Genomic DNA, 115343 nt, shown 5'->3' with positions numbered 1-115343 from the left:
GACGGTAAGCGCCCCGCTCTCGGCGGCCTTCTTCATGACCTCCAGCGTCAGCCGTGCGTCGTCGGTTCGGTACTCGACGTAATAGCCTCCGCCCCGCAAGCCTTCCCGCTTCAGCAGCGGTTCCCGTTTCGCCGCCTCCTCGGCGCTCAGCATCCGTCGGCGTTCGCTCTTCCGGACGCCCGCGAGGAAGTCGTAGACGCGAAGGCCGAGCGACGTCGAGAGCGGCCCGAACGTGCCGCCCTTATAGAACGGCAGCAGCATCCATTCCGGCGTCGTGACGTGCGGACCGTTCTCGTAGACGATCGCTCTCTCCTTGCCGACCTCGGCGACGACGCCGAACTCGAGCTGCTTCAAGTAGCGAAGGCCGCCGTGCACGAGCTTCGTCGATCGGCTCGACGTGCCCGCCGCGTAGTCCTGCATCTCGACGAGCGCGACTCTTAATCCGCGCGTTGCCGCGTCCAGCGCGATGCCCGCGCCCGTAATGCCCCCGCCGACGACGAGCAGATCGATCGGTCCTTCGGCCATCTTCGCCAATCGTTCGGCGCGGCGCGACGCGGACAGCCCGCCATCCCTGATAATCGCCTCTGCGTATTCCATATCCGCCATGCCTCATTCCTCCGTCTGTACTGTTATATGATGCGACGAACGCCAAAAACCACGCCAACGACTCTCGCCTCCCTAACGGGATCGCGAAAGCGCAACGTGGTTTCTCCGATTCTCCAACCGTTATTAACTTGTAAGGCGAAGCTCTTCCACTCACTATTCCTATTCCTATTCCTATTCCTTGAACGCGATAGCCGCGCGCACCGCGCGAAGCCAGCCCCGGTACAACGCGTCCCTCTCCGCCGTCCCCATCCGCGGCTCGTACGTCCGCGCGATCCGCTTCAGCGAGCGAACTTGCTCCCGGCTCTCCCAGTACCCGACCGCCAACCCCGCGAAGTAGGCAGCGCCCAGCGCCGTCGACTCGTGCTGCTCCGGAAGCGCCACCGGCACGCCGAGCATGTCGCTCTGGAACTGCATCAAGAAGCCGTTCATGACCGCGCCGCCGTCGACGCCGAGCGCCGTCAGCCGCATTCCCGCGTCATCCTCCATCGCCGCCAGCACGTCCTTCGTCTGGTACGCGAGCGACTCCAACGTCGCGCGCACCAGGTGCGCCCTCGTCGTTCCGCGCGTCAGTCCGAACACCGAGCCGCGCACCTCGCTATCCCAATGCGGCGTGCCGAGACCGACGAACGCGGGCACGACATACACGCCGTCCGTCGATTCGACCTGCAGCGCCAGCGCTTCCGATTCCGCCGCCGAGCCGATGACGCCCAACTCGTCGCGCAGCCACTGGATCGCCGAGCCGCCGACGAACACGCTGCCCTCGAGCGCATACTCCGTCCGGTCCCCGATCTGCCAGGCAACCGTCGTAAGCAGCCCGCGTTCCGAAGCTTTCGCCTCTTCTCCGGTGTTCATGAGCATGAAGCAACCCGTTCCGTACGTGTTCTTCGCGTCGCCCGGTGAATGGCAGCCTTGCCCAAACAACGCCGCCTGCTGGTCGCCGACGACCGCGGCGATCGGGATCTCCCCTCCGAACAAGCTCGCTTCCGTCACGCCGTACACTTCCGAAGTCGACCGCACTGAGGGCAGCATCGCCGCGGGAACGCCGAGCGCCTCCAGCAACCGCTCGTCCCAGCGGCGTTCGTGAATGTTGTACAGCAGCGTCCGCGAGGCGTTACTCGCGTCGGTCACGTGCGCCGCCCCGCCCGTCAGCTTCCATACGAGCCAGCTGTCTATCGTGCCCGCCAGCAGCTCCCCGTTCGCCGCGCGCTCCGCGGCGCCTTCCGTATGCCGAAGCATCCAGGCGATCTTCGTGCCGGAGAAGTACGGATCGAGCAGCAAGCCCGTCGCGGACCGGAATAACGGCTCGTATCCCCCGTCCTTCAGCTCCGCGCAGATGTCCGCCGTCTGCCGCGATTGCCAGACGATCGCCGGGCGGATCGGCTCTCCCGTCGCGCGGTCCCATACGACGACCGTCTCCCGCTGGTTCGTAATGCCGATCGCCGCCATTTGCGCGGCCCCCAAGCCTGAACGCCGCAGCGTCTCTCCGATGACGCCGACCGCCGAGCGCCAGATCGCTTCCGCGTCGACTTCGACCCAGCCCGGATGCGGATATTGCAGCGTCAGCTCTTCTCTCGACAGATGCGAAATCTCGCCGTCGCGATCCACGAGCAGCGCCCGCGTACTCGTCGTTCCTTGATCGAGCGCCAGTACGTACGTCTCCATCATCTGCTCCCCCTCCCGTGCTCCCATAGCTCCCGCCTGGAAGTCGTAATCGCGGTCGCTCCCGCCGCCAGCGCGTCGTCCCGTTCCTTCGCCGTGCGGATCAGCCCTCCGGCGATGACCGGAATGCCCGTGCGCTCCCGCACCTCGGCGACGAGATGCGGAAGCACCCCCGGCAGCATCTCCACGAAGTCGGGCCTCGTCTTCGCGGCGAGCGCCACGCTCTTGTCCAGCGCGTCCGAATCGATGAGGAATAACCGCTGAATCGAGAGTAAGCCGTTCTGCTTCGTCTTCTCCAGCACGGACGTCCGCGTAGAGATAAGCCCCGCCGGCCGGATCTGCTGACAGAGGAATTCCGCCGCGTACTCGTCGTTCTTCAGCCCGTCGATCAGGTCCGCGTGCAGCAGAACCTTCTTGCGGTGGCGTTCCGCCAGCTCGATCGCCGGACGAACGGCGCCCAAGCGCCCGCCGAGCAGCACGATGTATTCGTAGGGCGACGGCAGCAGCTTCTCCAGGTCCGCCATCCGCTTGACCGCCGGCAGCACCCGCTGACCTTCGATGGACATCCGCGCCCACGCTCCTCCCGATACCGATACTGAGATTTTACACCGATTACGGCAAAAGCTCACCCGCGACTTTTGTCGCCCGCGGATGAGCCCGACGTATCGAACAACCTTTTACCCCTTCACGGCCGCGTCTACCGTCAACGCCCGCTCCACTTGCTCGCTGAAGAACGCGTACAGCAGTACCGTCGGCAAGCTCGCGATCGTCATCGCCGCCCCCATCGCTCCCCAATCCGTCGTGAACTGGCCTTGGAAGAACAACAGCCCGAGCGGCAGCGTCTTGAGCGATTCCTTGCTGATCAAGATCAGCGCGATCGGGAACTCGTTCCACGCCGCCAGGAAGACGAAGATGACCATCGTCGCGATCGCCGGCCGGATGATCGGCAGCATGATGCTCCAGAACGTCCGGTAGATCGAAGCGCCGTCCATGCAGGCGGACTCCTCGAGCTCGAGCGGCACGGTGCGGAAGAAGCCGTAGAACACCATCGTCGCGAACGACAGGTTGAACGCCACGTAAGGCACGATCAGCGTCAGGTACGAATTCGTCAGATGGAAGTCGCGGATGAGCACCGCGAGCGGAATCATGATGACCTGCACGGGAATGAACATGCCGATGATCATGTACGTGCGCGCCGCGTCCTTCAGGCGCCAGCGCATGCGGGCGGCCGCGTAAGCGAACATGACCGACAAGGCGATCGCGCCGAAGACCGTGATGACCGATACGATGACGCTGTTCATGAAGTACGTCGGCACCTTGAAGCTTTCCCATGCCGTCCTGTAATTCTCGAACCGCAGCGACGTCGGAGGACCGAACGGATTGGAGACGAAGATCTCCTCGTTGTTCTTGAGCGAGTAGAACAGCATCCAGAATAACGGATAGATGGACAATAGCGCGTACAACCACATGAACGACTGGAGGAACGGCTGTCTCTGTCCCCATTTGCGAATCGATAGCATGCCGGTTCCCCCCTTAGTAGATGATCCGCTCGCGAGCGACGAGGCGGTTAATGACGAGCGTGACGAGCAAGCATTCGAGCACGAGCACCGCCGCGGAGGCGCTGCCGTATCCGAACTCGTTGATCCGGAACGCCGAACGGTACATCATGTACGTCAGCGTGTAAGACGACGTGCCCGGACCGCCGCTCGTCATGATCAGCATCTGGGAGAACGCGTTAAGCCCGCCGGTGACGGCGAAAATCAAGCAGAACTTGTACGTCTCGCGCATGAGCGGAATCGTAATGAGGAAGTTCGTCTTCCACTTGCCGGCGCCGTCGATCTTGGCCGCTTCGAGCAGCGGCGCGGGAACCGCCTTGACGGCCGCGAACAGCAGCGCGAAGTGATAGCCCATGAACTGCCACGCGTTAACCGCGGCGATGGCGAAGATCGCGACCTTCGGATCGCTGAGCCAGTCTTGCTGATAAGAGAGGCCGAACGTGCGGAAGAGCGTATTCAGCATCCCCGTCTCGCTGTTGTAGATCGCCATCCATAGCTGGCAGACGACCGTGACGGACAATACGACCGGCACGAAGAAGCTGACGCGCAGCCAACGGCGGCCTTTCACGTAGGACTCTGCGACTCCGAACGCGAGAACGGTGCCGATGCCGAGCTGGAAGACGGTGATGACGGCGGCGAAGATCGCTCCGTTCTTGAGCGACGTCCAGAACAGATCGTCCTCCCACAGCTCTTTGTAATTGTCGAATCCGATGAACTTGGCGGCGTTCAGGCCGTCCCAGTCGAACATGCTGCGGTAGAACGTCTGCATGACCGGCCAGAAGACGATGACGCTGTACAGCACCAATGCCGGCAACACGAACAAGGCGATTGCCATCCGGTTTCCCATAAATTTATTCAAGGTGATCTTCCTCCCTCGGAGCGGCTTGCCCTGCTCTAGCTGCGTTGCGTAAGCCACCGATGCGTATGGCGAAACGTCCGATAATGAACCGTTCGTCCGCCGCGGGCGACGAAGCGCGGCGGACGGACGAACGGAAGGTCGTGCCTATGGGCGTTGCTTCTGGTCGGTTATTGGCCGATCGCTTTGTCGACGTCCTTGATGAACTGATCGACGGAGCTGCCCGCGACGAGCGCTTGCGAAGCGTCCTCGATCGCAGCCTTGAACTTCGGATTGGACAATCCCCATGCGAACGCCGTCGTCTTCATCGTCGGAATCGCCTTGCTCAGCTCTTCCATCATCGGCGGGTACTGCTTCACGATCGCCTTGTCGACCTTCGTCGCTACGATCGGCGTGCCGCGTTCCGTGTACTTGAACTCCGCGTACTTACGGGAGATGAACGCCGCCACCTTAGCCGCGAGCTCCGGATCCTTCGTATGCGGGGATACCGCGTATCCGCCGGGACCGCCGCCGCCGCTGAATACGACCTTCGACGCTTCCGCGTTCGCCGCGTCCGCCGTCGGGTAGTACATCCAGCCGACTTTGTCGCCGAGCTTCGCCGTCGAAGCTTCGATCTCCCATTGGCCGTTCAGGAACATCGCCGCTTTGCCCTCGTAGAACAGCGCGGCCGCTTGGTCGTAGTTGAGGCTCGTCGCGCCCTTCGGCAGCAAGCCCAGCTTCACGATTTCCGCGAGACGCTCGGCCGCCGTGCGGTAAGCCGGATCGCTTGCTTTCGCCAAGCCTTTGTCGAGCTTCGCCACGCCGCCTTCGTCGAAGTGGCTGGCGAAGATGTCGTACAGCGCGACCGTCGGCCATTTTTCCTTCGCGAACACGGACATCGGAATGATATCCTTCGCTTTCAACGCCTCTACGGTCGCTTTCAGCTCGTCGTAGTTCGTCGGCACCTTCGCGCCGGCTTGCTCGAACAGCTCTTTGTTGTAGTAGATCAGAATCATCTCGTTGCCCGCGTACGGGAACGCGTAGATGTGGCCGTCGTCGGTGACGAGCGTGTTCATCGCGCTTGGCACCATGGCGTCCTTGAAGCCGTTCGACTGCGCGAATTGGTCAAGCTCCAGGATGTTGCCGGACTGCTTGAACGTATTGATGATGTCGAGACCCGCTTGGAAAATATCCGGGAGGTTGCCCGTCGCCGCGTACGTCTTCAGCTTCTGGCCGTCGTCCTGCGCTTGGATGTCGAGCTCGAGCTCGACGTTCGGCATCTCCTTCTTCAGCTCCGCCACGGCGTAGTCGTACGGAAGCTTCGTGTCTTCGTCGGCGTATTGCGCGTAGATGCGAAGCTTGACCGGCTCCGCCGCCGAAGGCTCCGCGGACGGCGATGCCGAAGCGGACGCGCTCGGCGCGACCGAGGCGCTTGCGGACGGGGATGCGTTACTGTCGTTATTGTTGTTGCCGCCGCAAGCCGTCAAGCCGATCGCGAGCGAGGAAGCGAGAAGCAAAGCGCCAGTCTGTCTAAGTTTAAGCATGAATGGGACCCTCCCGGAATCTGAATTCTCTTGCCTACGATGTCATTATAGAATCCGGCCCGGGCCGCGATAATGGAAAAACCGATGCGGATTGGTATTATCCGCGCATGCTTCGAGGCGGTATCTTCGTTTTTTCCCCGTTGAGACTTCAGCCCTTGCCGCCCCGCAAGCCGTTCTCGTATTCGCTCGGCGTCATGCCGTAGAACTTCTTGAATACCTTGCTGAAGTAGCCGGCATCCTGATACCCCGTGCGCTCCGCGATGTCCGCGAGCCGGATGTTCCCTCCGAGCAGCTCCTTGGCGCGGTTCATGCGGACGTGCGTCATGTACTCCCCGACGGTCATTCCGAACGTCTTCTTGAAGATCGCGCGCAGATAGCTCGGATTGATGAACGCGTTGGCGGCGACGCTCTCGACGGACAACTCCGGATCGCCGTACGCCTGCTCGATGAACGCGCGCGCCTGCTTCGCGATCGACGCCGCCCGCGTCTGCTTGTGCTTGCTGACGTAATCGACCGTCCGGCCGAACAACGTCTTCATCCATTCCCGCACCGCCTCGGCGGTCTCCAGCGCGCGGATCTCCGTATAGGGGAAGAAGTGCTCCCCGTAGCAATCCTCGATCGGATGGCCGGACTCCGACACGTGGGACAAGCAGATCGATACCCACCCCATGCAGGCGACGTAGATATATTCGAGCGACAGCTTATTGTCCTTGAACCCGCGGAACAGCTCGTCCAGCTTGCCCGTTAGCTGCGCCTTGTCTCCCATCCGAAGCAAGTGCAGCATCGCCTCGTTCGTGTCCGCCAGGAAGGCGGTCGCCTCCCTCGTCTCCCCGGTGTCTCCGCTGTACGGGATGACCCTGTCGTCGCCGAGCAGGAACTTGCTCCGCAGCGCCGCGAGCGCTTGCTCGTAGGAGCGGCGGATGCCCGCGGCCCCTTCGTACCTCCCGCCCACCCCGATCGTCACGGTCAGCTTCAAGTACTTGCGGATGTAGAAGATCAGCTCTTCGTAGCCGTCCAATCCCGTCACGAGCCCGTGCTCCTTGGACGCCCCCTGCTCCGGCCTGAGGCAGACGATGCGTCCTTCCGGCCCGTTGAACAGCAGCGGCTTGCCGCCCCCGCCCATCGCTTCCGCCAAAATGTTCGTCACCGCGAACTTCCACAGCTCGCGCTCCGCGGGCTCGTTCCATCTGCGCTCCATGTGGTCGATCTCGATGCAAGCGACGCTGTACGCCGCGTTCTCTTCGTCGAGCCCGATGCCCCATTGCGCCAATCGGGCGACCAGCCGCTCCGGCGGTTCCGAGGATTCGCCCGTCACGAGCCGGCTCAGCACGCTCTCGATCATGAGCTGGCGATCCGCCTGCTCGGACTGCCGCGCCTCGAGGCTTTCCTTCCGCTTCTGCCGGCACTTGAGCAGCGTCAAGACGAGCTCGTCCTGGGAGAACGGCTTCAGGATATAGTCCTCCACGCCGAGCCGCATGGCGGTTCGCGCATACTCGAATTCGTTATGCCCGGTCACGATCAGCACGTCGATGCCCGGATGGCTCGCCTTCAGCTTCTCGGTCAGCTCGAGTCCGTCCATGATCGGCATGTTGATGTCGACGAGCGCCAGGTCGAACCGCTGCTCCGCCGCGAGCGCCAGCGCCTCCGCGCCGTTCTTCGCTTCCCCGCCGATCCGGAAACCGTACCGGTCCCAATCGAGCGCTTGGCGCAAGTAGTCGCGGAAGATGACTTCGTCGTCCACGATGAGAATGTTCATGCTTCTCCGCCTCCCGTTCCGTTAAGCATCGGCCGCTCCGGCGGCGCGTCCGCCGGCAGCGATATCGTGATTTCGGTGCCTTGATCCGGCGCGCTGACGATCTCGACGCCGTACGGTTCCCCGAAGTAGAGCCGGATCCGCTCCCTCACGCTTTGAAGCCCGAACGACGTTCTCGTCCCCGCGGCATTCGTCCCCTGCGGCTCGAGCGTCTCTACCGGCGCCATGCCTACGCCGTCGTCCTTGACGGTCAGCCGCACCGTCTCCCCTTGCCGCTCTCCCGTAATGACGAGCAAGCCGTAACGGTTCGCCGGCTTCAGCCCGTGATAGATCGCGTTCTCGACGAGCGGCTGCAGCGTCAGCTTCAGGATGGCGACGGCGTGGATATCCGACGGCACCTCGATCCGGTAATCGAACACGTCCGCGTACCGCATTCGCTGGATCGCCAAGTAATCCCGCACGTTCTGCAGCTCGTCCCCGAGCGTGATGATCTCCCGTCCCTTGCTCAGCACGATCCGGTAGTAGTCTGCCAGCGCCTTCGTCGTCTTCTGGACGTCCTTGTTGCGCCCCATGCCGGATAGCGCGTAGATGACGTCGAGCGTGTTGTACAGAAAATGCGGCTTGATCTGCGCCTGAATGAGAGCGAGCTCGTATTCCCGCTTCTGCCGCTGCTCCTGTCCGACTTGACGGAGCAAGCCTCGGATACGGGCGATCATCCCGTTGAAGCCCTCTCCGAGCAAGCCGATCTCGTCCTTGCCCTTCACGTCGAACGTATGGTCGAGCGAGCCTTGCTGGACTTTGCGCATCGTGCGGGTCAGCCGCACGACCGGCGTCGAGATCGTCCGCGACAGCAGTCCCGCGCCCGAGAGCACGAGCAATAGGCAGCAGGCGATCAGCCCCACGATGAACCATGTAATCTTGTCGGTGTCCTTCGTTAGCTGCTTCACCGGCACTTGCGAGACGAGGTCGAGGCCGAGCTTCGGCAGCTCGTGCCGGACGGCGAGCATGCCGCCCTCACGGAACGGCTCGCCCGAACCCGATGCCGCCCCGGCGGACGATGGCGTATTCGCGATCCATTCGCGAAGCGACGCGTTGCCGACCGGCTGCAGCAATTGCTCCGGCTCCGCGGCGGACACGACTCGGCCGTCCGCGTCGACGAGCCAGTCGACCTCGGCGGTGTACGGACCGCTATCCGGGAAGATGCGCGACAGCTGCCGCTCGTCGATGTTGATGACGAGCCAGCCGAGCGTGCGCCCGGTCAGAATGTCGCTGACCTTCTTGCCGACGGTGAGCACCGTCTGGTCCGGGGAGCGCGTCAGGAAGTCGCGCCGCTGCATCGGGAACCAGCGGTTGTCCCCCGAGGACTGCTGCAGCTGCTCCGCGATATCGCTCGATTGGAAGGCGACGCCGTTATTCTCGAGCCCTGCTTGGGTCGCGTATACTTTGCCCATGTTGTCCACGAACGCCGCCGAATCGACGTCCGGGAACATGAGCAACGCGAAGCTGAGCTGATTCGTCAGCAGCGACGCGTACCGCGGATCGGCGGCCAACTCCGGCTCGCCCTCCTCGTCCATGAACCGGTTCAGGTTAAGCGTCAGCGTGTTGGCGCAGCTCTCCGCGTTCTGCAGCATCCCCTGGATGCGCGTCACGATAAGCCGCGAGTTGTCGGAGATGCTCTGCACCGTCTTGCGGATGATCGAATCCGTGTACATGAGGTTCGACACGTATCCCGTCACGAGCAGCGGCAAGACGACGAGAGGAATCGTAATGATAATGATTTTATTGCGAATGTTGACGTTCTTCAGCCATCGCGTCATTCCGAGCGGGTGGAACATGGGCCAGCCTTCTTTCGCGCAAGGTCGCGTTCATAATTGTTCCCACTATAAGGATGTTCCGACTCCTTCGTCAACCGGGGCTTAGGGGCGCATAGACGATAAAAGGCCGCCGCCCGTTGCCGGAGGCCACTGAAAAAGTCATTTCACAAAAGAAGGTACTGTTCCTCTAAACTTACGAGGGGCAGTACCTTCTTTGCTGTATAATTAACGTATTATAACGAAAGGCGTGAAGCCGCTTGTTCCAGCCTCAAATCTCGTTTGCGTACAGCCCCTACACAGCACTTTATGACCTCATTGTGCCCAAGGATAATATGCTGCGCAAGATCAACGAGTTGGTGGATTTCTCTTTCGTCTACGACGAATTGAAAGCAAACTACTGCCTAGACAACGGACGCAACGCTATCGATCCGGTGCGTATGTTTAAATATTTGCTATTAAAGGCCATTTTCGAGCTGTCGGATGCGGACCTCGTGGAGCGTTCTCAATATGACATGTCCATCAAATACTTTCTTCAGATGGCGCCGGAAGAACCGGTAATCGACTCGAGTTCCTTAACCAAGTTCCGCAAATTAAGGCTGAAGGACCTGAATCTATTGGATTTGCTTATTGGCAAAACGGTCGAGCTTGCTCGAGCACAAGGAATTCTTAAAAGCACCTCCATCATCGTAGATGCAACCCATACGAAAGCGCGGTACAACCAGAAGTCTCCGCGAGAGATTTTACAGGATCGTTCTCGAAAATTGAGAAAAGCTATTTATACTATCGACGAGTCGCTTAAGTCCAAGTTGCCCACCAAGAACACGGTGGATACCCTCGAGGCGGAGATCGACTATTGTCAAAAGCTCATTGAAACGACGGAAACCAAGTTAGGCATTCCCTTGCTGCCCAAGATCACAGAGCCATTGAATCTGCTCAAAGAAACCGTTAATGATGACGTCGAGCAATTGCGTATCTCAGAGGACCAGGAAGCACGCGTAGGTCATAAAAGCGCGGATACTTCGTTTTTCGGCTACAAGACGCATATCGCCATGAGCGAGGAACGGATCATTACTGCAGCAATTGTTACGACTGGAGAAAAAAACGACGGCAAGCAACTACAAGCGCTCATCGAAAAAAGCAAAGCGGCTGGGATCGAAGTTACAACGGTAATCGGAGATACAGCTTATTCGGAGAAGGAAAACCTCGTATACAGCAAGGAAAATAACATTGAACTGATCTCGAAGCTCAATCCATTGATTACGCAAGGGGGACGCAAGAAAGAAGACGAATTCGAGTTTAACAAGGATGCAGGCATGTACGTCTGTAAGGCTGGCCATATGGCAATTCGAAAAGCACGAGAAGGGAAAAAAGGAATCGGACAAAACCAGTCCTACACCTATTATTTCGATATTGAAAAATGCAAGCGATGCCCGCTCAGAGATGGATGCTACAAAGAAGGGGCCAAAAGTAAAACATACGCTGTCACCATAAAATCCGGTGAGCATGCCGACCAAAAAGCTTTTCAGGAGACGGAGCACTTCAAAGAAAAAGCAAAAGAACGATATAAAATTGAGGCCAAAAACAGCGAACTCAAGAATCGCCACGGCTACGACGTCGCCGACTCCTCGAGTCTATTAGGCATGCAAATCCAAGGAGCAATGGCGATATTCGCAGTGAACTTAAAGCGAATCATGAAGATGGCAGACTAAGAAAACAGTGAAATAACACATGAAAAATGCGACACCATTCCGGGAGATCCGGATCAGTGTCGCATTTTTCGTTTTTACAGACTGCATTCACCGAAAAACCGTAAGTTTATCAGTGGCCTCCCGTTGCCGGACGGCGACCTTCCTAGCGTATTCGGTTCACTCGTAGAATCCGATCTCCTTGGCGTACCGTCCCCAATGCGGCGTGCGGCCGTCGACGTCGACGATGCCGTATTCGTCGGACAACCCCCACGAGGTGAATACTTTGCCCGACTTGCCCATCAGGTCGGGATCGGCCGCGAGCGCCGCGATGCCCTTGGCCACGAAGAACGGCGTCTCCGATTGCAGGAAGTGCGGTTCCTGCGCCCCCGCGTCCCGCCAATTGTCCTCCGTCACCTTGAAGTAATCGAGCATCTCCTCTGACCGAAGGAAGCCCGGCGTCACCGCCACCGCCGCCACGCCGTGCGGTTTCAGCTCCGCGGCCTGCGCTTCGGCGAGGTGGATGACGGAGATTTTGGCGAGACTGTACGGCAAGTTGCCCCGGTACCTGTAGTCGAACCCGTCGGTAATCTCCATGATCACGCCCTTGCCGCGTGCGACGAGGAGCGGCGACGCGTAGTAGCTCGTGATCATATGCGAGTGGACCGCGCGCCGCTGCATGAGCAGCGCCTTGTCCAGCGAGCCTTCCCAGAACGGCGTTCCCCACTCGCTCAGCTTCTCCCCGCCCCATACGTCGTTGATGACGATGTCGAGCCGGCCGTCCTGCTCTTCGGCGACTCGCTTGAACAGCGCCTCGACCTGCTCCGGCACGGTGTGGTCGACCTGCGCAGCGATCCCCTTCCCGCCTTGCGCGGTCACGAGCGCCGCCGTCTCTTCGATCGTCTCCTTCCGCCCGATGTCGGACGGACTTCCTTGCACGCTTCGTCCCGTTCCGTATACGGTCGCGCCAGCCGCGCCGAGCATCATCGCGATCGCGCGTCCCGCTCCCCGCGTCGCTCCTGCCACGACGGCGACTTGTCCTTCTAATGGTCTCATAACCTTCCGCCTCCCATGCGTCGAATGCTTAAATCCCCTTCAGTATACCCTGCATATATGACAACTAATGTCTTATATGTGTGGTACGATGCATGTAAGATAGGGATCCACAGTCGCTGTAACGTTACGCGGTAACGCTAGAGGATCAAGAGGAGGTCGCGACACCATGAGAGCAGACCGGTTACTTTCCATCCTCGGCATGCTGCAGGCGCACGGCAAGCTGTCTTCCAAGCAGTTAGCGGACAAGCTGGAGGTGTCGGAGCGTACGATTCACCGGGACATGGAGGCGCTTAGCGCCGCGGGCATTCCGGTGTACGCGGAGCGGGGCTCCCTCGGAGGCTGGGCGCTCCCCGAAGGCTATCGCAGCCGGCTGACCGGCATGACGGCGGAGGAGATCAGCGCGCTGCTCCTGCTTCAGACGTCCGGAATCGTGCGGGATCTCGGCCTGCAATCGAGCGCGTCGTCCGCGATCAGCAAGCTGCGTTCGGCGCTGTCCCCCGCCGTGCGGCATGACGCGGACTTCGCTCGGCAACGCATCCACGTCGACGGCGCGGGCTGGCGCGCGTCAGAAGAAGCAGCCGACGGCGGCGACGGAGCCGCATCGATGCTTGCGATCGCGCAAGAAGCCGTCTGGGCGGAGCGCAAGCTGCGCATCGTATACGCCGGCGCCTCGGACAACGCGAATAGCCGCGCTGGCGACGCGCGGCTCATCCGTCCGCTCGGCTTGGTCGCCAAGCAGCAGACGTGGTATGTCATGGCGCAGATCGAGCCGGACGGCGAGCTCCGCACGTTCCGCATCTCGCGGATCGTCGAGGCCAGCGTAACCGACGAGCCGTTCGCCCGGCCCGACGGCTTCGATCTCGCGGCCAGTTGGACGGCTTCCCTCCGCCGCTTCAAGACGAACCTGCCGCGTTACGAAGCCTCCATACGGATCGCCGCCGATCGCTGGGAAGCGTTCCGCCGGGAACGGTACGTCGCCGTCCGCGAGCACCGATCCGGCCATGACGGCTGGATCGAAGCCGCCGTCACTTTCGATACGCTCGAATCCGCATGCGGGATCTTGCTCGGCTACGGCCGACGCGCCGAAGCGGTATCGCCCGCCGAGCTCCGGGCCGCCGTCGTCGACGAAGCGAGCGCGACCTTGGCGCTGTACGGCGATTAAGCGAGCGCCAGCTCCAGCCGCTTCGTCGTCTCCAGTTGTAGCACCTCTCCCTTGGCGAGAGGGATCGGATGCCGGAATCTAGGGCCGTCATAGACGAACGTGTGATACTCTCCGCCCTCGCCCATCGGACATACGTCCGGCAGCCGCGCGATATCGGCCATGAAGGAGCGATCGACCTCGCGACCGAGCCAATCGGCGGACAGGACGCTATCGCGCACGCGGATGACGACGGCGCGATAACCCGAGTCGACGAAGCGCCGTAACGCCGCCTCGGTATCCTCAGGCTTCATCCATAGCGGGTACAGCGCTTCGAGCCCCGCCGCGTCCGCGACGCCCGTGCCCCATTCCCGGTGCTCGGCCAAGAACAAATCCCCGTAGGCGATCGCGTCAAGCCGGTACGCCTTCCGAAGCTCGCGCACCGCGCTTACGTAATCGTCCGTATACGTCTCGAAGCCGCAATCGATGAACGACACGGGCAACCCCAGCGCCTCGCCTTGCGCCCGGATCAGCTCGATCCGCTCTCCGTGCCCGAACGTTCTCCCGATCTCCCGCGGTACCGTCGTCACGAGGCAGGCAACCTCGTAACCGTCTTGCGCTAACCGGTCGTACGCCATGCAGCTGTCTTTGCCGCCGCTCCATGACAACGCGACTCTTATCGCCACCGTCTTCTCCCCCGATCCGAACCCGTCCGACAGGATTATCGCCCGCGGACGTCGAAATCTTCCGTATTCCGCTTCAGAGGAGGCCTCCCCCATGTCGAACAACCCGATCGCCGTTCGCGGCATCTCGCAAGTGTCCGTCCCCGTTCATGACGTATCCGCCGCGGTAAGCTTCTATCGCGACGTGCTCGGTCTTCCCTTGCTGTTCTCGCAATCCAACATGGCGCTTCTCGACGCGGGCGGCATCCGTTTATTGCTCAGTATACCGGAAAAGCCGGAGTTCGATCACCCCGGCTCCACGCTCTATTTCAAAGTCGATTCGATCGAAGACGCCTATCGCGCGCTCGTCGCGGCCGAAGCCGAGTGCGTCGGCAAGCCCCATAAGGTCGCGGAGTTCGGCGGCTTCGCGGTATGGATGGCGTTCTTCTACGATCCCGACCGCAACCTGCACGCGCTTACGAGCGAAGTGCCCATCTGATTCGGGTCGCCTTCTACTCGCCCCACCGGTCCGAGATATCGGACATGAGCGACCGGAAGTACCCGACGAATTGCTCCGAAGGCATCGGTCTGCCTGTATAAAAGCCCTGAATCCGGTCGCAGCCGAGCTGCTGCAACCGTTCGATCTGCGCGTCGGTCTCGACGCCTTCCGCCGTCACGGACAGGCCTAGGTTATGCGACATGCCGATGATGCCTCTGGCGATCGCCTCGTCCTGAGCGTCGTCGATCATATCGAAGATGAACGACGGATCGATCTTCACCGTATGTACCGGCAACCGCTTCAACAAGATCAGCGACGATTGGCCGATGCCAAAATCGTCGATCGCGATTTTCACCCCGATCCCGGTAAGCTCGTTCAGCACCTGAATGCTGCGTTCCATGTTCAGCACAGCCATGTGTTCGGTAATTTCCAAGCATAGGTTGTGCGGCTGAACGCCGGAATCCCTCAGCACCCTGCGGACCAACTCGGGAAAATCCTTCTGCTGGAACTGCTGGGGCGAGATATTGACCGAGATGACGGCCGAGATCATCCCTTCCGCGATCCATTCCCTGCATGCGGCGCAAGCCTGCTCGAGCACCCATTGTCCGATCGGAATGATGAGGCCCGTCTCTTCGGCGAGCGGGATGAAGTCGTTCGGCTGCACGAGCCGGCCGTCCGGCGTCTGCCAGCGGATAAGCGCCTCGGCGCCGTATACTTTGCCCGTCGCGAGCACGATCTGGGGCTGGTAGTAGAGCACGAACTCCTCCCGCTCCAGGGCGCGCCGAAGTCCGCTCTCCATGCTGACTCGTTCGACTTGGCGGGAGCTGAGATTTTCCGTGAAATAGCCGAGCCGGTTGCCGCCGCTCTTCTTCGATTGGTACATGGCCATGTCCGCGAACTTGATCAGCGTCTCGGAATCCGCGCCGTCGGACGGATACAGGCTCGCGCCGATGCTGGCGGACAAGTAGAACTTCGTCCCCTCCAGCAAGAACGGCTCCGACAGCTTCCCGAGCATCCGTTCCGCAACGCCCGCGACCTCGTCCTCGCCGGCGATCGACGGCAGCATGACGATGAATTCGTCTCCCCCGAGACGGGCGATGACGTCCTTCTCTCCGACGCACTCCTGCAGCAGCTTCGCGACCTCCATCAGCAAGAGATCGCCCGCTTGATGGCCTAGCGTGTCGTTGACGATTTTGAACCGGTCCAGATCGATCAGGAGCACCGCCATCTTCCCGCCGCTCTTCTCCCGTTCGGCCATCGTCGTGCTCAGACGCTCCTGGAACAACCTCCGGTTCGGGAGACCCGTTACGGCATCGTAATACGCCATCTGCATGATGCGGGCCTCGTTCGACTTCTTCTCCGTTATGTCCTTGAGCGACCCGATCATGCGCGTCGGCCTCGCTGCGGAATCCCGCATGCAATCTCCCGTCACGTCGACCCAGACCGGCTGACCGTTCGCCCCGACGAGCCGGAACTCCCCTTGCAGCGGCACCCTTTGCGTCAACGTTCTGCGGAAGGCTTCCCGAACGGCTTTGCGGTCTTCGGAATGAACGTAGGTCATGAACGATCTCGGCGCGTCCGTGACGGCGACCGAAGCCGCGCTTAACATTCTGTGAGCGCTTCCGCTCCATTCGATCTTGTTCGTGGCGAGATCCCAGTCCCAGATGCCGTCGTTCGTCGTGCTCGCCACGAGCTCCAGCTTATCCGCGAAAGAGCGGATCTGCTGGACGAGCATCTCCCTCTCCAGCGAGATCGCCAGTATCGAGAAGCTGTGGCGAGTCAGATCGTTCGCGACGAACGCGTTAAGCGGATCGATCGGCGCGCATAGCGCGACGTACCCCCAGTCTCTCAGCTCCGACTTGACCGGATGGAGAATAATCATGTCTTCGCCGCCGGGCTTCGCGGTAGGCGGCAAATGCGCCAGCGAAGGGAACTCCTCGAGCGCGTACGCTTCCCCGACAGGCGGAAGCGTATCGCCGCGCCTGCTGAACGTCTGCTTCACGACGAGCCGACGGTTGCCTCGCTTGTCCGTCTCCCATAACGCCAAGACGCCCCAATGCGCCAAGTTCCAGAACAGCTTGTCGATATGGATCCGGTCGTCCTTGGTGGCCATGATCAACCCGCGGGTCAGCTTGTAGTTGTTCGTCGTGATCCGATGGAGCGACGTGCGCAGCAGGGACAAGCCTTGGGCGACTTCTCCGATCTCCTCCGGCGTCGCCGGGAAGGCCGGATTCGCGCAGCCGCAGGACGCGCGCGGAACGAACCGCGCGGAGACGTAAGCCGGGCTGTTCTCGATCGGCTTGCCCTCCAGCAGGTCGAATGCTAGGCCGACCGCCGCCATGGCGAGCTCGCCGGGCGATTGATGCACGGTCGTGAGCGACGGATCGTTCGCCGACGCTTGCGGGATATCGTCGTAGCCGACGATCGCCACGTCCCTCGGAATCGAATAGCCTCGCGTCCTCAACTCGCCGATGGCGCCGATCGCGTTCAGGTCCGTTCCCGCGGCCAGCGCGGTGAAGCCCAAGCCGCCGTGCAGCTCGATCAGGCGCTTGGCCGCAACCGCGCCGCTCTCGAGCGAATTGTCGATCTCTCTGACGACCAGGCGCTCGTCGAACGGCAAGCCGCGCTCCCCGAGGGCATCGAGATAGCCCGAGTATCGCTCTTGCAGGTCGTATTGGTCCGCGTTGCCGATGAACGCGATCCGCTCGTGTCCGTGCGCGTCGATCAGGTGCAGCACCGCTTCCCGCATGCTCTCCCGGTTGTCGATGACGACCGTGTGCGCATCCGCCGAAGGCGGCCGGAAGCCGACGCCGACGACCGGTTTGTCCCCCTTGCGGAGCCATTGATGGAACGACGCTCCGGCCGTGGGCAGCACGAGAACCCAAGCGTCGATATGTTGAAACGCCACCGGCTCGTCGAGCTCCGAGATGCCGTGATTCTCGTCGACGGACTGAATGGCGAATAGGCGCGAATTTCTCGATCGCACGTATTGGTGGATGGCGGGGATGATTCTGCCGTAATATTCCCCGTCCAAGTATGGTGCGATCAGGCCGATACGGTACTCGTTAGCCATCGTACTCCCTGCCTTCTGCGGTAGTCGAAGTTCTCGATTGTTAGGGTATGGAAAGAATATGTAAAGAACGGAATTAACGTTGGAAAAATAATCTACTGACAAATTTCAACGCCATTCGCCGAAATCCTTCTCGTCCGGAACGCGCGATCCCCGTCGAACCTGCGTTATTCCGACGGACGGCGCCGACGGCACCCTTTGCCGCCCGCACCCATACTATGCAACGAAGGATTACGAGGAAGGACGGTGCGATCCCTTCATGACCTGCGTCGTGTTCCCGCATGCCGCGTGGCCCGATTTCCCTTACCCTTCTCTGCTGCGAAGGATCGCCGAACGGGAAGCCGTCTACTATGTCGACGGCGCGGAAGCCGATCTCCCGCCATGGCTTGGAGCCCTCGAAGCGGAGCGGCTGTCCGCTTGGTCCGAGCCGGATACGTTAGCCCTCGTGCTCCATCCGTATTGGATCGACGCGGCTGCCGCCCTGCGGCCCGGGAGACTGGTCGTCTTCGCGCCCGGCGCGACCTTCGAGGAAGAGGCGCGCCTTTGGAGCCGCCGGTTCGTCCATGCTTCCGCGCGGGCCGACCTCTTCGCTTCCGCTTCGGAATCAAGGTACTTGAACGCCGCGTTCAGGAACAGATCGGCGTGGTTGCTGCGCGAAGACGGGCTTTCTTCGGACGAGTACGAGCGGTTGTTCTTCCAAGCGGTAGCGGGAGAACATGCCGCAGCGGCGATCGCGAGCCAGTCGCTCGCGTTGCGGCGACATTACGAAACGATTCGCGAGCAAACCGGTCCGCATGAAACCGTCTCCTTCCTGTTATCGGCATATGGGCACTTATCCGATATGCCTGATTTTGCCGAGACGCATTTGCTCGAAGCTTTCGCGCATGCGGTCTCCCTCGGCCGAACCGATTGTCTCGCGACGCATTACCGGTTCCGGTCCGCCTTGCTTGCCGCCGGAGACGAGCTCGAGCAGGCGGTCGCGGCATTCGGAATCTCCGCGATCGACGCGAAGGACAAGGAAAGTTACGAATCGATATGCGTTCTGTTGGAGCATGGCCGATCCGCTCTGGCCAAAGCTTGGCTGCTGCGCGTCAACGACGATATCGCCGGAGCGTTGGAAGCCGCCGCGAAAGCGGACGGTTCGGAGGAGGCCGCCCGCCTTCGCGCGGAGCTGTTGCTGGACGCGGGCAAGCTGGAGGAGGCGCTGGCGCTGATGTCCCGCCGCCCCCCTCGTTCGCGTTCCGAGAAACGCGACGTCCTGTTGCTGGAGGGCACGATCCGCAAGCTGCTCGGCGACGTTCACGGAGCGATCTCGCGCTTCCTCGAAGCGGCGGAGCTCGATTGGGACGCCGTCGCGGCGATCGCGGACATGAAGGCGGACCGCGAAGGGCTGACGCGGCTGCGGACCTCGTTGCGCGAGCGGCGCGAAAGCGGAACAACGGAAGAAGCATCGAGGGAGGAGACCGGAGATGTCGGTACCGATTCGGAGAGTCCGGCGGACGCGGAACAATAAGCTCACGGCGATGCTGCAGGTTCGCAACGAGAGCGGCCGCTATTTGCGCCAAGTGCTGGATCAGCTAAGCGCCGTGGCGGATGAACTGGTCGTCGTGGACGACGCGAGCGAGGACGATACCGCGGACGTCTGCCGAAGCTACCCGAAGGTCGTCCGCCTCGTCGAGCTTCCCCGGCCGCTGTTCGGCGAGGAATGGAAGCTGCGCTCGCTGCTCTGGCAAGCCGCCGCGTCGACGGATCCGGACTGGCTGCTGTCGGTCGACGCCGATGAAATCTACGAGGATCGGGCGATTAGGGACATGCGCGGCTTGATCGATCAAGACGCTTACGATTGGGTCGGATTTCGCTTCCATGACATGTGGAACGGTTCGACGCACTACCGCGACGACGAGCATTGGAACGCCCATCGCAGGCACGCGATGACGCTCGTCCGTTACCTGCCGGGTTATCCTTGCGACTATCCGCGCGCGGACCATCACGTTCCCCGGTTCCCGCCCGCCTATTCGGCGTTGCCCGGACTGCTTACCGACCTGCGGGTCAAGCATATGGGCTGGGCGGGAGACTGGGAAGAGAAGCTTCGCAAGTATCACCGCTACAAGCAGCTCGATCCCCAAGGCAAGTGGGGCAGCCTCGCGCAGTACGAATCGATTCTCGAATTGAACCCGAACTTGCGACCATGGACGGAGGAGCCGTAACGATGGGTACGATCAGCCTGCTCACCCACAGCTTCCTCGACGGCTACAACCGGCGGTACGACCGGGTATTCGGAGGAGGACTCGAACGCTACGTGGGCGACCTATGCGAAGTCGTCCGCGACCTCGGCGAACGGCCGGAAGTTCATCAGCTCTCGTATTACGAACCGTTCCGCACGACATGGAACGGCATCGACGTGTACGGGCATTCGTACGAATTCGATCGCGTTCCCGACGCCTTCGACGAGATGGCGCGGCAAGCGAACGGACGTCTCGTCTACGCGAGCTGCATCTGGCATCCGATTCGGTACGCGCCGGGCAGCATGGGCATCTGCCACGGCATTAATTGGGACTCCCCGCTCCTGCCCAGGCAATCGAAGGCTGCGGTAGCGGATGCGATTCAATCCGCCATCGACCGGCTGGACCCGATCGTGTCGGTGGACTCCCATTTTCAGACGTACTGCCGATCGGTCTGCAGCTACGAGGACGCGAACCGGATCGTCGTCATTCCGAACGCGGTCGACACGTCCGCCTTCGTTCCCCGGTCCGCTTCAGCCGCGACGGACCGGAAGCTGCGCGTACTGTTCCCTCGCAGGCTTAGTCTCGAGCGCGGGCTCGTGCCGATGATGCGCGTGACGGACCTATTGCTCTCTCGGCGCGACGACGTCGAAGTCGAGTTCGCGGGCGAGACCGTTCAGGGAAGTCCCGCCGCCGAAGCATTCGAGGCATGGCTGCAGGTCCACCCCGCGCGTCGCTCGATTCTCCATCGCACCTACGATTTCGATCAAATCCGCGAAGCGTACGCCGCCGCGGACATCGTCGTCATTCCGACCGTGTTCTCGGAAGGCACCTCGTACGCCTGCCTTGAAGCGATGAGCTGCGGATTGCCCATCGTGTCGACGAACGTGGGCGGCTTGAACGATCTGCTCATCGACGGGCATAACGGCCTGCTCGTCCCTCCGACGTCGGACGCCATCCTGAACGCGGTGCGGCGGCTCGTCGACGACGGCGGGCTCAGGCAGGCGCTGGGCGCCAACGCCCGCCTCTCGGCGACGGCGTTCGATAAGCGCATTTGGCGCAGCCGGTGGCGCGACGTTCTCGAGACGTTTATGCGGGGGCGGTGAACGGCCGGCGGATTCGGACGGCGGATTCGGACGGCGAACAAGGCGGCTCGGGGCATCCCCCCGCAGCCGCCTGCTCGCGCCTTGTCCGTCCTTACTCCCCTTGTTCCATCGGCAGCCGCAACCGCGCTTGCGCGATCAGATCCCGCCTCCCATCCTCCGTCTCGCCATGGAACGCGAGCGCGAGATGCCTGTCGGCCGTCTCCGACAAGCCAAGGACAAGCATCCTGGCGCCTGTCGCGGCCGATGCCTCGACCGAACCCAGCGCTTCCTGCCAGTAACTCAACACGCGGCCGTATCGATCCGTTCTCCCGCACGCCGCGCTCCCCTCGAGCAATCGCCGCAATGCGCGCCAATCCTCGTCCGCCAACCGACCGTCGGTTTCGCGCCGCTCCTCCGCCAGTGCCGCCGCGAGCGCATCCCGCCACGGGCCTTCGCCGTCGGACAACCATCGCAGTTGCTCCGCGAAAGCCGTCGCTTCCGCATCGCTTCGAACCGCGCCCATCGTCTCCAACTTGGCGCGGGCATCGTCCAACCTGCCGTCGGCGAGCGCTTCCTCCGCCTCGGCCACAAGCCGCGCTTCGGCGGGCATCCCGCACCTTCGCATCAGCTCGATCGCCGGCCCATAGCAGCGGCACTCCGACAAGACCGCCGCGAGCTTCGCCCAAGCTTCCGGCGAATTCGGCAGGAACCCGTCTTCGATCCAAGGCACGATGTCTTGCTCCCTGCCCGCGATGCGAAGCAACCGGAAGCTCCGATAGAGAGGCGGCGTCAAGCTCGAGCGCAGCCGAATCGACTCTCGATACCATCGCAACGCCTCGTCGACCTCGCCGATTCTCTCCAGCAGCTCCCCGAGCATGTAAGCGGTCCGGAACGTACCGATTCCTTCCTCGGTATGATACGGCGATGGCGCGCGGCCTCGCTTCAGCGCCTCGAGCAGCGCGTTCGCGGCGTCGGCTTCGCGGCCGAGCGCGATCATGCTCGCGGCTCGGTATTGATGCAAATCCGTATAGTCGGGATAGAGCGGAAGCGCTTCGTCCGTGCGCCTGACCGCCTCGTCCCAACGGCCGAGCGCCTGCAGGCAGCGAATCTCGTACTTGCTCGCCAAGTGCGCGTAGCTTACGGCGAGGGGATCGATGCGATCGGCGCAAGCCCTGAACAAGGCCAGCGCGGGCTCCGGCCTGCCCGTGCGCAAATATTCGACGCCGAGATTGTACAGGTAGAACGGATTGTCCGGCTCATCGGCCAACGCCGCCTCCAGCAGCTTCATGTTCCTCTCGACTTTGTTCTTCTCTACGACGAACGCCTGCTGATAGCCGTAATGGTGGATAACGACGTCCGTCAACCGGAAGCTGGCGCCGGGAGTACGAGCCAGAATCGAAGCCGCGATCTGCTCGTGGATCCGGCCTTCGAACCGATGCTCCGGCCGATTACGGAACATGCGCAGCACCGGGTTCACCGTGGCCCCGTGACTGCCGTCGCCGACGTAATTCCGGATTTCCAGGAACAGCCCTTCGTCCTCCCGGAGCTCCGCGAGCTGCCGCAGCAGCCCGCCTTGCCCGGCGTCTAGCGCCTCGTCCCCGTCCAGGAACAGAATCCATTCGCCTCGCGCCACCCTCACCCCGGCGTTGCGGGCCGCGGCGAAGTCCCCTCCCCAGGGCTCGCGGACGATGCGCGCCCCGTAACCCTGCGCGACTTCGACCGTCGCGTCCGTAGAGCCCGTGTCGACGACGACGATCTCGTCCGCGACTCCGCGCACGCTCTCCAAGCATCGCGCCAAATTCGCGGCTTCGTCCTTCACGATCATGCACAGCGAGATGAGCGGCCGGCGTCTAAGCATGGGCATTCCCCTTCTCCGCGCCGGTTCTGGCCGTCCGCCAGCCCAGCCCTTCCAACGCGAGCAGCGTTTCGTCCAGGTTACCGGCTTCCGGTAGCGGATTCGTCGCCCCCGTCGCGTCCTCCGCCCCTTCTATGGCAACTTCGTTCGCCATGCGGACGTAGCATTCCGCCGCCCCGAAGCGCGCCCTCGAGAAGTCGCCCCGCATCGCCAGCGCCCGTTCGAACAGCCCCGCCGCCGCGGAGTAGTGTCCCTGCCCGACTAACGTCTCTCCCAACGCGAACGCCCCCTCCGCATCCAAGCTTCCGCTTCGCAACAGCCCGAGGTAACGATTCGCCGCGCGGTCGACGTAACCTCTCGCGTACAGCAGTCCGGCCGTCGTCGAGTCGCTTAATGAGACCGTCGCCGCGATCGATTCCGCCAGCTCGGGAAGTCGCATCGACAACGCCGCATCCACGAATCGCGGCGCGATCGCTCGCATGTCCGCTTGCCGTTCCTCCGCCGGCCGGGCGCCGCCGCGAAGCAACGCGGCTTCCAGCCAGATGAAGCTCGCCGGTTCCGGTCGGCCTGCCGCGATCAACGCCTCCCGTGCGGAGCGCCCCAAGCTCCAAGCCGCAAGCGCGCAGAGCACCCCCATCTCGCCGCCCGGGTTCTCCGCCCCGGATTCGACCAGCCTCCGCGACCGCGCGAATGCCTCCTCGCGGAGGCCGGCGGAGGCCAGACAGCGGACGGATACCGCTTGTTCGTCAGGCGTCAACGCCCGCAACCGTTCGAGCGCCTCCAGCAGCTCGACTGCCGCTCCGTATACGCCGGCGTCGGCTAAAGCGCGGGCCGCGGTCTCTCGCCGGGCTGTCGCCTCCCCGTCGATCCGCTCGCGCATGCCCGCCAGAAGCGCTTCTTCCCCGGCGCCGCCTTCCTCGAGCATCGTCTCGATCCACCCGCGCCAAGCTGGCGCATACGCAGGCTCCGCATTCAACGCTTCGAGATATCGGCGGACGGCTTCTTCCCGCAGCCCGCATCTGCGCGCGATATCGGCCCATTCGACCATGGACCGGTACGTGCTGGAGCCCGATAGGCAAATATATTCGGCTGACGCGGCGGCGTCGCAGCGCATGGCCGCCTCGAACGCTCTCGCCGCCTCCTTGAGCCGCCCGAGCCGCCGCAAGCACATTCCGTGAAGGTAATGCAGATCGGGATATTGCGGATAACGCTCCGTCTCCGCTAACAACCGCTTGCGCGCGGCAACTTCACGGCCCGCCGCCAGCTCCAACTGCGCGTAATCCCGAATCAACGTCGCGCGGTAAGGCGCATCGGGAGGCGCGAGCGCCAGCGACGCCTCGAACGACTCGCGCGCCAACGAAGCATGCCCGAGCTGACAGTATGTGACGCCGAGGTTGTACCGCACGAACGGGTCCTGCGGACGTTCCGCAGCCTCGCGCTCGAGCAGCCTTAAGTTGCGCTCCGCGGTCCGTTTGCGCGAGAGCTCCTCCGGCCGGTACCCGATATGAAGCAGCTTCAGCGGACTCGTCGGCACGGCAACGGCTCCCCCGACCGAAGAACTGCCGCGAACGAGCTGCTCGTGCACGCGCCCCGCGTACCGGTAGCCGCGCCCGTTGCGGAACAACCGCTCGCCCGTGCTCGTCACCGCATCCTCCGGGCGTTCGCCCAGTGCGTGCGTCATCGACACGCCGCAGCGCTCCGCCTTCGTATCGCGCAGGAAGTCCTTGAGCGATTCCGCCCCTTCCACCGCTTCCTCGTCCGCATCCATGACCAGGATCCAATCGGTCGTCGCCAACGCCAGCCCCGCGTTGCGCGCCGCGGAGAAGTCGTCCCGCCAAGGGACGCGCGCGACGATCGCTCCGTAAGCGGTCGCCAGCCGCGGCGTTCCGTCCGCTGAGCCCGTATCCACGAGCACGATCTCGTCCGCGAAGCTTGCGACGCTGCGCAGGCAGGCTGGCAGGAGCTTCTCCTCGTCCCTGGCGATCAGATGCACGCCGATCGTCGGACTCTTCGCTGCCTCCACGCTCCCCGCCCCCTCCGTTAACGCACATGAAGTCCCCTCGCGGAGACTTCATGTACGTATATGAATTTAGGCTCGCCTACGTTCCTTGTCCGTTGAAATAGACGTCGATCGTCGTCGGGTTGCCTGCCGAGCTGGACCGGTATGCAAGCCGCGTGAACTTCAGGAAGCGATGCGGCACGAGTACGTCTACCGACCCGACCGCGATGCCCGTCACGGTATCGACGTCGACGTACCAGTTCGTGCCGTCGGCGCTGATCTCGACCCGGGCGTCCACCTTGTTCGCGCCCGGCCCTTGGTTATAGATGAAATAAGAATACACGCCGAGCACGCTCGTCGTAACCGGCGTAATGGCGGTGAACGCATCCGCCGTCACGACGTCGGCCGTCGGAATCTCCACGAAGCTCTTCTGCGAGATCGACGTCACGCTGCTCAACGTACCCGCCGTTATCGTTGCTCCCATCACGCTCGTAATCGTACCGTTCAGCAGGTTCGTCAGCGTACCGGCCGTTATCGTCGCACCCATCACGCTCGTGATCGTACCGTTCAGCAAGTTCGTCAGCGTGCCCGCCGTGATCGTCGCGCCCATCACGCTCGTGATCGTACCGTTCAACAGGTTCGTCAACGTGCCCGCCGTGATCGTCGCGCCCATGACGCTCGTAATCGTACCGTTCAGCAAGTTCGTCAGCGTGCCCGCCGTGATCGTCGCGCCCATCACGTTCGTGAGCGTGCCGTCCAGCAAGGTCGTAATCGTACCGTTCAGAATGTTCGTGATCGTACCTGCGGTAATCGTAGCCCCGGTCACGCTAATATTGCTGATCGTGCCGTCCATGATGACCGCGAGCACGTTGCCGCTCGTATCGGTTCTGACCGCGCGGGCCGTACCGGTACTGTCTTGTCCGAAAATCAGCGTGCGCAACTGGTCCGGGTCCGTATTGAATGTCGTAAAGTTGGGCACCGATCATCCTCCTCGATTAATAATGTCTTCGTCGGGCTCGAACTACCTCACCCTCGATAAATTATTTCTTCGTCGGGCTCGAACTACCTCACCCTCAATGAAAAATAACTTCGTCGGGCTCGAACTACCCCGTGCAGAGCGCCTGATAATGGACGTCCACGACGGAATCCTCGCCCGGATTCAATGCTCGTACGGATACTCTTGTATAGCGCAAATATCGAATCGGAACGAGCGCGGCCGTCCGGCCTCCCGCGACGATCTCCTTCGCATCGTCCGCGAAATGTTCGTTGTCGGGACTGATCTCCAGTTGCGCGACGACGGGATGTCCGCCTTTGTTCACGATGCCGAACGAGTACATCGACTGGCATGACGTGTCCACGGCGGGCATATAGACGGGATCGGAGGCAACCGGAATATTCGGCGCTCTTCGGTGCGTGAATCCGCGCCGGCAAGGCATTGCCCGATGGCGAAGGCATCGCCGGCCTGCCGCGTGTCCACGGTTCGACCGTTTCCTTTTCGGACGACCGCAAGCTGCTCTATGCGCCACCGCTCCACCCCCTGATTCTCCCATACTCTATGTCCGCGAGCCGCGCGGCGAAACGGCAGGCGCCCCTTTTGGCCCGCGCAGTGGATATCGGTACAACCTAGGGCGGCTCAACGCACATACACTGTTAGTCACGGCGCATCGCCGGCCGCTACGGAGGAGGGACCGACATGTCCAATTACGCGATTTTCAACGCCTCGAACAACCCCTTGTACACCCAATCGACGAATACGTATCTCGTTCCCGCAATCGAAGGCTCCCCGGAGAGCGACGCAGCCAAATCCGGCCAGCTGTACATTCTGTCTTCCGGCAGCGTCGCCGTCGGCGGAGGCTCCAGCTTATTGCTCCAAATCGCCAATCCGAACGGCAGCGGCAAAACCGTCTACGTCTCTTCGATCATGGGAGGCGTTACGGCGGCCGTCACGCTTAATGCGTTCAAGGGAGGAACGATTACGGGAGGTACGACCCCGACGCCGCAGAACGCCAATTTCGGCAGCGCAAACGCCAGCATCGCGACGACGAGGCAGAACACCGGCACGCTGGGCGGCACGCCGACGAACATCGCCAGCGTGCCGCTCACGGCGGGCATGTACCAGTTGCAGTTCGCGGGAGGACTCGTCGTGCCCCCTAACCAGACGCTGACGGTCACGCTCGGGACGACCGCGTCTACTTCTTCCGCGATCATTACGTGGTGGGAATATTAACGGAGGGATAATGAGATGCCTAACGATGCGGTATTCGATTATAAGAACCAGCCGGTATTCAATCGGCAGATCAATACGTACCAGTCGCCTGGAACGGTCGCTCCACCCGACGCCGACGCGGCTTCTTCCGGACGCGAATTCATGACGACGGCGACCAACTCGCAGTCGTTGGGCGTGCTCGGCGGCTCCGTCGTCATTACGCTGCAGCTGTCCAATCCGAACGGCAGCGGCAGGACGCTGTACTTGTCCAGAATCGCCGGCGGGACGGGCGTCTCGCTCAGCCTGCTGTCCAGCTTCAACGGCACGGTCACGTTCGTTAAGGGCGGCACGCTGACGTCGCCATCCACTCTAACGCCCGTGAACGGCAATTTCGCGAGCGCGACGACGAGCGTTATGACCGCCCGCTCCTCCGTGTCCGCGTCCAGCGGCGGAACCCCCTTCATGGCCATGCCTCTCTCGCCCGGCCCCTTCGAAGCGCAACTGACCGGCGCGATCGTCGTCCCCCCGAACCAAGCGATTACCGTCACCGTCAGCGCGGCCTTGACCGTGCTCGGCGTACTCAGTTGTACCGCGAACATGGTCTGGTGGGAGGGATAAGCCGACTCCGGCTCCCCGGCCCTTCTTCGGTTACGCCTGTTGGCACAGCTTAACCCCGGGGCGGAAGAGCCTATCCTCCGCCGGCGCGTTCTCCTTGGCCGTCATCTCGCTCGGGACGATCTTGATGATCGCCGTCTTGCCTCCCAACGAAGACCTGTACTTCTCGACATGGCCGCGGGCGAGCGGCTGCTCGTAGAATCCGGGAACGTATTTGTCCAGCATGCGTTGCATCGCGGCCGTCGCCTCGTCCCAATCCGTCAGGAAAGACGCGGTGCCGTACATAACGACGCTCATATACGCCGTATCCGTATGCGCGGGCACCGGCGAAGTCAGCGTGCCGTAATGCTCGCTGATCGCGAAGCACACTTGGTCGTTCTCCCGCAAGCAATGGGCCCGCTTCCCTTCCTCCGCGCCGTGCACGTAGATCGCCCCGTTCAACCATGCGTAGTTCATCGGCACGACGTACGGCATGCCTCCCGCGGCCATGCCCAGGTAGCCGACCTGCGCCTGCTCCAGGAACCGCTCGATCTTCTCCTTGTCCGTGCATTCCCTCTTCGATAACCTTACCGTGAACATACGACCGAACCCCTTTCGCTATAACCGACTCGTTGTGATAGAATCAGTGTATATGCAGACTGACCCCTAATGAAGTGACAGAATCGTTCGTTTTGTAGGGGTCAACCGCTGATTCACCTCTGAAAATATCGAATCGAGGAATTCCGATGATCGCGTTATCCCCGCCGCTCGATGCGCACGGCGCCATTCCGTTGTACCTTCAGCTCTATGGCTATATCCGGAGCGAGATCGAAGCAGGGACCATTCCCGCCGGCGCGAAGCTGCCGGCGATCCGCACGCTGGCCGCGCACTTGAAGGTGAGCAAGAACACGGTAGAGACGTCTTACCAGCAGCTCATCGCCGAAGGCTACGCGGAGAGCAGAAGCCGCAGCGGCCTCTATACGCTGGCGATCGAGGAACCCGTCGGCGGCGCCGCTGCGACCGTCGAGCCAGTCGGTGCCGCGCCGCAGTCCCCGCGTTCGTCCAAGCGCGCCGTCGAGGTCGCGTACGAGTACGACTTCCGTTACGGAGACGTCGAGACGGAGCGGTTCCCGATGGCCGCGTGGAAGAAGTGCTTGCAGGCCGTGTTGGACGAAGCGAACCCGCGATTGGCGCTCGATTACGGACACCCGCAAGGCGACGAGGAGCTTCGCTCCGAGCTCGCCGCCTATCTCTTCCAATCGCGCGGCGTCCCATGCGCCGCGGAGCAGATCGTCATTTGCGCGGGCACGCAGCAAGCCATCGGCATGCTATGTCAGCTCGTTCCGCTTCGCAATGCGCGCATCGCCATGGAGAATCCGGGGTATTCCGGCGTCCGGACGGCTTTCCTCGGCCATGGATGCGAGATCGCGCCGATTCCGCTCGACGAAGACGGCCTTCAAGTGGAGAAGCTGGCCGAAGCGAGCGCGGCGGCGGTCTACGTTACCCCGTCCCATCAATTTCCCCTCGGCATGATCATGCCCGTTCAACGGCGCAACAGGCTGCTGCAGTGGGCGAACGACAACGACGCCTTCATCGTCGAGGACGATTACGACAGCGAATACCGATACGTCGGGCAACCGATTCCGGCTCTGAAGGCGCTCGATCGCCGAGATCGGGTCATCTATCTCGGCACGCTGTCCAAGTCGTTCCTCCCGGCGGCGAGGCTGAGCTACGTCGTGCTGCCGGAGTCGATCGCCGGCTCGATCCGGGAGAAGCTGCGATCGTACAGCCAGTCCGCATCCCCGCTCATCCAACGGGCGACGCTGCGGTTCATGCGCGAGGGCCATTTCGGCCGTCACGTCCGGCGGATGAAGCGACTGTACCAGACGAAGCATCGGGCGCTGCTGAGCGCCCTGCAACGGCGCTTCGGCGACCGAATCGACGTCATCGGGCAGAAAGCCGGACTGCACCTGCTCATCGACGTGAAGACGGACTTGTCCGGCGGGGAGCTGATCGACCTTGCGCTGGCGGAAGGCGTGCGCGTCTATTCCCCGGCCATCCAGTGGCAGAATCCGGAGCACTGTCCGCCGGCTCGCATCATGCTCGGCTTCGGCGGCCTGAACGAGAATAAGATCGACGACGCCGTCCGAAGATTGGCAAAGGCATGGTTCCCGGGCTATGATGGGGAGACAATCGGCAACGCGGAGAAGAGAGGAACGACATGAAGATATTAATCGTAGGCGCGGGCGCCATCGGAGGATTCATCGCGGCCCGCATGCTGGAGGACGGATTGGACGTCACGTTGCTCGTTCGCGAAGGAAGACGGGCGCAATTGGAAGCCGGCGGCCTCGTCGTGAACAGTCCGACGGGAGACTACGCGGGACGGCCGAAGCTGCTCGTCGCGGGAGAAGCGGGCGGTCCGTTCGATCTCGTCGTGATCGCGAGCAAAGCTTACGGCTTAACGGCCGCGCTGGCGCAGATCAAGCCGTACGCGCACGAGTCGACTGCGCTGCTGCCGTTCCTGAACGGCTTCAAGCATATGCGCGATATCGCGGAAGCTTATCCCGGACAGCCGCTGCTCGGCGGCGTCGCCCGGATCGAAGCGACGCTGGACGCTTCGGGAACGATCGTCCATATGAGCGCCCCGTACTCGTTCGTCTATGGCAGCTTCGAGAACGTGCCCGACGGCTTGTACGAATCGATCAAGCAGGACCTCTCCGCCGCCCGGGTTCTGACGGAGAGCCGCGACATCCGCAAGGCGCTGTGGGAGAAATATTCGTTCATCGGCGGCTTATCCGGCTTAACGTCGCTCTTCCAAGCGACCGTAGGGGAAATCATGGACGTACCGGGCGGAATCGAATCGTTCCGGAGGCTGTTCGCCGAGATCGCCGATATTATCCGCGCTTCCGGAGGAATGCTGCCGGACGGGATTGCGGAACGCAACGCGAAGATCGTCGCGGGACTGTCGCCTGGCAGCACCTCTTCGATGCTGCGAGACATGCGGAACGGCCTCCCGACGGAAGCCGCTCATCTGCATGGTTATTTGCTCAAGCTAGCCCGAGATGCCGGCGTATCCGCGCCGCTGCTTACGGCCGTCCATCAACGGCTTGCGATCTACGAGAACAAGCGCGGCTGACGCCGCGCTTGTTTTTATTTGGCGATCGGTAGCTTGATCAACGCCTCCGTGCCTACGTTCAGCTTGCTCTCGTAATGAATCGTTCCGTTCATGTTGCGAACGATTTGCCACGATACCGTCATCCCGAGCCCCGTTCCTTTGTCTTTCGTAGAGTAGAACAGCGTACCGAGTCGATCGAGATGCTCCTTGCTCATCCCCCTGCCCGTGTCCGTAATCTTGATGTAAGCCCATTCGTTGTCGTTCGTCAGCTGCAACGTAACCTTGCCTCCAGCAGGCGTCGCCTCGATGCCGTTCTTCGTAATGTTGAGCAGCGCCTGCTGAAGCTGGTTCCGATCGCCGCTTACGGCGGGATTCACCGAGAGCCTGCTCTCCAACTGCACGCCTTGGATAATCGACAATGGCTCGAGAAGCACGACGATGTTCTCGACGATCGAGGCTACCTGCACCCGCTCGGTCGTCGCCAAGTGCGGCTTCGCATAGCTGAGATATTCGTTCAGAATCGTCTCCGCCCGCGCGAGCTCCGCGAGGATAAGCGGCAAGTATTGGCTCGACTTCCCCGTCTCCCGCTGCTTCATCAGCTGTAGAAACCCCTTCACCACGGTCAGCGGATTGCGAATTTCGTGAGCGATCGAAGCCGCGATCTCCCCGAGCGCGTTCAGCTTCTCCGAGCGCGCGATCTCCAGCTTCATTCTCCGCCGTTCGATCATGCCCTCGTTCATCAGGAAGACGACGCTGAAGACGACGCCGTAGATCAGCGAAGTGACGATCAGCTTGCGCGGCTCGTCGTGCAACGACACGCCCGCAACGCCTTCGATGCGATAATACAGATACATGGCGAAGAGCTTGACGATGCCCACCCATAAGCCGATGATCACGATCGCCTTCAGCCTCAGCATGTAATCCCGCCGATTCCGAATCACGTAGCACATCGCGAGGGGCAAGACGGCGATCAGGACGCCGACCCCCAGATCGAACGCCAGCCCTTCCGTCCCCTGGACCGCGCGAGCGCCCGCGATTGCCGCCCATACGAGTCCCCCGGCATACGGTCCTCCGTACAAGCAAGCGACGATGAACGGCAGGAACCGCAAATCCCAATGCATCCCATACGTCATGTAGGGATATATGACACAGAGTACGGCGGCGATGCCGTTCAGCGTGCCGACGAAATAGGGCGACCCGCCGATCGCCGACTTATCGTAGATGAGACTTGCGATAAGCGTAGGAGAGAGGACAATGAGTACATGTAATAGCACGGTATCTAGCGACATATCGTTCCTCCGCTTGAGAGCGCGATCGCGTTTTATTGAATATATACGACACCGTTTGCGAATCCCCTCTACTATTCGGGTAAAATTTACATTTCGCTTACCATTTACCGATAACCTATCTCTTTATCGTATATTTATGTTAGGTTATATCGGCAATGTGTTGTATTATATCGAGTTCTATGTTACTTTATATAACATAATACATAGAAGGGAAGCGGAAGCCATGATATTAATTAGACAATATTCCACGGACGATCACGATCACGTATGGCGGGTACATTTGCTCGTCGTTTCCGAAGCGGGAGTCGAGCCTACGCACCAGCATTATCACGATATTTTCCACATAGAAGAACAATACTTGCGAAGCGGAGGAGAATTCCTCGTCGGGACGGGGCAGCGCGGACAAGTGATCGCGATGGGCGGATTGAAGAAGCTGGACGAGACGAAAGCCGAGATCAAGCGGCTGCGCATTCATCCGGACCATCAGAAGAAAGGCTACGGCAAGCTGATGCTGTCGCAGTTGGAACACCGCGCGCAGGAGCTCGGCTTCCGCCACATCTATCTCGACGCGCTGCACAATCAGCACGGCGCGCATACCTTGTTCAAGAACAGCGGATACCTGGAGGTCGGCCCGACGGTCGTCGACGGCTTCAACGTCGTCGTGTTCGAGAAGTCGCTCGCTTAAGACGAAGAAGGCCGCCCGCGCTCCTGCGCATGGCGGCCTTCCGTATGTCTGCGAGATTCATGGAATGATGCCTACGTTATCGATCATTGCGATTCCCGGCCGATCTTCGAAGATCAGCCTCAGCTCCGCCCATTCCGACGACGTAAAATCAGGATCCTCGTCTTCGAATTCGCGAAGCGGCAGTTCGACCGTCTGATAGACGGCCTCCGATTCGTGCTTGTACTTGCCCTCCGAGAAGACCGATTCCATTCCCGGCAGCCAGGTGAAGTCCGTCTTCGGAGGCGGCTGCACGTCCATGAATCGCGACAGCGGCAACCGTACGGCCACGCCCGCTCGGTCTTTCACCTCCGCTTGAATGCGAAGGCCGTCCGGCGCATCCGACAGATCGGCGATAGAGAACGTTAAGATCGAATCCTCGTCGGTCGCCACGCCGTCTCCGGCAACGCGCAAGGCGTATTCGGCCGTTCGGTCCCATGTCAGCAACAGCCCTTGATTGCCTTTGTCTTCCCGTTGACGATTCTTCGCTTCCTCGTGCCGCCATTCCTGCATATCGGTCGCTTCCGCCGCAACTCCCGTCGCCGGCCGCGCGCGATCGTCGCCCTCGAAGTCCGTCAGCAGCCGAAACTCGCCGTCTTGATATTGATTGAAGTATTCGGTGTCGGGAAGTCGATTCAACCCGGTCCGGTAATCGCGGAATAACGACCGATATTGATCGTCGCCGCGAAACACCGTCTCCAAGAAGGCGGAGACGTATAGCTTCGCGACCTGCCGCTGCGCCTCCGGCGACAGCTTCCCGGTCGGGCGGACGAATAACCTTCCCGGATAGGAGTTGTCGAATTGCCCCCAAGCGGTATTGAACTGGCTGTGATTCGCCCCGGCGATGTACAGGGAAGCCTTGAACGCATCCGATCCCCGGCCGATGTCCGTACGCGCGTATTGGCGATCCCCGTAGAAGTTAACGAGATCCGAATCTTTCGCGCCTTGCAGCGTTAAATACGAGATATCGCGCAGCCGCGCTTGCTTGCCGTCGACGTACGTATCCGTCGGCGCGATCGCGACGACTCCCCGGATCCGATAACTCGACCGATCCGGAAGCGATTCGTCTTCGGAGAACCACTGCTCGGGGTCGGCGGCCATCGCGACCGCCTGCCCGCCACGGGAATGTCCCAACAATGCCACTTGCCCCATATCGATTCGGTTATACAATCGGTTGTTCGCATCCGCATTAAATCGTTGCAACTGACCGATATGCTGCAGGAGCATCCGCGCGCGCAGCTTCATGTCCTGATCGGGAATGCCGGACCACGCGGAGTAATTCAGGAAGTTCTCGTCCACGGACACGGCGATCATGCCCCTGCTTGCCAGCAGCTCGCCTAGATAGGCGTAGCCTTCGTCGGAGAAGTCCTCCATCAGGTGGTTGCCGTGCACCATGAGAACGAGCGGAAACGGCCCTTCGCCGGCAGGCATCCATACGCGGCCGTTAAGCGGCATCCCCGTCTCCTCTCTCACGTCGAACCCCCAGAACTTCTCGCGCAGCCACGGCCAGTCTCCGGCGTCATAGATGCCGGCGTCGGCGGACTCCGACCGGATGTCCGCGTCCTTGCCGAATTCGGAGCGGCGCGCATCTTCGCCGCTGCCGTATGTGAACGCTTCGACCTCATAGCCCCCCGGCCGAGAAGCATCCGGCACGCCGGACGCCAGCGCTTGAACTTCGCCGCTTGCCTGCCATGCTCCTTCGCCGGTATCGGCCGCTGGCCATAAGGCCCAAGCGAGCAGCGAAGCCGCGACCGCGGCGACGCCGATCCGCAGGCCGGTCCTTCGCGGTCTGAACGCCGTTTCCAGAGCGATTCCGATCGCGCCGGCCGCCAGCGTGAATGCCGCCGCGTAGACGATCGCGCCGAAGATGCCGAAGTCCGTGAAATACAACGCGAAGTAGAGAAGCGCTCCGGTATAGACCGCACCGCCGGCCGTCGCTCTAGGTATGCGCAGCCCGATAAGTGCGATCAGCGCGGCGACCGCCAAGGAAGCGATCGGCAGCGCGATCGTGTTAAGCGACAACGCCGTCGCGACGTCGAACGTCGTGCCGAGCCCCGTCGGCATGCCGAGCGCGCAGAAGGCGATCGCCGCGCAATCGAGGAGCCACATGGCGACGATCGCGGAGCGCCATCTGCGGGTGTCGAGCGCGAACAAGCCGGAGAGCCGCCGCTTCAGCCACGGCGCGAGCCGACGCCCGCGACGCGGAATGGCCGACGCGGGTTGCGAAGATTGAACCGTTTGCGCTTCTGCTTCCGTTTGCATCTCGACACCTCCTTGTCATATCGATCGAGCACCGCATCTCTTCTTCTATCCTTCGATTATATACGGTTTATGCCGCGCGCACCTGCTCCAATGTCTTGAAGCGAAGGGCAGGATTGACGTCGCGCCCATTATTCGTCGGCATCGTATCGGGCACGCCCCTGCAAGCGCCGCAGCACGTCCGTCAGCTCCTCCGGCTGCAGCAGCTCGAGCGGCGATACGCCCTTATCGAACTGGAACGAGTCCCCTTCGATGAGCACCACGTAACGGCCGTTCAAGCGAGCGACATGAATGCGTTCGCCGTAGTCGGCCATCTGGGCCCGGACCGAGACGTCGTCTAGCTTGAACTTCAACTCCAGCTCGGGCTGCAGCTCCACGATTCGCGAAGTCGCTTCTAGAACGTGATCGTGGGACCACTTTTCCTGCAGCTCGCGCTTCTCGGAGGCCGCCCAGACGTCGAACTGTTGCTTCTCCTGGACCAACTCCTCCGGATGACGGTGCGCGTGCGGATACGACTCGTCCGGCGGCGTCTCGGCGAACGAGGCTTCGTCGAACGGGATGTCCCACTTCGTCGCCATGTACTCCTGCACCATGCCCATCACTTGCTCGTTGACGATCTCGGGCTTCGACTTCTCGTACGATACGTACTTCAGGAAATCCTCGAAGTAGCGGGCGTGCGAGGCTTGGTGGATTTTGAGCTCCCACTCCTCGAGCATGCCTTCCTCGGGCATATGCGGATATTGGATCGACTTGATGTTGCGCGCGTTAATGGCCATCTCCACGCGGGCGATCAAGCTCTGCTCGTCGGAGATGCGCGCGATCTTCGATTCGAAGTCGCACTTGAGCAGGAACAGGAACGGTTCGTCGAACAATTCGTTCAGCTTGGCGAGCGCCAAGACGAAGGCGCCCCCGCGCACCGCGTTCGTGTCCATGTAGATGCGCAGCAGATCGTCGCCGCCGTCGTGGAACGACCGCTTGTCGGTCGCCGTGCGCAACCGTTGGAACAAGTTGTAGTTCGGATTGCTGGACAGCTCGTGCCCGGCCTCTACGATGAACCTGCCGATCTTCGTCGGCACCTGCTCGGAGATCGGATTGATCTCGGCCTTGCGCTTGGCGATCCGCTTGAACTCGCTGTCCAAGAAGTCCTTCAGCGCGCTGTCTTGGTACTCCTCGTGGGACAATGTCTGGTAATGCTTGTACTTCTTGGGCGCGTCGGGACTATCCCCTTCCGCTTGAATAACGAAGAACGATAAGTATTGAATGGCGAACTTCATGGCGTTGGCTTCTCCCCGGATCCGCTGACGGCTGATGTGAACTCTCTATGCGAATATAAGGATTTTGCGCGGTTGTTTCAAGTCATGACTTTTCCTGCGGCGACGCCAAAATAATGCGGAGCGCACTTGGACACAGTATGGGTAGCCGCATTGGGCAAGGAGGACGACACGATGAGCGATACTCATGAATTCGTGCAGAAGCTACAGGACAATCAACGGAAAGTCGCCCGTAGCAAGCGGGGCAACGGCGGAGAGAAAGCCGGATCCCAGCTTCCCGGGAAGCAGCACAGCACGAATAAGTAGCCGCCCTCGAAAAAACACGGCAAGGGGCTGCCCTATTGCGGCAGCCCCTGTTCATCGTTCCCGCGAATCCGTCGCGGCGATCGAGCGAATTAGTTTCCGGGCAGCGTCACGCTGAACGCGATATCGTCGCGATCGCAGCCGGTCAGCACGTATTGTCCGTCCTTCTCCGCTATGCCTTCGCAGAACGTGAACGCCCTGCTAGGCGAGCCGAACGCATCCATCGTCGTGTCGAGCGTAAACCGCAGCGACGTCCCGTCGTAGCTGACGTCTTGGAAGATCGGATCCCCCTCGACCGAATACCTCGTCACGTGAACGATGTCAGCGACTCCGTTCTTCACGTTGTCCGCGAACTGCTTCAATCGCACCGAATTCGACAATGAGCCGTGCACGTCCACGACGTCGCCGTTCGCTTCCGCCTGCTCCGGCGAATAGTTCAGCGCGTAGATCAAGCTCCGCAGCTTCTTCGTCGCCTCTTGCGTCAATCGGTAGCCCTGCCCGGTGTTCTCCGTCGTCGTATACATGCCGACGCTCTCTTCCCGTTGGCCGAGCCACAGATGATACGAAGCGCGGCCGCCGCTCTCCGCCTCGAAGACGACGTCGTACTCCGGAAGGTCGACGTCCATGATCCCTTCCATCTTCTCCGCCGAGCCGAACGCGTCCGAGAAGATGTTCAGTGACTGCGCCTCCGTAAGCGCGCCGAGCGGTCCCGGGTTCACCTTGCCGAATCGTTCCGCGCGGCTCACGACGACCGTCTTCGCTTCGAAAGGGCCTGTCTTCTCCTTGCGAGTCTCCTCCGACGCGATCACAGGCGGCGAAGCGCCCGGTTCCGGTTGCGCCGGCTTGTCGCCGCAGCCTGCTACGAACGCGGCGAGCAATACGAGTATTAAGACTGTCCGCATCAATGAACACCTCCGTCAGAACAGACGCGGCGACAAGGCGATAGGTTGCGCTTGCGCTACTTCACCGCCATTACGAGGACGGTTACGATCGCGGCCGTGGCGGCCACGTAGAGCAGACCGAGCCTCAGCCACTTCATTCCCGTCTTCTTCATATAACCCGGATTCTCTTCTTGGTTGCGCTTCGACTTGCCTACCATCATCGTCGCGACGAACCCCGCGAGCATGACGACCAGTACGATAACGAGCAATACCGTAACATCCATGCCGTTCACCGCCGATCGGTTAGTTTTGGTGCGATAGCTTCATGACGTCGAGCAGCTTGATCCGTTGGTGCGTCTTCTCTTGGTAGAGCCACGGCTCTTGCACGTGGTCGATGAACAGCTTGCCGTGCAGATGGTCGACCTCATGCTGGATGCACCGCGCGAGGAAGCCTTCCCCCGACAGCTCGAACGTCTCGCCTTGCCTGTTCAGGCTGCGGACGGTGACGTTCTGCGCCCGCTTGACGAAGCCGTAATAACCGGGGAACGACAGGCACGCTTCGGTGCCCTCCTGCTCTCCGCTCGCTTCGACGATCTCGGGATTGATCAGCTCGATCAGCCCGTCGCCGCAATCCATGACGATGACCTGGCGCAGCATGCCGACCTGAGGCGCCGCCAATCCCGCGCGCCCTTCCGTAGCGTATAGCGTCTCGGCCATATCGTCCAACAGCTTCGCGATCTTCGGCGTGATCTCCTCGACCGGCCTGGCGCGCTTGCGCAATACGGATTCGCCGAACGGCAATATTCCGAGTACCGACATGATGATTATGCCCCTTTCGTCCGTTCCGGTGAAGTATAGACCCATAGATCGTTCGGGGAGCATTCCAACGTCGTGCACAGCGCGTCCAACGTATCGCTCTTCATCTGCTTCGGCGTGCCGTTCAGCAGCGCGCTGACGGACGGCGCGGACAGGCGATATCCCGCCTTCTCTCTCAATAACCGCGCAAGCGCCGCGCCGGACCAGATTCCCCGCTCGGCCATCACCTTGCGCAACGCCCATTCCAGCATGCTTGGTCTCCCCTCCGATTTTAGGTAGTACCTTAATAGATTAGGCAACACCTAATATATAACACGCCGCGAAGAGAATCGCAACGCGCTCGCGGTCGTCGATTTATCATGGATCATGAACAGCCTGGATTGAACGGCACCAGACAGAAAATGTAGTTGATATTTCAAATACATTTTCTATAATCATTCGTAATATTCAGTTTATGTTCGAAATATAGTCTACATTTTTAGGAAAAAGACTTTCGTGGCGATTTTTGTATGAAAATTCAATTATAATCGATTGTTTTAATGTGTATGCCGATTTTATATATGAAATATCGCTTATATGTCGAGGTCTCTGCTCCCATTCAATAGATCGCTTCGCGCGACCACTCGCCGACCTGCCCCGAATCCGGGAGCAGAGGCAACCGCAACGAGGAAGCCGCTTCCTGCAGATAGCGGTTCGCGCTATCCAGCCCGCCGGCCCCCGACGCGCCCGGCAACAGCTCCGATTGCCCCTCGCCCAGACGCTTCAGCGTCAGCAAGTCGCGCATATAGATTGAAGCATCCCACCTGATGTTCGCGAGCACGCGATAGACGACCTCTACCGGGAATCCGCTCCCCTCGTGCACGAGCCGGGCTGCCCGGTCCGGCTCGGCGCGGATGAAGGCGTGCGCCTTCAGATGCGCCCGCAAGTAAGCGATCACGACGTCTTCGTGGCGCGCGGCCCAGCCCCCGTCGGTCAACAAGCCGGTCAAATAATCGTCTCCGGCGCCGTCCGACGCGAGAGGATACCCGGCTCCCAACGTTTGCGCCCAAGTCAGATACGGCTCCCACAGCATCGCGGCGCCGATGCGCCCTTCGACCAACCCGCTCAAGCAATCGCTCATTCTGCGATAGTGAACCGGATCGCCGTTCAAGCCGGCGCCCTTCATCCATTCTCTCAGCCGATAGGACGCGCTGGAGTTGGCGACGGTCGATATGCCGCGTTCCGTCAACGACGACGGCAACGGACCGTACCCTCCGCCGGCCGGCGCCACGAGCGAGATGCCGCTCCCGCCGCGCGTCTTGCCAGCGAAGCCGATCAGCAGCGGATCGAACCGCGGAAGAATTCGGCTCAGCGCGCGGCTCGCGATGATCGGGTAGTCTCCGACCGATGCGATCTGCACTCTGCCCGCGATCAATTCCTCGACAAGCTCCATCCCGTTCGGGGCGTTCACCCACTGCACCCGTATCCGACCGTTCGGCCGCGCGGCGTTCAGCTCTTCCTCGAACAAGCCGAGCTGCTTGACGACGAGGGTACTCCACAGCAATGCCGCGCCGCTCTGATAGCCGACGGTGACGACGTTCGGGGACGACGGCGCCGCCTCCGCTACCGGTGCGGCTTCATGCGGGTCATGTCCGTGCAGACGCACCCACGCATCGAGCTTGTGCCTGTCTACGAGCACCTCTTTGCCGATCTTAATATACGGAAGCTGCTTCTGCCTGCGCCACCTATCGATCGTGGCCCGGCTTACGCCCAGCCAATCCATCGCTTCTTGCAAGCTCAGCAGATCGCGGGACCTCGGCATCGTCTACCCCTCCGTTTCTTCAATTCACACTATTAACATAGGAATTATCAATTATTAACCTAACTATATGCGAATTACCGTCATAATTCAATCGATAATTGGCAGCCGCTGGACGTTCTCCTCATTGCTCCTCATACGTCGTCATCTGTTCTCTTCGTATTGACGCGGCGACTCTCGGATGTTATTTGTATAGTATACCCACTAAATTAATCGGAATTATGAGCATTGAAAAAAATCAAAGGGATTGGGGAGAAACAAAAATGAGTCATGCAATCGTCGGCAACAAACAAAAAGGGTTCAAATGGTTATTCGCGTTAGTCGCATCCGTCGCTCTGGTGGCGCTGTCCGCCTGTGGTTCGAACAACGACGACAACGGCGCTAACGCAAGCAAACCTGCGAGCGAAAGCTCCGCTGCCGCGAACGGCGACGGCTACACCGTCCGCATCGGATTCCAGAAGTACGCCTCCGTCAACATTCTGAAGGAGCGCGGCACGCTCGAAGCGAAGCTGGAGGAAGCCGGCTACAAAGTCTCCTGGACCGAATTCCCAGGCGGCCCGCAGCTGCTCGAAGCGGTTAACGTCGGCAGCATCGACTTCGGCAACGTCGGCGAATCGCCGCCGATTTTCGCGCAAGCGGCAGGCACGCCGCTCGTCTACCTCGGCCACTCGCCGGCCAGCCCGAAAGCCGAAGCGATTCTCGTCCCCGAGAATTCGCCGATCAAGAACGGAGCCGATCTGAAGGGCAAGAAGGTCGCGCTCAACAAAGGCTCCAACGTCCACTATCTGCTCGTGAAATACCTGGAAAAAGAAGGCTTGAAATACAGCGACATCGAAGTCGTGTTCCTCCCTCCGGCCGACGCGAGAGCGGCGTTCGAAGGCGGCAAGGTCGACGCTTGGGTCATCTGGGAGCCGTTCTACTCGGCCGCGCAGCTCGATACGAAGGCTCGCGTCCTCGCGGACGGCGAAGGTCTCGTCAACAACTACGAGTACTACTTGTCCTCCCGCGACCTCGCGACGAAGCACAAAGCGGCCGTCGACATCATCATCGCGCAGTTGAAGGAATCCGACGCTTGGGCCAAAGACAACCAGCCGGAGCTCGCGAAGACGCTCGCGGAGAAGCTTGGCCTCAAGGAAGAAGCGCTCGTGCAGGCGTTGTCGCACCGCGGCTTCGGCGTCGAGCCGATCACCGACGACATCGTCGAAGCGCAACAGAAAGTCGCGGATGCGTTCCACGAGCTCGAATTGATTCCGGACGCGATTAAAGTCAGCGACGCCGTCATTAAGTAATTACCCGATAGCGATAGACGCGCAACATTAGATAGGCACCCTACACGATCGCGAGGAGAGTGCGCAACATGGAATTATTCTGGTTCATCCCCCTTCACGGGGACGGTCATTATCTCGGCACGTCGGAAGGCGCGAGGGCGCTCGACTACGATTACCTCCGCCAAGTGGCGCAAGCGGCCGACAAGCTCGGCTACGAAGGCGTGCTGCTGCCGACGGGCAAAGCCTGCGAAGACGCTTGGGTCGCCGCCTCCTCGCTTATTCCGGCCACTCGCCGGCTCAAGTTCCTCGTCGCGGTCCGTCCGGGCCTGATGTCGCCTTCGGCATCGGCCCGGATGGCCGCCACTTTCGACCGGCTGTCCGAAGGCCGGCTGCTCGTCAACGTCGTTACCGGCGGAGATCCGCATGAATTGGCCGGCGACGGCATCTTCCTGAGCCACGGAGACCGCTACGCGCTGACGGACGAATTCCTGTCCGTCTGGCGCCGTCTCATGCAAGGAGAAGAAGTCACTTACGCCGGAAACCATCTCCGCACGGAAGCGAGCCAACTGATCTACACCGCGCTGCAGCAGCCGTATCCGCCGATCTTCTTCGGCGGTTCTTCCGTTCCGGCGCAGCAGATCGCGGCCGATCACGTGGACGTGTACTTAACCTGGGGCGAGCCGCCGGCGGAAGTCGCGGAGAAGATCGCGCAAGTCCGCAAGCTGGCGGAAGCAGCGGGACGCAAGATCACGTTCGGCATCCGGCTGCACGTCATCGTCCGCGAGACCGAAGAGGAAGCCTGGGCGGCGGCGGATAAGCTCATCAGCCGCCTCGACGACAAGACGATCGCCGAAGCGCAGCGCATTCTCGGGCGCTACGACTCCGTCGGACAGCAGCGGATGTCCAGCCTGCATAAGGGCGATCGCTCTTCGCTCGTCATCTCCCCGAACCTGTGGGCGGGCATCGGGCTCGTGCGCGGCGGAGCGGGCACGGCGCTCGTCGGCGATGCCGAGACGGTCGCGGAACGGCTGCGCGAATACGCGGCGCTCGGCATCGAGAAGTTCATACTATCCGGCTATCCGCATCTGGAGGAGGCGTACCGTACGGCCGAGCTGCTGTTCCCGCTGCTGCCTCTGAAGGAGCGCGGAGAGGACGCGCGCAAAGCCGAGCTGAAGGCGTTCGGAGAGATCGTCGCCTATCAGACGCCGCCGGATGCGATCGCCCGCAACCAACCGGAGGGATCGGACCATGCCTATGCTAAACAAGCTGCTGAATAGCAGATTCGCGCCGGCTTTCATCCCGGTACTCATCATCGTCGTCTGGCAATTGCTCGGCCACTTCGGCGTCTTCTCGACGCGCACGCTTCCGCTGCCGACCAAGGTCGCCGAGGCCGGCTGGCGCGTCATCGAGAACGGGGAATTGCTGCGCCACATCGGCGTCAGCACTCGCCGGGCGTTCATCGGCCTGGCGATCGGCGGCGGCCTGGGCTTCGCGCTCGGTTTGTTGAACGGCGTGTCCCGGACGGCGAACCACTTGCTCGACAGCACGCTGCAAATGGTGCGGAACGTCCCCCATCTGGCTCTCATTCCGCTCGTCATCGTCTGGTTCGGAATCGACGAGTCGGCCAAGATTTTCCTGGTCGCGCTCGGCGTCTTCTTCCCGATCTACATGAATACGCTGCACGGCATTCGCTCGATCGATCCGGGGCTCGTCGAGATGGCGGGCGTGTACGGGTTGCGCGGGTACGCGTTCTACCGGCACGTCATCTTGCCGGGCGCGTTGTCTTCGATTCTCGTAGGCCTGCGTTACGCCCTCGGGTTCATGTGGTTGACGCTGATCGTCGCGGAGACGATCTCGGCCAACGCGGGCGTCGGCTACATGGCGATGAACGCGCGGGAGTTCATGCGGCTGGACATCGTCGTGTTCGCGATTATCATCTACGCGCTGCTGGGCAAGCTGTCCGACAGCGCGGCGAAGTGGCTGGAACACCGGTTGCTGTCCTGGAACCCGAACTATGCGCGAAGCGCCAATCGATAGCGAAGGAGGCATTGCGAGATGACACATGCGAACGAAGGCGCCGGCGTCCGCGTCCAAGGCGCGACCAAGCGATTCGGAGACAAGACGGTGCTGCACGGAATCGATCTCGATATTCCGCCGGGACAATTCGTCGCGATCGTCGGACGCAGCGGCTGCGGCAAGAGCACCCTGCTCCGCTTGATCGCCGGATTGGACGCGCCGACGGAAGGCGCGCTGTCCGCGGACGGGGAGCCGATCCGGGGCATCTGGCAAGACGCGAGGATGCTGTTCCAGGACGCCCGCCTGCTGCCGTGGAAGAAGGCGATCGACAACGTCCGCATCGGCGTCCGGTCGGGCAGCGAAGCGGAAGCGCTCGCCTCGCTCGACCAGGTCGGCTTGGCGGATCGGGCCCGCGAGTGGCCAGGCGTATTATCCGGCGGCCAACGCCAACGGGTGGCGCTCGCCAGGGCGCTCGCGGGCTCGCCGCGGCTGCTGCTGCTCGACGAGCCGCTCGGCGCGCTCGACGCGCTGACGCGCATCGATATGCAGCAGCTGATCGAGAGCTTGTGGGAGGAGCAAGGCTTCACTTCCGTGCTCGTCACCCATGACGTAAGCGAAGCGGTCGCGCTCGCCGACCGGGTCGTGCTCATCGAGGAGGGGCGCATCGCCCTCGACGTCGCGATCACGCTCGCGCGGCCGAGAGAACGGGACAGCGGCTTCGCGCATTTCGAGAAGCTCATCCTCGATCGTATTCTCGAGCGCGGCGAGAGCGCGCACGGCACGACGAAGTCTAAGCCTACGTCTTACGCGATCTGAACGATAAAAGCCCCCGTCTCCGCCGTTGCCGCAAGGGCAACGCGAGACGAGGGCTATTTATTTGCAGCCGGATATGCCGATTAGAGATTCGTTTCGCGCAGCGCGCGAATGCGATCGCCGAGATCCGGGTGCGTCGAGAACAGCGAACGCTTGCCTTGGCCGCTGATCTTCAAGGTGGCGACGGACGATTGCTTCTCCGCCACGACGCGATCCTTATAGTTCTGCAGCAGTTGCAGCGCGTGGATCATCTTGTCCTTGCCGGCCAGAATCGCGCCGCCGCGGTCCGCGTGGAACTCGCGATGGCGGGAGTACGCGAAGACGACCAAGCTGCCGAGAATCGAGAAGACGATCTGGAACACGATGACCGCGATGAAGTGGACGATCGGCGCGAGATCCTCCTTCACGAACCGGGATACGGCCCATGCCGCGATCCGCGACAGGAAGACGACGAACGTATTGACGACGCCTTGCAGCAGCGTCATCGTGACCATGTCTCCGTTCACGATGTGCGCCACTTCGTGGGCGATAATTCCTTCAACCGCGTCGCGGTCCATCTCTTCGAGAAGTCCTGTCGAGAGAGCCACGAGCGAGCGCTTCTTCGAAGGCCCCGTCGCGAACGCGTTCACTTCGCGGGACTCGTAGATGCCGACCTCGGGCATATGCGTCATGCCCGCGTCGCGGGCGATGCGGTGAACCATGTCGACGAGCTCGCGCTCGCTGCCGGTCAAGTTCTTGCTCGGATCGAGCACTTGCACGCCCATCATCATCTTCGCCATCCAGCGGGATATCGCGAGCGAGAAGAAGGCGCCGGTGAAGCCGACGATCGCGCTGAAGATCAACAATTGCTGGAAGTTGATCGATCCGTCCGATTCCAGGTAAGAGCCTACGTTGAATACCGATAGAATGATGCCGATCGTGACCATGACGAGCAAGTTCGTCAGAATAAAGAGGAAAATCCGTTTCATTGCACTCTCTCCCCATGCGCAAAGTATTGGATTGCAGGTTGAATCCGGATATTAGGTACTAGCCTATTCTATCATGACTATCTATATGTGAAAAAGAGACGGCCCTATGCATCGGCTGCCTCTAGGTAATTCTATATACGGATTCGGACGTTCAGCGTTTCTTAAATCCTTCCTCGATCAAGTACTCGCGCGCCTCCTCGTACGATTCGAACGCGCCGTCCAGGTTCAGGCCGGCGAACACGTACCACATGTCGTCCTCGAATTTAATCGTCAGCGTCGACTTGTTCGGTCCGTCCCATGTCTCTTCCAGCCCTTCCGTCGGCTCGGGAGCCGCCTCTCTCGTGAGGGAACGGATCGAGCGCCCGATCAGCTCGCGGAGCTCGGCCTCGCCGTAATCGCGAACGTTCACGTAGCCTCGGTCGTCCGTCTCGATATCGGGCAACCGGCCCGCGAACGCGAAGCCGTTGCCGTTCGGATGGAGATGGAAGCCGATCAGCTTCTTGTCGAACGCGCTGCCTTCATAATGGAAGTTCACGCGCCCCATCGACACGTCCTTGCGCTCCAGCTCCGGGAAAGACGCGAATACGTTGATTTTCTGTTCAAAGGTTAACATGAGGCACCGCCTTCGTATTATTCGACGTTCGCCCCCGCCGGGGCGACGCTGTCTTCCTGCCTTGCATCCCGCGCGAAGCGGGCCTCGATCCTCTTGCTGATCCATAGCGATACGCCGACGAACGCCACGACGTACAGCAGCTCCGCCGGATGCCGGACGAACCGCATCAAGTCGTGCCCGACGATGGATACCGCCATGACCATGATCGCCTTGCCGAAGACGATCGCGATGAAGAACGACCTCGGCCGCATACGCGCGATTGCCGCCGCCATATTAATAACGACGAACGGGCCCACGGGGAACAAGCTGAGCAGGAATACGTAACCGAACGCGTTCCGCCGCACCCACTGCAGGCTCGTCTGCACCCGGGGCTTGCGCGCCCATCGGTCAAGATAGGGATGGCCCGCGATGCGGCGCACGATCCAGAACGTCGCGAGGCATCCGCACACGATGCCGATCCAAGAATAGAGGAATCCGAGCCATAGTCCGTACACCGTCGCGTTCACGCCGATAATGACGATCGTCGGCAACGGGGGAACGAACGATTTCATGAACGTCAGGGCGATCCCGGGCAGCGGCCCCAGCGCCCGGTATTGTTCCAGCAGCCGTTGCAAGTTCTCTTCCGTCAAGCCGTCAAGCAATTGCGAGAGCGCCATCTCGATGCACCCAACCCATTTCTTCCGTATCGTTACCGCTAGTCTGCTTCGGTAACGTGATCATAACACATCGCCTGAATTTAGTATTTGAATTCTATGCGACAATCCATTACAATGAATCCCGTGCTATTGATAATCGTTCTCAAATAGCCGCCGAATTTCCCCATACACAAGCTACCTACACAGAGGAGAGACCTACCTTGAAGAAATCGAAAGTTACCCTGCTCGTTCTGCTCGCCGCCATGCTCGCGGTGTTCGCGGCCGCATGCGGCAGCAATAACAATAACGGCAATTCGGCAAGCCCATCCGCAAGCGAAGGCAGCTCCCCGAGCGCATCGACGGCAGCGCCGGAAGCAACGACGAAGACGATCAAGGACGGTCTCGACCGCGACGTCGAGATTCCGACGAACCCGCAGCGCATCGTCGTCCTCGGCAACTACGGCGAGATCGCGTCTCTCGGCATCAAGCCTGTCGGCACGATCGGCTACTATCTGGACAAGTACGGCGCGGAGAAAACGGCGGGCGTGGAGAACGTCGGCCAAGACGAAGCGGACCTGGAGAAAGTGCTTGCCCTGAAACCCGACCTGATCATCATCCCGAGCTACTTCAAGCCCGAAGTTCTCGAAGGCCTGAGCAAGATCGCGCCGACGATTGCCACGAAGTGGGGCCTGCTGCCGCTGGAGCATCTGCACATCCTCGCCGGCTGGCTCGGCAAGGAAGCGGAAGAACAAGCATGGCTCGCGCAATACGGCGAGAAAGCCGCGGCCGCGAAGGAGCAATTGAAGTCCTTTAACCTCGAAGGCCAGAAGGCGGTCGTCCTGCAATTCTGGACCAACAAGATTTATCAGCACGCGACGGGCGTGTTCACTCCACTGTTCAAAGATATCGGCTTCGTACCGACGGAAGCGGAAGCGAAAGTTACCGTTACCGCGGAAATTTCCGAAGAGGCCGTCGTGGATTACGTGGCCGATGCCGACAAGCTGTTCCTGCTCGTCGACGGACAAGCGGACATCGATACGATCAATGCGATGAAAGCATCCGCGTGGAAGAACATCCCGGCAGTGAAGAACGACCAAGTGTACATCGTCGAGAGTGCGCGCTGGAACGACTACAGCACGGCCGCGATGGAATGGATGCTCGAGGATCTCGTGAAGATCATCAAGTAAAATCGACTTTATCGCGACAAATAGGGACGGCTCCCCCGGCGGGAACCGTCCCTTGTTCGTTATTCCTCCGCCTCGCCGTCCGCTTCCACGTACCGTTTCAGCGCGTTCAAGCGGTTGTCCCAATAGCGTTCGTAATACGCCAGCCAACGCTTCAGCTCGAGCAGCGGCTCAGCGTCCAGACGATACCTCGTCTCCCTGCCGACCTTTCTCTCGCGAACGAGACCCGCGCTCTGCAGGATGCGCAGATGCTTGGATACCGCGGTCCGACTCATCGGGAAGTGGCCGCTGAGCGCGGTTACCGGCAATTCCCCTTCGTCCAGCAAGCGAAGCAAGCTCCGGCGGGTCGGATCCGCGATCGCTTGGAAGACGTCTTGCTTCGGTTCGGTCGCGCCGGCCATCTTAACCTTCCACGATCTCTTGGAGCTTCTTGCCGATGCCGACCCATCCGCCGTTCATGCGTTCGCGCACCTCGGCATGCGATTGGCCGTACTCCGTCACCTGGTCCTCGTACCAGCCGGAGTGGATGAGCGTGAATACCGTCGCGTCGCCTTCCTCGGCCAGCTCGAACGTCAGCGACCAGTCCTTGCCCCACTCGAACGACAGCTTGTTCGGCGGATCGATGACGGTAACTTTGCACGGCGACTTGCCCCAAGGACCCGCTTCGAGGTGGAATTCGTGGCCGACGACCGGTTGGAAGTCGCTCGGCATGAACCAAGCGGCGATTCCTTCCGCGGTCGATACCGCGTCCCATACTTTGCCGATCGGCGCCTTCAGGACGATCGTCTGGCGAATATCGGGCAGTGCTTTCGTTGCGTTGCTCATGCGATAACTCCTCCACAGAACGAATATTAAGAAACCTTTTGGTTTCGTTTCTTGCATTATACGAAACCTTTTGGTTTCATGTCAACACCTCCGCTCACGCCGATCCATGGCAAAAAGCGTCAATTCGCCAGAGGCTTCCCCCTTTAGAATTGACGCTTATTGCTCGCGTTATGAGAGGTCACGCTTCCCTCTTAGACGTACAGGAGCGCTTTGCTAGGATTGTTACGGCCGCTTCCCGCCGCCCTCACGGCCAGCAGCGGTCTATACGTCTTCTTCTTGCACCGCTTGTTCCGCGAACGGACGCGCTTGCACGACCGGACCTTCGACTTGACGCACCGCTTTCTCTTCTTAAGCCAGCTTCCGGTTCGGATCTTCCGGGATTTACGAAGCTTCCGGCGGCGCCGGCGGCGATGGGATCTCCCCGTATGCCCGCTGTCGTCGAGACTGTCCGGATAATGCCGAACCGGCGACGATGCCGGCGCCGTCGCAATCCCGGGCGTGAAGATCGGCTTGCGCTCGGCCGTTTCTTCCGGCTCGATCAATATAGGCGCGCTCGTATGCGCGACCGTTTCCGAGACGACCGCGGCCGGTTGCTCCGATTCGGTCAGCGCCTCGGCCTCTCTCTCCTCTAACCGTTCCTCGACTTCGGCTATCGGATCGGTCCATGTTTCGGCGGCCGCCGTTTCAAGCGTGTCGTCCGCCGTCGTCTCCGCGATCGTCAGCGCTTCCGCCGTCTTTTTATTTTTGCGAGGCTTGGCATCCAGATCGATCTCTTTCTTGTATCCGTCTACGTACTCGATCTCCACTTCTTCGACCTTCTCCCACTTCACCGCGGAGAGCAGCCTTTCGATCTGGGATTGACGTTGCGAGGAGTTGCCAGGTAGCAGGTTATATTTCGCCTTGTTGCCTTTGCGATATTCCACTTCGATCTCTACGATGTTGGAGTCGCCCTCCAGCGCTTGCCTAACTACGTCATTACCGCTCACAGTCGTTCACCCTTCCGTTATTAATGGACGTTAATCCTTCTCCATATACTATTGTCCAATCCCCGTATTGCATGGGCCAATCATGCGGTAGATTCGCCCCAAATGCATCGGACAGGCGCCTTGAATTCGCGCCGTTGCTCGCGGCTGTTGCGGAACGCGCTTGTCCCGTGCTACAATCAGGCTACTTCAAGGAATGGAGGGTTTCGTGTGATAGACTACATCCGAGTTCGGTCTTATCGCGGCTAATTGAATAGCCCGAAAGGCTCTGCCTGCGCGCAGAGGACTCAGGATCGGTCTGCCCTACGAACCCTATACGTTCGCGAATAAGCATGTTCCTCCTCGGAATAGGAACCGGGATTTCCGCGCGAAGCGGAATCCGTATGCGTTTATTCGCCATAGGCTCCGGCGCGATCGCGCAAGCCGCCGTAACGATCGTCGCATCGTTAGGCGCTTGTTTCTTCGTCCTCTAATGAACGTGCGCACAGGCAGAGATGCCTGTGTTTTTTGATGTTATGCGTTCAGAACCATTCGAAGGAGGACGACCTATTGGAACAACGGAAAGAATATGCGATATTGGTCGGCGTACAATTGCCTGGAGCGCCGAATTTCACGGGCGCGATGGAGGAGCTGGCCGGCTTGGCCGACGCCTGCGACATCCTCGTCGCCGGTCGGATCGAGCAGAAGGCCGAGCGGGTAAATTCCGCCTTGTACATGGGCAGCGGCAAAATAAAGGAACTAGCGGCGTTGATGAAGGAGACGGAAGCGACGGTCGCGATCTTCAACGACGAGCTCTCCCCTTCCCAGATTCGCAATCTGGAGAAAGAGCTGGATACGCGGGTCATGGACCGGACGATTCTCATCCTGGATATCTTCGCCAGTCGCGCTCAGACGCGGGAAGCGAAGCTGCAGGTCGAGGTTGCGAGGCTGCAATACATGCTGCCGCGGCTCGTCGGCTTGCGCGAATCGCTCGACCGCCAAGGCGGGGGCGGGGGCGGCGGGCTGAAGAACAGAGGGTCCGGGGAGACGAGGCTGGAGCTGGACCGCCGCAGAATCGAGGATCGGATCGCCGCCCTGCAGGAGGACCTGGAGAAGCTCGTCTCGCGGCGACAGGTGCAACGACAGCAGCGGCGGAAGAACGAGATGCCCGTCGTCTGTCTCGTCGGCTATACGAACGCCGGCAAGTCGAGCGTCATGAACGCGATTCTGAAGCGTTACAATCCCGGAGCGGGCAAGGAAGTGCTCGAGAAGAACATGCTGTTCGCGACGCTCGAGACGTCGGTTCGGAACATCGAGCTGCCGGATCGCCGCTCGTTCCTGCTCGCGGATACGGTCGGCTTCGTCAGCCGGCTGCCGCACCATCTCGTGAAGGCGTTCCGCTCCACGCTCGAGGAAGTCGCCGAAGCGGATCTGCTGCTTCACGTCGTCGATCTCGCGGATCCCGAGCGCGAGCGGCAGATCGAGGTGACGCGCGAGACGCTCGAAGCATTAGGCGCGGGTCATGTGCCGACTCTTCGCGTCTACAACAAAGCCGATCTGGCCGATGTCGCCTATCCGCATGTCGATGAAGACGGCATCACGCTGTCGGCTCGCGAGAGCGACGGAATTGAGCAGTTGATCGGGTTGATCGGCGAGCGAATCTTCCGCGACTACGTCTCGTGCGAGATTCTGATCCCGTTCGCGCAAGGACGGCTCGTCGCGTACTTCAACGAGCACGCCCGCGTCGACGAGACGACGCACGAGGAGAACGGCACGCGCCTGAAGCTGACATGCCGCGCGGCAGACTACGACAAGTACGCGCGCGAATTCGTTACAGTATAACGGTAAAATGAAATGGAAGAGGCTCTCCCCGGGTCATCATGCGATGACTTGGGAGAGCCTCTTTCCTGTTGTTGTAAACTTGCATGCGCCATACGCAGCTCTCGGAGCGCTGTAGTTCTGATTAGTCAAACTGCATGCGCCATATGCAGCTCTCGGAGCGCCGCAGTTCGGATTAGCCAAACTGCATGCGCCATACGCAGCTCTCGGAGCGCCGCAGTTCGGAATAGTCAAACTGCGTGCGCCATAAGTAACTCTCGACGAACCGCAGTTCGGATTAGCCAAACTGCGTGCGCCATAAGCAACTCTCGGAGCGCTGTAGTTCGGATTAGTCAAACTGCGTGCGCCATAAGCAACTCTCGACGAACCGCAGTTCGGATTAGTCTAACTGCGTGCGCCATACGCAACTCTCGACGCGCCGCAGTTCGGGTTAGTCAAACTGCATGCGCCATACGCAACTCTCGACGCGCCGCAGTTCCGGTTAGTCAAACTGTGTGCGCCATACGAGCCGCGGAACCGCCAATCGCGTTAACTCTTCCACTTCTTCTCCCTGTACTGTCCTGGGGTAATGCCTTCGGACTTGCGGAACGAGCGGATGAAGTTCTGCGGATTGTTGTAACGCAGCCGGGTCGCGATATCCTTAATCGTCACGTCGGTCTCGGCGAGCCACTTCTTCGCCATGTTGAACCGGTACGCCGCCAAGTATTCGCTGAAGGAGCTGTTCGTCTCCTTGCGGAAGACGCTACTTAAGTAATTGGCGTTATAGTTAAGCCTCGAAGCGCATTCCTCGAGCGTCAGATCGGTGTCGTAGAAGCGATGGACCAGATCGATGATTTTCTCCGAAATATTGTGGTATTGCGCCTCTTGCCGGTCGCGGAAAATCCGGATCATCGGATGCACGACGGTCGTCCAGAACCAGTCCTCGATCTCCGGCACCGTGTTCAGATCGAGCAAGTCGTCGAACAGCGACCCCTTCGCGAGACGAATCTGGTTCAGGCTGATGCCGGATTCTTGAATGACGACGAGCAGGCTGTTGAGCAGGCGCATCGTCGGAACGTGATACTCCTGTGGTGACAGCCGGGCGGCGAACACGGGACCGAGGAACGCGCGCAGCAGCTCCTTCGCCTTGTCGGCGTCCGCCAGCTTGATCGCATCGAGCAGCTCGTTCTCCAGATGGCTCGGATAGCTCATGTTGAGATAATGCTTGCCCGTGCCCACGTTCTCGTATTGGACGATAATGCCTTGGCCCAGCTTGATGCGGTGCTTAAGCGCGTCAATCCCCTCGTGGTAGCCTACCGACAGCTGCTGGACCGACGGGAACGGCAAGCTGATCCCGATGCTGACCGTAAGGCCGAGGAAGCTCTGAATCTGGCGCTGCAGGTTATCGGTCGTCTCGAACAGGAAGTTCGTGAATTCGTCTTCCCCCGCATCCGCCGACGCGTTGCCGAATAGCGTGACGACCGCGTGGTCGATAATGACGGGCGCGAACCGGACGTCCGAAGGCACGAGCTCTTCGATCATGTTGTGGACGGCGAACAGCAGCAGCTCCATGTCGCGCTTGTCGTATCTCGTATTCTCTAGCGAATCGACCTGCAGCGTGACGACGGCCATCGACGGCCAAGTCTTCAACTGGTCGGTATAGCCGAATCGCTCGAGCCGTTCCCTCAGATCGGAGCTGCCCGCCGTCCCTTGGAACGCCTTGGTCAGGAACGAGGCGCGAACGAGCTTCAGCTGCTGGTGGACCTCGCTCTCCAGCTTCGACTTCGACTGGAACAGCTGCTGAATATGCTCGCCGATCGCTTGGAATTCGTTCGTCCGCTTGCTCTTCACGTCGGAGAACCGCACGTCCATCTGCTTGAGCAGCCGCTGGATCGGAGAATACATGCGACGTGAACCGAGCCATGCGAGCAGCATCGTCAAGAGCAGCATGAACAGGCACACCATCAGCGTCGTAATACCGATCTTGCGGGATTCCTTCGTCATGCTGGCGATGGACGTATAGGACATGTACACCCAGCCGTTGGACGGAGACCGGTAGTACGTAACCGAGTACTCGGCTTGATCGATCGCCGACTTGAACTGCCCGGACTGGCCCGCGAACTTGTTCGCGTCGCCGAAGCCGGTCGCGGATACGGACTGGCCGATCAGCGCCGGGTCGGGATGGACGAGAATTCGCAGCTTGTCGTCCAGGATCAACGTCGTATCCGGCTGGTCCGGATCGTACATGAGCAGCTCCTGCAGGCTGCACGTCGGGATGTTCGCCAGGACGAGGCCGTACGGATTGACGTCGGTAACCGGCAGCTTCTTGTTCAGGCTGATGCTGTACCCGCACGACGCGCTGTTCGCGCTCTCCTCGCTGTAGAACCACTTGGAGGGATGAAGCGTCCAGCCCGTATCCGTGTCTTCCCGAATGAGCTCGTCCAGCTGCTCGTGGTACGGATACCGATCGAACCGGTACAGCCCGGAGTTCTTGATCATCCAGTTGTTGCGACGGTTGATCAGCACGACGTCCTCCAGCTTCGTATCGAACGATTGCATGTGCAACAGCTCGTTGCGGATGTCGCCGTACAATGCGAAATCGCTTACATTCAGCGAGTTGTTCATCGCCTTCTTCAGCACGTTCGAGTTGATGACTTGATTCAGCGTATGATTGACAGTCGTCAGAATTTGCTCTACATTGGCATTAATTTGAACGAGAAGCTGAATTTTACTTTTATTGACGTCTTTCTGAATTTCCGCCGAAGAGGTAACGTAGGAGAAGATGCCGATGAACAACACCGGCAACGTGCTGAGCAGAAATCCGAACACGGTCATCTTGGTCAAGAAGCTAAGCGGACGCATCGGAATCCCACACCTTGTTATCGTGATAGATTCATTGTAGTCAGCGGGCAACGCTAGGACAATAATCATTAGACTTTCAAGTAATCATTATTACACATTCGGGGTGGAATGCCATGAGAATCGCCGGATTGCTCGGCACGACGCGAATACGCAAGGCGCTGCGCATCGCTTCGTCGATGCTCGTCGCGATGACGCTCGGCTCCTGCGCGAGCGTGGCGGGGACCGATTCGCCGAACGACTCCGCGTCGCTTCCGGTCATCACGATCATGATGCCGCTTCATTTTCCCCGGGAGCCCGACCCGGCCTTGATCGAGCGAATCGGAGAGCTGACGGGCACGCGGCTCGAGATCGACTGGGTACGGGACGAGATCTATGCCGACAAGCTGAACGCCGCCTTGACGATGAACGCGATGAAGCAAGCGACGTTCGTGAAGTATACCGACTACATGGGCATGAAAAGCGCGCTCCGCTCGGGCATGTTCTGGGAAATCGGCCCTTATCTGAAGGATTATCCGAACTTGAGCCGCCTGGACGAGGACATACTGAACCAGACGTCGGTAGACGACAAGCTATACGGCCTGTACACCGAACGCCTCTCCTCCCGCCAAGGCATCATCCTGCGCGAGGATTGGCTGGATCGTCTCGCCCTGGAGCCGCCCGGGACGCCGGAAGAGCTGTACGAGGTGCTGCGGCAATTCACTTACAACGACCCGGACGGCAACGGCTTGCAGGATACGTTCGGGCTGGCCGACCGTAACGACTTGATCTTCGGCGCGTTCAAGACGCTGAGCTCCTATATGGGAACGCCGAACAATTGGGAGATTCAAGACCATGCGTTCGTGCCCGAATTCGCGACCCCGCCGTACGTTGACACGATGAATTACATGAAGCGGCTGTACGACGAGAAGCTGGTCAACCCGGACTTCATCGTCACGAGCAAGGAAATCCAACGGGATCTGTTCATTACGGGCCAAGCCGGCGTCTATATCGGAAGCATGACCGACGTCGATCGGCTGGCCGACGAGGCACAGCAGGTCGATCCGGACGCCCGGCTGACGGTCGTCAACCGGATCGCTGGACCGAAGGGCTTCCGCATCTGGTCGATTCCGAATTATAACGGTCTGTTCTTGTTCTCGAAGAGCGCCATCAAGACGGAAGAAGACTTGCGGCAAGCGCTCGCGTACTTCGACCGTTCTATGGAAGCGGATGTCGCCAATCTGATGAAATACGGCGTCGAGGGCAGGCATTATACGCTGGTCGGAGACGAGGTGCATCTGCCGGAGCGCAGCGCGCAGCCTTACGTCAGCGAGATCGATCCGCTCTACGCGCTCATGATCGCCGACCTCGGCAATCCGAACGTGAAGAAGGTCGTGCGGGGCGACCAGCTGCTCTCGCTGGCCGAGAAGCTGAGCAAGGACAATGAGGGCTTCATCGTCCGGGACCCTACGGTCAATCTCGAATCGGACGTCTTCGACGAGAAGAGCGCGGAGCTGCAGCAGATCATTACGGACGCCACCTATAACTATATTTTGGGTAAGATTGATCAAGCCGGGTTCGACAAGGAAGTCGCCAAGTGGCGGACGAGCGGCGGCAACGAGATCATCGCTCAGTTCGGCAAGTCGTATTTGGAATAAAGATTCGTTATCGGCAGCCGTCTCGCGCAAGCGAGGCGGCTTTTTCGCATCGGCGGTCGCCCGTGTCCTTGCATGCGATCATAATCATTTGCTCAGGTGCTGCCCTCGACCGGCGCCATATGAACAAATGATTGTATCGGTACCGAATGCGCTTCCCGTACCGTTGAGCTAGCAACAACCATTCCGATCAAGGTGGAGGTCTAGCAGTATGACGAAGAAGTCAGGGGTTCTGTTAAGCACGGTATTGATCCTCGGCATGGTATTGACCGCTTGCAGCAAAGAAGGGAACAACGAAGAAGCCTCTCCGGGCGCATCCGCTCCGGCATCGTCCGGCGCGGCATCCGAATCGCCGTCCGAGTCGCCTTCCGCGACGCCGGAGGAGCCGACGGAGATTACGATCATGCTTCCGCTGAACATCGCGGAAACGCCGCCGGACACCATTAAGAACGAAGTCGAGAAGCTGACGAACACGAAGCTGACGTATCAGTTCTTCCCCGCCGACACCTACGAAGATAAATTGAACGCGACGCTCGCCACCGGCTCGCTTCCCGAAGTCACCTATCTGAAAAACCAAGCGACGCTCGTCAAGATGAAGGGCGCCATCCGCGACGGTCAATTCTGGGAAATCGGGCCTTACTTAAGCGAGTTCCCGAACTTGAACAAGCTGAAGCCGCTTATTCTCAACAACACGAAGGTAGATGGCAACCTGTACTCGGTGTACATCGGTCGGCCGCTCGCCCGCCAAGGCATCATCTACCGCAAGGACTGGGCCGACAAGCTGCAGTTGAAGGCGCCGGAGACGATCGACGACGTGCTCGCGATGGCGAAGGCGTTCACCGAGAAGGATCCGGACGGCGACGGCAACGCCAACACGATCGGTCTCGCCGACCGCAACGATCTCGTGTACGGCGCGTTCCGGACGATCGCTTCCTGGTACGCCACGCCGAACAACTGGGGCGAGAAGGACGGACGGCTGCAACCGGACTTCACGTTCCCGCAGTATACGCAGTCGATGGACCTTATGAAGGCGATCCGCGACGCCGGCGCGATGAACCAAGACTTCGCGGCGACGAGCAAGACGGACCAGGTCGCCCTGTTCACGAGCGGCAAGGCCGGTCTCTACATCGGCGCGATGTCGGACGTCGACTCGCTGAATAAAGACTTGATCAAGAACGTGCCGGACGCCGTTGTCGAGACGGCCGCGATGATCAAAGGTCCGGACGGCAAGCAGACGTCATGGGCGATTCCGGGCTACAACAACGTCGCGTTGTTCCCGAAATCCGGCATCAAGGACGAGGCCGAGCTGAAGAAGGTGCTAGCTTACTTCGACAAGATGATGACGCCGGAAGTGGCTAACGTCATGTTCTGGGGCATCGAAGGCACGCACTATACGGTACAGGACGGCAAAGCGAAGGTGACGGACAAAGCCGATCTGATCGAGCGCGAAGTCAAGGGCTACAAGGACAGCGTCATCGGCGAAGTCGAGACGAACGGCATGTACGAAGGCTTCTACTCGCTGCCGGCGCGCATCCACGCCGAGGAATACACGAAGCAGCAGGAGAGCATCGCTCTGAACGATCCGACGGCGTCGCTCGATTCCCCGACGTATACCGAGGAAGGCGTAGAGCTGCAGAAGATCATCACCGACGCCACCTACCAGTACATCTACGGCAAGCTCGACGCGGCCGGCTTCCAGAAGGCGGTCGACGAGTGGAAGAAGCGCGGCGGCGACAAGATCATCGAAGAATATAACGCGGTATACAAGAAGTAGTCTCTGACGAATAAGCGAGGGTGCGCCGCCGATCCGTCGGCGGCCCCCTTGCCCATAGCACGCCGGAAAGGAAGATACGAGTATGGACACGATCGCGCGGCGCTCCCGCAGCCCGTTCATGACGCGCCTGAACCGTAACAAGCTGCTCTACCTTATGGTACTGCCGGGCCTGCTCTACTTTTTGATTTTCAAGTACGGACCGATGTTCGGACTCGTGATCGCCTTCCAGAACTTCAAGCCGTTCCAAGGCATATCGGGGAGCGAATGGGTCGGCTTCGACCACTTCCACAGACTGTTCACGGAACCCGATTTCCTGCAAATCTTGACCAATACGCTCGTGTTGTTCGGCTTCAGCATCCTGTTCTATTTTCCCGTGCCGATCATTCTGGCCCTCATGCTGAACGAGGTTCGCCAGAACGGCTTTAAGCGGCTGTTCCAGTCTCTCGTGTACTTGCCCCACTTCATGTCCTGGGTCATCATCGTCTCGATCAGCTACGTCATGCTCACGATGGACGGGGGCATCATTAACTCGCTCCTCGAGCAGCTTGGCATCGGCAAAATCAATTTCCTGCTCAGTCCCGAGTGGTTCCGGCCGACCTACATCATTCAAGTCATCTGGCGGGAAGCAGGCTGGGGTACGATCATCTATTTGGCGGCAATGGCGGCGATCGATCCGCAGCTGTACGAAGCGGCCCGCATGGACGGCGCCGGGCGGTTGCGCCAAATTTGGCATATTACGCTGCCGGCGATCCGCAGCGTCATCATCCTGCTGCTCATTCTGAAGATCGGCGACGTGCTGGAGCTCGGCTTCGAGCATGTGTACTTGCTGCTCAATTCGATGAACCGCGACGTCGCGGAGATCATCGACACGTACGTCTATTCCGTCGGCCTGCAGCAAGGCAAATTCAGCTACAGCGCGGCGATCGGCTTGTTCAAGTCGCTGATCGGCCTGATCCTGGTCGTGCTGGCGAACAGATTGGCCAAAAAATTCGGCGAAGAAGGCGTTTATTAAGCCGACGCGGGAGGGTGCCCCATGGTTCAAGATCGTACGCTAGGCAGCCGACTGTTCGGCGTCGTTAACTTCGCGCTATTGGCGATCATCGCGCTCGTTACCGTTCTTCCGTTCCTTCACGTGGTGGCGGGATCGTTCACGACGAGCGCGGAGATGGCCGCCAACAAATTCATCCTGTTCCCGAGGGAATGGAGCTTCGAGGCTTACCGCTTCGTCTTCTCTACGAACACGATATTCCGGGCGATGGCCGTATCGATCGGCATAACGGTCGCCGGCACGCTGTTCAGCATGCTCGTCACGGCGATGATGGCCTACGGCTTGGCCCGCAGAGACCTCGACGGCCGCAAGATCGTCATGTTCCTCGTCGTGTTCACGATGCTGTTCCAAGGTGGGCTCATCCCGACGTTCCTCGTCGTGAAGGAGCTCGGCCTCATCGACAAGTACGCGGCGCTCGTGCTGCCGCTGGCGATCAGCGCGTTCAACATGATCATCCTGCGCAACTTCTTCCAGAACATCCCGGACGGGCTGGAGGAATCGGCCAAGATCGACGGCTGCAACGATTTCGGCATCTTCTTCCGCATCGTGCTGCCGCTGTCGATGCCCGCGATCGCGACGATCTCTCTCTTCTACGCGGTGACGTACTGGAACACGTACTTGAGCGCGATTCTGTACTTGAACGACAGCAAGATGTGGCCGATCCAGGTGCTGCTGCGGCAGATCGTCGTGCTCGCGAGCGGCATGGACTACGATTCCAGCCTCGACGGCGTCGTTCCTCCGCCGGACCAGGCAGTCAAGATGGCGGTTATCGTCGTGGCGACGGTGCCGATCCTCGCCGTGTACCCTTTCTTGCAGAAGCATTTCGCCAAGGGCGCGCTGCTCGGATCGATCAAGGGGTAATCAGCGTCGGACGGACCGACGGTCGGAAGAATAGCCGAGAGACAACCAAGAGACTAGGATGGATGGGGGAATACGCATGAGCAAGATAACGATGAACGGCGTACGAACGCCGCTGGATTGGGCGAGGGCGATCTGCGACTCGTTGATGGACGCCTACGCGCCCGGAGAGCTGCCGCCCGCGCACCGGTGGCATTATCACCAAGGCGTATTCCTGTGCGGAATGGAGCAATTGGCCGCGAGGGCCGGGGATGCCCGGTACGACGAATACATTCGGGGCTACGTCGACGATCTGGTCGACGAGCGGGGCAACTTCTACTTCGCGCGGGATGAGCTCGACGCGATTCAGGCCGGGCTGCTGCTGTTCCGATTGGAGGAGCGGACAGGCGATTCGCGCTATCGGATTGCCGCCGACAAGCTGCGGAATCTATTCCATACGCTGAACCGGACGTCGGAGGGCGGTTATTGGCACAAGGACAAGTACCCGTACCAGATGTGGCTGGACGGTTTGTATATGGGCGGCGTATTCGCGTTAAAGTACGCGGATGCGTACGGAGAGTCGGAATTGCGGGAGATGGCGCTCCATCAGGAGCGGCTCATGCGCCGTTATATGAAGGATAACCGGACCGGTCTGCTGTACCACGCCTGGGACGAGAGCCGCCAGATGCCTTGGGCGGACGCTCGCACCGGCTGCTCTCCGGAGTTCTGGGGCCGGTCGCTCGGCTGGTACGCGCTCGCGCTGGCCGAATTCCTCGAGCTGCTGCCGCGGGATAGCGACGGCTATGCCGAGCTGGCTGCCGCGCAGCGGGAGTTCATTGCCGCGCTGATCCGATATCAGGATCCGGACAGCGGCCTCTGGTACCAAGTCGTGGACAAGGGCCACCTGCCGGACAATTGGCTGGAGACGTCCTGCTCGTGCCTGTTCGTGTACGCGATCGCCAAGTCGATTCGCCAGGGCGTCGTCGGGGAGGAATGCGTCGATGCCGCTCGCCGCGGTTACGAAGGACTTATCGCGCGGCTGCGGCATGACGATCGGGGCAGCCTCGTTCTGCCCGACATCTGCATCGGCACGTCCGCCGGCGACTACGAGAACTACGTCACGCGCCCGACGAGCGAGAACGACCTTCACGGCGTAGGCGCGTTCGTCATGGCGTGCGTGGAAATGGACGGGTTGTTGGCGGGGAGAGGGTAACGCGAAGACGGTTCTTGCGATCGGGAGATCGCGGGAACCGTCTTCTTCCTTGCGTTAGACGAGGCGGGGCGGGCAAGAAGCGCATCAGGACGTATAACTCGTAAGTACGAACCCCTTGTCGCCTATCTCCAATTCGTCATAGAACCCTTCCGCCATCCGTCGCCGCACCTCGAACGTCTGCAGATCGATATCGACGAGCTCCGTGTACATGGCCGCGTCGGCCGTCCCTGCATCGCCTTTCAGTTGAAGAACGCGCGTATAGCGATCCTCTTCGTTGCTCCGCAACAGCGCGTACAGCTTATCCCCGTGCCGCACGAGATGACCGATATCGGCCTGATTCTGCCGAAAAATCGTCTTCGCCTCGCCCTTGCCCATGTCGATGCGCAAAATACGATAGCCTTGCACGTAATAGAGGGCGTCCGCATCTTCGTCGACGATGATCGAGCTCTCCCCCTGCGTCGAATGGTCGTATATGCCGTCCGGCCGCACTCGCGGATAAGCGATCGTACCGAGCCATTCGCCGCTGCGGGCGAACCGGTCCAGCTTCCGATTCAGCACCACGAGAACCTCTCCCCGGTACGGAAGGATGCGAACCGGGCCTTGCACGTTCTCCTTGTTGCCGATGAAGAACGATCGGTATTGCTTGCGCGCTACGTCGAGTTGATGCAGGAAGCCGTTGAACACGTACCAGAGGAGTCCGGTGTCCGGATCCTCGTACCGCTCCTCCGGCCAATAGGAGGCTTGCTCGACCAACCTTGCGTCGCCAAGGGGCTCGTAAGGCTGCGACCGATACTCGACCGACTTCAAGCTCAAGTCCGTCAGCCCTACTCGCCCGATGGAACCGATCCGCAACCGTTCTCCCTCTACGGTAAGCTTATTGGGCATCGGCACCGCGAGCTCCGCGACGATGTCCAGCTCGTCGTTCAGCTTAATGACGCGCGATGCTTCCGTGTCCGCCACGAGCCAGCCGCCGTTCACGCGCGCGAAGTCCAATGCGCCGTGCCCGCCGAAGCCTTCGCCCACTTCGACCGATATCGCGATCGGCAGTTCGCCGATCTTCGATATAACCCCATCCTTATACGTCATTAACACGCGGTCTACGAGGACGTACCATTGCGATTCGATAAGGCGGAACGTCTTCGAGCTGCCGTAATCCCCGTCCGGGAGCGCCTCCTGCAAGGCATCGCGCAGCGCGTCCGGTATGTCCGCGTTGGTATTATAAGCGTAGCTCTTCTCGAAGCTGCCTTCGACGATGCGTCCCGGCGCATGCGGGGGGATTTCCGGACGAGGGATCTCCCTAACGATATAATCCCGTAATGGATCCGACAACAGCGTCGTCGCATCATAGGGCTCGACGTTGACGAAATCCCGCCACGCGAGCCATTGCAACCTACCGTTCGAATCGAGCTTCAAGCGCGGGCCGTCCGCGTCAACCCGCGTCCCCGACGGGATGGGAAGCTCGCGATACCGAGGCGCGTTATCGGCAACCGAATTCTCCTTCTCGAAGAGGATCGCCTCTAATTTGTCCGGCTTGCTTCGGACGTAAGCGCCGGGGCTCAGCGCCTGCCAGCCGTCCTCCCACAATCTAGGCTCTACCGGCAGCTTGAAGTAGTAATTGTCCAAGTAAGACATCATATCCGCGCCTTTCCCGCTGCTGCTTCGCAGCTGAACGAGCGTGCGCGGATCGACTTCCAGCGTCTGGTCCACGAACGCCATTAACTTGGCATCCACGACCTCGTAATCCAAAAATCGCACCGCTCTCGCATAAGGTTTCGGCGCATAGGCAAGCATTCCCTCCCCGTCCTTGAACGCATGCAGCGTAGAGCCGTCCGTCAGTCCGAATCGCTTCGTCCCGCCGAATGTTCCCGTGACGCTCGACTTGCCCGGCATGGTCAATGCGCGCGCCGCTTCCACCAAGTCGGCCATTGCGACCCGCGTCCAACGCTCCTCCGGTTTCAACTGCGGGTCGTATACATGCTCGCTGAAGCCGCCTCCATTGCGTACCGCGAAGACGAGAATTCCCGGATCCTCGGCTGCCGTAACGGTCAATACTTCATGCGGACCGAAGAATTGAATATCCGTGCCGACGTACGACGGATCAGCCCCAAGTCGTATCGTCTGCCACTCTCCGCGAGGATCTTCCCTCGCCGAATCGGACGCGGGCTCATTGGTGCCGAGCAGCAGGAATTCGCCGTTCACCCAAGCCTGCCCATCGCGTTCCGCCGGGGCCTTCCACTCGTACAGCTCCCGGTCCGTCTCGCCGGCATCCGAAGTATACAATCGGTTCTCCCGAACATAGACGCTGGATTCACCGGACCGCCACAGCACTTGCTCGGTCGACGAATCGAGCTTGAACGACAACGTCGCCTGCTTGCCCGCAGGAATTTCCGCGGCGAACGGCGCGATGGACGAAGACGGTTCAGGGGATGCCGCCTCCGACGGAGCTTCCCTTGCCGTATCCGTTCCCTGCCCGGCGAATATGGCGGCTACTCCGATCGCGATCAATGCGATTCCCAACCCGACGATGCCGATTACCCGGCGTTGGCGTTCCTTCATTCCGGTCGCAACCTTCCCTCTTCGCATTCTCCAGATGTTCAGTTAGACGGTTAATTATGGAAAATGTTGCGCGACCTTCCGAATGCATCCTCTGACGATGCAACATGAAAAGCCGTTCCGGAATCGCCAGTTAGCGATCCCGAGAACGGCTTCCTATGCAGCAATCCGTCGTACTAGACGTTTACCTTCGGCAATTGGCTCAAGCTATCCCGCAACGCCTGCTCGGAATACGATACGTCCTGCAGCGAGCCGGACAAATACGACTCGTACGCCGACATGTCGAAGTGCCCGTGACCGGACAGCGCGATCATGATGACGCGCTTCTCGCCCGCCTCCTTGGCGGCGAGCGCTTCGTCGATCGCGGCGCGAATCGCGTGCGCCGACTCCGGCGCGGGCACGATGCCTTCGGTCTGCGCGAATTGCACCGCCGCTTCGAACACGCGGTTCTGCGCGCAGGCGACCGCCTCGATGAGGCCGTCGTGGTACAGCTGGCTGACGAGCGGCGAATCGCCATGATAGCGCAGACCGCCCGCATGGATACCCGGCGGCATGAAGTCGTGGCCGAGCGTGTACATCTTCATCATCGGCGTCAGCTTGGCCACATCGCCGAAGTCGTACGCGAACGTGCCGCGCGTCAGCGTCGGGCACGCTTCCGGCTCGACGGCGACGAGCCGCACGTTGCTCGCGCCCGTCAGCTTATCCTGCAGGAACGGGAACGCCAGCCCCGCGAAGTTCGAGCCTCCTCCGCAGCAGCCGAAGATGACGTCAGGGTACTCGCCCGCTTTTTCCATCTGTAGCTTGGCTTCTTGACCGATGACCGACTGATGCAGGCACACGTGGTTCAGCACGCTGCCGAGCGCGTAGTTCGTGTCGCTCCTCGTCGCCGCGTCCTCGACCGCCTCGCTGATCGCGATGCCGAGCGAGCCGAGCGACTCCGGATCTTGAGCCAGTATCGAGCGGCCCGAATTCGTCAGCTCCGACGGGCTCGCGACGACCTGCGCCCCGAACGTATTCATCAGAATGCGGCGGTACGGCTTCTGGTTGTAGCTGACCTTGACCATGTACACCATACATTCGAGATCGAAGAACTTGCACGCCATGCTGACGGACGAGCCCCACTGCCCCGCCCCCGTCTCCGTCGCGATCCGGGTGATGCCGGCCTTCTTGTTATAGTAAACCTGAGGGATCGCCGTGTTCAGCTTGTGGCTGCCCGCCGGGCTCGCTCCCTCGTATTTGTAGTAAATGTGCGCCGGCGTATCGAGCAGCTTCTCGAGCTGCGTCGCGCGGTACATCGGCGTCGGGCGCCAGATCTTGTACAGCTCGCGAACCTCGTCGGGAATTTCCACCCAACGCTCTTGCGTCATCTCTTGCCGGATCAGCTCCATCGGGAAAATTGCCTGGAAATCCTCCGGCCCGGTCGGTTGTCCGGTACCCGGGTGAATCGGGGGTTGGAGCGGATTCGGCATGTCCGCCATGACATTGTACCAATGCGTCGGAATTTCGCTTTCAGAGAGCAGAATTTTCTTCTCCGTCACGCTTACATCCTCCATTTCGGTGTGCAAGATTGTTCGTTCCGATCGTTCTCCTCCTCATTCTTCGCGCCGCTCGCTTATTCCTGCTTTTTCCTCCCAAGAATACCAACTCAAGGATACGGAAAAACTTGTGCGGAGCGAAATTCCAGTAAAGGCGGAGAACGAGCAGATGGCCAACGACCCTACGAACGACGACTTGACGTTAACGACGCGGCAAGGGCACCCCGTCACCGACAATCAGAACCTGCGCACCGTCGGAGACCGCGGCCCGACGACGCTGGAGAACTATCATTTCTTCGAGAAAATCACCCACTTCGACCGCGAGCGCGTGCCCGAGCGCGTCGTCCATGCCCGCGGCGCCGGCGCGCACGGCGTCTTCGAGGCGTACGGCAAAGTCGGCGACGAGCCAATAGCCAAGTATACGCGCGCGAAGTTGTTCCAAGAAGCCGGCAAAGAGACGCCCGTCTTCGTCCGGTTCTCGACCGTCATCCACGGCGGCCATTCGCCGGAGACGCTGCGCGACCCGCGCGGATTCGCGGTCAAGTTCTATACCGAGGACGGCAACTGGGACCTCGTCGGCAACAACCTGAAAATCTTCTTCATCCGCGACGCGATGAAATTCCCGGACATGGTGCACGCCTTCAAGCCGGATCCGCTCACGAACGTGCAGGACATGCAGCGATTCTTCGACTTCGTGTCCTTGTCGCCGGAAGCGACGCACATGATCACGTTCCTGTTCTCGCCATGGGGCATTCCGGCCAACTACCGGCAGATGCAAGGCTCCGGGGTGAACACGTACAAATGGGTCAACCATGCGGGAGAAGCGGTGCTCGTGAAGTACCACTGGGAGCCGCAGAAGCAAGGCATTCGCAACCTGAAGCAATCGGAAGCGAACGAAGTCCAATCGATGGCGTTCAATCACGCGACGCTCGACCTGTACATGGCCATCGATAACGGCGATTACCCGGAGTGGGAGTTGCAAGTGCAGATCATGAGCGACGACGCGCACGACGAGCTCGACTTCGACCCGCTCGATCCGACGAAGCTATGGCCTCCCGAGCAGTTCCCTTTCCTCCCTGTCGGCAAAATGACCCTAAACCGCAATCCCTCCGACTACTTCGTCGAGGTCGAACAGGCGGCGTTCGGCACCGGGGTGCTCGTGGACGGGCTCGACTTCTCGGACGACAAGCTGCTGCAAGGACGCACGTTCTCGTACTCGGACACGCAGCGCTACCGCGTCGGTACGAACTACTTGCAGTTGCCCATTAACGCGGCCAAGACGCACGTCGCCACGAACCAGACGGGCGGCCAGATGCAGGCGCGGCCGGAGCGCGGGCGCGGGCAGAATCCGCACGTCAACTACGAGCCGTCGTCGCTTGGCGGGCTGCGCGAGGCTCCGGCGGACGGCGTCGCTCACGAGCCGCATTACGACGCCGATCTCGTGCGGAAGAAGATCGCGCGGACGAACGACTTCAAGCAGGCGGGCGACACGTTCCGGGCGTTCGAGCCTTGGGAGCAGGAAGAGCTCATCGGCAACTTGTCCGGCGCGCTCTCGCAATGCGCTGAAGGCATCCGCGACCGCATGATCGACCACTGCACGCAAGCCGACGCCGACTACGGCAAGCGGCTCGAGGAAGGCATCGCGGCAGCCTTGAAATCGAAAGCCTCGAGCGGCCAGGCCGACCCGTACCAAGGCGTCGACATCGCTCGCCGCGCGGGCCACGAAGCGGATCCTTATTAAGCCATAAAAGCCCACTCTCCCTTGCCGGAGAGTGGGCTTTTGCGATAATAGGGCCTTGTGGCGGCGTTATTTCGGCGGATTGCCCGCGGTCACGAATTTAACGCTGTCTAGTAGCGTTATTTCGGCGGACTGCCCGCGGCTGCGAATTTAACGCTGTCTAGTAGCGTTATTTCGGCGGACTGCCCGCGGCTGCGAATTTAACGCTGTCTGATGGCGTTATTTCGGCGGACTGCCCGCGGCTGCGGATTTAACGCTGTCTGATGACGTTATTTCGGCGGATTGCCCGCGGCTGCGGATTTAGCGCTGTCTGATGGCGTTATTTCGGTCGCAGCTCCCTCGCTATGTTTTCATCCCGATGCTCTGGCCGTACGTCACCTCGAAATTCGCCCCGAGCGGCACCATCTCGTACAGATAGCGGCCGATGAGCGCCTTCTCGATGTCCGTGACCGTGATCGTCGTCCGGACGTCGAAGTAGATCGTCCCTTTGATCGGATCGTATCGGCTGTACGTCAGCACGCCCGACATGAACAACCCGTTGATCACGTTCACGATGCCGCTAATGTCCAACGTGCGGTTCATCGCGGCTTGGTGAATCCGGTCCGGGAGCTCGAACACCTCGGGCACGTTGTCGTCTTTCAGCAACGGATATTCTTTCACGGTGAAGCACACGTACGACGTCAAATACCCGGACGCGAACTGCTTCAGCTCCGTCTTCTCCTCGTCGGTCAGCCGCAGTTCCTCGTTCCAAGCATAGATCGTGGCGGCGTTCCTTCCGCGCGTGTGAATGCGCACATACCGAATGTGCGGGTATCTCGACTTAATCAATTGTTCGGATAATAACCGGGTACCCACATCGATCACTCCAATCATCGAAGTAAATAAGTTAATGATTGCGCTTTCACAGTTGTGGTATCCTTATCATACTATGCGGGCGGCCGCCTATAAAGAGCAGTCAAGCCTATAAGTTAACCAATTCTTTTGTAAGATTGTGTTGTAAAATGACATTCTGACATCATGAAGGTTACGGGGAGGCTATCGTACATGAGTAAAATCGGTTTGCCGCTGCTCATCTTGGCGATGGGAGCGCTCTACATCTGGTTCATCCCATCGGATCCGGAGGCGGTCAAGCTTCTGTTCAAGCTCGTCCCGATGGCGTTGATCCTACTCTACGCCTATACGGGAATCGTCGCGCGCGGACGCCCGGAACGATCCCAATGGCTCGCGCTTACCGGCTTGTTCTTCTGCATGATCGGCGACGGCACGCTCCGCTGGTTCGTGGTCGGACTGTCGATGTTCCTGATCGGCCATCTGTTCTACATAGCCGCATTCTTCCGCCACCGGCAGTTCACGAAGCTGCGCACGGCTACGATCGTGCCGATCGCGCTCTACGCCGGCTACTTCGGCTGGCAGCTCGTCGACGCGCTGCGCCAGGACGGCGACACCGCGTTGATCGCGCCCGTCCTGCTGTACGTGACGGTCATCGGCCTCATGGCTTGGACGGCGATTCTCTCGGGCAACCGATACGCCATCACCGGCAGCATGCTGTTCCTGGCATCGGACACGATCCTGTCGTGGAATATGTTCGTCTCGGACATCTCGCACTCCGGCGTATGGATCATGACGACGTACTACGGCGCGCAATTCCTGATCGCGAGCAGCCTGGGGACGATGCGAACGAGGGCGAACTTGTCGATCTTTGGCGGCAGCAAGGGACCGAAGTTGAAGTCGGTATAGATCGTCGCTTAGAATAAGGTAAAAATAGCGTTACGAGGAGAGAACCGGCATGTCCAATCGACCATCGAACGATGAATATAGCACTTTCGCCGAGCAGTACGTGAAGTTGGTTCCCGAGGGAGACATTCAAGAGATACTGGCCCGGTTGCTTACGGAGACGACCGCGTTATTCTCGGCCCTCTCGGAAGACCGGGCGGAGTACCGTTACGCGCCGGGCAAGTGGAGTCTCAAGCAAGTGCTCGGACACCTTGCCGACAACGAACGGATCATGAGCTACCGGTTGCTCAGAATCGCCAGGGGAGACCGCACGCCGCTTGCCGGGTACGACGAGAACGCGCTCATGAGCGGCGCCTCGTTCGACGACTTCCCGCTGTCCGTTACCTTGGAAGACTACGCGACGGCGCGACGCGCCACGCTCGCGTTACTGCGCGGCCTCCCGGACGAGGCATGGAAGCGGATCGGCCTCGTTAACGAACGCGAATCCAGCGCCAGAGCTTGGGCTTATATCATCGCCGGTCACGAGATGCATCACTTGAACGTCGTCAGAGAGAGATATCTGAACGAATAAAAGTTAACATTCAAAAACAAGGCCATCCCGTCAATTGGGATGGCCTTGCGTTCGATTAGCGGTAAGAAACGTTTTCCACGATCGGACCTTCAAGCCGAGCGGATAGCCGGGCCGTCGTCCCGATCGCGCGGGATGGCTTCTCGGATAATGATTGCGATACCGGCTACCCGTCTCAGCTCGGCCGTTCGATCTCGAACTGCTCGCCGAGCTTCGCGTACGCGTTGCCGGCGAGCCGACTGACCGGCTTCAGCGCGTCGGCATCGATGTAGCCGTTGTTGTAGACGGCCGGATCGAAGTGGTAATGGACGATGCGAGCGATGAGCAGGTCGGTCGAAGGAGTACCGCCTTCGGCGCCGCCGAGCGGAATCGCTTGCTCGAGCACGCACTCCATGCGGATACGCGCTTCCGCGATGCCCGGCACGGAGACCTTCGCGCTCGCGACCGGCGTCAAGCCCGCCAGAGCCACTTCGCTCTCCTCTGGCGGGAGGGAAGCCGCCGTCTCATTGATCTGCGCGATATACGTCTCGTCCGAGATATGCACGACGAGCTGTCCGGTCTCGATCGCGTTGCGCGCCGTGTCCTTCGGGACGCCGTTCTTGCGCTGGACGGCGATAGAGAGCAAAGGCGGATTCGACGACACGATATTGAAGTAACTGTAAGGCGCGGCGTTGACTACACCTCCGGACGACAACGTCGTCACGAAGGCGATGGGACGCGGGATGACGCTGCCGATGAGCAGCTTGTAATTCTCGCGGTCGGTCAAGCTCGCTGGATCTATCGATTGCATGGGCTATGCCTCCTTAAGCTTGGAACAGGTGGGCGAACCAGACGGCCGCGGCATCCGCCTCGGTTCCCGTCAAACGGTGGCCATGGCGTTCCCAGTGAACGCTAACCTCCGCGCCCGCTTCCCGAAGCAGCCCCGCCAACTCCTCCGTCTCGCTCGCCGCGCAGATCGGATCGTTCTCGCCCGCGGCGATGAATACCGGCGTCCCCGACAAGTCCGGCAGTTGGAGCCCGCGAAGCGGCACCATCGGATGGTGCAGAATCGCGCCCTTCAGCGCGTCCGCGTAGTGGAACAACAAGCTGCCCGCGATGTTCGCGCCGTTGGAATAGCCGACCGCCACGAGATTGCTCCGGTCGAAGCCGTACTGCACGGCCGCCGAATCCAAGAATTCGTACAGCTCCTTCGTGCGGAAGATCAGGTCCGCTTCGTCGAACACCCCTTCGGCCAGTCGCCGGAAGAAGCGCGGCATGCCGTTCTCGAGTACGTTGCCCCTGACGCTGAGCACGGATGACTTCGGCGAGATGAGGGCGGCCAGCGGCAGCAGATCGTTCTCCGTGCCGCCGGTGCCGTGGAACAGGACGAGCGTCGGAGCGCCCGGATCCGTCCCTTGCACGAATTTGTGTGTCATCGTCATTGTTTATCCGCCTCCAGTACGCGTACTTCGATCGGGTCCAATCCGGCCGTGATCGCTTCGCGGTGCTCTTCGAACCAAGCCGGCAGCATCAGCTTCTCGCCCATCGTCTCGGCCGGTTCGTCGCGAGCGAAGCCCGGAGGATCGGTCGCGATCTCGAACAGGATGCCGCCGGGTTCGCGGAAGTAGATGGCGTTGAAGTATTGGCGGTCGATGACCGGCGTCGGATGTTGCCCATTCGCTTCGGCGCGTTCGCGGTACGCGACGTGGTCGACGTCGTCTTTCGCGCGCCATGCGATATGGTGCACCGTACCCGACCCGCCGATGCCGTTGCCGACAGGCTCTAGCAGAATGTCGATGCGGTCGCCCAAGTTGCCCGTTGCTCTGTAACGTCTGTACTTGCCGTCGTTACGCTCGAGCTCGAACCCGAGCACCTGCTCCAGCACTTGGCCGGTGCGGTCGGCCGCGGCGCTGAACAGTACCGCTCCGCCGAACCCTTTGATCGCCTTGACCGCCGGCACGCCGCCGAACGTCCACTCGCTCGCCGGTCCTTCTTCGCGAGCGACGATCTCGACTCTCAGGCCGTCCGGATCTTCGAATTGCAAGTACTGCTCGCCGAACCGTTCGGTCTGCTTGAAGTCGATGTCGAACTTCGCAAGGCGCTCCTGCCAGAATTCGAACGCGTCCGTAGGTACCACGTAAGTCGTGATGCCGACTTGACCGCTACCGACGCGGCCGTGGCGCGAGCCCTTCCAAGGGAAGAACGTGATGACCGTGCCCGGGCTTCCGCCTTCGTTGCCGAAGTACAGGTGGTACACTTCCGGCGCGTCGAAGTTGATCGTTTTTTTCACGAGCCGAAGCCCTAAGAATCCGGAGTAGAAGTCGACCGTGCGCTGCGCGTCTTGCACGAACGCGGTGACGTGGTGGATGCCTGCGGTGCGTTGTTCTTGTTGTTGGGTTGTCATTTGGACCACTCCTCTTGGGCGAATTTGCCCGCTTTTTTAAGTAAACCGCTCATTAGCGCCTTCTCTTCTTCCGTCAGTACGTCGAGCACGCGATCGATGACTTCGGCGTGATTGGGGAAAGCTTCAGACATGAACCTCGCGCCATCCTCGGTAATTTCCGCGTAGATGAGGCGGCGATCTTCCGTCGATGCGTTGCGCCTGACGAGCTGCTTCTGTTCGAGCTTATCGATGACGTAGGTGATATTGCCGCTGCTCATGAGCACCTTGCCGCCGATCTGCTGCAGCGGTTGCGGCCCCTTGTGGTGCAGCAGCTCCAGCACGCCGAATTCGGTTCGGTTCAGGCCGTGCAGCTTAATGTCGCGATCCGCGTGCGCGTTGATCCATTGGCTTGCCCGGTTCAGCGCGATATATAGATCGAGCGACGCTTCGATTCGATCGTTCAAGGGCATCAGCTCCTTTGCGGTTATCGTCGTCTTCGCTTTGTATATCTCAATTTCGAATATCTTAACTTTAAGATAAATGATTGGCGAGCAAATGTCAACACCCTCCGGAAAATAGTGCGGGTATCGTTTAGTCTCCGTTTATATTGTCCCGCCGAGGCGCCGCGCAATCACTGTTACGTAGGGAACACACTGGAATTCCTGCTATCGGGGGTACAACGAGTTAGTCGAGATCCCCGGCTTTACCCGGGATGTCCCCTCCGCATCCCGCCGACTTGCGATGCGGTGCCCGACTGTTCGATAATAATGAATATCGCGATTCGTTGCACTCATGCACCTCAATAACGATCGGAGGCTATGCCGACTATGTCAGACACGACCGAGAATACCGCTAACGACTCCTATACACCCGCGCCGAAGCGTCTTCGCGACGTTCCGCTATCCGTCCTCGACCTTGCGCCGATCGTGACCGGCAGCACGGCGTCCGAGGCGCTGCGCAATACGCTCGAGCTGGCGCAACTCGCCGAGGAGCTAGGCTACCATCGCTACTGGCTCGCCGAGCATCATAACATGCCGGGCATCGCGAGCTCCGCGACGTCGATCGTCATCGGCCACGTCGCCGCCGGCACGAAAACGATCCGCGTTGGCTCCGGCGGCATCATGCTGCCGAACCACGCGCCGCTCGTCATCGCCGAGCAATTCGGCACGCTCGAATCGCTCTTTCCCGGACGCATCGATCTCGGGCTCGGCCGCGCGCCCGGCTCTGACCAACCGGCTGCCCGCGCGCTGCGCCGCGGCCTGACGAGCGACGGGCAGAACTTCCCCGAGCAGCTCGCCGAGCTGCGCGAGTACTTCCACCCGCCGGAGGAAGCGATCTCCGCGCCGGGCAACGTGCGCGCCATCCCCGGAGAAGGTCTAGACATTCCGATCTGGCTGCTCGGCTCCAGCGGCTTCAGCGCGCAGCTGGCCGCCCAGCTCGGCTTGCCGTTCGCTTTCGCGAGCCATTTCGCGCCGGACTACTTGCTCCCCGCGCTCGACGCGTACCGGAACGGCTTCCAACCTTCAGAAGCACTGGATAAGCCGCATGCCATGGTTGGCATGAACGCGATCGTCGCCGATACCGATGAAGAAGCCCAGCGGCTAGCGACGTCGCTATACCAGACGTTCCTGAACATCATCCGCGGTCGAACGGGCAAGCTCCTTCCGCCCGTGGCGACGATGGACGGCTTATGGAACCCGCAAGAACAATTTTACATTCAGAATATGCTGCGATATACCGCGATCGGAAGTCCCGACACGGTCCGCGCTCGCATGCAACGCATCATCGAAGAGACGCAAGCCGACGAGCTCATCGTCGCCGCCCAAGTCTACGATCACCAAGCCCGGCTCCGTTCCTACCGGCTGCTGGCCGAACTCGCTCGATAAAAAGGAGATGCACCCGATGCTGCAAGAAGAACTCATCCGCCGACTGACGACCTATGTCAAGATCGATACCCAATCCGACGAGAGCGTGGATACATGCCCGACGACGCCCGGCCAGCTCGTACTCGCCCGCCTGCTCGTAGACGAGCTGAAGGACATCGGCATGCAGGACGTGACGATCGACGAGAACGGATACGTCATGGCGACGCTGCCGGCCAACACAGACAAGGCGAACGTGACGACGATCGGCTTCCTCGCCCACGTCGACACGGCGACCGATATGACCGGCGCGAACGTGAATCCGCAGCTTGTGCGCGACTATGACGGCCAAGACATCGTGCTTAATGCCTCCGATAACGTCGTGCTATCGCCGAAGGACTTCCCCGCGCTGTCCGGCTACGTCGGACATACGCTCGTTACGACTGACGGCACGACGCTGCTCGGCGCCGACAATAAAGCCGGCATCGCGGAGATCATGACCGCGATGAACTACCTCATCCGCAACCCGGACATCAAGCACGGCAAGATTCGCGTCGCCTTCACCCCGGACGAAGAGATCGGCCGCGGCGCGCACCGGTTCGACGTCGCGGCGTTCGGCGCCGAATACGCGTACACGATGGACGGCGGCCCCCTCGGCGAGCTCGAGTACGAGAGCTTCAACGCCGCCGCGGCGCGCATTACGATTCGCGGCAAGAACGTCCATCCCGGCACCGCCAAGGACAAGATGATCAACGCTGCCAAGATCGGCATGGCGCTGAACGCCAAGCTACCCGCGGCCGAAGCGCCCGAGTCGACGGAGAACTATGAAGGCTTCTTCCATCTGATCTCGTTCAACGCTACCGTCGAGGAGGCGAAGCTTCATTACATTATCCGCGACCACGACCGCGACCTGTTCAACGCGCGCAAGGAGCTGATGGTCGCGATCGTCGAAGAGCTGCAGCAACGGTACGGCCAAGACTGCGTCACTCTCGAGCTCAAAGACCAATACTACAACATGCGCGAGAAAATCGAGCCCGTGCGCCACATCGTCGACATCGCCCACGACGCCATGACGAGCCTCGGCATCGCGCCGATCGTCAAGCCGATCCGCGGCGGCACCGACGGCTCGCAGCTGTCGTTCAAGGGCTTGCCGACGCCTAACATCTTCACCGGCGGCGAGAACTATCACGGCCGCTACGAATTCGTCTCCGTCGACAACATGGAGAAGGCCGTGCAGGTTATCGTCGAGATCGCCCGCCGCTTCGAGCAGCAAGCGTAATCGCAGGACAGACGCAAGAAAGCCCGATCCGAATGCGGATCGGGCTTTTGCTTATCGTTATGCCGTCGGTTCGTGCCGGTAACGCTCGAGCGACACCCGGCCGCCTTCGGCAACGGTGACGCCTTCCTGTTCCAAGGTTACCTGCTGCATGTATCGGCCTTCCCCTTCCGGAAGGGCGATCTCGCCTTTGGCGTTCACGACGCGATGCCAAGGCAGTCCTTGCGACGCGCTCATCGCATGCAGAATCCGCACCACCTGCCGCGCCCCTCGCGGGCTTCCGGCCTCCGCCGCGATCTGTCCGTACGTCATCACGTACCCTTCGGGAATGCCCTTAATGACTTCCACTACGCGCGCCGTAAAAGGCTGCATCGTCCGTCCCCCTATCTCCCCGTTGCCCCGTTCATGCTAGCAAATGCACGTTGTCTTCTTCTCGCCCAGCTTCCCGACCGCTTCGACCTTCTCGATATATTCCGCGGCCAGCGGCACTTTGCACGCCGTCTGTCCCATGTTAACGTCGACTTTGCCGATTCGCTTCGCGACGGCGACCGCTTCTTCGTGCAAGGCGGTTACCGATGCGCCGACCATGATAACGAAGCCGTTCATCGTATAACGGACGCGATTCCGTTCCTCGTGGATCGTACGCTAGACCTGCTTGAGCAGAGAGCGAATCTCCTCCAGATCAAGCGCCTCGTCCGGCGTCACCGAGATGTAATTCGCGTACGTGCTCCATCCGCACGTCGCGATCATCTCTTCCGGCGACAGGATCCACTCCCTCGCCAGCTCTAGCGCATAAGGACTTTCGGCGGCGACTCCCGCGACCGTGTATTCGGCCGCCATATACCAATAGGCGGCTTGCACCCATCGCCTCAGCGTCTCTATGTCCATCGACTTCGGATCCACCGTCAGCCCGGCCAAGTACATCGCGTCGCTATTGCCCGTCTCGAACAGCTCCCGCGCCAGCGCCTTATCCTTCTTGACGTCTTTGACCAGCTTCTTCAGATCGCCGATCTTCACGCCGAAGATCGGCTCCATCGCGCCGTGCCTCATGAACATCGTCTTCGTCTGTTCCGTCCCCAGGCTCGCCAGCTTGTCCATTACTTCGGCCAATGCCGTCATGATCGCTCTCCCCCTATTTCAGCAGCTTTTGCCCCAGCGGCGTTAACATCCCCTCTAATTCCCCGATCGGAAGCTCCAGCTCCACGTGATCTCCCATCACGTGCGGAACATTGAAGCTTACGCCGAGAGCGTCCTTCGTCACATAGCTGAACGGCTCGCCTTCATGGCCCAGATCCGCGTCCCCGAACATGGCCAACCAGCCCGATTCGTCGTTCTGCTCGTCCAGGTACCTTCTGGCCGCTTGCTCCGCGGAATCGGGATCCGAGTCCTTCGGCTTCGCTTGCCTCAGCTTCTGCACGAATGCCCCATCGATCGTAACCAAGTCATGCAACGCCAACGCCTTCCCGGCGTTCAAGTCGATATTCGACGCGTAGAAGTGATTCGTCGGATGAGCCGCACCCTCGACGTTGCCCATTCCGGTGTAAATAACGCTCAGCAATCCCGCCGGACGCAGCTCCGCGGCATAATCGACATCAAGCGTCACTTCTCCCTCGGCCCCTTCATAGTACCGTGCGCCTTCCAACGCTCTCCCGCGTAGCGTCTCGTTAATCGCCTGCTGCTTGCCCTTGTCCGGCATACCCTCCAACTGCGGGTAGTCGATCTCGATCTTGCCGTCGCGATACGTATTCGCGACGAGCTTCGCTTTTTCCTTCGCGGGCGCGACCGCCGGCAGTGCTTCGGAAGCGCTCCCGCAAGCGGACAGCATTATGAGGACCAGCGCAATCGCGCCGATCGATGTAACTTTTCCCACTCGTTAAACCCCCGATTTTAATCAATATCAATCTTATCGGAATCATTTGTCGACGAACAAAGACGTATGGTAAGATCTTCCTATGTTTTCAATTATCGAAAGGTGGCAATACAACGTGGAAGCTATCGCAGCCTTACATCGCAGAAACAGACTTCTCGTGAACATTATCTGGGGAATGCTCGTCCTCGGCCTGATCGTGGACATGCTGACGGGAGCGCCGACAAGCTCGATCATCGTGCTGCTCGTCGTCGGATCGTTCGCTTGCGGGGTGACGACGTTCTTGTACGTCAAACGCTTATGGCCTACCTACATTATGTACATCATCTCCTCCATCGTCACGGTCCTCACCTTGCTGCTGATCATGACCGGACCGGTCATTACGACCTACTCCCTTGTGTATGTTAACTTGGCGATCATGACCTTATACGGCAGCTCGCGAGCGATTGCTTTCTCAGGTACGCTGGGGCTCGCTCTCACGATCGGCTTATTCCTGAGTACCTATAACAAGGAATTGTTCGGCGACAACGATCCGTTCACGATGGTGCTCTACTTGCTCATGATCGCCGTGCCGCTCTACGCTTCCGCGAAGTTCAGCGAACGTCTCCAGAACGACGTCGTCGCCCAACGGGAACAGGCCGTCTCCGAGAAGAACCGCGCCCAGGCGATCGTCGACAGAGTGTCCGGCTCTCTGACGGTGCTGAACGAGTTCAGCGACAATCTGAAAACGAACATTACGTCTACCGGCGCGATCTCCAAGAACGTGACCGCCGCGTTCGTCGAGGTTACGGCGAGCATCGAGACGCAGACGTCGAGCATTACCGATATTAGCGGCTCCGTGCAGCGCATCGAGCAGGAGGTATCTTCGCTCGCCGCCCGCTCCGCCGAGATGCGCTCGCTATCCGAGAACTCCGTGCAGCATTCCCGTCTCGGCAGCGAGGAAGCGCTTCTTCTCGAGAATCAGATGGGCCAAGTGAACGCGGCGATCGACGCATCCGCCGAGCTCATGAGCCAGCTGAACGAGCAGAATTCGCGGATCGGCGGCATCGTCGCGACGATCAAGCATATTTCCACGCAGACGAACTTGCTAGCGCTCAACGCGGCGATCGAAGCGGCGCGTGCCGGAGAGCACGGCAAAGGGTTCTCCGTCGTCTCGCACGAAATCCGCAAGCTCGCGGAGACATCGCAGCAATCGACGGAGCAGATCGAACGCATTCTCGGCACGATCAGCGCGAAGACGGCCGCCGCGGCCGAGCAGATCGTCCAAGGTCAACGTACCGTCGCGGTAAGCAGCCAGGCCGCCCAGTCGGTCATCGCCGCGATGCGCTCGGTCGCGAGCGATTCGGGAAGCGTCGAGCAACAGTCCGCTCACGTCGATCGCTCCGCCGACGACCTGCGGCGGCAATACGCCAAGATGACCGATCAGATCGTGACGATCGCGAGCATTACGGAGCAGAACATGGCGCAGGTGCAAGAGATGGCCGCCAGCATGACGACGCAGGATACGCGCATCCGGCAGATCGCGGACAGCTTCCTGCAGTTGGACAAGCTCGCCGCCGACCTGAAGCGAATGACGACAGCGTAACCAACCCCGGACGCGTAAAGGCACCTCGACGGTCAATCGACCGCATGAGGTGCCTTTCGTTGTTCTCAACCGATCTGCAGAATGTCCCGGATCTCCTGCTCCGACAGCGTGGAGAGCGCCTCCTGCCCGGGCTGGACCACTTCCTCGATCAACAGCTTCTTCCGTTGCTGCAGCGCGTACATCTTGTCCTCGACCGTGTCGCGGGTGACGAGCTTGATCACTTGCACGACGTTCTTCTGCCCGATCCGGTGCGCGCGGTCGGCGGCTTGCTGCTCGACCGCCGGATTCCACCACAGGTCGTATAGAATGACCGTGTCCGCCCCCGTCAGGTTCAGCCCCGTTCCGCCCGCCTTCAGCGAGATGAGGAACAGCTCGCGTTCCCCGCCGTTGAACCGGTTGCACAGCTCGAGCCGCTCCGCGGAAGGCGTGCTGCCGTCCAGGTAGAAGTACGGCACGCCTCGGTCGCTCAGCGCCTTGCCGATCATGCCGAGCATCTGCGTGAACTGGGAGAAGACGAGCGCCCGCTTGCCCGCGCCGCGGCATTCCTCCACGATCTCCAGCAGTTGCTCGAACTTGGCCGATCCGCCCGCGTAGTCCTGCACGAACAGCGCGGGATGGCAGCAGAGCTGGCGAAGCCGGGTAAGACCGGCGAGAATCTCGATGCGGTGCTTCTGGAATCCGTCGTCGCTCAGATGCTTGAGCGTCACCTTCTGCAGCTTCGCCAAGTAGGAGAGGTACAGCTTCTTCTGCTCCGGCAGCAGGTCGGACGCCTGCAGCGTCTCGATCTTCTCCGGAAGCTCCGTCAGCACGTCCCTTTTCAGCCTGCGCAGCAGGAACGGCTTGACCCGCTTCGCCACCGCTGCGCGCGACAGCTCCGCGAACGCCTTCTTCCCTTGGAACAGCTCGGGGAACACCGCGTCGTAGATCGACCGCAGCTCGTCGATCCAATTCTCGACCGGCGTGCCGGTGAGCGCGAACCGGTGCTTCGCCCGCAGCTCCTTCACCGCTTGCGCCGTCTGCGTCGCGTCGTTCTTGAACGCCTGCGCCTCGTCGAGGATCAGCGTATGGAACGATTGCTCGGAGTAGGCGTCCACGTCTCGCCGCAGCAACGGATACGAAGTAATGAGGACATCGGTGCCCTCCAACTGCGCCAGCGCGTTCTCGCGTTCGGTCTTGCTGCCGTCGGCGATGATCGCCCGGATCTCCGGCGCGAACTTGCGAAGCTCGCTATGCCAGTTGTAGAGCAAGGAAGCCGGACATACGATGATCGCGGGCAGCCCTTGCGCCCGGATCTCCGGAAGGACGGATACAAGATACGTAATGCTCTGCAGCGTCTTGCCGAGCCCCATATCGTCGGCGAGAATGCCGCCGAACCGGTAGTGGGCGAGCGTGCGCAGCCATTGGTAGCCGAACTTCTGATATTCGCGAAGCACGGGCGCCAGTTGTTCCGGCACCGGAAAATCGAGATTGTCCGGATTGCGGAGGTTATCGAGCAGCTCCCTGAACTTCTTGCCGAGCTTCACCGCGTCGCCGGGCTGCTCGCGATCGATCAGGTGCAGGGCGCGCGCAGGCGGAAGCTTGAATAGGTTGCCAGTCATATCGAGCTTGCGGACGGTCGCGCCCATCTCGTCGATGAAGCTGCCGATCTCTTGGAACGCCGCCGTATCGAGCGGAACGAGCGATCCGCTACGCAGCCGGTGATACTTGCGCTTCTCCTCGACCGAACGGAGCAGCTCCTTGATCTCCTCCGGCGGATAGCCGTCGAGCTCGAACCGGCAATCCAGCCAGTCGGTCTTCTCGTCGAATTCGACGCGAATTCGAGGCGGCGCGTTCGGCACGAAGATCCGCGTCTTCACCGCGGACGTCGCGTACACTTGCAACAGCAGCTCGAGCTGCGGAACGACTTGATAGAGGAAGTCGTACTCGGCTTCCTCCTCGTCCATGAAGTACCCGCTCTCGGTCCGCACGAACGGACTCGCCTCCATGAGGGCGAGAATCTGCCCTTCGCGCTCCAAGTCCCGAATCAGAATGCGGCCTTCCATCGGCTTGCGGTCGTTCTCTTCGAGCGGATTGATAAGGACGTCGTCGTACTGGAATTCGAGCCCCGCGAGCAGCCGGTCGCGCACGCGGTCCAAGTACAGCCGAGCTTTCAGCGGCGTTCGCACGATCCGTTCTGCGACGGCCGGAGCGACGTTCACTTCCCCGAGCTTCGATAGGCCGGGGATGACCCGCTCCATGAACGGCTCCATCTGGGTCTTCGGAATGCGAATCCGCTGCCTGCGCGAAGACTCGATGAGCTGCTTCAGCTCGGACAGCCGCTTGCCCTGCTCCGCGGCAAGCCGAATCAGCTTGCCCTCGTGCAGCGCGACGCCGTAGGCTTCCATCACCGTCAGCTCGTCCAAGCCATTCACCTCGAGCCGGTAGCCCTCTTCGCCGGACCCGGACGCTTCTTCTTCCGCGTCGAACGCGAAGCGAAGCGGCAATGGCTGTCGGGACACGCTGATTCCCGCGTACGTCTCCGTCCCGACTTCGAGCTGCGCGGAAGGCGCCTGTTCCAATAGCGGAAGCAGCGTCTCCCATGCCGCAGGGGGAACGAGCAGCATTCGGTCGCCGCTCATTCCGCTCGCGCCCGAATACAAGGCGTTCATTGTCTCGCGCACCATCCGCTCGTTGCGATAGATAAGAATGAGCTGCGCGAGAATGGCATCGTTCGTTCCCTCGAACCGGTGCGCTTCCGGCTCGTACGAGAAGTTCTTCGTGAACGCGTGCGTCTCCCGCCGGTCGATCCGGTCGAGGAACTCGCGGATCTTCTGCACGATATACAGACGCTTCGGACCGACCTTCAGCTCGATGCCGAACATGAACTTACGGAAGCCGTAAGGGAACGGCTTCACCGTGAATTCGACGTCCAACAGTTCCCGGGCGTCGAATATCGTCCGGGCCGCTCTCGTCCGCTGCGGGCGATCGTCCGCGCCGAACAATCCCATTAACCCGTCCATCACCTGCTGATCGCCCTGCACGAAGCCCCCCTCCGGGCGAAGCCCGTGGGCATAGCGGGCGGCGAGCTGGCTCGCGCTGTTCGCCGCCCCTCGCGCGCTGCCGGGTCCCGTCCCGTGCAGCAAGCTTGGCGCGTACGCGCGCACCGGCGCTCGGCCCGCGTGCTGGATATCGTGTATATTCAGCAGCACGGCGGCAATATGCTTGCAGTAGTTGCTATAGTTCAAGAACGCGGGGCACTCGCACCGCGCGCTAACGTCGCCGTTCTCGGCGATCTCGACGCCGACGCCGTAGTCGACGTTGCCGTGCACGGTCGCCTCGAAGCGAGCCCCTTCCGCGTCGTATGCGCCGAACGTCACCTTGCGCGCGCGATGATAGGTCTCGCCGCGTTCGTAGGCGAACGGGCCGCATAGCAGCTTGATGACTCGCTGGGTCAATTGAAAGCTCATGCTTGGGTCCATCCTTCCATGCTAGTCCGGCGTCAACGGCTGACCGGACTCTCCCGGCGAACCGTAATCGTCGGATACGTAAGCGTTCGCGAAGCGCTCTGCCCATTCCGGCTTCGCGGCGCCGTCGAACCACTTGACCATAACGACCGTTTCCCGCGGCTTCAACGACATCGTCCAGATGGGCTCTCCGCTCGGCGCATCGTCGACGTAAGCGTAGAGCAACAGCTTATCGTCCGTCCGCAGGAGCACGTAATTCCTCTTGTCGGATAAGAAAGTATCTCGCACGTTCGCCCGCGTAATCGCTATGGCTGTCCAATTCGGCGTCTCTTCGATCGGCTGGATCTTCGAGAGCAGCTGCGCGGGTAACGCAACGGTCGCGTACATCGACGCGGGGTAATCGAACAGTCCGACGACCTTCGGCGTCCATAGGCGCCCTTCCCGTTCGACGATCCAATTGTCTCCGAGCGGCCTGGCCAAGCCAAGACCCTGCTCCTCTTCCATCGCTTCGCCGGCCGCCTCGTCGGTATAAGGCTCGGACAGCTCGTCACCGAGCGCTTCCTGCATGCGCAGATGCGCATCGTCGTCCCACCGGGTCGCGAACCTGTCGTAGCGCGGCCCGCCGCGTCCGACTTGTTCGAACGTCTTCACCCAAGCCGATTGGCTATAGGCATAACCGTTCCCTGCCCAGTAGGACGCTCCGGCCTGCAAGCTTACCATGTCGTCGCCGACATAGGTGAGCCGCTCGGACATGACGATGCTCTCGTTCGGATCGTCCCGGATCGCGATCGCCCGCGGCGCATCCGGCAGCGCGCGACCGACGACGTATTCGATCGTATCGGTCGCGGTTCGTTGCCGGACGGGTCCGAAAGCCCACAGCTCCGCTGCGTCCTCGGACTTCGGCGTCAAGATGACCCTTTCGAACGGACGCTCGCGCAGTCCTTCGCCGTCATTGGATATCCATATAGTCCGATAAGCGCCGGGCGATGTGAGCGGATCGTCCGTCTCGTCCGCGCGGAGACCGATCAACAAGCCGGTATCGGTACCGAGCGCCGCAGCAGCGATCGATCCGCCCGCAACGGGCGCTGCCGTCGCGGACGGCGACGGAACCGGAGTCGGAACGGGAGCCGTCGAGGGCGGACGAGATGCATCCGCGTCATATCGGTCCGACTCGCTAGCTTCGCATGCGCATAGCGACAAAGCCAGCGTTCCGAGCGCGATCCATCCCGCCGTTCGTCTTCTCCCGTTCACCCCGACCGCCTCCGTCTTCTTACAGGCTGCTCTCCAGAATCGCCTTCACGTCGTCCTTGTCCAGCTTCTTGAACGAGCCGATCTTCCCGTAGCGGACGGCTTCCTCGGCCATGCGGTCGATCTGGTCGCCGCCGATCCCGAGCTCTCCGAGCGTCGCCGGCGCGCCGATGCGCGTGAAGTACGCGCGGGTCGCCTCGATGCCGGCGAGCGCGATCTCGTCGTCGGACTTGCCTGCCTGGTCTACGCCCCATACGCGCGTCGCGTATTGAACGAACCGGGATACGTTCTCCTTATACACGTGCTTCATCCAGTTCGGGAAAATAATCGCCAATCCCGCGCCGTGCGCGATATCGTAGATGGCGCTCACCTCGTGCTCGATGCCGTGCGTCGCCCAGTCGGATACGATGCCCGTCGGCAGCGTGCCGTTCAGCGCGTAAGTGCCGGCGAGCAGCAGGTTCGCGCGCGCCTCATAGTCGGAGCCGTTCTCGAGCGCCTTCTCCCCGTTCTCGATAACGGTAAGCAAGATGGACTCCGCGAACCGCGACTGCAGCGGAATGTCGGCCGTGTGCGTGAAATATTGCTCGAACACGTGGGACATGATGTCGACGATGCCGTTCACCGTCTGGTCGCGCGGCACCGAGAACGTCAGCTTCGGATCGAGAATCGAGAACTTCGGATAGACGAGCTTGCTGCCGAGGCCGCGCTTGAGCTTGTTATCCCAGTCGGAGATGACCGAGTTGCCGTTCATCTCGGAGCCGGTCGCCGCGAGCGTCAGCACCGTGCCGAGCGGCAGCGCCGCTTGGATGGACGCCTTGCCTATCGTAAAGTCCCATACGCTGCCTTCGTACAGCGCGCCGGCCGCGATCGCCTTCGCCGCGTCGAGCACGCTGCCGCCGCCGACCGCGAGCACGAACTCGACGTTCTCCTCGCGGCAGATCGCGATGCCTTTGTTCACCGTCGACAGGCGAGGGTTCGGCTCGATGCCGGACAGCTCGTAGACGGTGGCGTCGATCGATCGCAGCTGGGCGATTACTTCGTCGTATAGACCGGAGCGCTTGATGCTGCCTCCCCCGTAGACGAGCAGGATGCGCTTACCGTATGGTTTCGCGAGCTCGCCGAGTTTCTCGACTTTGCCCGCGCCGAAGACGAGCTTCGTCGGATTGTACAATTCGAATGCGTTCATGGGATAACCTCCTAAGGGTCGAATACGTATAGTGTACCATTTTCGCATCGCGGGTGCGTAAGTCGTCGTGGGAATCGGTTTCTCTCGGATGCGCGGTCGTTCGGGTTCGTGTATGATAGGACCCATAGCGCAGGGACGAAGAGAGGCAGGAGGGTTAGGCAATGGCGGCGACGGATTCGTACTCTTGGGCCGAAGGGATGATCGTGCTAGACCGAACTGCCGATATGGACGGGGAAGCCTTAGACGCGTTCGCGATCGACGAGCTGCTGGGCAGGCGCGTCGGCGAAGGCGCGGCGCCGGTCTGCCACCTGTGGCGGCATCCGCGCGCCTTAATCATGGGGGCGAAGGACGGCCGGCTGCCGGGCGCGCCCGAAGCGGTACGGCTGTTGATGGACGCCGGCTACGAGGCGATCGTGCGAGGCTCGGGCGGCGCGGCCGTTCCGCTCGATGCGGGCGTCGTGAACGTGTCGCTCGTCATGCCGCTGGCGGGCGCTTTCGCTTTCGGCTTCCGCGACGACTTCGCGCGCATGGCGGATCTGATCAAGCGGGCGATGGCCGGCTACGGGCTGACCGTTCGCCACGGCGAGGTCGAAGGGTCCTACTGCCCGGGCGATTACGACCTGCACATCGACGGATTCAAGTTCTGCGGCATTGCCCAGCGGCGCCAGGTGAAGGCGATGATCGTCTCGGCGTTCGTCAACGTCGCCGGCTCGGGAGACGCTCGCGCCGCGCAGGTGCGGGCGTTCTACGACATCGCGGGCGTCGGCGCGGAGCCCAGGTCGTACCCGGACGTCGTCGCGGGGCGCGTGACGAGCTTGGAGGAGCGCGGGTTCGCTGCCGAAGATGCTGGTGCTGAGGTGGATGGCGCTGTTGCAGCCGGAGATGTCAATGCGGAAGCGAGTGCGCATGGGCTTGTCTCCGCCTTCGTCGCGGCGATCGTCGGCACGCTGCGCCGGTGGCAGACGAAGCTTGGCCCAGCGGAAGGCGCGGCGTCCACGGCGAATGCGGGCACGCTCGCGCTCCCCGATCCGCGCGATATCGCGGAGATGCGAGAGAAGCTGGCGGTTCGATATATGCTGCCTCACTCGGCGCGGTAGACGTATTTTGGAACAAACCAGCTAGCTGTACGGTAAGCGACAAGGGCCGGATCTCCCTATGCGGGGGCATCCGGCCCTTCTCTATCGTCTATTAACCAAACATCCAATCCTCTCGTCCGATGCGATCATAGAGTAGAGCGAGGAGGTGTTGACATGCCTGTCATTAGCCAGACTTACCCTCGCTTGACCGCTTACTCCGAGGAGAACTTCCAAGGACGCACCGGCATCTATCGCGGCAACCTCGGCATCGCGAATCTCGATTCGAGGATCGGCGGCATCGAGAGCTTGCGGTTCTACTCCACGAACAGCAACGCCACGCTTGTCTTGTTCAGCCGCACGGGCTTCAGAGGAGCTTACCGGATCTATCGGAGCAACGTGGGTCTTCGCGATCTGGAAGACCTGGTCAGCGGAGAAGACGCGGAATCGCTGATCTCCACGAACGCCAACCTGACGAACGCGCAGATCCAAGCGATTCGTTCGAGCGGCCGGTTGCCGAGCGGATACAGACGGTTGTGATTCGGATGCGCCGCATTGCGACTCGATTCGCTGCGAATTAGCGCCATGCGGTAACGTTAATCCGGCGCATTCCGATCATCCGGCGAAATAGCGCCATGTGATAACGCTAATCCGACGCTTCCCGATCATCCGGCGAAATAGCGCCATGCGATAACGCTAATTCGACGCATCCCGCTCATCCGGCGAAATAGCGCCATGCGGTAACGTTAATCCGACGCATTCCCGCCAACCAGCCAATAATGACACAAGGGCATCCCGCCTCGGGATGCCCTTCGCATTGCCATCTGGATGTTACCCCAGCACGATCCGGTCATCGGACAGCTGCTGGCCGCTGATGCGCTCGAACTCGCCGAGCAACTGCGGCACGGTCAGGCCGGCCTTGCGCTCCTGCGGGATATCGAGGATGATGCGGCCTTTGTCCATCATGATGAGCCGGTTGCCGAGACGGATCGCCTGCTCCATGTTGTGCGTGACCATGAGCGTCGTCAGCCGCATCTCGCGGACGAGTTCTTCCGTCAGCCGAGTGATGAGCTCGGCGCGCGCCGGGTCGAGAGCGGCCGTATGCTCGTCGAGGAGCAGAATCTGCGGCTTCGTGAACGTCGACATGAGCAGGCTGAGCGCCTGGCGCTCGCCGCCGGACAGCATGCCGACCTTCGCGTGCATCCGGTTCTCGAGGCCGATGCCGAGCCGTTGCAGTTGCTCGCGAAAAATCACGCGGCGCCTCGCGGTCGCGCCCCAGCCGAAGCCGCGGCGCTGCCCGCGCTTGTACGCCATCGTCAAGTTCTCCTCGATCGACATGCCCGGCGCCGTGCCCGCCATCGGATCCTGGAAGACGCGGCCGATCCAACGGCTGCGCGAGTGCTCCGGCAAATGCTGGATCGCTTCGCCGACGATTCGGACTTCGCCGACGTCCGGCTTCATGACGCCCGAGATAATGTTCATAAGCGTCGACTTGCCTGCGCCGTTGCTCCCGATGACCGTCACGAAGTCGCCCTCGTTCATTTGCAGGTTCGCGTTCATGAGCGCGATTTTCTCGTTCGGTGTCCCGGGGTTGAACAGCTTGGATATGTTCGTCAATGTGAGCATATTACGCGCCCCCCCCTTTGCCGGCCGATTGCCCTAGCAGCTCCAGCGTCCGCTTGCGAGCGACGCTCTTCTGCTTCATCGCGCGGCGCACTTGCGGGATGACGAGCGCGATGATGACGAGCACCGCGGTAATGAGCTTCAAGTCGGACGCGTCGAACCATTCGATGCGAAGCGCCAGCGCGTAGACGACGCGGTAGACGATCGAGCCGACGATAACCGCCAGCGTCGCGATCCAGACGCGCCGCATGCCGAAGATCGCCTCGCCGATAATGACGGATGCCAGCCCGATGACGATCATGCCGACGCCCATGTTCACGTCCGTATAACCGCCGTGCTGCGCGAGCATGGCGCCGGACAATGCGACGAGACCGTTCGACAGGCCGATGCCGAGAATTTTCGTCCGGTCCGTGTTCGAGCCGAAGCTGCGGATCATCCGGGCGTTATCGCCCGTCGCGCGCAACGCGAGGCCGAGATCCGTGTGCAGGAACATGTCCAGCAGCAGCTTGAGGAGCAGCACCGCCACCCCCGCGACCGCGATGTACACCCAGATGTTCTCGTCCATCAGAGGAGAAACGACCGTATCGATGTTAAGCAGCGAGACGTAAGGAGCGCCCATGATGCGAATATTGATGGAATAGAGCGCGATCATCATCAGAATGCCCGCGAGCAAGCCGTTGATTTTCCCCTTCGTGTGGAGCAAGCCCGTACAGATGCCCGCGAGGACGCCGCCCGCGCAGCCGGCCAGCGTCGCGAGATACGGATTATAGCCGCTGGAGATCATCGTCGCGCAGATCGCGCCGCCCGTAACGAAGCTGCCGTCCACGGTCAGATCGGGGAAGTCGAGAATGCGGAACGTGATGTATACCCCTAGCGCCATCAGCGCGTAGAGAAGGCCGAGCACGATCGCGCCGTAGATGGATTCAAGCATGAATGAGCCCCCTATACGAAAAAATTGGAGCGGACGACAGGAACGTCCACCCCAACCTTCGTTATTGGATAATATTGTTGTCCTTATCCTGCACTTTATCCTTCATCGCGTCCGTCACCGTAATGCCTTGCGCGGCAGCCGCCTTCAGGTTCAGGATGAAGTCCAGCTTGTCCGGCAGCGATACCGCCATGTCCCCAGGCTTCTTGCCGTCCTTCAAGATCTCGACGGCCATCTGGCCGACTTGGTAGCCGTGGTCGTAATACTTGAAGCCGACCGTCGCGAAAGCGCCCTTCTCTACCGTATCCCGGTCAGCCGAGAAGAACGGAATCTTGTTGTCGTTCGCCACTTGGATGATCGAATCGACCGCGCTTACGACCGTGTTGTCGAGCGTGATATAGATCGCGTCCGCGCGTCCGACGAGCGATTCCGCGGCTTGCTTCACTTCGGAGCTATTGGATGCCGCGGCCTTCACGAGCTTGATGCCGTGCGCCGTCAGCGCCTCTTCGGCTTTGTTCGTCATGATGACCGCATTCGGTTCGCCTTCGTTGATGACGACGCCGACCGACTTGACGTTCGGGAAGTTAGCCGCGATGAAGTCCATCAATTGCGTGATCGCTTCCGGATTCGTATCGGACGCGCCGGTAATGTTGCCGCCCGGCTTCTGCATGTCCGTGACGATCTTCGTGGCCAGCGGATCCGTTACCGCCGCGAACAGCACCGGCGTTTCCTTCACGTTCTGAGCGAGCGCGAGCGCGGAAGGCGTCGCGATGCCGAGCACGAGATCGTTCTTGTCGGCCGCGATCTTCTGCGCGATCGACAGGTTGTTCGCCGAGTCGCCTTGGGCGATGTTCACGTCGACTTTCAGGTTCTTGCCTTCCTCGAAGCCCGCGTCCTTAAGCGCGGCCAGGAAGCCGTCGCGCGTCGCGTCCAGCGACGGATGCTCGACGATCTGCGAGATCGCGATGTTGAAGTTTCCTTCGACGAGCGGAGCGGATGCCGATGCGGATGCCGTCGGCGCGGATGCGGACGGAGACGCTCCCGCGTTCGAATCTTTCTCGGGCTTGCTGCCGCAGCCGGCGATCGCAAGCAGCGCCGCTGTGGACAGCGCGAGTGTTGCTAGCAACTTTTTGTTCATGGTGACTTAACCCCTTCTTTGATGTGGTGTGCCAAGTTAGCGGTGCAGTTGCAATGCGTTGTCCTTGTAAAGCGTCAAATTAGTACCAGTGTAAGCGTATTCGACGACTTTCGTCAATCGAACAAAATACAGCAAATTCACAAGCGATACCGTCTATGTTACAATTCAACATAATATCACGAACGAACAAGGGGATAGCCATGGAATACATCAGCACTCGAGGTAAAATCGACTCCGTCGGCTTCGTCGACGCGATCTTGATGGGACTTGCGGACGACGGCGGCTTGCTCGTGCCCGGTCGGATTCCCGCCCTGTCGGCGGATACGCTCCAAGCTTGGGAATCGCTCTCCTACCCGGAGCTCGCGCTTGAAATTTTCTCCTTATATATCGATGGCGAAATTCCGCGCGCGGACCTGAAGAAGCTCGTCGACGACAGCTACGCGACGTTCCGCGACCCGGAAGTGACGCCGGTGCGCAAGATCAACGACCGCCTGCACGTGCTCGAGCTGTTCCACGGACCGACGTTCGCCTTCAAGGACGTCGCTCTGCAGTTCCTGGGCAATCTCTATTCTTACGTATCCCGCCAAAATAATTCCATCATCCATATTCTCGGCGCGACGTCGGGCGACACGGGAGCTTCGGCGATCGAGGGCGTGCGCGGCAAAGAAGGCATCCGGATCTGCATCCTGCATCCTCACCAGAAGGTGAGCAAGGTGCAAGAGCTGCAGATGACGACGGTGGACGACGCCAACGTGCTCAACCTGTCGGTTCACGGCACGTTCGACGACTGCCAGCGCATCATCAAAGAGCTGTTCGCGGACGTCTCGTTCAAGCACAAGTACCATCTGCGCGCCATCAACTCGATCAACATCGCGCGCATTCTCGCGCAGACGGTCTACTACTTCTACGCTTACTTCCGGTTGGCTCGCCAAGGCGTCAAAGGCGCCGTCAACTTCAGCGTGCCGACGGGCAACTTCGGCGACATCTTCGCCGGCTATCTCGCCAAACGCATGGGATTGCCGGTCGGCAAGCTCATTCTGGCGACGAACGAGAACAACATTCTCGAGCGCTTCGTGAACGAAGGCGTCTACGAGCCGGGCGAGTTCCGCGGCACTTACAGCCCGTCGATGGACATCCAAGTGGCGAGCAACTTCGAGCGTTACCTCTACTACCTGTACGGAGAAGACGCCGCGGCGGTATCCGGCCTCATGGGCGAGTTCAAGGCGAACGGCCGCATCGCCATTCCGGCGGATAAGCTGAAGCAAGTCCAAGCCGACTACGGCGCGTACGGCGTCCAGAACGACGAGTGCCTCGCGACGATCGGCTCGTATTACGACGATACGGCCTACCTGCTCGATCCGCATACGGCTTGCGGCGTCGCGGCGGCAGACAAATTGGCCGGCGACGGCGAAGTGACCGTGGCGCTGTCCACGGCGCACCCGGCCAAGTTCGACGAATCGATCCAGCTCGTCGGCATCAAGCAGACGTATCCGGCGCAGATCGAAGCGCTGTTCGACAAGCCGCAGCACCAGACGATCGTCGACGGCACGAACGAAGCGATCGCGGCGCAAGTCGTGAAGTTCTACGAGGCTTAATGGCGTTAGGTTATCTGTATACGTTTAATGCGCAAGAAGGCGAGCAAGAGCTGCTCCGAATGGAGATGCGCGCACTGTTCGGCGAGGATGGGGATGTCGGCATCATCCGGAGCGAACGGGATATCGACGTTAGCCGAAGCCCGTTCGTGAAGGAGCGCGTCGACGTTCTGTGTTCGGGTGATAGCGTAGCGGACATCGCCGCGCAGGTACCTGACATCGATCTCGGCGGGAAGACGTTTCTTGTACGGTTTTTGAAGCGGAATGATCTATCGCTGCGCGATAAAATCGAGTACGCCGAGCAGCGCGCCATCGAGCGCCGCATCGCCGACGGCATGCGCGGCATCGCCAACGTCCGCGAGCCCGACGTTACTTATGCCATCGTCCCCTTCGGGGGACGATGGTTTTTCGGCGTCCATGCGCGCAACAACGCCAAGTGGCTCGACCACCAGCGGAAGCCGAGCGACTATTCGATCGCGCTGCCGACGCGCCTCGCGCGCGCGGCTGTTAACATCGCCGCGCCGGACGAGGACCCGGCCGCGCGCAGCGTGATCGATCCGTGCTGCGGCATCGGCACGGTTCTCGTCGAGGCGGCGTCGATCGGCATGCGCATCGTCGGCCGCGACGTCAACCCGCTCGCGACGACCGGCGCTCGCGCCAATCTCGTCCACTTCGGCTACGCGTGCGAAGTGGCTCTCGGCGACATCGCCGACGTGACGGCGCATTACGATAGCGCGATCCTCGATCTGCCGTACAATCACGTCACGAAGATTACGCCCGCGTCTCAGCTCGCGCTCATCCGTCACGCCCGCCGCATCGCCGACCGCGCCGTCGTCGTCTCGATCGCTCCGATCGACGGCATGCTCGCGGAAGCCGGCTTCGAGATCGTCGACCGCTGCGTCTGGAGCAAGAACGACGCGTTCGAGCGGCATATTATAGTGTGCGAATAAGAGGCCTGCGCCAACTATGGCGTAATCGCCTCCGCCGACCTCGAGAGCAGCAGGTTAGACTAGCGGACTGAAGAGACCTTATTGGACGGATATCGCGGGTATTCCGTGTTTAACGGACTCAGTCGACCTTATTGCTGTCATCCGGCGGTGTATATGAACTTCCGAGCGAAATAGCGTTTACTGAGTCCGGCACGACGCCGAAACCGATAATTTGCGAAGGAATAAGGTCATCTGAGTCCGCAACTTCGGCGCAACCGCACCCAGAGTCCGCTTTATACTGCCGCCAACTACAATAAGCGTAGAAGCCGGGTTCCCGCTTCTACGCTTATTCGTGTCTTAGCTATCCCAACCGCTCTAATGAACGACTACCCTTCCACGACCTTCGCCAGCAGCTCCCGCCACTCTTCCGCCGTGCTCTCCCGCGCCATGACCCATGCTTGGCCGCTGCCGTACGTCGCGGCGTGAAGCAGCCCCGTGCGCCCGCGCGTCGACGCCGCGTCCGGAATGAAGTTGTTTTCCGTCCATCCGAGTACGGTTCGGAACAGCTCGGGCACCGCGCGCAAGAAGACGTTATGCTCGTTCTTGCGGAACAGATCGGACGTGACGACGAGCTTGCCGCCGTCATGAACGAATTCGGTCAACCGCCGCTCCAGCGCCGCGTCGTACAGAACGTGCAGCGGCACGATGACCAGCTTCTGCTCCGTAATGCGCGCCGGCTCGAACACGACGTCGACCGCATGGCCCGCCTCGAACAGCGCCTTGTACACGTTGTCCACGACGACGTCCGGATAGGCCTTGCGGTCCGAAACCGCAAGCTGATAGGCCCATGAGCTCTCGAAGTGGTAGTACAGCCCGATCGGAGCCGCGGACGACGCCAGCAGCTCCGGCTCTCCCTCATGCCGCTCCGCGTACCGCCTCACGACATCGTAGCTCGCGGAAGGCTCGCCGGTATGCGTCAGCAGCTCCGGCTGTCCGCCGCCCTGCTCTTGTCCCCAAGGGAAAGGCTTCGCCTTGAACAGGAAGAAGCGGCTGCAGCCGCGCGACCGCGCCGTCTCCATGTCGCGGTCCAGCTCCGCGGCGCCCGTGCCGTATTCCATCATCCAGTAAGGCTTGCCGAGCACGCTGCGGCAGGCGTCGCTGTAGAAGGCGACGTCGTGCAGCCGGTCGGTGTAGATATCCATACCGACGACGTCGAGCGTACGGAACAGATCCGCCCAGTTGAGGCTGTCGCCCCAACGGAACATGAACGCGTTCGTCGTGATCGGGCGAGCGCCGGCATATTCGCGGATAATGTCCGTCTGTTGGCGCGCGAATCGAACCATGACGTCCGACGAGAACTTCGCGAACGCGAGCTCCAAGCTTGGATGCGGCCACATCATGACGTCGGACGAGATTGGGGCGGGCAGCGGAATTTGGTCGAACCGCTCGTAGCGCTGCGACCAGAACACCGTCCCCCACGCCGCGTTCAGCGCTTCGATCGTGCCGTAGCGCTCTTCGAGGTAACGATGGAACGCCTTCTTGGAACACTCGCCGTGGTCGTACTTCGTCTCGCCGCCGAACTCGTTGTCCAGTTGCCAAGCGACGACGTTCGGATGGCCGCCGTAACGCTCGGCCATCGCGCGCGTAATGCGCATCGAATAAGAAATATAGTTATCGGATGAATACGAGCGGTGCTGCCGCGCGCCGAAGCCGACGGTCTTGCCGCTCTTGTGCACCGGGAGCACGTCCGGGTGCTTCTCGACGAGCCAGATCGGAGGACATGCGGTCGGCGTGCAGAGGACGACCTCCAGGCCATGCTCGGCGGCTAGCGCGATCGACCGATCGAGCCAATCCCAATCGTAGATGCCGTCGCTCGGTTCGAGCACGGACCAAGCGAATTCGGCGATGCGTATTTGCTTCACGCCCGCGCCGGCCAGCTTCGCGTAATCGATCGGCCATTGCTCGGGCACTTCGTGTTCGGGGTAATAAGCGACGCCTAGTATCATTGCGTAAGCCCTCCTCTGTTCTTGCTTCCTTCCTTTCCTTGCCTTTCTTACTGACTGGATTGCTTGAATTCGCTAGCGCTAACGCCGGTGTACGCTTTGAACCTTTTATAGAACCAATCCAGCTCGCCGAAGCCGACCTCCAGCGCGATCTCGTACACTTTCTTATCCGTATGGAGCAGCAGCTCCTTCGCCTTCTCCATTCTCACCTTCAGCACGTAATCATTGAAGGACATGTCGGCGTGCGCCTTGAACAGCTTGCCGAGATAGTTCGGGTTCATGAAGATTTGCTGCGCGACGCTCTTGAGGCTGATCGGGGAGGCGTACTGCTCCTGCACGATTCCCCGCACCTCGTCGTACACCTTCTTCGGCCGGATCTCGTTCGTCCGCTGCAGCAGCTCGAGCACCGCCGTGCACCGGTTCTCCGTGAACGCAAGCAAGTCGTCCAACGTCTTCGCCCGCATGACGTATTCGTAATCGCCCAGCTTGTAATCGAACAACCGCGCGTGGTTCGCCCCCGCTTCCTTCACGAGCCGGAACAGCTGCACGAGAAGCTCGAGCACGGTCCGCTTCACCTCGTCGGCCGGCAGCTCCGCGTCCTTGAAGCCGTCCCACAAGCGCGCGAGCGATTGCAGCGCCGCTTCGCGGCGGCGATCCTTCATCGCGAGCAGCAGCTCCTCCTCCATCGCGCGCAGCTCCAAACGCGCGCCGTCGTCTTCCGGGCCCGCCGAAGGCGCCGCTAGAATCGCGCCGGCGCCGGCCAGGAACTTGCCGTCGACGGCGGCCTCGGCCGCCCCGTACGATTCCGCGACCGTCTCGGCGTTCTGCACGGACAAACCGATGCCGATGCTAACGGTTTCCTTCGCGTACAAGCGAACAGCCCGCGCAATCGTCTCCGCGCGTTCCATCGCGACGCCGTCGTCGCCCACCGCCGAGGAGGAGCCAGCGTAGATAATGCCGTAGCGCTCCTCGGATTCCTCGAACACGAAGCCGCCGCTTGCCGCGCACAGCTCGTCGAGAATGTTGCGGATCGCATAGCGCTTCAGCTCGAAGTCCCGATCGGACATCGCCGCTTCGTACGCCGAGTCGATCTCGACGGACAAGCAGCGGTACGCTTCGCTCCCCGCCGGGAATCCGGCCAGAGGCAGCTGCTCCGCATATTCGCCGCGGTTCAATTGACCGTGGGCGAGCCGGCGCAGCACCCGCTCGCGGAACGCGCTGTCGCCCGCCTGCCGGCGGCGCTGCAGCAGCTCGCGGTCGGTCAGCTCCCGATGCACGCGGAGCAAGACGGCGACGAGATCATCCTCGTCGACCGGCTTGAGGAGATAGTCCTTCACGCCGAGCTTAATGCCTTGGCGCGCGTATTCGAAGTCGTCGTACCCGCTTAGAATAATGACCTCGGCATCGGAGAACTCGCGCATCTTCTCGATGAGCTCCAGCCCGTTCATCTTCGGCATCCGGATGTCGGTCAACACGAGCGAATAGAAGCCTTCCCTCAGCATGGCGAGCGCTTGCTCGCCGTCCTCGGCCCCCGCCTTGATCGCGAAGCCGTAGTCCTCCCAGTCGATCAGATAGCGCAGCGACTCCCGCGCGATCGGTTCGTCGTCGACGATCAATACTTGGAACATTGCATTCATTCCTCCTCCGCGCGCCGGGCGGACGAATCGGGCAACCAGATCGTTACCCGCGTGCCCCGGCCTTCTTCGCTGTCGATTTCAAGCCCGCATTCCGGCCCGTATTGCTGCCTTAGCCTTCGATGAACGTTACGCAGTCCGATGTGCTCCTCCTGCGACAAGCTATCGTCGTCGATCAGCCAACGGCGCACCTCGTCCAATCGCTCCGCCGTCATGCCGAGACCGTCGTCCGAGACGACGATACGCTGCCTGCCCTCCAGTATTTCGCCATAGATGCGAATGTGGGACGGCGACGCGTCCAGCTCGATGCCATGCGACACCGTGTTCTCCACGAGCGGCTGGATGCTCAGCTTCGGAATCGGCATCGCGTTCATCTCGCGCGGCACGTCGATATCGAAGCTTAACTTATCGCCGAATCTGTACTGCTGGATCTGCAAATACGTACCTACGAATTCAAGCTCTTCCGCAAGCGGTATCGTCCGGCCGCCCTTCTTCAGCATCATGCGGAACGACTTCGCCAGCAGTCCGACCACCTTGGCGTTCTCGCGGTCGCCGGAGATGAGCAGCTTGCCCCGGATCATGTTGAGCACGTTGAACAGGAAGTGCGGATTAATCTGCGTCTGCAGCGCGTACAGCTCGACTTCCTTCGTGCGCAGCGCCTGTTCCTTCCGGTCGATCTGGGACTGGTACACTTCGCTGATGAGCTGCCCGACGCGCTTGATCATGAAGTTGAACATTCTCCCGAGCTGGGCGACCTCGTCGTTTCCTTTGACCTCGATGAACGTCTGGAAGTTGTCCTTGTCCGCCCGCTTCATCCGATAGCTGAGCTCGGACAGCTTGCGCGTCATGCCAACGGATAGCGTCCCGATCAGCACCGCCGAGAGCAAGAACGCCGCGCCGAACAGCGCGTAGGAGATCGAGCGCAGGTTATCGATCTTTAGCAACAGCTGATCGACGGGAATGAAGGCGACGACCTTCATTCCGTCGACGATATTGCGGGAGTCCAGAGTCTGGTAGACGACCCGATAGGAACGGCCGTCGTAGTCAGCGGCGAAGCTCCCCTTGGTCCCGTCGAGAATTTGCTTGCCGAACGGCAGGTCTGCGAGCGACGCGAGCTTCTTCGTCTCTCCGCCCTCGTCGATGAGGACCGTGCCGTCGTTCATGGCGAATAGGTACCGCTTCGTCTTGCTCTCTTGCTCGATAAGCGCGGACAGCTTCTTCAGCTTGATCTCGAGACTAACGACGCTCGGCGAGTTGCGATCGACGTTGTTCAACCTTTTGCGGATCGCGATGACGGGATCCGCATCGGTCGGGTTACTGATGTAAGGCTCCGTCCAATACCCGCCCGTCGTGTTCTTCATCAGCGTGCGATACCAGTCGCTCTCTTGCACGTCCTTGTCGATGAGCGTGACGTTGGCGAACGTGAACGTCGGATTGTCCGTATAGACGCTGACGTAATAGATGTCCTTCGTCTGCCTGACCGTCGTGATGAACGGCTGGAATTGCTGGGCGTACACCTCGTACGCTTCCAATTGGTCTGCGTAGCGCTGGTCGAGAATCAAGTTGATATTCGTGTTCAGAAAAAGCGTGTTGGCGATTTCCTCGTAAGACTCGAGCTTGTTATCCAAGTTTTGGCTCGTCTGCGACACCGACAAGGCGGCGTTCTCGATGACGTAGTCGTAGACGATCTTGCTGCTGCGCTGCAGCATCGCGAACGTGAGGGAGCCGAGCAGGAACAGCACGATGAATAGATTGGCGAGTATAAGCTTCGTTCTGATCTTCATCCGCTGTCCTTCTCTCCCCTCGGATATAACGCAACGGACTCCTTACCCAGAAGGGTAAGGAGCGCCGCGTGATTACTGGCCGATCGTTTCTTGGAATTTCTTGTTGAAGTCCGCCCACAGCTTCGTGTACGAAGCATTGACGTCGGCGAGGCCTGCCTTCTCCATCGTCGACTTCATGTCGTTCCAAGCCGCGTCGTACTCGGTCGCGTCCTTGGCCATGACGAGCTTAGGCAGGAACTTCTTCCACGCTTCCTCGATCTTCTTCGATTGCAACTGCACGTCTTCCGGAGGCGTCAAGTTCCACAGGTAGCCCGGCAATACGTTCGCCGGAGGCAGGAAGTCCGCCCATACTTCCTTGCCGTACTTCGAGAGCACTTCCTTGGTCGCGTCGTCGTAAGACATCATGACGAAATCTTTGGTGAGCGGCGTCGCGTAATCCCCGTCCGCCAGCTTCGCGCCGTCGCCTACGTTGAACCAGGCTCCGCTGCCCGTACCCATGCTGCTGAAGCCTTCGCGAACCATGTATTCCGGATCCGTTCTGCGTTTCTCCACGACTTCTGGCTTGAGCGTGCGCACGCCGTTCACGACGTCGTAATGCGTGCCTTCAATGCCCCATTGCGTCAGAATCTGGCCTTCGTCGGAGAACAGGTAGTCGATCATCTGGATGATGCGCTCCGGATTTTTGGCAGATTTCGTAATCGCCCATTGCAAGCTGCCCGAGAAGATCGGAACGACCGCGTTCGTGTTGTCCACGGTGCCTTCTTCGAAGTGGATCGGCAGCTTCGCGTATTGGCGTTCCGGATGGCCGTCGGCGCGGAATTGCGTCTCCGTGCTGCCGAGCATCCATGCCGGCGCGTAAGCCGCGAGCACGCGGCCCTGCGCGAGCTTCTTCGCCAGATCGTCTTGCGAGAACGCTTCTTTGTCGTACAAGTCGTTATTGTACAGTTTGTTCAAGAACGCATAGTACTTCTTCGCGTCTTCGCTAACCGGATTGTACTCGACGTTGCCCGCGTCGTCGATGCGGAAGTTGCCGTGGTCCGGCAGGCCGGACGCGCTGATGATCGGATTGTTGTACTGGATGTTCACTTGCCAGCCCGTCATCGCGCCGGAGAAGCCGATCGTGTCTTTGCCGTCGATCGTCGGATGCTTGTCTTTGTAAGCTTTGAGGATATCGTACAGCTGGTCGAGCGTCTTGATCTCCGGATAGCCGGCATCCTTGAGCACGTCGTATTGAACGATGAAGTTCGCGGCCGCGTCGGCTTTCGCTTCGCGGCTCTTGTTGACGCCGTAGATCGACCAGATCTTGCCGTCGGCGTCCTTCATGAGGTTGTAGTACTCCCCGAACTTCTCCTTGATATTCGGGCCGTATTGATCGATGAGGTCGTTCAGCGGAATGATCGCGTCGCCTTCTTTGTACTTCAGCACTTGCGCGGGACCCATCGCGAGCACGTCCGGGTAGTCGCCCGAAGCGAGCCACAAGTCGGTCTTCTGAGACTCGTCGCCGACGATCAGGTCGTACTTGAACGATACGCCCGTCTTCGCCGTTACCGCTTGCGCGATCGGCGTGTCCCACGTCAACTTCTCGTCGGCGGTGTTCATCGTGTACGTGATCGGTTCCAGATTCGGAGCCGCGGACGGGCTTGCTTCAGCGCTCGAGGAAGCCGGAGCGCTCGATTGCGTGCCCGATGGAGATTCGGCAGCGTTTTCATTATTACCGCTGGAACATCCCGCGATCGCGGTTGCCAGTAAAGCGGCGACGGCCGTGACGGCCAAGCCTTGCTTCTTCGTCTTGTTGAACATGACGACACCCTCTCGTTTTGTCGAATTTAATTATATCATCGGAATCGGGATCCCGGCGATACTGCTGGGAGCGTCCGCCGCCGCGGCTATTCCTTCATGGCGGCGAACGTCATGCCTTTCACGAAATACTTCTGCAGGAACGGGTAGACGAGCAAGATCGGCACGGTCACGATGACCGTCATCGCCGCCCGGATCGTCTCCGGGTTCGTTCGCCTCGCGTCGGAAGCGTCGATGTGCGTGTTCGGATCGAACACTTGGTTGACGGAGCCGATCAAGATCTTCTGCAGCTCGAACTGCAGCAGGTTCAAGTTCGGATTGCGGCTCGCGTACAGGTAGTTATCGAACCAGGAGTTCCAGTGAAAGACGGCGGTATACAGCGCGATCGTCGAGACGACGGGCAAGCTGATTTGGAGCACGATTCGGAACAGAATCTGAATGTCCGTCGCGCCGTCGATTTTCGCGGATTCGATGACGCCGTCCGGCAACGATTCGAAGTAGCTGCGCATGATGATGACGTTGAAGACGCCGACGAGAACCGGCAACACGTACACCGCGGGGTTGTTCATCAAGTGGATGTTCTTGATGAGCAGGTAGAACGGAATCAATCCGCCGTTCACGTACATCGTGACGATCAAGATCAGATTGAACGACTTGCGGAAGACGAATTCCCGGCGGCTGAGCACGTACGCCAGCATCGCGGTACACACGACGCCGAGCACGGTGCCGACGACCACGCGGATGACGGAACGCACGGCGGCCATGGCCAGATTCTCGTTCCCGAAGATCGTCTCGTAATTCTGCAGCGTAAATATCCTCGGCCATACCCATATCGTTCCTTTGAGCGTATCCTGCGCGTCGTTCAGGGAGATCGCGAGCAGGTTCAGGAACGGGAATATCGTAACGACGCCGAGCAGGAACAGGAACGCGTAGTTGGACGTCTCGAACAACAAGCTGCCCCAGGAGCGGCGATGAAACATCGGAGATCACCTTCCAATCGTATAAGCCTGGAATTAGAACAAGCGGTTGCGGGTCGTCCGGTAAGCGATGAAGTTGACGGCCACGACCATGATAATGCTGACGATCGACTTGAACATGCTGACCGCGACGCCGTAAGAGTAATCCCCGATGCTGGTCGAATACTTCAGCGCGTACAGGTCGAGCACTTCGGATCGCTCGATGACGACGGGGTTGCCGAGCAAGAATTGCGACTCGTAGCCGCTTTGGATAATCCAGCCGACCGACATGATCAGGAGCAGAACGGCCGTCGGCATGAGTCCCGGCAGCGAGATATATCGCATCTTGTGCCATCTTCTCGCGCCGTCGACCTCGGCAGCCTCGTAATGCTCGGGATTCAAGCCCGCGAGAACGGCTAGGTAGATAATCGTGTTCCAGCCGAGCTCCTTCCAGAAGTTGGCGATCGTGTGGATCCACCAGAACCAGTCCGGATTGCCCATGAAGTACAGCGGATCGTCGATCAGTCCGAGCTTCAGCAATAGGGCGTTCACGACGCCTCCGTCCGGAGAGAGCAGCGTGGCGAAAATATTGGCGATGACGACCCATGACACGAAGTGCGGAATGTACGTGATCGTCTGGATCGTTCTTTTGAAGAAGCGGTTTCTAATCTCGTTCAGCAGCAGCGCCAACGCGATCGCTCCGACGAAGCCGACGGCGAGATTCAATCCGCCCATGACGACCGTATTGCGAAGGGCGTTGAAAAACTGCGGGTCCTCGAACAGCAGCTTGAAGTTGTCGAAGCCGACGAACGGACTGTCCCAGAGCCCCTTGGCGACCTTGTACTTCTGGAACGCCATAATCCATCCCCAGAGCGGTCCGAACGAGAACAGCATCACGATGAGAACGAACGGGACGGACATGAGCAGCAGCTGATGCTGCTTGCGCATCTTCGTCCATATGGAGACGTTGCGCTTGCCCGGCACGGCGGGCGGGGTTGCGGTGACGACTTTAGCCATGTTGGGCTCCTTTCGGCGAAGCGTAAAGCTAGTGTTCTTGTAATTTCATTATGAAATGACGCGGTTCGACCAACAACCCGACGAACGGGAGGTCATTACCCTACAAACAGCAACTCCTCCTCGCCGGCGCCGGTCTCTCCGCGCGATGCGCTACAGCGTCGTTTCGAACACGACGGCGCCGTAAGGCGGCAACTTGAACGCGCCTTGGACCCGCTCGCCGCTTGGAACGACCGTCATCGAACACGACAGGTCGATCTCCTTCTCTTCAGCGGCATGGTTGATCGCGAATACGTACCTGCGATCTTGCGTCTGCCTGCACATGAGCTCCACGTCGGCATCCGGCGCTTCGATGCCGTCGATCGGCACGACGCCCGCATCGCGAACGACGGGCTCCATGAGCGACTTCATAAGACCTGGGTCTGCGCCGACGCCGAAGTAGTAGGCGTGTCCTTCGCCGAATGCGTTGCGAGCAGCGGCAGGTTTCCCTGAGACGTAATCTTCCGCGAACCAGGCGATCGCCTCCGCACCCTCGAGGGTCAATTCGTCATACCACGTCGTGCCTTGTCCTTCCCGGCCGTTCGCGTCGGCTATGCGCAGCGTCTCGTTCTTGCGAATCGTACCGTAGTCGGAGACGCGAACCCCGAGCAATTCCCGGTAAGGGCCGGGGAACGTGCGTTCCTCCATGCGGTTGTCGAACCGTTTGATGCCCGAACGGACGTCGAGTACGACGGTGCCGCCGGCCGCGACAAACGCTTCGATCTTCTCCGCCGTTCCGTGGTCCGCCATCATGAAGTGCGGCAGCACGACAAGCTTGTACTTGCCGAAGTCCGCATGCTCGGAAACGATATCGACGGGTATGCGTTGGTCGTAGAAGTACTTGTAGTAGGTCTTAAAATGACGATCGTAATGGTGATCGATCGTCTGCGGTTGAATCTCCAACGCCCATTCGTTGTCGTACGAACGGATGATTGCAATCTCCGAAACGGTGCGCGAGCCTTCGAGCAACGGCCATAGGGCCTGCAGTTCGCGGCCCGTCGCCGCGGCCTCCTCGTAGCGGCGGCCGGGTATGCCGTCATGCGGCAGCAAGCCGTGCCACGACTGCTCCGCGCCGAACAGGCACGTCCGCCAGCGGAAATAGACGATCGCGTCGGCGCCGCGCGCGACGGACTGATACGTCCACTTGCGCAGCTCGCCCGGCTTCGGCGTCGGGAACAGCAGATTGCCTCCCGGGGCGCCGCTCTGGTGCTCCATGACCCAGAAGTTCGCGTCCTTGAAGCCCCGCGTCGCGTCCAGATGGATCGCGGAATTGCGCGGATCCGGCTTGTCCGTGAACATAAGGTTCGGGTACGTGTCCAAAGAAGCGAAGTCGAGCGGCTCCGACAGCTTGAAGCAATCGATCTCGTTGAACATGCCCATCATGTTGTGGGTCAAGGGAACGCCGGGCGCCCGCTCGCGGAGAATATCGAGCTGAAGCTGCTGGAACGATGCCGCTGAATCGGACGAGAACCGACGGAAGTCTAGCTCCATGCCCGGATTGTGCAGCGGGAACACCGTGTAGCCCGGCAACTCGATCTGCTCGAAGTCGTTGTATATCTGGCTCCAGAACACGGTGCCCCAACTCTCGTTAAGAGAGTCGATATCCCCGTATTTCGCCCGCAGCCATTCGCGGAAAGCGGATTTACAATTGTCGCAATAGCACCGGGTCGTATCCGTGCAGCCGAATTCGTTATCGATCTGCCAGGCGATGACGGCTTCATGCCTACCGTAATGGTTTGCCATGCGCGTGACGATGTCCGTCACGCGGACTCGATAGTTCGGATTGTTGTAGCAATAATGCCTGCGGTGGCCGAAGCCTCTGACGATGCCCTTGGCATCCTTCATGTAAATGTCCGGGTGCTTATCCATGAGCCACTTGGGTGGCGTTGCGGTAGGCGTCCCCAGGACGACTTGGATGCCCGCGTCCTGGAGGATAGCGATGCTGCGGTCGAGCCAATCGAAGTCGTACCGTCCCTCGTAACGCTCGAACTTGGACCAAGCGAACTCGGCAACGCGCACAACGTTGATTCCCGCTTCCTTCATGAGCCGCGCATCGGTCTCCCATCTCTCTTCGGGCCAATGCTCCGGATAGTAACACACGCCGAAAATCATCTCGCTCACTCCTCTCCCTCCCATTATCCGATCCCGCGCGATCGCCGATAACCGGACAAAGCGGAGGATATAGCCGGGGAAGCTAGACATTCGGCGCTGGCGGTATCGGGGACGATTTAGCGCTGTCTCATAACGCTGCAGCGGCGAATTCTTGAACTGCGGCGGTACAGCGCTGTCTCATAACGTTACAGCGGCGAAATCCTGAACTGCGACGATTTAGCGCTGTCTCATAACGCTACAGCGGCGAATTCTTGAACTGCGGCGAAATCTAGGACCATGTCGTCCGATCGGCTATCCGCAACGGGCGGAGAAGGAGTACAATAGGTGACGACGGTTTAGGCAACGCATCAAAAAAAAACGCCGGGAGCGAATGTCCCGACGGTTCTCGATACGGTTAGGTTCATACGACGGAGGCTGAGCGAAGTGGAACTGAGCGAATGGACGATGACGCTGGAGATGCACCATTACTGGTTCAGAAAAGAGCGCTTCGCGCTCGCCGTCGACCGGTACGGCCTATGGACGGCGTTCCTCGTGGCGGAAGGCAAGTTCGCGTATCGGATCGGCGAGCAGGCGGGCGAGGCCGGTGCCGGCGATATCGTGTTCTGCCCGCCGGACACGCCGTTCCACCGCGAGACGATATCGCCCCTGACGTTCCACTTCGTCCACTTCCGCTGGAGCGGAAGCGGCGCTCAGCCGGAACTAGACGCGCCGGAGGTGCCCTCCTTGAAGCTGCACGTCATGCGCAAGGAACGGTTCGCCGACAATCTGAAGTCGCTGCATCGGTACGCCGCCGAATGGGACGCATTCTCCCGGGCGATGCGCAGCCATCTGTTGAACGACTGCTGGCTGCTCGCTTGCGAATCGCTGCGGCTCATGCCGGGAACGAGCCTGGGCGAGAGCGGCAACGCCAAGCTGAACGAGTTGACCGGCTGGATGAACCGTCATTTGGGCGAGCCGTTCCGCCTGCAAGACGTCGCCGCCTTGGCTGGCTGGAGCCCCGTTCGGTTTACTCGCGAGTTCCAGGCCGCCTACCGGATCAAGCCTTCCCAATATGTGAAGCAGCGCCGCGTCGAACGGGCCAAGAGCCTGCTCGCGGCGACGGACTGGACGCTCGACCGCATCGCGGCGGAGTGCGGCTTCGAGAACGGCTACTACTTAAGCCGCGTGTTCAGCCAGGCGGTCGGCATGTCGCCATCCCGCTACCGCCTCTCCTCCCGAGTGTGACTTTACCCGTACACCCGCACCTCGACGACTTCCGTCCGCGGGCAACCGTTCGTCGCCTCGACGGTCAGGCGCAGTTTCGATAGGTCTACCGTCCGGCCGAGACGGTGCGTTCTTTTCCGCTTGCGGTTGTTCCGTTCCTCGTGCAGCGTCACCCATTCGTCTCCCGTCCACGCCTCTAGCCGATAGTCCTTCGCGAGCTCCGGCATGACCTCGAAGGCCGTACGATGGTGATGGAGGTTGATCAAGTCCTCGTTCACGTCGTCGTTGAACGTCAGATGGATTTCCTCGCAGGACACCTCGCCGTCCCACGACAGCTCGATCCATTGCTCCGATAGCGCGGAATCGGGATCGGATACCCACATATGCGGACCGCCGTAAGGACGGGCATACCCGTCGATGATGCGCTCGGGAGCGTAAGCTTCGGTCGGCGCGGCCGTCCGAATGCAAGGAATCTTCCGGACGAACGGCTTAAGCGACCACTTTACGATCGGCTGGTCGCGGTTCTGCTCCTCCATGATCTGCGCGGCGCGCGCTTCCCCGATCGAAAAGAAAGCAGCGACGCCCGTTACCGGCGTATGCGACCAATGGAGACTGACGTCCGGATTCCCGCGAACGATGATGAAGGCGTTCTGCCTTCGGTCGGGCTTCCAGTTCAAGTCGCAAGACGTCCAGCCCCGACCCGGCTCAAGGGCGATCTCGACCTGCGCTTGGAGCGTCGCGGGCACGTAATTCTCGGCGCGACCGGTGTCCCAGCATTCGACGCGCAGCGTCGCCGGCTTCTCCGCTTCGACGAGCAGCTCGAATCCTTCCAGCGAGTCGACGGGCAGCACGAAGGCGATATCGCCTTCGAGCGACAGCTTTTCATCCGCCGATTCGGCGCGAATGCGGCGCATATTGGAGGAAGCTTCGACGGTCGCTCGGCGCGCGTGGTCGGCGGCGTCGTTATTCGCGAGACCGGTTAGCGAAGCGTCCGACTTCAGCATCGTCTGCTGCAGCTCTACGAGCCGCTGCTCGTACAGCTCTCGCGGCGTTAAGCCGTGCTCGACGCACAGCGCGGCAGCGGCCCCGGCCGCTTCGCCGATGACCGCGCACGTCGCCATGACGCGAGTCGTGCCGAACGCGACGTGCGACGCGCTGATGTTGCGACCGGCCATAAGCATGTTGCTCACGTTGCGGGAGTAGAGCGAGCGATACGGAATATGGTAGATGCCGTCCGAGTACAGATGCTTGGAGCCGCTCTCCGACGAATACACGCCTTGCGGCGGATGAAGGTCGATCGACCAGCCTCCGAACGCGACGCGGTCGTCGAACGGGCGCTGCGCAAGGATGTCGTTCTGGTTCAGCGTATAGTCGCCGACGAACCGACGGTACTCGCGCTTGCCCGGTACGTTGCCGACCCACTCCAGCGTCATGTTCGCCGCGTCGAAGTTGCCGGAGTTTTTGATGTAATCCCAGATACCGTAAATGACGGACCACAGCTCGTCTCGAATGCGCTCGTTCTCGTGAACGATATCGAGTTCGCCGCCCCACTCGATCCACCAATAGTGGCAGCCCGAGTCTCCGCTGCGTATGACGCGCTTGATCGGAATCGACGTCGTCGTAATGTCTTTGGCGAAGCTCGGTGGCACGTATTTGACCGGATGGCCGACGTCCTTCGTGTAGAAGAGCAGCGTGCTGCCGAGCGTAATGTCGTCCGCGACTTCCGGAGCCCAGTCTTCGCCGTACTCATGCTTCGCTTCCCGGCCGATCCGGTATTCGGCGCCGGCGAGGAAGCCGACCAATCCGTCCCCGGTGCAATCGAGGTACGTCTCGCTGACGAACCGGATACGGCGCTCGGAGCCCATCATCCAGCCCGTCGCGGACCGGATCTTGCGGTCGTGCGGCTCGCCGTCCGCCTCGACTTCGTGGACGTCGGTGTTCAGGAACAGCTCGATGTTCGGCTCGGCCTTGACGGTTTCCAGCACGACGAGATCCCAGTAGTACGGATTGCCTTCGGGATTGCGGTATTGGTTCTCGATGAACATCTCTCCCATGATGCCCGACTCCCTGGCGTAACGTTGCGTGCCGTGCCCGGTCGCTCCGCACACCCATACCCGAACCTCGCTGCTGGCGTTGCCTCCCAATACCGGGCGGTTCTGCACGAGCGCGACCGTTCTCCCCAACCTCGCCGCGGCCACCGCCGCGCACACGCCGGCCAACCCTCCGCCGACGACCGTAATGTCCTTCCGTACCTCTTCCGTCCTCATTCTCTCGCACCCTCTCGAACATGATGATGTTGCGACTGCATATAATTTCATCATAGTCGGTTATGAGGAGTGTACAATTCAATAATGTGCGCGAGGAGGATATACTTTATTTCAAATAACCCACTAATTCGGCGCGGCAGCCGGAGTTCGGCGCATTAGCGGAATGTGGTTCCGCTATTGCGGCGTGACGACCGCATTGCGGATGGTTAGCGGCATGTGGCTCCATTAATGTGGCGCGACAGCCGGAGTTCGGCGGATTAGCGGAATGTGGCTCCACTATTGCGGCGCGACGACCGGAGTTCGGCAGATTAGCGGCATGTGGCTCCATTAATGTGGCGTGACGACCGCATTGCGGCTGGTTAGCGGAATGTGGCTCCACTAATGTGACGCGGCAGCCAGAGTTCGGCGCATTAGCGGAGTGTGGTTCCACTAATATGGCGCGGCGCACACAACCACAACAAAAAACCGGGCAGCTCCCGCTACCCGGCATTACCTATCCCGTTCCCGATTCGTCCTATTCCGTCATACGCTCTACCCAACTAGTTACCCCGCCGCCTTGATCTCCAGCAGCTTGTACTCGATAACGCCGACCGGCGCGTCCACGCGGACGAGGTCGCCTACCCGCTTGCCGAGCAGCGTCTTGCCGAGAGGGCTTTCGTACGAGATCTTGCCCTCGAGAACGTCCGCCTCGGACGGACTGACGATCCGGTACTCGATCTTCTCGTCCATCTCCTTGTCGAGCAGCACGACGACCGCGCCCACGGCGACCGTCGACATGTCCGTGCTGTTGGCGACGCGCGCGTTGCGCAGCATCCGCTGAATCGTCAAGATGCGTCCTTCCATGAACGCTTGGTCGTTCTTGGCGGAGTGGTACTCGCTGTTCTCCTTCAAATCCCCGTAGCTGATCGCCAGCTTGATTCTGGCCGCCACTTCTTGGCGCTTCACGTATTTAAGCTCTTCCAGCTCGGCCTCCAGCTTGGCAAGGCCTTCCTTGGTCAAGAGAATCTCGTCTTCGTTCGCCATCTCTTCGCCTCCTATCGGCTAATTAACTTATTATAACCAATCCAAGCCGCCGATGCGAAAAATTAACGCAGTCCCTCGCCCGAGCTACTCCACCGTCAGCTTCCCGGTCATGAGCGGATGAATGCTGCAATAGTAATCGTACGCCGCCTTGTCCCGGAACGTATAGCTCCAGACGCCTCCCGGCGCGATGCTACCGCTGTCGAACGCGCCGCCGAGATCGGCGAGCGTATGCACGACGGAGTCGTCGTTCACCCACGTGACCGTTTCGCCCGCTTGGATCGTCAGCTCCGCCGGCGCGAACAGCATATCTTTCATCGAGACGACGATGCCCTCGATGTCCGGCGAAGCCGACGGCGCGCCTTCTGCTTCATGGCCGCCGCCGTGATGCATGCCCGCCATGCCGACCTCAGGAGGCATTCCGGCGGGCGTCGCCTCGATCACGATCGTCCCGCTATCCGCGTCGTATTCGGCCTTCGTTCCGGCTCCCAGCATGTCGCCGAGCAAGGGCAGCGCCACGAGGATAATGCCCTGCTCGTCCTTCACCGGCGACTTGCGCGCGCTCGCCCGGCCGTCGATGACGACGAGGTCCCGGTCTCTCCATAACCGGATGCTCGTCCGCTCGTTCGCATAGGCGATCGAACCGTCCGTCTCCGATACGTTCGACTCGCCGCCGAGCTGCTGCACGATGTAGTTGAGCGGCACGTACGCCGTGCCGTCGGCCGCCACCGGCGCGACGTTCATCGGCCCGGTCTTTCCGTCGACCGTCGCGGACGGCTGCCCGATCTTCATCCCGATCTTCTTCGCCGGGGCCGCGCCCGCTTCGCTCTCCGGCGCGATGTCCACCATCGTGTGGATCCCGCCCGGATAGACGCCGTCGTTCATATTGTCGGTAATTTTATGGCTATGGAACGGATAAGTGCCGCTTTGCTCGAACGTAATGAGAAGGTCGTACCGCTCGCCCGGCCCGATGTCGATCGTGTCCTTGTCCAGCCAGTGCTCCAGCGGCCTTCCGTCGGACGCGATCACTTGATAATGATGCCCGTGCAAATGCATGCTATGGGATTCGTATCCCGAGTTGACGAGCCGGACGAGAATGCGTTCCCCGATCTTCCCCGTAATCTCCGTCGTCGGGTCGCCGCCCGTATCCGGGAACGCCTTGCCGTTGATCGTGAAGTACGTCGGATGGAACGCCGTACGGTCGTAAGGCTCTCCGTTCTCGACCGCCTTGTGCCACACCGGATCGATCTCGTTCAGCGTCATGACGTATTCCTTGTCGTACGCCGGCCCCCCGGTCCATGCCGTCTTCGCGCCGCCCTTCGCCTTCACGACGAACGCCCCGTGCATCCCCATCTGCAGATGCTCGATCGTGTCGACGTGGCAGTGGTAGAAATACGTCCCCGCGTGCGTCGCGACGAACCGGTACGTGAAGCTATCGCCGACGAGCAACGCCTTCGACGTCTCCGGGACGCCGTCGTTCGCCTGGTCCACGTCCAATCCGTGAAAATGGATCGTATGAGCCAGACGCTTAATGCCCGTCTTCGCTGGTCCGATATTCGTCAGCGTAACCTCGACCCGGTCGCCTTCGTTCACTTCGAGCGTCGGCGCCGGATAGACCGCCGTTCCCGGCTCGTTCGTCAGACTGTACCCCCAGACGTACGCTTGCTCTCCGCCCGGAAGCGTCATATATCCGTCCGTCGCGTACAGCTGGAACGACCTGACTTCCCCTGTTGCCGCCGCTTTCTCCGGGACGCCGGTCGCGTCCTTCTCCGCCGGCCGGATCGTCAGCGTCGCGACGACCGCGATGGCCGCGGCCGCGATCGCGCTAGCGATTGCCGTCCATAAGGTACGGGATTTGAAGCGATTCACGTTCCTCACTCTCGCCTGTTATCGTATTTCCCCCACCACGAGTGTACTTCACTTTCCAGACGCAGGCAAAAAGAAAAGACGCCAGCCGCGCTAGCGTCTCCGTTCCGATTGCGATTACGCGATGCCCCGCGCCCTAACCGACGTTCTCCTTGATCTGCTTGCTCCGAAGCTGGCCGCAAGCCGCGTCGATGTCGACGCCGTGCTCCAACCGGACGCTGCAGCTGATGCCTTGCTTCTTCAGCGCGTCGTAGAAAGCCACGATCGCGTCGTTGGCGCTGCGCTGGTATTGGCTATGCTCGTCTACCGGGTTGTACGGGATGAGATTCACGTTCGCGAGCTTCCGAATGCCGCCGACCAGTTCCGCCAGCTCGAGCGCATGCTCGACTTGATCGTTGACGTCCTTGAGCAGAATGTATTCGATCGTGATCCGTCGCCGCGTCTTGTCCAAGTAATAATGGATGGCCTCCATCAGCTTCGCGATCGGAATCGCCCGGTTGATCTTCATGATCCGCGTCCGCAGCTCGTCGTTCGGCGCATGAAGCGAGATCGCGAGATTCACGCCCGGATCGACGTCCGCGAATTCGACGATCTTGTTCGCCAGCCCGCTCGTCGACACCGTAATATGTCTCGCGCCGATGGCGAGTCCCTTGTGATCCTTGACGACTTCGAGGAAATCCAACAGGTTCGCGAAGTTGTCGAACGGCTCGCCGATGCCCATGACCACGATGTGGCTGACGCGATCCTCGCCTCCGGTCTCGTCGAGGAATTGCTGCGCCTTCACGATCTGCTCGACGATCTCGCCCGCCGACAAGTCGCGGTCCTTCTTCAGCAAGCCGCTCGCGCAGAAGCTGCAGCCGATGTTGCAGCCGACTTGGGTCGTCACGCAGACGGACAACCCGAACTTATGCCTCATCATGACCGTCTCGATTAGATTGCCGTCCTGCAGCCGGAACAGGAACTTGACCGTCCCGTCCACCGATTGCTGCTTCAGGTGCTCCTCCATCGAGCGAATCGCGTAATGCTCCGCAAGTACGCTCACGCACGCCGGATTGACGTCCGTCATGTCCTCGAACCGCTGCGCGCGCTTGCGGTAGAGCCAATCCCATACCTGCAACGCCCGCGACTTCTTATGTCCATGCTCCGCCAGCCATTCCGTCAGCTTAGCCAGCGTCAGCCCGTAGATCGATGCTTTGCCCATTGCTTGTGTCCTCTTTTCGATGCGATCGGTCGTTCTTGATTACTCCATTGTCCCACATTCGCGACCGATATTCAAAACCATTATGCCTCCGCCTTCGCTTCCTGCATGTCTCGCTGTTCCCCGGCCGTCCCTTGGCGGGACCGTTGATCCGCGCCCTTCTGCAGCATGATGTTGCGCACGTAGATGAACACGCTCGGCGTCTGGCCGAGAATGAATACCGGGTCCTTGCGGTAGATCGCGTAGGCGGACAGAATGACCGAGCCCGCGATGCTCAGCAGCCAGAAGGAGTAAGGAATGACGGTTTGATGCGCCTTCTCGCTAGCGAGCCACTGCACGATGAAGCGCAACGAGAACAATACTTGACCCAGCATGCCGATCGACACCCATACGATCTCGACAGTCGACATTCATTAGAGGCCTCCCCGATAATCGGATTCCCAGCGCGGGGGAAGTTCGATTAGGCTTGAATTTAGGCTTTGAATTCGTACTTGATCGTTCTCTTCTTCAGCCAGCGAACGACGATCGCGTCCATGAGCCCGACGAACGCGCGGTTGAACACGCCGTACTTCGAGACCCCGTATTGCCGTTCCCTGTGGTTGACGCCGACCTCGATAACCTTGAACCCGTTCATCTTGGCGAGCGTCGGCAGGAACCGGTGCATGCCGTTGAACAGATAGTAGCTCTGGGCGACTTCCCGCTTCATGAGCTTCATCGGGCAGCCGGTATCGTAGATCGTGTCTCCGGTCAGCCAATTGCGGACGCCGTTGCCGACTCTGGACGATACCTTCTTCACGAGCGTGTCTCTTCGCGAGACGCGCATCCCGTTGGCGAGATCGTACTCCTTCATGTAAGGCATCAATGTGAAAATATCGTTCGGGTCCGTCTGCAAGTCCGCGTCGATGAGCGCGAGATACGTGCCTTCCGCCGCCCGCATGCCCGCCCATATCGCCGCCGTCTGGCCGCAGTTGGACCGGAAATGCAACGCCCGCACGCGCGGGTCGTTCGCCGCCAGCTCATCCAGCATGACGCCGCTGCGGTCGGCGCTTCCGTCGTTCACGAGGATGATCTCGTAATGCTCGATTTTCGCTTGCAAGGCTTCGGACAATGCTTGATACAGTGCTTCGATGCTCTCTTCCTCATTGTAAATCGGAGCGATTACGGATAGCTCGATCATCGAATACCACCCTTTGTACGATGCGTAGTATCCATAAGTATAATCATTTCATAGGCGTAAGTCACCAGTAATTGGGTTAATGGACAAAAAACAGCATTATTGTCGCTTATGCTACTTTTCTCGTCATTTCATTCGACATCAATAGAAAAAAGACGCCGCCGGATACATCCGGAAAAGCGTCTTTCCATTCGATTTCGCGCCGGGTTACCCGGTTGATGCGGTTGCATAAGCAACAGGTCTCGCATGATGGCGCCCGATCGGAACGATGAGCGGCGTGCCGGAGACGGGGTCGGGAATAACCGTGCAATCCATATCGAAGATGTTCTTGATCAATGCGCTCGTAATGATGCCGGACGGCGCGCCTTCCGCGATCAATTCGCCTTGACGCAGCGCGAAGATATGATCGGCGTAACGGGCGGACAAGTTGATGTCGTGGAGCACCATGACGATCGTCGTGCCGCGCTTGCGGTTCAAGTCGGTCAACAGGTCGAGAATCTCGACTTGGTACGTAATATCGAGGAACGTCGTCGGCTCGTCGAGGAACAGAATGTCCGTCTGCTGCGCGAGCGCCATCGCGATCCAGACGCGCTGGCGCTGACCGCCCGACAGCTCGTCGATGGTCCGATTCGCCAGCTCCGTAATCTTCATCAGCTCCATCGCCTCGGCAACCGCTTCGTAGTCCTTCTTGGACCAGCCGCTGAACCACGCCTGATGCGGGAATCGGCCTCTGCCGACCAGGTCGGCGACCGTAATGCCTTCCGGCACGATAGGGGATTGCGGCAGCAGTCCGACGGTTCTGGCCAACCGCTTGGACGGAATGTTCGCGATGGACTTGCCGTCGAGAATCACTTCGCCGGAGATCGGCTTCAGCAGCCGCGACATCGTCTTCAGCAGCGTCGACTTGCCGCAGGCGTTCGCTCCGATAATGACGCTGATCTTGTTGCTGGGAATCGTAAGGCCGATGCCATGGACGATCGTCTTATTCTCATAGCCGGCTACAATGTTATCCGCATGCATGACAGGCGTCTTATTCATCACAGATCACCCTTTCGGCTCATTCTGACGAGCAGGAAGATTAAGTACGGCGCGCCGAGTATTCCCGTAATGACGCCGACGGGATATCGCGTCACGAACGCGTACTGACCGATCAGATCCGCCGCCAGCACCAGATTGATGCCGACAAGACCCGCCGGAAGTATCGCGGAGAAGCCTGAACCGACTAGCATCCGCGCGATCGGGCCCGCCAATAAGGCAACGAACGCGATCGGCCCCGTCGTCGAGGTGGCGATAGCAATGATGCCGACGCTGCAGACGACGAGCACGAACCGAGTCTGGCTCGCGTTCAAGCCGAGCGAAGAAGCCGCTTGTTCGCCGAGCTCCATCAGGCTCAGATGCTTGCCGAGCAGGATGACGACCGGAGAGAGAATGAGCACGGCCAGCACGAGAGGCGGCAGTTCATCCATCTTCGAGCCGTTCAGGCTTCCGCTCAGCCAACGCATCGCCGCCGGAATGTCGAATTGTCCGCCCTTCATCAGCAGGTACGAGATGGCCGCTCGCATAATCGCGTCTATGCCGATACCGACTAGTATGATCCTGCCGATGGAATAAGTCCGCCCCATCGCCAGAAGGAAGATGACCGATGCGGTAATCAACCCCGCGACGACCGATGCGACGGAGACGACCGATTCGCTCGTATGCAGGATCAGAATACAGAAGACGGCCGCCGCGCTCGAGCCTTCCGTAATGCCGAGCACGTCCGGATTGGCGAGCGGGTTGCGCAGCATCGTCTGGAACATGCTGCCCGCGATGCCGAACGCGAAGCCGGCGAACAAGCCGGTGAGCATTCTCGGCAGACGGACCGTATTCACCGCGAAGGAGACGCCCTTCACTTGCTCTCCGATCAACGCCCTGAAGATGTCCTTCACGGGGTAGTGCGTATTGCCGAGATACAGATGCGCGCAGCATAGCGCCAAGGCCAGAGCGGCGAGCACGCTCGTGAGAGCGATCCATCGGCGGCGTCTCTGACGCCTTCCCGCCATGATGGCGGCAACAGTGTTAGATGTCATAAGGACCGCACTTTCGTTCTTATCGCTAGGAAGATGAGGATGGGCGCGCCGATGAAGGCCGTGACGACGCCGACTTCAAGCTCGCCCGGACTGCCGACGACTCTGCCGATGACGTCCGATAGCATCAGTATCGTTGCCCCCGCCACGGCGGACATCGGAATGACGTAGCGCATATCCGGACCGAGCAACATTCGAACGAGATGGGTTCCGATCAGTCCGACGAACGCGATCGGTCCGGCCAACGCGGTCACCGCTCCGCAGAGGATGACGCCGGCGGCTGCCGCAATGAGCCGGATGACGCCGGGACGGACGCCTAACCCGGACGCCGCTTCGTCCCCGAGCGCCATGGCGTTCAGCGCGGGTGCCGCCAAGATGCCGATGACGACGCCGACGACGAGGAACGGGATCAGGGTCGTCGTGAAATCCCAAGTACCCGCGCCGACGCTGCCGACCTGCCAGAATCTGAACTTATCCATGACGTTCTGGCGGGGAATCATGACGGCGCTCACTAACGACGAGAGGGCCGCGCTAGTCGCGGCACCCGCCAGAATAAGCTTAATGGGCGTGGCGCCGCCACGTCCCATCGAGCCGATGCCGAAGACGAACACCGCGGTGACCGCGGCTCCCGCCATCGCCAACCAGATATACTCGTTCGCCGTGCTGATGTTCAGGAACGCGATGCCGCATACGACGAACAAGGCAGCCCCCGTATTCACGCCGAGAATGCTCGGATCGGCGATCGGGTTGCGCGTGACCGATTGCATCAGAGCGCCGGCGATGCCGAGCGCTCCTCCGCACATGATACAGAATACGGTCCGAGGAATGCGCTTCTCCACGATGCTCGTTCCGTAAGTATCGATACTCGGATGGAACAGGCCGTTCATGAGATCCGTCCAGCCCACCACGCGAGAGCCTAGAGCCAAGGATGCCAGTATGCATGCGCCGAGCGCGATCAGGCTCACGACGAGAACGGTCGCCCAATGCTTCGGCGTATGCGAAATCAGTTGCTGGTGCTTCGAATCGGCGACGCTGCTCATTGAACTTTGTCGGCTGCCGCTCCGATCAGCTTCAGATACTCATCCATCGTGAACAAGATCGAGAGCGGATTCGGGTTGATGGAAGCGGCCAGCGGCGTATTGTCGCCTACCGTCACGATCGCGCCGTTCTTAACGGCCGGAATCTTGCTCAGCAGCGGGTCCGCTTGCATAGCCGCAACCAACGACTCGTCGCTATACGTAACGATAATGTCCGCGTCGTTCAGCGCATCCGCGTTCTCCGCGCTGATTTCTACCGTGAATTCGCCCGGTTTGGCCAGATTCTGAGCGCTTTCCGGATAAGTCATGCCCAAGTCGAGCAGGAATGCCGCGCGAGGATCTCCGGGCGTATAGACCCAGAACTTGGAGAGATCCGTTGCCGAGAACGAAGCCATTACGGCTTTCTTGCCCGCGATTTGCGGGTAGGCGCTCAGCTTCTCCTTGATGATGTTCTCCGAATCCTGAAGCAGCTTCTCGCCTTCCGCCTTCATGCCCATGCCCTCGGAATTGAGCAGAATCTGCTCTCTCCAAGTCGTCAGCCAAGGGTTCGTCGGATACGCGACGGTCGGCGCGATCGCGCTCAGCGTCTCGTAGTCTTCCTTCGTAATGCCGGAGTAAGCGGCGAGGATAACGTCCGGGTTCGAGTCGGAGATCGCTTCGAAGTCCAGACCGTCCGTGTCTTGATAGATGTTCGGCTTGTCGACGCCGAGTTCCTTGACCTTCGCCGCCGTCCACGGGTTCATGCCGGAATCGTCCGCCACGCCGTAGTTGGAAGCCGAGAAGCCGACCGGCACGACGCCGAGCGCAAGCACCACGTCGTGGTTCGCCCATTGGATCGTCGCGACGCGTTCCGGCTTCTTCTCGAGGACCGTCTCGCCGAACGCATGCTTGATGGTGATCGGATAGGTAACCGCCGCTTCGGATGCCGGAGCTTCGGAGCTGGCCGGCGCGCTTGCGCTCGGAGAAGCCGAAGCGCTCGGCGACGCCGCAGGCTCCGCGTTGTTATTGTTGTTGCTTCCGCAGCCGGCCAGCGTCAGCGCGAACATCGCCGCCGCGATTCCTAGTCCGAACGTTTTCATCTTTTTCATTGTTTAACCCATCCTTTATGATTTCTTATGTAATTGATTGATAATGATTATCAATTTCAAATTGTAAGGGTGAACCGGCGGTTTGTC

Annotated in this window: 97 protein-coding genes and 1 pseudogene (1 of these 98 only partly in view); 34 read left to right on the top strand and 64 right to left on the bottom strand. The window is 60.6% G+C overall.

The window, feature by feature from the left end:
- The 8 genes from ACFQZG_RS17710 to ACFQZG_RS17675 all read right to left on the bottom strand — a co-directional run.
- Positions 1-606 carry the 5' end (the start) of a glycerol-3-phosphate dehydrogenase/oxidase gene (locus ACFQZG_RS17710; RefSeq protein WP_378154852.1) on the bottom strand. It extends 1092 nt beyond the left edge of the window, so the window shows 606 of its 1698 coding nt (coding positions 1-606); its start codon is at positions 604-606; its stop codon lies off the left edge, out of view.
- Between the two features lie 171 nt (positions 607-777).
- On the bottom strand, positions 778-2268 hold the full coding sequence (glpK, locus tag ACFQZG_RS17705; protein WP_378154941.1) for a glycerol kinase GlpK: 1491 nt from the start codon (positions 2266-2268) through the stop codon (positions 778-780).
- Entirely contained in the window at positions 2268-2831 is a 564-nt protein-coding gene (locus ACFQZG_RS17700; protein WP_378154850.1) for a glycerol-3-phosphate responsive antiterminator, read from the bottom strand. Before ACFQZG_RS17700 ends, glpK begins: the two co-directional genes overlap by 1 nt.
- Positions 2832-2942: 111 nt before the next feature.
- Positions 2943-3785 (bottom strand): carbohydrate ABC transporter permease, encoded by an 843-nt coding sequence (locus tag ACFQZG_RS17695; RefSeq protein ID WP_378154848.1) that lies wholly within the window; start codon positions 3783-3785, stop codon positions 2943-2945.
- A gap of 13 nt (positions 3786-3798) precedes the next feature.
- Positions 3799-4680: a carbohydrate ABC transporter permease gene (locus ACFQZG_RS17690; protein ID WP_378154846.1), complete on the bottom strand. Its 882-nt coding sequence runs from the start codon at positions 4678-4680 to the stop codon at positions 3799-3801.
- Positions 4681-4847: 167 nt separating this feature from the next.
- Positions 4848-6200: an ABC transporter substrate-binding protein gene (locus tag ACFQZG_RS17685; protein WP_378154844.1), complete on the bottom strand. Its 1353-nt coding sequence runs from the start codon at positions 6198-6200 to the stop codon at positions 4848-4850.
- Between the two features lie 148 nt (positions 6201-6348).
- On the bottom strand, positions 6349-7956 hold the full coding sequence (locus ACFQZG_RS17680) for a response regulator (RefSeq protein ID WP_378154842.1): 1608 nt from the start codon (positions 7954-7956) through the stop codon (positions 6349-6351).
- Positions 7953-9788, bottom strand: coding sequence for a cache domain-containing sensor histidine kinase (locus tag ACFQZG_RS17675; protein ID WP_378154841.1), 1836 nt, complete (start codon positions 9786-9788; stop codon positions 7953-7955). Before ACFQZG_RS17675 ends, ACFQZG_RS17680 begins: the two co-directional genes overlap by 4 nt.
- A gap of 236 nt (positions 9789-10024) precedes the next feature.
- Between ACFQZG_RS17675 and ACFQZG_RS17670 the strand changes: the two genes are divergently transcribed.
- On the top strand, positions 10025-11476 hold the full coding sequence (locus tag ACFQZG_RS17670) for an IS1182 family transposase (protein WP_378154839.1): 1452 nt from the start codon (positions 10025-10027) through the stop codon (positions 11474-11476).
- A 156-nt stretch (positions 11477-11632) separates the two neighbouring features.
- On the opposite strand, the gene ACFQZG_RS17665 is transcribed toward ACFQZG_RS17670, so the two are convergent.
- A complete protein-coding gene (locus ACFQZG_RS17665) occupies positions 11633-12508 on the bottom strand; it encodes an SDR family oxidoreductase (protein WP_378154837.1) in 876 nt (291 codons plus the stop codon).
- A 166-nt stretch (positions 12509-12674) separates the two neighbouring features.
- On the opposite strand from ACFQZG_RS17665, the gene ACFQZG_RS17660 reads away from it, so the two are divergent.
- Positions 12675-13670 carry a helix-turn-helix transcriptional regulator gene (locus ACFQZG_RS17660; protein WP_378154835.1) on the top strand — a complete coding sequence of 332 codons (996 nt, stop codon included), beginning with the start codon at positions 12675-12677 and terminating at the stop codon, positions 13668-13670.
- On the opposite strand, the gene ACFQZG_RS17655 is transcribed toward ACFQZG_RS17660, so the two are convergent.
- The gene (locus ACFQZG_RS17655) at positions 13667-14332 is read right to left on the bottom strand and encodes a Dph6-related ATP pyrophosphatase (protein WP_378154833.1); all 666 of its coding nucleotides are present in this window, start codon (positions 14330-14332) and stop codon (positions 13667-13669) included. The two genes, ACFQZG_RS17660 and ACFQZG_RS17655, sit on opposite strands and share 4 nt — an antisense overlap.
- Before the next feature lie 91 nt (positions 14333-14423).
- On the opposite strand from ACFQZG_RS17655, the gene ACFQZG_RS17650 reads away from it, so the two are divergent.
- On the top strand, positions 14424-14807 hold the full coding sequence (locus tag ACFQZG_RS17650) for a VOC family protein (RefSeq protein WP_378154831.1): 384 nt from the start codon (positions 14424-14426) through the stop codon (positions 14805-14807).
- 13 nt (positions 14808-14820) lie between these two features.
- Here ACFQZG_RS17650 and ACFQZG_RS17645 read toward each other — a convergent pair whose 3' ends face one another.
- A complete protein-coding gene (locus tag ACFQZG_RS17645) occupies positions 14821-17880 on the bottom strand; it encodes an EAL domain-containing protein (protein ID WP_378154829.1) in 3060 nt (1019 codons plus the stop codon).
- 256 nt (positions 17881-18136) lie between these two features.
- Between ACFQZG_RS17645 and ACFQZG_RS17640 the strand changes: the two genes are divergently transcribed.
- The 3 genes from ACFQZG_RS17640 to ACFQZG_RS17630 are packed head-to-tail and all read left to right on the top strand — an operon-like array spanning position 18137 to position 21205.
- A complete protein-coding gene (locus tag ACFQZG_RS17640) occupies positions 18137-19390 on the top strand; it encodes a hypothetical protein (protein ID WP_378154827.1) in 1254 nt (417 codons plus the stop codon).
- The gene (locus ACFQZG_RS17635) at positions 19347-20084 is read left to right on the top strand and encodes a glycosyltransferase family 2 protein (protein WP_378154825.1); all 738 of its coding nucleotides are present in this window, start codon (positions 19347-19349) and stop codon (positions 20082-20084) included. Before ACFQZG_RS17640 ends, ACFQZG_RS17635 begins: the two co-directional genes overlap by 44 nt.
- 2 nt (positions 20085-20086) lie before the next feature.
- Complete coding sequence (locus ACFQZG_RS17630; RefSeq protein WP_378154823.1) at positions 20087-21205, top strand: glycosyltransferase family 4 protein; 1119 nt, start codon at positions 20087-20089, stop codon at positions 21203-21205.
- 91 nt (positions 21206-21296) lie between these two features.
- On the opposite strand, the gene ACFQZG_RS17625 is transcribed toward ACFQZG_RS17630, so the two are convergent.
- The 4 genes from ACFQZG_RS17625 to ACFQZG_RS17610 form a co-directional block, all read right to left on the bottom strand.
- Complete coding sequence (locus ACFQZG_RS17625; RefSeq protein ID WP_378154822.1) at positions 21297-23048, bottom strand: glycosyltransferase; 1752 nt, start codon at positions 23046-23048, stop codon at positions 21297-21299.
- Positions 23035-25062: a glycosyltransferase gene (locus tag ACFQZG_RS17620; RefSeq protein ID WP_378154820.1), complete on the bottom strand. Its 2028-nt coding sequence runs from the start codon at positions 25060-25062 to the stop codon at positions 23035-23037. Before ACFQZG_RS17620 ends, ACFQZG_RS17625 begins: the two co-directional genes overlap by 14 nt.
- A 76-nt stretch (positions 25063-25138) precedes the next feature.
- On the bottom strand, positions 25139-26017 hold the full coding sequence (locus ACFQZG_RS17615; RefSeq protein WP_378154818.1) for a DUF6385 domain-containing protein: 879 nt from the start codon (positions 26015-26017) through the stop codon (positions 25139-25141).
- 124 nt (positions 26018-26141) lie between these two features.
- A complete protein-coding gene (locus ACFQZG_RS17610; protein WP_378154816.1) occupies positions 26142-26564 on the bottom strand; it encodes a DUF6385 domain-containing protein in 423 nt (140 codons plus the stop codon).
- Between the two features lie 167 nt (positions 26565-26731).
- On the opposite strand from ACFQZG_RS17610, the gene ACFQZG_RS17605 reads away from it, so the two are divergent.
- Entirely contained in the window at positions 26732-27265 is a 534-nt protein-coding gene (locus ACFQZG_RS17605) for a hypothetical protein (RefSeq protein ID WP_378154814.1), read from the top strand.
- Between the two features lie 15 nt (positions 27266-27280).
- Positions 27281-27862 carry a hypothetical protein gene (locus tag ACFQZG_RS17600; protein ID WP_378154812.1) on the top strand — a complete coding sequence of 194 codons (582 nt, stop codon included), beginning with the start codon at positions 27281-27283 and terminating at the stop codon, positions 27860-27862.
- A gap of 30 nt (positions 27863-27892) precedes the next feature.
- Here ACFQZG_RS17600 and ACFQZG_RS17595 read toward each other — a convergent pair whose 3' ends face one another.
- Complete coding sequence (locus ACFQZG_RS17595) at positions 27893-28438, bottom strand: pyridoxamine 5'-phosphate oxidase family protein (RefSeq protein ID WP_378154810.1); 546 nt, start codon at positions 28436-28438, stop codon at positions 27893-27895.
- Positions 28439-28584: 146 nt separating this feature from the next.
- Between ACFQZG_RS17595 and pdxR the strand changes: the two genes are divergently transcribed.
- Positions 28585-30063 (top strand): MocR-like pyridoxine biosynthesis transcription factor PdxR, encoded by a 1479-nt coding sequence (gene pdxR / locus ACFQZG_RS17590; RefSeq protein WP_378154808.1) that lies wholly within the window; start codon positions 28585-28587, stop codon positions 30061-30063.
- Positions 30060-30974 (top strand): ketopantoate reductase family protein, encoded by a 915-nt coding sequence (locus ACFQZG_RS17585; RefSeq protein WP_378154807.1) that lies wholly within the window; start codon positions 30060-30062, stop codon positions 30972-30974. Before pdxR ends, ACFQZG_RS17585 begins: the two co-directional genes overlap by 4 nt.
- A 14-nt stretch (positions 30975-30988) precedes the next feature.
- Here the strand turns inward: ACFQZG_RS17585 and ACFQZG_RS17580 are convergent, their stop codons facing one another.
- Entirely contained in the window at positions 30989-32242 is a 1254-nt protein-coding gene (locus ACFQZG_RS17580) for an ATP-binding protein (protein ID WP_378154805.1), read from the bottom strand.
- A gap of 223 nt (positions 32243-32465) precedes the next feature.
- On the opposite strand from ACFQZG_RS17580, the gene ACFQZG_RS17575 reads away from it, so the two are divergent.
- On the top strand, positions 32466-32927 hold the full coding sequence (locus ACFQZG_RS17575) for a GNAT family N-acetyltransferase (protein WP_378154803.1): 462 nt from the start codon (positions 32466-32468) through the stop codon (positions 32925-32927).
- 57 nt (positions 32928-32984) lie between these two features.
- Here ACFQZG_RS17575 and ACFQZG_RS17570 read toward each other — a convergent pair whose 3' ends face one another.
- Both ACFQZG_RS17570 and ACFQZG_RS17565 read right to left on the bottom strand, forming a co-directional pair.
- Positions 32985-35225 (bottom strand): alpha/beta hydrolase, encoded by a 2241-nt coding sequence (locus ACFQZG_RS17570; protein WP_378154801.1) that lies wholly within the window; start codon positions 35223-35225, stop codon positions 32985-32987.
- A 128-nt stretch (positions 35226-35353) separates the two neighbouring features.
- Positions 35354-36496: a DUF3900 domain-containing protein gene (locus ACFQZG_RS17565; RefSeq protein WP_378154799.1), complete on the bottom strand. Its 1143-nt coding sequence runs from the start codon at positions 36494-36496 to the stop codon at positions 35354-35356.
- 171 nt (positions 36497-36667) lie between these two features.
- Here ACFQZG_RS17565 and ACFQZG_RS17560 point away from each other — a divergent pair, with 171 nt between their 5' ends.
- Entirely contained in the window at positions 36668-36799 is a 132-nt protein-coding gene (locus tag ACFQZG_RS17560; protein WP_378154797.1) for a DUF4023 family protein, read from the top strand.
- Between the two features lie 89 nt (positions 36800-36888).
- Here ACFQZG_RS17560 and ACFQZG_RS17555 read toward each other — a convergent pair whose 3' ends face one another.
- From ACFQZG_RS17555 to ACFQZG_RS17535, 5 genes are all read right to left on the bottom strand, one after another.
- Complete coding sequence (locus tag ACFQZG_RS17555) at positions 36889-37698, bottom strand: DUF4362 domain-containing protein (protein ID WP_378154795.1); 810 nt, start codon at positions 37696-37698, stop codon at positions 36889-36891.
- A 56-nt stretch (positions 37699-37754) separates the two neighbouring features.
- Positions 37755-37961, bottom strand: a complete 207-nt coding sequence (locus ACFQZG_RS17550) for a hypothetical protein (protein ID WP_378154794.1) — start codon at positions 37959-37961, stop codon at positions 37755-37757.
- 19 nt (positions 37962-37980) lie between these two features.
- Positions 37981-38496, bottom strand: coding sequence for a peptide deformylase (gene def, locus ACFQZG_RS17545; protein ID WP_378154792.1), 516 nt, complete (start codon positions 38494-38496; stop codon positions 37981-37983).
- Between the two features lie 5 nt (positions 38497-38501).
- Complete coding sequence (locus tag ACFQZG_RS17540) at positions 38502-38744, bottom strand: helix-turn-helix domain-containing protein (RefSeq protein ID WP_378154790.1); 243 nt, start codon at positions 38742-38744, stop codon at positions 38502-38504.
- Between the two features lie 347 nt (positions 38745-39091).
- On the bottom strand, positions 39092-40294 hold the full coding sequence (locus tag ACFQZG_RS17535) for a helix-turn-helix domain-containing protein (RefSeq protein ID WP_378154789.1): 1203 nt from the start codon (positions 40292-40294) through the stop codon (positions 39092-39094).
- A 260-nt stretch (positions 40295-40554) separates the two neighbouring features.
- On the opposite strand from ACFQZG_RS17535, the gene ACFQZG_RS17530 reads away from it, so the two are divergent.
- The 4 genes from ACFQZG_RS17530 to ACFQZG_RS17515 all read left to right on the top strand — a co-directional run bounded on the left by ACFQZG_RS17530 (position 40555) and on the right by ACFQZG_RS17515 (position 44391).
- Entirely contained in the window at positions 40555-41580 is a 1026-nt protein-coding gene (locus ACFQZG_RS17530) for a sulfonate ABC transporter substrate-binding protein (RefSeq protein WP_378154787.1), read from the top strand.
- Between the two features lie 68 nt (positions 41581-41648).
- Entirely contained in the window at positions 41649-42836 is a 1188-nt protein-coding gene (gene ssuD, locus ACFQZG_RS17525) for an FMNH2-dependent alkanesulfonate monooxygenase (RefSeq protein ID WP_378154786.1), read from the top strand.
- Positions 42808-43596, top strand: a complete 789-nt coding sequence (ssuC, locus tag ACFQZG_RS17520; RefSeq protein ID WP_378154784.1) for an aliphatic sulfonate ABC transporter permease SsuC — start codon at positions 42808-42810, stop codon at positions 43594-43596. The genes ssuD and ssuC overlap by 29 nt, the downstream gene beginning before the upstream one ends.
- An 18-nt stretch (positions 43597-43614) precedes the next feature.
- Positions 43615-44391 (top strand): ATP-binding cassette domain-containing protein, encoded by a 777-nt coding sequence (locus ACFQZG_RS17515; protein WP_378154782.1) that lies wholly within the window; start codon positions 43615-43617, stop codon positions 44389-44391.
- Positions 44392-44471: 80 nt separating this feature from the next.
- Here the strand turns inward: ACFQZG_RS17515 and htpX are convergent, their stop codons facing one another.
- The 3 genes from htpX to ACFQZG_RS17500 all read right to left on the bottom strand — a co-directional run bounded on the left by htpX (position 44472) and on the right by ACFQZG_RS17500 (position 46625).
- Positions 44472-45356, bottom strand: a complete 885-nt coding sequence (gene htpX, locus ACFQZG_RS17510) for a protease HtpX (RefSeq protein ID WP_378154780.1) — start codon at positions 45354-45356, stop codon at positions 44472-44474.
- Positions 45357-45507: 151 nt separating this feature from the next.
- Positions 45508-45969 carry a hypothetical protein gene (locus ACFQZG_RS17505; RefSeq protein WP_378154778.1) on the bottom strand — a complete coding sequence of 154 codons (462 nt, stop codon included), beginning with the start codon at positions 45967-45969 and terminating at the stop codon, positions 45508-45510.
- Between the two features lie 17 nt (positions 45970-45986).
- The gene (locus ACFQZG_RS17500) at positions 45987-46625 is read right to left on the bottom strand and encodes a TVP38/TMEM64 family protein (protein ID WP_378154776.1); all 639 of its coding nucleotides are present in this window, start codon (positions 46623-46625) and stop codon (positions 45987-45989) included.
- A 200-nt stretch (positions 46626-46825) separates the two neighbouring features.
- Here ACFQZG_RS17500 and ACFQZG_RS17495 point away from each other — a divergent pair, with 200 nt between their 5' ends.
- Complete coding sequence (locus tag ACFQZG_RS17495; RefSeq protein ID WP_378154774.1) at positions 46826-47791, top strand: ABC transporter substrate-binding protein; 966 nt, start codon at positions 46826-46828, stop codon at positions 47789-47791.
- A gap of 59 nt (positions 47792-47850) precedes the next feature.
- On the opposite strand, the gene ACFQZG_RS17490 is transcribed toward ACFQZG_RS17495, so the two are convergent.
- The 3 genes from ACFQZG_RS17490 to ACFQZG_RS17480 form a co-directional block, all read right to left on the bottom strand.
- Positions 47851-48189 carry an ArsR/SmtB family transcription factor gene (locus tag ACFQZG_RS17490; RefSeq protein ID WP_378154773.1) on the bottom strand — a complete coding sequence of 113 codons (339 nt, stop codon included), beginning with the start codon at positions 48187-48189 and terminating at the stop codon, positions 47851-47853.
- 1 nt (position 48190) lies between these two features.
- Positions 48191-48613, bottom strand: coding sequence for an SRPBCC family protein (locus tag ACFQZG_RS17485; RefSeq protein WP_378154771.1), 423 nt, complete (start codon positions 48611-48613; stop codon positions 48191-48193).
- 191 nt (positions 48614-48804) lie between these two features.
- Positions 48805-49599, bottom strand: a complete 795-nt coding sequence (locus tag ACFQZG_RS17480; protein ID WP_378154769.1) for a hypothetical protein — start codon at positions 49597-49599, stop codon at positions 48805-48807.
- A gap of 546 nt (positions 49600-50145) precedes the next feature.
- Here ACFQZG_RS17480 and hflX point away from each other — a divergent pair.
- Complete coding sequence (gene hflX, locus ACFQZG_RS17475; protein WP_378154768.1) at positions 50146-51417, top strand: GTPase HflX; 1272 nt, start codon at positions 50146-50148, stop codon at positions 51415-51417.
- Between the two features lie 525 nt (positions 51418-51942).
- Here hflX and ACFQZG_RS17470 read toward each other — a convergent pair.
- On the bottom strand, positions 51943-54255 hold the full coding sequence (locus tag ACFQZG_RS17470; protein WP_378154766.1) for a helix-turn-helix domain-containing protein: 2313 nt from the start codon (positions 54253-54255) through the stop codon (positions 51943-51945).
- 113 nt (positions 54256-54368) lie between these two features.
- Between ACFQZG_RS17470 and ACFQZG_RS17465 the strand changes: the two genes are divergently transcribed.
- From ACFQZG_RS17465 to ACFQZG_RS17445, 5 genes are all read left to right on the top strand, one after another.
- Positions 54369-55889 carry an extracellular solute-binding protein gene (locus ACFQZG_RS17465; RefSeq protein WP_378154764.1) on the top strand — a complete coding sequence of 507 codons (1521 nt, stop codon included), beginning with the start codon at positions 54369-54371 and terminating at the stop codon, positions 55887-55889.
- 208 nt (positions 55890-56097) lie between these two features.
- Positions 56098-57660, top strand: a complete 1563-nt coding sequence (locus ACFQZG_RS17460; RefSeq protein ID WP_378154763.1) for an extracellular solute-binding protein — start codon at positions 56098-56100, stop codon at positions 57658-57660.
- An 82-nt stretch (positions 57661-57742) separates the two neighbouring features.
- A complete protein-coding gene (locus ACFQZG_RS17455; protein ID WP_378154761.1) occupies positions 57743-58672 on the top strand; it encodes an ABC transporter permease in 930 nt (309 codons plus the stop codon).
- 21 nt (positions 58673-58693) lie between these two features.
- The gene (locus tag ACFQZG_RS17450; protein ID WP_378154759.1) at positions 58694-59569 is read left to right on the top strand and encodes a carbohydrate ABC transporter permease; all 876 of its coding nucleotides are present in this window, start codon (positions 58694-58696) and stop codon (positions 59567-59569) included.
- 76 nt (positions 59570-59645) lie between these two features.
- Complete coding sequence (locus ACFQZG_RS17445) at positions 59646-60758, top strand: glycoside hydrolase family 88/105 protein (protein ID WP_378154757.1); 1113 nt, start codon at positions 59646-59648, stop codon at positions 60756-60758.
- Positions 60759-60842: 84 nt separating this feature from the next.
- On the opposite strand, the gene ACFQZG_RS17440 is transcribed toward ACFQZG_RS17445, so the two are convergent.
- Together ACFQZG_RS17440 and ACFQZG_RS17435 are read right to left on the bottom strand one after the other, a co-directional pair.
- Entirely contained in the window at positions 60843-63314 is a 2472-nt protein-coding gene (locus ACFQZG_RS17440; protein ID WP_378154756.1) for a hypothetical protein, read from the bottom strand.
- A gap of 173 nt (positions 63315-63487) precedes the next feature.
- Positions 63488-64849: a TrpB-like pyridoxal phosphate-dependent enzyme gene (locus ACFQZG_RS17435; protein WP_378154754.1), complete on the bottom strand. Its 1362-nt coding sequence runs from the start codon at positions 64847-64849 to the stop codon at positions 63488-63490.
- A gap of 166 nt (positions 64850-65015) precedes the next feature.
- On the opposite strand from ACFQZG_RS17435, the gene ACFQZG_RS17430 reads away from it, so the two are divergent.
- Complete coding sequence (locus ACFQZG_RS17430) at positions 65016-66587, top strand: catalase (protein WP_378154752.1); 1572 nt, start codon at positions 65016-65018, stop codon at positions 66585-66587.
- Between the two features lie 339 nt (positions 66588-66926).
- Here ACFQZG_RS17430 and ACFQZG_RS17425 read toward each other — a convergent pair whose 3' ends face one another.
- The gene (locus ACFQZG_RS17425; RefSeq protein ID WP_378154750.1) at positions 66927-67439 is read right to left on the bottom strand and encodes a hypothetical protein; all 513 of its coding nucleotides are present in this window, start codon (positions 67437-67439) and stop codon (positions 66927-66929) included.
- 189 nt (positions 67440-67628) lie between these two features.
- On the opposite strand from ACFQZG_RS17425, the gene ACFQZG_RS17420 reads away from it, so the two are divergent.
- Both ACFQZG_RS17420 and ACFQZG_RS17415 read left to right on the top strand, forming a co-directional pair.
- On the top strand, positions 67629-68321 hold the full coding sequence (locus ACFQZG_RS17420; protein WP_378154748.1) for a lysoplasmalogenase: 693 nt from the start codon (positions 67629-67631) through the stop codon (positions 68319-68321).
- Positions 68322-68370: 49 nt separating this feature from the next.
- Positions 68371-68889, top strand: a complete 519-nt coding sequence (locus ACFQZG_RS17415; protein WP_378154747.1) for a DinB family protein — start codon at positions 68371-68373, stop codon at positions 68887-68889.
- A 172-nt stretch (positions 68890-69061) separates the two neighbouring features.
- On the opposite strand, the gene ACFQZG_RS17410 is transcribed toward ACFQZG_RS17415, so the two are convergent.
- Genes ACFQZG_RS17410 through ACFQZG_RS17395 form a run of 4 tightly spaced genes read right to left on the bottom strand, consistent with a single transcriptional unit; the run spans position 69062 to position 71712 of the window.
- On the bottom strand, positions 69062-69676 hold the full coding sequence (locus ACFQZG_RS17410; RefSeq protein ID WP_378154745.1) for a flavin reductase family protein: 615 nt from the start codon (positions 69674-69676) through the stop codon (positions 69062-69064).
- A gap of 13 nt (positions 69677-69689) precedes the next feature.
- A complete protein-coding gene (locus tag ACFQZG_RS17405; protein ID WP_378154939.1) occupies positions 69690-70301 on the bottom strand; it encodes an alpha/beta hydrolase in 612 nt (203 codons plus the stop codon).
- Between the two features lie 2 nt (positions 70302-70303).
- Positions 70304-71269, bottom strand: a complete 966-nt coding sequence (locus ACFQZG_RS17400; RefSeq protein WP_378154743.1) for a ring-cleaving dioxygenase — start codon at positions 71267-71269, stop codon at positions 70304-70306.
- Positions 71266-71712, bottom strand: coding sequence for a MarR family winged helix-turn-helix transcriptional regulator (locus ACFQZG_RS17395; protein ID WP_378154741.1), 447 nt, complete (start codon positions 71710-71712; stop codon positions 71266-71268). Before ACFQZG_RS17395 ends, ACFQZG_RS17400 begins: the two co-directional genes overlap by 4 nt.
- A gap of 363 nt (positions 71713-72075) precedes the next feature.
- Between ACFQZG_RS17395 and ACFQZG_RS17390 the strand changes: the two genes are divergently transcribed.
- On the top strand, positions 72076-73134 hold the full coding sequence (locus ACFQZG_RS17390; protein WP_378154739.1) for an LLM class flavin-dependent oxidoreductase: 1059 nt from the start codon (positions 72076-72078) through the stop codon (positions 73132-73134).
- A gap of 19 nt (positions 73135-73153) precedes the next feature.
- Entirely contained in the window at positions 73154-74389 is a 1236-nt protein-coding gene (gene pepT, locus ACFQZG_RS17385) for a peptidase T (RefSeq protein WP_378154937.1), read from the top strand.
- A gap of 57 nt (positions 74390-74446) precedes the next feature.
- Here the strand turns inward: pepT and ACFQZG_RS17380 are convergent, their stop codons facing one another.
- The 3 genes and pseudogenes from ACFQZG_RS17380 to ACFQZG_RS17370 form a co-directional block, all read right to left on the bottom strand.
- Entirely contained in the window at positions 74447-74758 is a 312-nt protein-coding gene (locus ACFQZG_RS17380; RefSeq protein ID WP_378154737.1) for an MGMT family protein, read from the bottom strand.
- Positions 74759-74794: 36 nt separating this feature from the next.
- Positions 74795-75505 (bottom strand): annotated as a pseudogene (locus ACFQZG_RS17375) (DNA alkylation repair protein).
- A 13-nt stretch (positions 75506-75518) separates the two neighbouring features.
- Positions 75519-76256 (bottom strand): polysaccharide deacetylase family protein, encoded by a 738-nt coding sequence (locus ACFQZG_RS17370; RefSeq protein WP_378154735.1) that lies wholly within the window; start codon positions 76254-76256, stop codon positions 75519-75521.
- Positions 76257-76371: 115 nt separating this feature from the next.
- On the opposite strand from ACFQZG_RS17370, the gene ACFQZG_RS17365 reads away from it, so the two are divergent.
- Positions 76372-77838, top strand: a complete 1467-nt coding sequence (locus ACFQZG_RS17365) for a methyl-accepting chemotaxis protein (RefSeq protein ID WP_378154733.1) — start codon at positions 76372-76374, stop codon at positions 77836-77838.
- Between the two features lie 65 nt (positions 77839-77903).
- Here the strand turns inward: ACFQZG_RS17365 and ACFQZG_RS17360 are convergent, their stop codons facing one another.
- Genes ACFQZG_RS17360 through ACFQZG_RS17350 form a run of 3 tightly spaced genes read right to left on the bottom strand, consistent with a single transcriptional unit; the run spans position 77904 to position 83715 of the window.
- On the bottom strand, positions 77904-81284 hold the full coding sequence (locus ACFQZG_RS17360) for a DEAD/DEAH box helicase (RefSeq protein WP_378154731.1): 3381 nt from the start codon (positions 81282-81284) through the stop codon (positions 77904-77906).
- Between the two features lie 21 nt (positions 81285-81305).
- A complete protein-coding gene (locus ACFQZG_RS17355; protein ID WP_378154729.1) occupies positions 81306-82532 on the bottom strand; it encodes a hypothetical protein in 1227 nt (408 codons plus the stop codon).
- 19 nt (positions 82533-82551) lie between these two features.
- Positions 82552-83715 carry an iron-containing alcohol dehydrogenase gene (locus ACFQZG_RS17350; RefSeq protein WP_378154727.1) on the bottom strand — a complete coding sequence of 388 codons (1164 nt, stop codon included), beginning with the start codon at positions 83713-83715 and terminating at the stop codon, positions 82552-82554.
- Positions 83716-83876: 161 nt separating this feature from the next.
- Here ACFQZG_RS17350 and ACFQZG_RS17345 point away from each other — a divergent pair, with 161 nt between their 5' ends.
- Positions 83877-84812 (top strand): lipoate--protein ligase family protein, encoded by a 936-nt coding sequence (locus tag ACFQZG_RS17345; protein ID WP_378154725.1) that lies wholly within the window; start codon positions 83877-83879, stop codon positions 84810-84812.
- Between the two features lie 153 nt (positions 84813-84965).
- Positions 84966-85328: a hypothetical protein gene (locus ACFQZG_RS17340; protein ID WP_378154723.1), complete on the top strand. Its 363-nt coding sequence runs from the start codon at positions 84966-84968 to the stop codon at positions 85326-85328.
- A gap of 291 nt (positions 85329-85619) precedes the next feature.
- Here ACFQZG_RS17340 and ACFQZG_RS17335 read toward each other — a convergent pair whose 3' ends face one another.
- The 3 genes from ACFQZG_RS17335 to ACFQZG_RS17325 form a co-directional block, all read right to left on the bottom strand.
- Complete coding sequence (locus ACFQZG_RS17335; RefSeq protein ID WP_378154722.1) at positions 85620-86414, bottom strand: ABC transporter ATP-binding protein; 795 nt, start codon at positions 86412-86414, stop codon at positions 85620-85622.
- Between the two features lies 1 nt (position 86415).
- Positions 86416-87342, bottom strand: coding sequence for an ABC transporter permease (locus tag ACFQZG_RS17330; RefSeq protein ID WP_378154720.1), 927 nt, complete (start codon positions 87340-87342; stop codon positions 86416-86418).
- A gap of 61 nt (positions 87343-87403) precedes the next feature.
- Positions 87404-88477, bottom strand: a complete 1074-nt coding sequence (locus ACFQZG_RS17325) for an ABC transporter substrate-binding protein (protein ID WP_378154718.1) — start codon at positions 88475-88477, stop codon at positions 87404-87406.
- 200 nt (positions 88478-88677) lie between these two features.
- Between ACFQZG_RS17325 and thrC the strand changes: the two genes are divergently transcribed.
- Positions 88678-90072 carry a threonine synthase gene (gene thrC / locus ACFQZG_RS17320; protein ID WP_378154716.1) on the top strand — a complete coding sequence of 465 codons (1395 nt, stop codon included), beginning with the start codon at positions 88678-88680 and terminating at the stop codon, positions 90070-90072.
- Positions 90072-91019, top strand: coding sequence for a TRM11 family SAM-dependent methyltransferase (locus ACFQZG_RS17315; protein ID WP_378154714.1), 948 nt, complete (start codon positions 90072-90074; stop codon positions 91017-91019). The genes thrC and ACFQZG_RS17315 overlap by 1 nt, the downstream gene beginning before the upstream one ends.
- A gap of 365 nt (positions 91020-91384) precedes the next feature.
- Here ACFQZG_RS17315 and ACFQZG_RS17310 read toward each other — a convergent pair whose 3' ends face one another.
- The 7 genes from ACFQZG_RS17310 to ACFQZG_RS17280 all read right to left on the bottom strand — a co-directional run bounded on the left by ACFQZG_RS17310 (position 91385) and on the right by ACFQZG_RS17280 (position 102337).
- On the bottom strand, positions 91385-93004 hold the full coding sequence (locus ACFQZG_RS17310; protein WP_378154712.1) for a beta-galactosidase: 1620 nt from the start codon (positions 93002-93004) through the stop codon (positions 91385-91387).
- Between the two features lie 47 nt (positions 93005-93051).
- Entirely contained in the window at positions 93052-94629 is a 1578-nt protein-coding gene (locus tag ACFQZG_RS17305) for a response regulator (RefSeq protein ID WP_378154710.1), read from the bottom strand.
- Between the two features lie 5 nt (positions 94630-94634).
- Entirely contained in the window at positions 94635-96419 is a 1785-nt protein-coding gene (locus ACFQZG_RS17300; RefSeq protein WP_378154708.1) for a sensor histidine kinase, read from the bottom strand.
- Positions 96420-96491: 72 nt separating this feature from the next.
- Entirely contained in the window at positions 96492-98219 is a 1728-nt protein-coding gene (locus ACFQZG_RS17295; RefSeq protein ID WP_378154706.1) for an extracellular solute-binding protein, read from the bottom strand.
- An 86-nt stretch (positions 98220-98305) separates the two neighbouring features.
- Positions 98306-99196, bottom strand: coding sequence for a carbohydrate ABC transporter permease (locus tag ACFQZG_RS17290; protein WP_378154704.1), 891 nt, complete (start codon positions 99194-99196; stop codon positions 98306-98308).
- A 33-nt stretch (positions 99197-99229) separates the two neighbouring features.
- Positions 99230-100189 carry an ABC transporter permease gene (locus ACFQZG_RS17285; RefSeq protein ID WP_378154702.1) on the bottom strand — a complete coding sequence of 320 codons (960 nt, stop codon included), beginning with the start codon at positions 100187-100189 and terminating at the stop codon, positions 99230-99232.
- A gap of 150 nt (positions 100190-100339) precedes the next feature.
- Entirely contained in the window at positions 100340-102337 is a 1998-nt protein-coding gene (locus ACFQZG_RS17280) for a beta-galactosidase (protein ID WP_378154935.1), read from the bottom strand.
- A gap of 423 nt (positions 102338-102760) precedes the next feature.
- On the opposite strand from ACFQZG_RS17280, the gene ACFQZG_RS17275 reads away from it, so the two are divergent.
- Positions 102761-103561, top strand: a complete 801-nt coding sequence (locus ACFQZG_RS17275; RefSeq protein ID WP_378154700.1) for an AraC family transcriptional regulator — start codon at positions 102761-102763, stop codon at positions 103559-103561.
- A gap of 2 nt (positions 103562-103563) precedes the next feature.
- Here ACFQZG_RS17275 and ACFQZG_RS17270 read toward each other — a convergent pair whose 3' ends face one another.
- From ACFQZG_RS17270 to ACFQZG_RS17225, 10 genes are all read right to left on the bottom strand, one after another.
- Positions 103564-105807: an FAD-dependent oxidoreductase gene (locus tag ACFQZG_RS17270; RefSeq protein ID WP_378154699.1), complete on the bottom strand. Its 2244-nt coding sequence runs from the start codon at positions 105805-105807 to the stop codon at positions 103564-103566.
- A gap of 543 nt (positions 105808-106350) precedes the next feature.
- The gene (greA, locus tag ACFQZG_RS17265; protein WP_378154697.1) at positions 106351-106830 is read right to left on the bottom strand and encodes a transcription elongation factor GreA; all 480 of its coding nucleotides are present in this window, start codon (positions 106828-106830) and stop codon (positions 106351-106353) included.
- Positions 106831-106914: 84 nt separating this feature from the next.
- The gene (locus tag ACFQZG_RS17260) at positions 106915-108696 is read right to left on the bottom strand and encodes a multicopper oxidase domain-containing protein (protein ID WP_378154695.1); all 1782 of its coding nucleotides are present in this window, start codon (positions 108694-108696) and stop codon (positions 106915-106917) included.
- A gap of 133 nt (positions 108697-108829) precedes the next feature.
- The gene (gene rlmN / locus ACFQZG_RS17255) at positions 108830-109894 is read right to left on the bottom strand and encodes a dual-specificity RNA methyltransferase RlmN (protein ID WP_378154693.1); all 1065 of its coding nucleotides are present in this window, start codon (positions 109892-109894) and stop codon (positions 108830-108832) included.
- 80 nt (positions 109895-109974) lie between these two features.
- A complete protein-coding gene (locus ACFQZG_RS17250) occupies positions 109975-110301 on the bottom strand; it encodes a lipid-A-disaccharide synthase N-terminal domain-containing protein (protein WP_378154692.1) in 327 nt (108 codons plus the stop codon).
- Positions 110302-110363: 62 nt separating this feature from the next.
- Positions 110364-111068 carry a glycosyltransferase family 2 protein gene (locus tag ACFQZG_RS17245; protein WP_378154690.1) on the bottom strand — a complete coding sequence of 235 codons (705 nt, stop codon included), beginning with the start codon at positions 111066-111068 and terminating at the stop codon, positions 110364-110366.
- Between the two features lie 204 nt (positions 111069-111272).
- On the bottom strand, positions 111273-112103 hold the full coding sequence (locus ACFQZG_RS17240) for an ABC transporter ATP-binding protein (RefSeq protein WP_378154688.1): 831 nt from the start codon (positions 112101-112103) through the stop codon (positions 111273-111275).
- A complete protein-coding gene (locus ACFQZG_RS17235; RefSeq protein ID WP_378154686.1) occupies positions 112103-113134 on the bottom strand; it encodes a FecCD family ABC transporter permease in 1032 nt (343 codons plus the stop codon). The genes ACFQZG_RS17240 and ACFQZG_RS17235 overlap by 1 nt, the downstream gene beginning before the upstream one ends.
- A complete protein-coding gene (locus tag ACFQZG_RS17230) occupies positions 113131-114171 on the bottom strand; it encodes a FecCD family ABC transporter permease (protein WP_378154684.1) in 1041 nt (346 codons plus the stop codon). The genes ACFQZG_RS17235 and ACFQZG_RS17230 overlap by 4 nt, the downstream gene beginning before the upstream one ends.
- Positions 114168-115256 (bottom strand): iron-siderophore ABC transporter substrate-binding protein, encoded by a 1089-nt coding sequence (locus ACFQZG_RS17225; RefSeq protein WP_378154683.1) that lies wholly within the window; start codon positions 115254-115256, stop codon positions 114168-114170. Before ACFQZG_RS17225 ends, ACFQZG_RS17230 begins: the two co-directional genes overlap by 4 nt.
- Between the last annotated feature and the right edge of the window lie 87 nt (positions 115257-115343).

The organism is Cohnella sp. GCM10027633 (genome assembly GCF_042675445.1).
In the GTDB taxonomy this organism is placed as follows: Bacteria; Bacillota; Bacilli; order Paenibacillales; family Paenibacillaceae; genus Cohnella.
The sequence above is the reverse complement of the archived record's forward strand: the minus strand, read 5'-3'. Positions and strand labels throughout refer to the sequence as shown.

Bases quoted from the DNA above. Each gene is read 5' to 3' on its own strand.
- glpK (WP_378154941.1), bottom strand. From the start codon at position 2,268: ATGGAGACGTACGTACTGGCGCTCGATCAAGGAACGACGAGTACGCGG.
- ACFQZG_RS17700 (WP_378154850.1), bottom strand. From the start codon at position 2,831: ATGTCCATCGAAGGTCAGCGGGTGCTGCCGGCGGTCAAGCGGATGGCG.
- ACFQZG_RS17695 (WP_378154848.1), bottom strand. From the start codon at position 3,785: ATGCTATCGATTCGCAAATGGGGACAGAGACAGCCGTTCCTCCAGTCG.
- ACFQZG_RS17685 (WP_378154844.1), bottom strand. From the start codon at position 6,200: ATGCTTAAACTTAGACAGACTGGCGCTTTGCTTCTCGCTTCCTCGCTC.
- ACFQZG_RS17680 (WP_378154842.1), bottom strand. From the start codon at position 7,956: ATGAACATTCTCATCGTGGACGACGAAGTCATCTTCCGCGACTACTTG.
- ACFQZG_RS17675 (WP_378154841.1), bottom strand. From the start codon at position 9,788: ATGTTCCACCCGCTCGGAATGACGCGATGGCTGAAGAACGTCAACATT.
- ACFQZG_RS17665 (WP_378154837.1), bottom strand. From the start codon at position 12,508: ATGAGACCATTAGAAGGACAAGTCGCCGTCGTGGCAGGAGCGACGCGG.
- ACFQZG_RS17660 (WP_378154835.1), top strand. From the start codon at position 12,675: ATGAGAGCAGACCGGTTACTTTCCATCCTCGGCATGCTGCAGGCGCAC.
- ACFQZG_RS17650 (WP_378154831.1), top strand. From the start codon at position 14,424: ATGTCGAACAACCCGATCGCCGTTCGCGGCATCTCGCAAGTGTCCGTC.
- ACFQZG_RS17645 (WP_378154829.1), bottom strand. From the start codon at position 17,880: ATGGCTAACGAGTACCGTATCGGCCTGATCGCACCATACTTGGACGGG.
- ACFQZG_RS17640 (WP_378154827.1), top strand. From the start codon at position 18,137: ATGACCTGCGTCGTGTTCCCGCATGCCGCGTGGCCCGATTTCCCTTAC.
- ACFQZG_RS17635 (WP_378154825.1), top strand. From the start codon at position 19,347: ATGTCGGTACCGATTCGGAGAGTCCGGCGGACGCGGAACAATAAGCTC.
- ACFQZG_RS17630 (WP_378154823.1), top strand. From the start codon at position 20,087: ATGGGTACGATCAGCCTGCTCACCCACAGCTTCCTCGACGGCTACAAC.
- ACFQZG_RS17625 (WP_378154822.1), bottom strand. From the start codon at position 23,048: ATGCCCATGCTTAGACGCCGGCCGCTCATCTCGCTGTGCATGATCGTG.
- ACFQZG_RS17605 (WP_378154814.1), top strand. From the start codon at position 26,732: ATGTCCAATTACGCGATTTTCAACGCCTCGAACAACCCCTTGTACACC.
- ACFQZG_RS17600 (WP_378154812.1), top strand. From the start codon at position 27,281: ATGCCTAACGATGCGGTATTCGATTATAAGAACCAGCCGGTATTCAAT.
- ACFQZG_RS17595 (WP_378154810.1), bottom strand. From the start codon at position 28,438: ATGTTCACGGTAAGGTTATCGAAGAGGGAATGCACGGACAAGGAGAAG.
- pdxR (WP_378154808.1), top strand. From the start codon at position 28,585: ATGATCGCGTTATCCCCGCCGCTCGATGCGCACGGCGCCATTCCGTTG.
- ACFQZG_RS17585 (WP_378154807.1), top strand. From the start codon at position 30,060: ATGAAGATATTAATCGTAGGCGCGGGCGCCATCGGAGGATTCATCGCG.
- ACFQZG_RS17580 (WP_378154805.1), bottom strand. From the start codon at position 32,242: ATGTCGCTAGATACCGTGCTATTACATGTACTCATTGTCCTCTCTCCT.
- ACFQZG_RS17575 (WP_378154803.1), top strand. From the start codon at position 32,466: ATGATATTAATTAGACAATATTCCACGGACGATCACGATCACGTATGG.
- ACFQZG_RS17570 (WP_378154801.1), bottom strand. From the start codon at position 35,225: ATGCAAACGGAAGCAGAAGCGCAAACGGTTCAATCTTCGCAACCCGCG.
- ACFQZG_RS17565 (WP_378154799.1), bottom strand. From the start codon at position 36,496: ATGAAGTTCGCCATTCAATACTTATCGTTCTTCGTTATTCAAGCGGAA.
- ACFQZG_RS17560 (WP_378154797.1), top strand. From the start codon at position 36,668: ATGAGCGATACTCATGAATTCGTGCAGAAGCTACAGGACAATCAACGG.
- ACFQZG_RS17555 (WP_378154795.1), bottom strand. From the start codon at position 37,698: ATGCGGACAGTCTTAATACTCGTATTGCTCGCCGCGTTCGTAGCAGGC.
- ACFQZG_RS17550 (WP_378154794.1), bottom strand. From the start codon at position 37,961: ATGGATGTTACGGTATTGCTCGTTATCGTACTGGTCGTCATGCTCGCG.
- def (WP_378154792.1), bottom strand. From the start codon at position 38,496: ATGTCGGTACTCGGAATATTGCCGTTCGGCGAATCCGTATTGCGCAAG.
- ACFQZG_RS17540 (WP_378154790.1), bottom strand. From the start codon at position 38,744: ATGCTGGAATGGGCGTTGCGCAAGGTGATGGCCGAGCGGGGAATCTGG.
- ACFQZG_RS17535 (WP_378154789.1), bottom strand. From the start codon at position 40,294: ATGCCGAGGTCCCGCGATCTGCTGAGCTTGCAAGAAGCGATGGATTGG.
- ACFQZG_RS17530 (WP_378154787.1), top strand. From the start codon at position 40,555: ATGAGTCATGCAATCGTCGGCAACAAACAAAAAGGGTTCAAATGGTTA.
- ssuD (WP_378154786.1), top strand. From the start codon at position 41,649: ATGGAATTATTCTGGTTCATCCCCCTTCACGGGGACGGTCATTATCTC.
- ssuC (WP_378154784.1), top strand. From the start codon at position 42,808: ATGCCTATGCTAAACAAGCTGCTGAATAGCAGATTCGCGCCGGCTTTC.
- ACFQZG_RS17515 (WP_378154782.1), top strand. From the start codon at position 43,615: ATGACACATGCGAACGAAGGCGCCGGCGTCCGCGTCCAAGGCGCGACC.
- htpX (WP_378154780.1), bottom strand. From the start codon at position 45,356: ATGAAACGGATTTTCCTCTTTATTCTGACGAACTTGCTCGTCATGGTC.
- ACFQZG_RS17505 (WP_378154778.1), bottom strand. From the start codon at position 45,969: ATGTTAACCTTTGAACAGAAAATCAACGTATTCGCGTCTTTCCCGGAG.
- ACFQZG_RS17500 (WP_378154776.1), bottom strand. From the start codon at position 46,625: ATGGCGCTCTCGCAATTGCTTGACGGCTTGACGGAAGAGAACTTGCAA.
- ACFQZG_RS17490 (WP_378154773.1), bottom strand. From the start codon at position 48,189: ATGGCCGGCGCGACCGAACCGAAGCAAGACGTCTTCCAAGCGATCGCG.
- ACFQZG_RS17485 (WP_378154771.1), bottom strand. From the start codon at position 48,613: ATGAGCAACGCAACGAAAGCACTGCCCGATATTCGCCAGACGATCGTC.
- ACFQZG_RS17470 (WP_378154766.1), bottom strand. From the start codon at position 54,255: ATGCGTCCGCTTAGCTTCTTGACCAAGATGACCGTGTTCGGATTTCTG.
- ACFQZG_RS17465 (WP_378154764.1), top strand. From the start codon at position 54,369: ATGAGAATCGCCGGATTGCTCGGCACGACGCGAATACGCAAGGCGCTG.
- ACFQZG_RS17460 (WP_378154763.1), top strand. From the start codon at position 56,098: ATGACGAAGAAGTCAGGGGTTCTGTTAAGCACGGTATTGATCCTCGGC.
- ACFQZG_RS17455 (WP_378154761.1), top strand. From the start codon at position 57,743: ATGGACACGATCGCGCGGCGCTCCCGCAGCCCGTTCATGACGCGCCTG.
- ACFQZG_RS17450 (WP_378154759.1), top strand. From the start codon at position 58,694: ATGGTTCAAGATCGTACGCTAGGCAGCCGACTGTTCGGCGTCGTTAAC.
- ACFQZG_RS17445 (WP_378154757.1), top strand. From the start codon at position 59,646: ATGAGCAAGATAACGATGAACGGCGTACGAACGCCGCTGGATTGGGCG.
- ACFQZG_RS17440 (WP_378154756.1), bottom strand. From the start codon at position 63,314: ATGAAGGAACGCCAACGCCGGGTAATCGGCATCGTCGGGTTGGGAATC.
- ACFQZG_RS17430 (WP_378154752.1), top strand. From the start codon at position 65,016: ATGGCCAACGACCCTACGAACGACGACTTGACGTTAACGACGCGGCAA.
- ACFQZG_RS17420 (WP_378154748.1), top strand. From the start codon at position 67,629: ATGAGTAAAATCGGTTTGCCGCTGCTCATCTTGGCGATGGGAGCGCTC.
- ACFQZG_RS17415 (WP_378154747.1), top strand. From the start codon at position 68,371: ATGTCCAATCGACCATCGAACGATGAATATAGCACTTTCGCCGAGCAG.
- ACFQZG_RS17410 (WP_378154745.1), bottom strand. From the start codon at position 69,676: ATGCAATCGATAGATCCAGCGAGCTTGACCGACCGCGAGAATTACAAG.
- ACFQZG_RS17405 (WP_378154939.1), bottom strand. From the start codon at position 70,301: ATGACACACAAATTCGTGCAAGGGACGGATCCGGGCGCTCCGACGCTC.
- ACFQZG_RS17400 (WP_378154743.1), bottom strand. From the start codon at position 71,269: ATGACAACCCAACAACAAGAACAACGCACCGCAGGCATCCACCACGTC.
- ACFQZG_RS17390 (WP_378154739.1), top strand. From the start codon at position 72,076: ATGTCAGACACGACCGAGAATACCGCTAACGACTCCTATACACCCGCG.
- ACFQZG_RS17380 (WP_378154737.1), bottom strand. From the start codon at position 74,758: ATGCAGCCTTTTACGGCGCGCGTAGTGGAAGTCATTAAGGGCATTCCC.
- ACFQZG_RS17360 (WP_378154731.1), bottom strand. From the start codon at position 81,284: ATGAGCTTTCAATTGACCCAGCGAGTCATCAAGCTGCTATGCGGCCCG.
- ACFQZG_RS17350 (WP_378154727.1), bottom strand. From the start codon at position 83,715: ATGAACGCATTCGAATTGTACAATCCGACGAAGCTCGTCTTCGGCGCG.
- ACFQZG_RS17345 (WP_378154725.1), top strand. From the start codon at position 83,877: ATGGCGGCGACGGATTCGTACTCTTGGGCCGAAGGGATGATCGTGCTA.
- ACFQZG_RS17340 (WP_378154723.1), top strand. From the start codon at position 84,966: ATGCCTGTCATTAGCCAGACTTACCCTCGCTTGACCGCTTACTCCGAG.
- ACFQZG_RS17335 (WP_378154722.1), bottom strand. From the start codon at position 86,414: ATGCTCACATTGACGAACATATCCAAGCTGTTCAACCCCGGGACACCG.
- ACFQZG_RS17330 (WP_378154720.1), bottom strand. From the start codon at position 87,342: ATGCTTGAATCCATCTACGGCGCGATCGTGCTCGGCCTTCTCTACGCG.
- ACFQZG_RS17325 (WP_378154718.1), bottom strand. From the start codon at position 88,477: ATGAACAAAAAGTTGCTAGCAACACTCGCGCTGTCCACAGCGGCGCTG.
- thrC (WP_378154716.1), top strand. From the start codon at position 88,678: ATGGAATACATCAGCACTCGAGGTAAAATCGACTCCGTCGGCTTCGTC.
- ACFQZG_RS17315 (WP_378154714.1), top strand. From the start codon at position 90,072: ATGGCGTTAGGTTATCTGTATACGTTTAATGCGCAAGAAGGCGAGCAA.
- ACFQZG_RS17310 (WP_378154712.1), bottom strand. From the start codon at position 93,004: ATGATACTAGGCGTCGCTTATTACCCCGAACACGAAGTGCCCGAGCAA.
- ACFQZG_RS17305 (WP_378154710.1), bottom strand. From the start codon at position 94,629: ATGTTCCAAGTATTGATCGTCGACGACGAACCGATCGCGCGGGAGTCG.
- ACFQZG_RS17300 (WP_378154708.1), bottom strand. From the start codon at position 96,419: ATGAAGATCAGAACGAAGCTTATACTCGCCAATCTATTCATCGTGCTG.
- ACFQZG_RS17295 (WP_378154706.1), bottom strand. From the start codon at position 98,219: ATGTTCAACAAGACGAAGAAGCAAGGCTTGGCCGTCACGGCCGTCGCC.
- ACFQZG_RS17290 (WP_378154704.1), bottom strand. From the start codon at position 99,196: ATGTTTCATCGCCGCTCCTGGGGCAGCTTGTTGTTCGAGACGTCCAAC.
- ACFQZG_RS17285 (WP_378154702.1), bottom strand. From the start codon at position 100,189: ATGGCTAAAGTCGTCACCGCAACCCCGCCCGCCGTGCCGGGCAAGCGC.
- ACFQZG_RS17280 (WP_378154935.1), bottom strand. From the start codon at position 102,337: ATGATTTTCGGCGTGTGTTACTATCCGGAGCATTGGCCCGAAGAGAGA.
- ACFQZG_RS17270 (WP_378154699.1), bottom strand. From the start codon at position 105,807: ATGAGGACGGAAGAGGTACGGAAGGACATTACGGTCGTCGGCGGAGGG.
- greA (WP_378154697.1), bottom strand. From the start codon at position 106,830: ATGGCGAACGAAGACGAGATTCTCTTGACCAAGGAAGGCCTTGCCAAG.
- rlmN (WP_378154693.1), bottom strand. From the start codon at position 109,894: ATGGGCAAAGCATCGATCTACGGGCTGACGCTGGCTAAGCTGACGGAA.
- ACFQZG_RS17250 (WP_378154692.1), bottom strand. From the start codon at position 110,301: ATGTCGACTGTCGAGATCGTATGGGTGTCGATCGGCATGCTGGGTCAA.
- ACFQZG_RS17245 (WP_378154690.1), bottom strand. From the start codon at position 111,068: ATGATCGAGCTATCCGTAATCGCTCCGATTTACAATGAGGAAGAGAGC.
- ACFQZG_RS17240 (WP_378154688.1), bottom strand. From the start codon at position 112,103: ATGAATAAGACGCCTGTCATGCATGCGGATAACATTGTAGCCGGCTAT.
- ACFQZG_RS17235 (WP_378154686.1), bottom strand. From the start codon at position 113,134: ATGACATCTAACACTGTTGCCGCCATCATGGCGGGAAGGCGTCAGAGA.
- ACFQZG_RS17230 (WP_378154684.1), bottom strand. From the start codon at position 114,171: ATGAGCAGCGTCGCCGATTCGAAGCACCAGCAACTGATTTCGCATACG.
- ACFQZG_RS17225 (WP_378154683.1), bottom strand. From the start codon at position 115,256: ATGAAAAAGATGAAAACGTTCGGACTAGGAATCGCGGCGGCGATGTTC.